The organism is Hornefia porci (assembly GCF_001940235.1).
Classification (GTDB): domain Bacteria; phylum Bacillota; class Clostridia; order Peptostreptococcales; family Anaerovoracaceae; genus Aminicella; species Aminicella porci.
Genome location: NZ_MJIE01000001.1, coordinates 461,374 through 574,981 on the forward strand (window position 1 = coordinate 461,374; position 113,608 = coordinate 574,981).

Annotated in this window: 116 protein-coding genes, 14 tRNA genes and 2 pseudogenes (2 of these 132 running past the window's edge); 12 read left to right on the forward strand and 120 right to left on the reverse strand. The window is 50.9% G+C overall.

All coding sequences use genetic code 11. The annotated features are described in order from the left end of the window. From BHK98_RS02055 to BHK98_RS02085, 7 genes are all read right to left on the reverse strand, one after another. Window positions 1-196, reverse strand: the 5' end (the start) of a protein-coding gene (locus BHK98_RS02055) for a recombinase family protein (protein ID WP_074754402.1). It extends 1,424 nt beyond the left edge of the window; 196 of the gene's 1,620 nt are visible here — the first part of the coding sequence; it begins with the start codon at window positions 194-196; the stop codon falls past the left edge of the window. Window positions 197-307: 111 nt separating this feature from the next. Then, the gene (locus BHK98_RS02060; RefSeq protein WP_020995296.1) at window positions 308-496 is read right to left on the reverse strand and encodes a transposon-encoded TnpW family protein; all 189 of its coding nucleotides are present in this window, start codon (window positions 494-496) and stop codon (window positions 308-310) included. A gap of 14 nt (window positions 497-510) precedes the next feature. Beyond that, on the reverse strand, window positions 511-1,353 hold the full coding sequence (locus tag BHK98_RS02065; protein WP_074754404.1) for an ATP-binding protein: 843 nt from the start codon (window positions 1,351-1,353) through the stop codon (window positions 511-513). Continuing rightward, window positions 1,350-2,102 (reverse strand): phage replisome organizer N-terminal domain-containing protein, encoded by a 753-nt coding sequence (locus tag BHK98_RS02070; RefSeq protein WP_074754406.1) that lies wholly within the window; start codon window positions 2,100-2,102, stop codon window positions 1,350-1,352. Before BHK98_RS02070 ends, BHK98_RS02065 begins: the two co-directional genes overlap by 4 nt. A gap of 112 nt (window positions 2,103-2,214) precedes the next feature. Next, the gene (locus BHK98_RS02075; RefSeq protein WP_004452819.1) at window positions 2,215-2,601 is read right to left on the reverse strand and encodes a cysteine-rich VLP domain-containing protein; all 387 of its coding nucleotides are present in this window, start codon (window positions 2,599-2,601) and stop codon (window positions 2,215-2,217) included. Then, window positions 2,591-4,225: a relaxase/mobilization nuclease domain-containing protein gene (locus BHK98_RS02080; RefSeq protein WP_465250931.1), complete on the reverse strand. Its 1,635-nt coding sequence runs from the start codon at window positions 4,223-4,225 to the stop codon at window positions 2,591-2,593. Before BHK98_RS02080 ends, BHK98_RS02075 begins: the two co-directional genes overlap by 11 nt. Further along, the gene (locus tag BHK98_RS02085; RefSeq protein WP_002584975.1) at window positions 4,188-4,586 is read right to left on the reverse strand and encodes a plasmid mobilization protein; all 399 of its coding nucleotides are present in this window, start codon (window positions 4,584-4,586) and stop codon (window positions 4,188-4,190) included. The genes BHK98_RS02080 and BHK98_RS02085 overlap by 38 nt, the downstream gene beginning before the upstream one ends. A gap of 396 nt (window positions 4,587-4,982) precedes the next feature. On the opposite strand from BHK98_RS02085, the gene BHK98_RS13445 reads away from it, so the two are divergent. Then, entirely contained in the window at window positions 4,983-5,213 is a 231-nt protein-coding gene (locus BHK98_RS13445) for a hypothetical protein (RefSeq protein WP_158024444.1), read from the forward strand. Between the two features lie 44 nt (window positions 5,214-5,257). Here BHK98_RS13445 and BHK98_RS02090 read toward each other — a convergent pair whose 3' ends face one another. The 3 genes from BHK98_RS02090 to erm(G) form a co-directional block, all read right to left on the reverse strand. Next, a complete protein-coding gene (locus tag BHK98_RS02090) occupies window positions 5,258-5,737 on the reverse strand; it encodes an MGMT family protein (RefSeq protein WP_075704894.1) in 480 nt (159 codons plus the stop codon). A 104-nt stretch (window positions 5,738-5,841) separates the two neighbouring features. Next, the gene (locus BHK98_RS02095) at window positions 5,842-6,039 is read right to left on the reverse strand and encodes a helix-turn-helix domain-containing protein (protein ID WP_075704895.1); all 198 of its coding nucleotides are present in this window, start codon (window positions 6,037-6,039) and stop codon (window positions 5,842-5,844) included. 225 nt (window positions 6,040-6,264) lie between these two features. Continuing rightward, a complete protein-coding gene (gene erm(G) / locus BHK98_RS02100; RefSeq protein ID WP_014387027.1) occupies window positions 6,265-6,999 on the reverse strand; it encodes a 23S rRNA (adenine(2058)-N(6))-methyltransferase Erm(G) in 735 nt (244 codons plus the stop codon). A gap of 166 nt (window positions 7,000-7,165) precedes the next feature. On the opposite strand from erm(G), the gene tnpA reads away from it, so the two are divergent. The 3 genes from tnpA (at window position 7,166) to BHK98_RS14160 (ending at window position 8,548) form a co-directional block, all read left to right on the forward strand. Beyond that, window positions 7,166-7,582, forward strand: coding sequence for an IS66 family insertion sequence element accessory protein TnpA (tnpA, locus tag BHK98_RS02105; RefSeq protein ID WP_075704896.1), 417 nt, complete (start codon window positions 7,166-7,168; stop codon window positions 7,580-7,582). Next, window positions 7,576-7,923, forward strand: coding sequence for an IS66 family insertion sequence element accessory protein TnpB (tnpB, locus tag BHK98_RS02110; RefSeq protein WP_075704897.1), 348 nt, complete (start codon window positions 7,576-7,578; stop codon window positions 7,921-7,923). Before tnpA ends, tnpB begins: the two co-directional genes overlap by 7 nt. 73 nt (window positions 7,924-7,996) lie before the next feature. Further along, entirely contained in the window at window positions 7,997-8,548 is a 552-nt protein-coding gene (locus BHK98_RS14160; protein WP_465250932.1) for an IS66 family transposase, read from the forward strand. Here BHK98_RS14160 and BHK98_RS14165 read toward each other — a convergent pair. The 15 genes and pseudogenes from BHK98_RS14165 to ruvC all read right to left on the reverse strand — a co-directional run bounded on the left by BHK98_RS14165 (window position 8,438) and on the right by ruvC (window position 20,907). Then, window positions 8,438-8,818, reverse strand: a complete 381-nt coding sequence (locus tag BHK98_RS14165) for a Maff2 family mobile element protein (protein ID WP_465250933.1) — start codon at window positions 8,816-8,818, stop codon at window positions 8,438-8,440. The genes BHK98_RS14160 and BHK98_RS14165 overlap by 111 nt on opposite strands. A gap of 70 nt (window positions 8,819-8,888) precedes the next feature. Next, window positions 8,889-9,572, reverse strand: coding sequence for a helix-turn-helix domain-containing protein (locus BHK98_RS02125; protein ID WP_075711994.1), 684 nt, complete (start codon window positions 9,570-9,572; stop codon window positions 8,889-8,891). A gap of 220 nt (window positions 9,573-9,792) precedes the next feature. Beyond that, entirely contained in the window at window positions 9,793-11,565 is a 1,773-nt protein-coding gene (locus tag BHK98_RS02130; RefSeq protein WP_075711995.1) for a VirD4-like conjugal transfer protein, CD1115 family, read from the reverse strand. Beyond that, window positions 11,562-12,047: a PcfB family protein gene (locus BHK98_RS02135; protein WP_075711996.1), complete on the reverse strand. Its 486-nt coding sequence runs from the start codon at window positions 12,045-12,047 to the stop codon at window positions 11,562-11,564. The genes BHK98_RS02130 and BHK98_RS02135 overlap by 4 nt, the downstream gene beginning before the upstream one ends. Before the next feature lie 36 nt (window positions 12,048-12,083). After that, window positions 12,084-12,296, reverse strand: coding sequence for a DUF5348 domain-containing protein (locus BHK98_RS02140; RefSeq protein WP_075711997.1), 213 nt, complete (start codon window positions 12,294-12,296; stop codon window positions 12,084-12,086). A gap of 12 nt (window positions 12,297-12,308) precedes the next feature. After that, complete coding sequence (locus BHK98_RS02145) at window positions 12,309-13,244, reverse strand: DUF6017 domain-containing protein (protein ID WP_075711998.1); 936 nt, start codon at window positions 13,242-13,244, stop codon at window positions 12,309-12,311. A 315-nt stretch (window positions 13,245-13,559) separates the two neighbouring features. Then, a complete protein-coding gene (locus tag BHK98_RS02150) occupies window positions 13,560-13,952 on the reverse strand; it encodes a hypothetical protein (RefSeq protein WP_075711999.1) in 393 nt (130 codons plus the stop codon). Between the two features lie 220 nt (window positions 13,953-14,172). Beyond that, window positions 14,173-14,388: pseudogene (locus tag BHK98_RS02155) on the reverse strand (transposase); the annotation flags it as partial. 63 nt (window positions 14,389-14,451) lie between these two features. Next, complete coding sequence (rlmD, locus tag BHK98_RS02160; protein WP_245796804.1) at window positions 14,452-15,948, reverse strand: 23S rRNA (uracil(1939)-C(5))-methyltransferase RlmD; 1,497 nt, start codon at window positions 15,946-15,948, stop codon at window positions 14,452-14,454. Beyond that, window positions 15,923-17,047 (reverse strand): tRNA guanosine(34) transglycosylase Tgt, encoded by a 1,125-nt coding sequence (gene tgt / locus BHK98_RS02165; RefSeq protein WP_075712001.1) that lies wholly within the window; start codon window positions 17,045-17,047, stop codon window positions 15,923-15,925. The genes rlmD and tgt overlap by 26 nt, the downstream gene beginning before the upstream one ends. After that, complete coding sequence (locus BHK98_RS02170; RefSeq protein ID WP_075712002.1) at window positions 17,044-17,454, reverse strand: cupin domain-containing protein; 411 nt, start codon at window positions 17,452-17,454, stop codon at window positions 17,044-17,046. Before BHK98_RS02170 ends, tgt begins: the two co-directional genes overlap by 4 nt. Window positions 17,455-17,548: 94 nt before the next feature. Beyond that, window positions 17,549-18,595 (reverse strand): tRNA preQ1(34) S-adenosylmethionine ribosyltransferase-isomerase QueA, encoded by a 1,047-nt coding sequence (gene queA, locus BHK98_RS02175; RefSeq protein WP_075712003.1) that lies wholly within the window; start codon window positions 18,593-18,595, stop codon window positions 17,549-17,551. A gap of 103 nt (window positions 18,596-18,698) precedes the next feature. Then, a pseudogene (gene ruvB / locus BHK98_RS02180) lies at window positions 18,699-19,780 on the reverse strand (Holliday junction branch migration DNA helicase RuvB). A 15-nt stretch (window positions 19,781-19,795) separates the two neighbouring features. After that, entirely contained in the window at window positions 19,796-20,389 is a 594-nt protein-coding gene (gene ruvA / locus BHK98_RS02185) for a Holliday junction branch migration protein RuvA (RefSeq protein ID WP_075712004.1), read from the reverse strand. Further along, on the reverse strand, window positions 20,386-20,907 hold the full coding sequence (ruvC, locus tag BHK98_RS02190) for a crossover junction endodeoxyribonuclease RuvC (protein WP_075712005.1): 522 nt from the start codon (window positions 20,905-20,907) through the stop codon (window positions 20,386-20,388). The genes ruvA and ruvC overlap by 4 nt, the downstream gene beginning before the upstream one ends. A 163-nt stretch (window positions 20,908-21,070) precedes the next feature. On the opposite strand from ruvC, the gene BHK98_RS02195 reads away from it, so the two are divergent. Both BHK98_RS02195 and recN read left to right on the forward strand, forming a co-directional pair. After that, window positions 21,071-21,535 carry an arginine repressor gene (locus tag BHK98_RS02195; RefSeq protein WP_083628011.1) on the forward strand — a complete coding sequence of 155 codons (465 nt, stop codon included), beginning with the start codon at window positions 21,071-21,073 and terminating at the stop codon, window positions 21,533-21,535. An 8-nt stretch (window positions 21,536-21,543) separates the two neighbouring features. Next, window positions 21,544-23,163: a DNA repair protein RecN gene (gene recN, locus BHK98_RS02200; protein ID WP_075712006.1), complete on the forward strand. Its 1,620-nt coding sequence runs from the start codon at window positions 21,544-21,546 to the stop codon at window positions 23,161-23,163. A 636-nt stretch (window positions 23,164-23,799) separates the two neighbouring features. Here recN and BHK98_RS02205 read toward each other — a convergent pair. The 6 genes from BHK98_RS02205 to BHK98_RS02230 form a co-directional block, all read right to left on the reverse strand. After that, window positions 23,800-27,315, reverse strand: a complete 3,516-nt coding sequence (locus BHK98_RS02205) for an NAD(P)-binding protein (protein ID WP_075712007.1) — start codon at window positions 27,313-27,315, stop codon at window positions 23,800-23,802. Between the two features lie 15 nt (window positions 27,316-27,330). After that, complete coding sequence (locus tag BHK98_RS02210) at window positions 27,331-29,079, reverse strand: NADH-quinone oxidoreductase subunit NuoF (RefSeq protein WP_075712008.1); 1,749 nt, start codon at window positions 29,077-29,079, stop codon at window positions 27,331-27,333. A gap of 11 nt (window positions 29,080-29,090) precedes the next feature. Further along, on the reverse strand, window positions 29,091-29,600 hold the full coding sequence (gene nuoE, locus BHK98_RS02215) for an NADH-quinone oxidoreductase subunit NuoE (protein ID WP_075712009.1): 510 nt from the start codon (window positions 29,598-29,600) through the stop codon (window positions 29,091-29,093). 130 nt (window positions 29,601-29,730) lie between these two features. Beyond that, window positions 29,731-30,663 (reverse strand): DMT family transporter, encoded by a 933-nt coding sequence (locus BHK98_RS02220; RefSeq protein ID WP_075712010.1) that lies wholly within the window; start codon window positions 30,661-30,663, stop codon window positions 29,731-29,733. 50 nt (window positions 30,664-30,713) lie between these two features. After that, the gene (gene holA / locus BHK98_RS02225) at window positions 30,714-31,772 is read right to left on the reverse strand and encodes a DNA polymerase III subunit delta (RefSeq protein WP_075712011.1); all 1,059 of its coding nucleotides are present in this window, start codon (window positions 31,770-31,772) and stop codon (window positions 30,714-30,716) included. A 167-nt stretch (window positions 31,773-31,939) separates the two neighbouring features. Then, on the reverse strand, window positions 31,940-34,177 hold the full coding sequence (locus BHK98_RS02230) for a DNA internalization-related competence protein ComEC/Rec2 (protein ID WP_075712012.1): 2,238 nt from the start codon (window positions 34,175-34,177) through the stop codon (window positions 31,940-31,942). 180 nt (window positions 34,178-34,357) lie between these two features. Here BHK98_RS02230 and BHK98_RS02235 point away from each other — a divergent pair, with 180 nt between their 5' ends. Beyond that, complete coding sequence (locus BHK98_RS02235; protein ID WP_075712013.1) at window positions 34,358-37,102, forward strand: transglycosylase domain-containing protein; 2,745 nt, start codon at window positions 34,358-34,360, stop codon at window positions 37,100-37,102. Window positions 37,103-37,223: 121 nt separating this feature from the next. Here the strand turns inward: BHK98_RS02235 and rpe are convergent, their stop codons facing one another. The 11 genes from rpe to BHK98_RS02290 form a co-directional block, all read right to left on the reverse strand. Next, complete coding sequence (gene rpe / locus BHK98_RS02240; RefSeq protein ID WP_075712014.1) at window positions 37,224-37,883, reverse strand: ribulose-phosphate 3-epimerase; 660 nt, start codon at window positions 37,881-37,883, stop codon at window positions 37,224-37,226. Then, window positions 37,876-38,751 (reverse strand): ribosome small subunit-dependent GTPase A, encoded by an 876-nt coding sequence (gene rsgA / locus BHK98_RS02245; protein ID WP_075712015.1) that lies wholly within the window; start codon window positions 38,749-38,751, stop codon window positions 37,876-37,878. The genes rpe and rsgA overlap by 8 nt, the downstream gene beginning before the upstream one ends. 15 nt (window positions 38,752-38,766) lie before the next feature. After that, window positions 38,767-40,509 carry a Stk1 family PASTA domain-containing Ser/Thr kinase gene (pknB, locus tag BHK98_RS02250; RefSeq protein ID WP_075712016.1) on the reverse strand — a complete coding sequence of 581 codons (1,743 nt, stop codon included), beginning with the start codon at window positions 40,507-40,509 and terminating at the stop codon, window positions 38,767-38,769. Further along, the gene (locus BHK98_RS02255; RefSeq protein WP_075712017.1) at window positions 40,502-41,248 is read right to left on the reverse strand and encodes a Stp1/IreP family PP2C-type Ser/Thr phosphatase; all 747 of its coding nucleotides are present in this window, start codon (window positions 41,246-41,248) and stop codon (window positions 40,502-40,504) included. Before BHK98_RS02255 ends, pknB begins: the two co-directional genes overlap by 8 nt. 22 nt (window positions 41,249-41,270) lie before the next feature. Then, entirely contained in the window at window positions 41,271-42,554 is a 1,284-nt protein-coding gene (gene rsmB / locus BHK98_RS02260) for a 16S rRNA (cytosine(967)-C(5))-methyltransferase RsmB (RefSeq protein WP_075712018.1), read from the reverse strand. Between the two features lie 36 nt (window positions 42,555-42,590). Next, on the reverse strand, window positions 42,591-43,304 hold the full coding sequence (locus tag BHK98_RS02265) for a zinc metallopeptidase (protein ID WP_075712019.1): 714 nt from the start codon (window positions 43,302-43,304) through the stop codon (window positions 42,591-42,593). Window positions 43,305-43,366: 62 nt separating this feature from the next. After that, a complete protein-coding gene (gene fmt / locus BHK98_RS02270; RefSeq protein ID WP_075712020.1) occupies window positions 43,367-44,293 on the reverse strand; it encodes a methionyl-tRNA formyltransferase in 927 nt (308 codons plus the stop codon). Between the two features lie 6 nt (window positions 44,294-44,299). Continuing rightward, window positions 44,300-44,785, reverse strand: coding sequence for a peptide deformylase (def, locus tag BHK98_RS02275; RefSeq protein WP_075712021.1), 486 nt, complete (start codon window positions 44,783-44,785; stop codon window positions 44,300-44,302). A gap of 17 nt (window positions 44,786-44,802) precedes the next feature. After that, entirely contained in the window at window positions 44,803-46,809 is a 2,007-nt protein-coding gene (gene priA, locus BHK98_RS02280) for a replication restart helicase PriA (protein WP_075712022.1), read from the reverse strand. A 12-nt stretch (window positions 46,810-46,821) separates the two neighbouring features. Further along, window positions 46,822-47,832 carry an aspartate--ammonia ligase gene (asnA, locus tag BHK98_RS02285; protein ID WP_075712023.1) on the reverse strand — a complete coding sequence of 337 codons (1,011 nt, stop codon included), beginning with the start codon at window positions 47,830-47,832 and terminating at the stop codon, window positions 46,822-46,824. A 35-nt stretch (window positions 47,833-47,867) separates the two neighbouring features. Beyond that, the gene (locus BHK98_RS02290; protein ID WP_083628012.1) at window positions 47,868-48,527 is read right to left on the reverse strand and encodes an epoxyqueuosine reductase QueH; all 660 of its coding nucleotides are present in this window, start codon (window positions 48,525-48,527) and stop codon (window positions 47,868-47,870) included. 84 nt (window positions 48,528-48,611) lie between these two features. Between BHK98_RS02290 and mnmL the strand changes: the two genes are divergently transcribed. Next, complete coding sequence (mnmL, locus tag BHK98_RS02295; RefSeq protein WP_083628013.1) at window positions 48,612-49,586, forward strand: tRNA modification radical SAM protein MnmL/YtqA; 975 nt, start codon at window positions 48,612-48,614, stop codon at window positions 49,584-49,586. Here mnmL and BHK98_RS02300 read toward each other — a convergent pair. Both BHK98_RS02300 and BHK98_RS02305 read right to left on the reverse strand, forming a co-directional pair. Then, complete coding sequence (locus BHK98_RS02300; protein ID WP_075712024.1) at window positions 49,564-51,384, reverse strand: N-acetylglucosaminidase; 1,821 nt, start codon at window positions 51,382-51,384, stop codon at window positions 49,564-49,566. The genes mnmL and BHK98_RS02300 overlap by 23 nt on opposite strands. A gap of 17 nt (window positions 51,385-51,401) precedes the next feature. After that, complete coding sequence (locus BHK98_RS02305) at window positions 51,402-51,986, reverse strand: thymidine kinase (protein ID WP_075712025.1); 585 nt, start codon at window positions 51,984-51,986, stop codon at window positions 51,402-51,404. 156 nt (window positions 51,987-52,142) lie between these two features. Here BHK98_RS02305 and BHK98_RS02310 point away from each other — a divergent pair, with 156 nt between their 5' ends. After that, complete coding sequence (locus BHK98_RS02310; protein ID WP_075712026.1) at window positions 52,143-52,604, forward strand: hypothetical protein; 462 nt, start codon at window positions 52,143-52,145, stop codon at window positions 52,602-52,604. Window positions 52,605-52,753: 149 nt separating this feature from the next. Here the strand turns inward: BHK98_RS02310 and BHK98_RS02315 are convergent. From BHK98_RS02315 to BHK98_RS02500, 37 genes are all read right to left on the reverse strand, one after another. Beyond that, a tRNA-Phe gene (locus BHK98_RS02315) sits at window positions 52,754-52,829 on the reverse strand. A gap of 22 nt (window positions 52,830-52,851) precedes the next feature. Next, window positions 52,852-52,928, reverse strand: a tRNA-Ile gene (locus tag BHK98_RS02320). A 10-nt stretch (window positions 52,929-52,938) separates the two neighbouring features. Further along, a tRNA-Pro gene (locus BHK98_RS02325) sits at window positions 52,939-53,015 on the reverse strand. Window positions 53,016-53,045: 30 nt separating this feature from the next. Then, window positions 53,046-53,121: transfer RNA gene (locus tag BHK98_RS02330), tRNA-Trp, on the reverse strand. Between the two features lie 8 nt (window positions 53,122-53,129). Further along, window positions 53,130-53,219, reverse strand: a tRNA-Ser gene (locus BHK98_RS02335). Between the two features lie 37 nt (window positions 53,220-53,256). After that, window positions 53,257-53,342: transfer RNA gene (locus BHK98_RS02340), tRNA-Ser, on the reverse strand. A gap of 25 nt (window positions 53,343-53,367) precedes the next feature. Continuing rightward, window positions 53,368-53,443: transfer RNA gene (locus BHK98_RS02345), tRNA-Lys, on the reverse strand. 5 nt (window positions 53,444-53,448) lie between these two features. After that, window positions 53,449-53,523: transfer RNA gene (locus tag BHK98_RS02350), tRNA-Gln, on the reverse strand. Window positions 53,524-53,545: 22 nt separating this feature from the next. Further along, window positions 53,546-53,622: transfer RNA gene (locus tag BHK98_RS02355), tRNA-Arg, on the reverse strand. Between the two features lie 14 nt (window positions 53,623-53,636). After that, a tRNA-Gly gene (locus tag BHK98_RS02360) sits at window positions 53,637-53,710 on the reverse strand. Between the two features lie 5 nt (window positions 53,711-53,715). Further along, window positions 53,716-53,790, reverse strand: a tRNA-Gly gene (locus BHK98_RS02365). 4 nt (window positions 53,791-53,794) lie between these two features. Continuing rightward, a tRNA-Tyr gene (locus BHK98_RS02370) sits at window positions 53,795-53,879 on the reverse strand. Between the two features lie 87 nt (window positions 53,880-53,966). Next, window positions 53,967-54,041: transfer RNA gene (locus BHK98_RS02375), tRNA-Thr, on the reverse strand. Between the two features lie 4 nt (window positions 54,042-54,045). Continuing rightward, a tRNA-Asp gene (locus tag BHK98_RS02380) sits at window positions 54,046-54,122 on the reverse strand. A 244-nt stretch (window positions 54,123-54,366) separates the two neighbouring features. Further along, window positions 54,367-55,002, reverse strand: a complete 636-nt coding sequence (locus tag BHK98_RS02385; protein WP_075712027.1) for an IMPACT family protein — start codon at window positions 55,000-55,002, stop codon at window positions 54,367-54,369. Then, a complete protein-coding gene (hflX, locus tag BHK98_RS02390) occupies window positions 54,999-56,279 on the reverse strand; it encodes a GTPase HflX (protein WP_075712028.1) in 1,281 nt (426 codons plus the stop codon). The genes BHK98_RS02385 and hflX overlap by 4 nt, the downstream gene beginning before the upstream one ends. Beyond that, the gene (codY, locus tag BHK98_RS02395; RefSeq protein ID WP_075712029.1) at window positions 56,280-57,056 is read right to left on the reverse strand and encodes a GTP-sensing pleiotropic transcriptional regulator CodY; all 777 of its coding nucleotides are present in this window, start codon (window positions 57,054-57,056) and stop codon (window positions 56,280-56,282) included. It lies immediately after the preceding gene. Window positions 57,057-57,083: 27 nt separating this feature from the next. Next, window positions 57,084-58,529 carry an ATP-dependent protease ATPase subunit HslU gene (hslU, locus tag BHK98_RS02400; RefSeq protein ID WP_465250934.1) on the reverse strand — a complete coding sequence of 482 codons (1,446 nt, stop codon included), beginning with the start codon at window positions 58,527-58,529 and terminating at the stop codon, window positions 57,084-57,086. A gap of 16 nt (window positions 58,530-58,545) precedes the next feature. After that, on the reverse strand, window positions 58,546-59,085 hold the full coding sequence (hslV, locus tag BHK98_RS02405; protein WP_075712030.1) for an ATP-dependent protease subunit HslV: 540 nt from the start codon (window positions 59,083-59,085) through the stop codon (window positions 58,546-58,548). An 11-nt stretch (window positions 59,086-59,096) separates the two neighbouring features. Next, the gene (gene topA, locus BHK98_RS02410) at window positions 59,097-61,157 is read right to left on the reverse strand and encodes a type I DNA topoisomerase (protein WP_075712031.1); all 2,061 of its coding nucleotides are present in this window, start codon (window positions 61,155-61,157) and stop codon (window positions 59,097-59,099) included. A 118-nt stretch (window positions 61,158-61,275) separates the two neighbouring features. Next, window positions 61,276-61,680, reverse strand: coding sequence for a DNA-processing protein DprA (locus BHK98_RS02415; protein WP_158024445.1), 405 nt, complete (start codon window positions 61,678-61,680; stop codon window positions 61,276-61,278). 108 nt (window positions 61,681-61,788) lie between these two features. Continuing rightward, entirely contained in the window at window positions 61,789-63,240 is a 1,452-nt protein-coding gene (locus BHK98_RS02420; RefSeq protein ID WP_075712033.1) for a recombinase family protein, read from the reverse strand. Between the two features lie 2 nt (window positions 63,241-63,242). Next, complete coding sequence (locus tag BHK98_RS02425; protein ID WP_075712034.1) at window positions 63,243-64,862, reverse strand: recombinase family protein; 1,620 nt, start codon at window positions 64,860-64,862, stop codon at window positions 63,243-63,245. Between the two features lie 138 nt (window positions 64,863-65,000). After that, the gene (locus BHK98_RS02430; protein ID WP_075712035.1) at window positions 65,001-66,239 is read right to left on the reverse strand and encodes a glucosaminidase domain-containing protein; all 1,239 of its coding nucleotides are present in this window, start codon (window positions 66,237-66,239) and stop codon (window positions 65,001-65,003) included. Between the two features lies 1 nt (window position 66,240). Beyond that, the gene (locus BHK98_RS02435) at window positions 66,241-66,654 is read right to left on the reverse strand and encodes a phage holin family protein (protein ID WP_075712036.1); all 414 of its coding nucleotides are present in this window, start codon (window positions 66,652-66,654) and stop codon (window positions 66,241-66,243) included. A gap of 164 nt (window positions 66,655-66,818) precedes the next feature. After that, window positions 66,819-68,435 carry a phage baseplate protein gene (locus BHK98_RS02440; protein ID WP_075712037.1) on the reverse strand — a complete coding sequence of 539 codons (1,617 nt, stop codon included), beginning with the start codon at window positions 68,433-68,435 and terminating at the stop codon, window positions 66,819-66,821. Between the two features lie 2 nt (window positions 68,436-68,437). Then, a complete protein-coding gene (locus tag BHK98_RS02445) occupies window positions 68,438-69,496 on the reverse strand; it encodes a hypothetical protein (RefSeq protein ID WP_075712038.1) in 1,059 nt (352 codons plus the stop codon). 11 nt (window positions 69,497-69,507) lie between these two features. Continuing rightward, the gene (locus tag BHK98_RS02450; RefSeq protein WP_075712039.1) at window positions 69,508-70,869 is read right to left on the reverse strand and encodes a hypothetical protein; all 1,362 of its coding nucleotides are present in this window, start codon (window positions 70,867-70,869) and stop codon (window positions 69,508-69,510) included. Then, window positions 70,866-71,870, reverse strand: a complete 1,005-nt coding sequence (locus BHK98_RS02455; RefSeq protein WP_075712040.1) for a hypothetical protein — start codon at window positions 71,868-71,870, stop codon at window positions 70,866-70,868. Before BHK98_RS02455 ends, BHK98_RS02450 begins: the two co-directional genes overlap by 4 nt. A gap of 1 nt (window position 71,871) precedes the next feature. Next, window positions 71,872-74,895 (reverse strand): phage tail protein, encoded by a 3,024-nt coding sequence (locus BHK98_RS02460; protein WP_143404517.1) that lies wholly within the window; start codon window positions 74,893-74,895, stop codon window positions 71,872-71,874. A gap of 1 nt (window position 74,896) precedes the next feature. Then, entirely contained in the window at window positions 74,897-77,836 is a 2,940-nt protein-coding gene (locus tag BHK98_RS02465; RefSeq protein ID WP_075712042.1) for a phage tail tape measure protein, read from the reverse strand. A 79-nt stretch (window positions 77,837-77,915) separates the two neighbouring features. Next, window positions 77,916-78,416, reverse strand: coding sequence for a hypothetical protein (locus BHK98_RS02470; protein WP_075712043.1), 501 nt, complete (start codon window positions 78,414-78,416; stop codon window positions 77,916-77,918). 67 nt (window positions 78,417-78,483) lie between these two features. Then, the gene (locus BHK98_RS02475) at window positions 78,484-80,061 is read right to left on the reverse strand and encodes a recombinase family protein (RefSeq protein WP_154410947.1); all 1,578 of its coding nucleotides are present in this window, start codon (window positions 80,059-80,061) and stop codon (window positions 78,484-78,486) included. A 144-nt stretch (window positions 80,062-80,205) separates the two neighbouring features. Beyond that, window positions 80,206-80,400 carry a hypothetical protein gene (locus tag BHK98_RS02480; RefSeq protein WP_002334813.1) on the reverse strand — a complete coding sequence of 65 codons (195 nt, stop codon included), beginning with the start codon at window positions 80,398-80,400 and terminating at the stop codon, window positions 80,206-80,208. A 72-nt stretch (window positions 80,401-80,472) separates the two neighbouring features. Continuing rightward, entirely contained in the window at window positions 80,473-81,417 is a 945-nt protein-coding gene (gene mobV, locus BHK98_RS02485) for a MobV family relaxase (RefSeq protein WP_002334814.1), read from the reverse strand. 183 nt (window positions 81,418-81,600) lie between these two features. Beyond that, window positions 81,601-81,996 (reverse strand): replication initiator protein A, encoded by a 396-nt coding sequence (locus BHK98_RS02495; protein WP_002588752.1) that lies wholly within the window; start codon window positions 81,994-81,996, stop codon window positions 81,601-81,603. Window positions 81,997-82,107: 111 nt separating this feature from the next. Then, window positions 82,108-82,521: a cysteine-rich VLP domain-containing protein gene (locus tag BHK98_RS02500; protein ID WP_002588751.1), complete on the reverse strand. Its 414-nt coding sequence runs from the start codon at window positions 82,519-82,521 to the stop codon at window positions 82,108-82,110. A 338-nt stretch (window positions 82,522-82,859) separates the two neighbouring features. Here BHK98_RS02500 and BHK98_RS02510 point away from each other — a divergent pair, with 338 nt between their 5' ends. From BHK98_RS02510 to BHK98_RS02520, 3 genes are all read left to right on the forward strand, one after another. Then, on the forward strand, window positions 82,860-83,663 hold the full coding sequence (locus BHK98_RS02510; RefSeq protein ID WP_002334816.1) for a helix-turn-helix domain-containing protein: 804 nt from the start codon (window positions 82,860-82,862) through the stop codon (window positions 83,661-83,663). Window positions 83,664-83,691: 28 nt separating this feature from the next. Next, on the forward strand, window positions 83,692-84,237 hold the full coding sequence (locus BHK98_RS02515; protein WP_001071501.1) for a P-loop nucleotide/nucleoside kinase family protein: 546 nt from the start codon (window positions 83,692-83,694) through the stop codon (window positions 84,235-84,237). Window positions 84,238-84,412: 175 nt separating this feature from the next. After that, the gene (locus tag BHK98_RS02520) at window positions 84,413-85,279 is read left to right on the forward strand and encodes an aminoglycoside 6-adenylyltransferase AadE (RefSeq protein ID WP_001255868.1); all 867 of its coding nucleotides are present in this window, start codon (window positions 84,413-84,415) and stop codon (window positions 85,277-85,279) included. Here BHK98_RS02520 and BHK98_RS02525 read toward each other — a convergent pair. The 39 genes from BHK98_RS02525 to BHK98_RS02710 all read right to left on the reverse strand — a co-directional run. Continuing rightward, complete coding sequence (locus BHK98_RS02525) at window positions 85,228-85,638, reverse strand: hypothetical protein (RefSeq protein ID WP_002334817.1); 411 nt, start codon at window positions 85,636-85,638, stop codon at window positions 85,228-85,230. The genes BHK98_RS02520 and BHK98_RS02525 overlap by 52 nt on opposite strands. A 239-nt stretch (window positions 85,639-85,877) precedes the next feature. Next, window positions 85,878-86,003, reverse strand: a complete 126-nt coding sequence (locus tag BHK98_RS02535) for a helix-turn-helix transcriptional regulator (RefSeq protein ID WP_075712044.1) — start codon at window positions 86,001-86,003, stop codon at window positions 85,878-85,880. A gap of 132 nt (window positions 86,004-86,135) precedes the next feature. Beyond that, window positions 86,136-86,300 (reverse strand): hypothetical protein, encoded by a 165-nt coding sequence (locus BHK98_RS13615; protein ID WP_192846820.1) that lies wholly within the window; start codon window positions 86,298-86,300, stop codon window positions 86,136-86,138. Next, complete coding sequence (locus BHK98_RS02540) at window positions 86,297-86,671, reverse strand: hypothetical protein (RefSeq protein WP_075712045.1); 375 nt, start codon at window positions 86,669-86,671, stop codon at window positions 86,297-86,299. The genes BHK98_RS13615 and BHK98_RS02540 overlap by 4 nt, the downstream gene beginning before the upstream one ends. Before the next feature lie 3 nt (window positions 86,672-86,674). Continuing rightward, complete coding sequence (locus BHK98_RS02545; RefSeq protein ID WP_075712046.1) at window positions 86,675-87,259, reverse strand: major tail protein; 585 nt, start codon at window positions 87,257-87,259, stop codon at window positions 86,675-86,677. Between the two features lie 2 nt (window positions 87,260-87,261). Next, window positions 87,262-87,579, reverse strand: a complete 318-nt coding sequence (locus tag BHK98_RS02550) for a hypothetical protein (RefSeq protein ID WP_075712047.1) — start codon at window positions 87,577-87,579, stop codon at window positions 87,262-87,264. After that, complete coding sequence (locus BHK98_RS02555) at window positions 87,576-87,953, reverse strand: HK97 gp10 family phage protein (RefSeq protein WP_075712048.1); 378 nt, start codon at window positions 87,951-87,953, stop codon at window positions 87,576-87,578. The genes BHK98_RS02550 and BHK98_RS02555 overlap by 4 nt, the downstream gene beginning before the upstream one ends. Further along, a complete protein-coding gene (locus tag BHK98_RS02560; RefSeq protein ID WP_075712049.1) occupies window positions 87,950-88,294 on the reverse strand; it encodes a phage head closure protein in 345 nt (114 codons plus the stop codon). The genes BHK98_RS02555 and BHK98_RS02560 overlap by 4 nt, the downstream gene beginning before the upstream one ends. After that, window positions 88,295-88,570 (reverse strand): head-tail connector protein, encoded by a 276-nt coding sequence (locus BHK98_RS02565; protein ID WP_075712050.1) that lies wholly within the window; start codon window positions 88,568-88,570, stop codon window positions 88,295-88,297. Between the two features lie 17 nt (window positions 88,571-88,587). Beyond that, a complete protein-coding gene (locus BHK98_RS02570; protein WP_075712051.1) occupies window positions 88,588-89,796 on the reverse strand; it encodes a phage major capsid protein in 1,209 nt (402 codons plus the stop codon). Between the two features lie 11 nt (window positions 89,797-89,807). Next, on the reverse strand, window positions 89,808-90,491 hold the full coding sequence (locus tag BHK98_RS02575) for a head maturation protease, ClpP-related (protein WP_075712052.1): 684 nt from the start codon (window positions 90,489-90,491) through the stop codon (window positions 89,808-89,810). After that, window positions 90,457-91,758: a phage portal protein gene (locus BHK98_RS02580; protein ID WP_075712053.1), complete on the reverse strand. Its 1,302-nt coding sequence runs from the start codon at window positions 91,756-91,758 to the stop codon at window positions 90,457-90,459. Before BHK98_RS02580 ends, BHK98_RS02575 begins: the two co-directional genes overlap by 35 nt. 11 nt (window positions 91,759-91,769) lie before the next feature. Continuing rightward, complete coding sequence (locus BHK98_RS02585; protein ID WP_075712054.1) at window positions 91,770-93,362, reverse strand: terminase large subunit; 1,593 nt, start codon at window positions 93,360-93,362, stop codon at window positions 91,770-91,772. A 2-nt stretch (window positions 93,363-93,364) separates the two neighbouring features. After that, on the reverse strand, window positions 93,365-93,835 hold the full coding sequence (locus BHK98_RS02590) for a phage terminase small subunit P27 family (RefSeq protein WP_075712055.1): 471 nt from the start codon (window positions 93,833-93,835) through the stop codon (window positions 93,365-93,367). Window positions 93,836-93,941: 106 nt separating this feature from the next. Further along, a complete protein-coding gene (locus BHK98_RS13730; protein WP_342718862.1) occupies window positions 93,942-94,049 on the reverse strand; it encodes an Nmad4 family putative nucleotide modification protein in 108 nt (35 codons plus the stop codon). After that, a complete protein-coding gene (locus tag BHK98_RS13735; RefSeq protein ID WP_245796807.1) occupies window positions 94,039-94,218 on the reverse strand; it encodes an Nmad4 family putative nucleotide modification protein in 180 nt (59 codons plus the stop codon). Before BHK98_RS13735 ends, BHK98_RS13730 begins: the two co-directional genes overlap by 11 nt. Before the next feature lie 170 nt (window positions 94,219-94,388). Beyond that, entirely contained in the window at window positions 94,389-94,730 is a 342-nt protein-coding gene (locus BHK98_RS02600) for a hypothetical protein (protein ID WP_075712056.1), read from the reverse strand. Between the two features lie 10 nt (window positions 94,731-94,740). After that, window positions 94,741-95,067: a hypothetical protein gene (locus tag BHK98_RS02605; protein WP_075712057.1), complete on the reverse strand. Its 327-nt coding sequence runs from the start codon at window positions 95,065-95,067 to the stop codon at window positions 94,741-94,743. 165 nt (window positions 95,068-95,232) lie between these two features. Continuing rightward, window positions 95,233-95,709, reverse strand: coding sequence for a DUF7698 family protein (locus tag BHK98_RS02610; RefSeq protein WP_075712058.1), 477 nt, complete (start codon window positions 95,707-95,709; stop codon window positions 95,233-95,235). Between the two features lie 100 nt (window positions 95,710-95,809). Next, window positions 95,810-96,208 carry a DUF4314 domain-containing protein gene (locus BHK98_RS14170; protein WP_083628014.1) on the reverse strand — a complete coding sequence of 133 codons (399 nt, stop codon included), beginning with the start codon at window positions 96,206-96,208 and terminating at the stop codon, window positions 95,810-95,812. Continuing rightward, window positions 96,205-96,984 (reverse strand): hypothetical protein, encoded by a 780-nt coding sequence (locus BHK98_RS02620; protein ID WP_075712059.1) that lies wholly within the window; start codon window positions 96,982-96,984, stop codon window positions 96,205-96,207. The genes BHK98_RS14170 and BHK98_RS02620 overlap by 4 nt, the downstream gene beginning before the upstream one ends. An 86-nt stretch (window positions 96,985-97,070) precedes the next feature. Beyond that, on the reverse strand, window positions 97,071-98,312 hold the full coding sequence (locus tag BHK98_RS02625; RefSeq protein WP_417448541.1) for a site-specific DNA-methyltransferase: 1,242 nt from the start codon (window positions 98,310-98,312) through the stop codon (window positions 97,071-97,073). Further along, a complete protein-coding gene (locus BHK98_RS02630; protein ID WP_075712060.1) occupies window positions 98,305-98,784 on the reverse strand; it encodes an RNA polymerase subunit sigma-70 in 480 nt (159 codons plus the stop codon). Before BHK98_RS02630 ends, BHK98_RS02625 begins: the two co-directional genes overlap by 8 nt. 281 nt (window positions 98,785-99,065) lie before the next feature. Continuing rightward, window positions 99,066-99,425: an HNH endonuclease gene (locus BHK98_RS02635; protein WP_075712061.1), complete on the reverse strand. Its 360-nt coding sequence runs from the start codon at window positions 99,423-99,425 to the stop codon at window positions 99,066-99,068. Between the two features lie 194 nt (window positions 99,426-99,619). Continuing rightward, window positions 99,620-100,327, reverse strand: a complete 708-nt coding sequence (locus tag BHK98_RS02640; RefSeq protein WP_075712062.1) for a hypothetical protein — start codon at window positions 100,325-100,327, stop codon at window positions 99,620-99,622. Between the two features lie 43 nt (window positions 100,328-100,370). Further along, entirely contained in the window at window positions 100,371-100,934 is a 564-nt protein-coding gene (locus tag BHK98_RS02645) for a zinc metalloprotease (protein WP_075712063.1), read from the reverse strand. 211 nt (window positions 100,935-101,145) lie between these two features. Next, window positions 101,146-101,637 carry a hypothetical protein gene (locus tag BHK98_RS02650; RefSeq protein ID WP_083628015.1) on the reverse strand — a complete coding sequence of 164 codons (492 nt, stop codon included), beginning with the start codon at window positions 101,635-101,637 and terminating at the stop codon, window positions 101,146-101,148. Next, on the reverse strand, window positions 101,634-102,983 hold the full coding sequence (locus BHK98_RS02655) for a DEAD/DEAH box helicase (protein ID WP_075712064.1): 1,350 nt from the start codon (window positions 102,981-102,983) through the stop codon (window positions 101,634-101,636). Before BHK98_RS02655 ends, BHK98_RS02650 begins: the two co-directional genes overlap by 4 nt. Beyond that, window positions 102,964-103,245: a VRR-NUC domain-containing protein gene (locus BHK98_RS02660; RefSeq protein WP_075712065.1), complete on the reverse strand. Its 282-nt coding sequence runs from the start codon at window positions 103,243-103,245 to the stop codon at window positions 102,964-102,966. Before BHK98_RS02660 ends, BHK98_RS02655 begins: the two co-directional genes overlap by 20 nt. 142 nt (window positions 103,246-103,387) lie before the next feature. Next, window positions 103,388-105,736, reverse strand: a complete 2,349-nt coding sequence (locus tag BHK98_RS02665; protein ID WP_075712066.1) for a virulence-associated E family protein — start codon at window positions 105,734-105,736, stop codon at window positions 103,388-103,390. After that, window positions 105,736-106,350 carry a PDDEXK family nuclease gene (locus BHK98_RS02670; protein ID WP_075712067.1) on the reverse strand — a complete coding sequence of 205 codons (615 nt, stop codon included), beginning with the start codon at window positions 106,348-106,350 and terminating at the stop codon, window positions 105,736-105,738. The genes BHK98_RS02665 and BHK98_RS02670 overlap by 1 nt, the downstream gene beginning before the upstream one ends. Beyond that, complete coding sequence (locus tag BHK98_RS02675) at window positions 106,340-106,696, reverse strand: hypothetical protein (protein ID WP_075712068.1); 357 nt, start codon at window positions 106,694-106,696, stop codon at window positions 106,340-106,342. Before BHK98_RS02675 ends, BHK98_RS02670 begins: the two co-directional genes overlap by 11 nt. Window positions 106,697-106,707: 11 nt before the next feature. Then, entirely contained in the window at window positions 106,708-109,554 is a 2,847-nt protein-coding gene (locus BHK98_RS13750; protein WP_075712069.1) for a DNA polymerase, read from the reverse strand. A 59-nt stretch (window positions 109,555-109,613) separates the two neighbouring features. After that, the gene (locus BHK98_RS02685) at window positions 109,614-110,153 is read right to left on the reverse strand and encodes a DUF2815 family protein (RefSeq protein WP_075712070.1); all 540 of its coding nucleotides are present in this window, start codon (window positions 110,151-110,153) and stop codon (window positions 109,614-109,616) included. After that, on the reverse strand, window positions 110,146-111,285 hold the full coding sequence (locus BHK98_RS02690) for a DUF2800 domain-containing protein (protein ID WP_075712071.1): 1,140 nt from the start codon (window positions 111,283-111,285) through the stop codon (window positions 110,146-110,148). Before BHK98_RS02690 ends, BHK98_RS02685 begins: the two co-directional genes overlap by 8 nt. Beyond that, on the reverse strand, window positions 111,285-111,569 hold the full coding sequence (locus BHK98_RS02695) for a hypothetical protein (RefSeq protein WP_075712072.1): 285 nt from the start codon (window positions 111,567-111,569) through the stop codon (window positions 111,285-111,287). Before BHK98_RS02695 ends, BHK98_RS02690 begins: the two co-directional genes overlap by 1 nt. 15 nt (window positions 111,570-111,584) lie before the next feature. Beyond that, on the reverse strand, window positions 111,585-111,989 hold the full coding sequence (locus BHK98_RS02700; RefSeq protein WP_075712073.1) for a DUF7768 domain-containing protein: 405 nt from the start codon (window positions 111,987-111,989) through the stop codon (window positions 111,585-111,587). A gap of 46 nt (window positions 111,990-112,035) precedes the next feature. Next, window positions 112,036-112,371 carry an HTH domain-containing protein gene (locus tag BHK98_RS02705; RefSeq protein WP_075712074.1) on the reverse strand — a complete coding sequence of 112 codons (336 nt, stop codon included), beginning with the start codon at window positions 112,369-112,371 and terminating at the stop codon, window positions 112,036-112,038. Window positions 112,372-112,680: 309 nt separating this feature from the next. After that, window positions 112,681-113,608, reverse strand: partial view of a fibro-slime domain-containing protein gene (locus BHK98_RS02710; RefSeq protein ID WP_075712075.1) — the end only. It continues 2,441 nt past the right edge of the window; 928 of the gene's 3,369 nt are visible here — the last part of the coding sequence; its start codon lies off the right edge, out of view; it ends in the stop codon at window positions 112,681-112,683.

Consider the following 113,608-nt stretch of genomic DNA (forward strand, 5'->3'; position numbering starts at 1 on the left):
CGGGCCGCTGGAAGTTCGCGCCGGAATAACCGTCGTCGGTGTACCAGCGCAGATTGGTAAAGCCGTTCTGTTTTGCGTAGGTTTCGAGTATCCTTTTTTGGTTCGATATGGAATTACTCTCGCCTTGCAGCTCGTCCTCATGGGACAATCTCGGATAAAGGGCGGTAATGAGGTTTTGGGTGGCTTGTCTTAACATAAAATCCTCCGTTTCCGACAGCCAGCCCCACTATTCCGTGGTTTCATTGTACCACGGAACAGCGGGGGCTGTACAGCGGCAAAAGCGTTAAATTTGCTTCTTTACAGTCGGTCAAATTGCCGGTTTTTGCGTAGCAGCGGCTTCCGCTTCCAGTACCCGCGCCATTTTGTCGGCGGCGGTGGTCGTGGTATCTTTCTTGAAATAGCCGGACACGACAAGGACGGAATTGCCCATGCGGATTTCCGTCACGCAGTCGGGGCGGCGGGCGGTGCGGGTGTCGTGCTGCTTGTTATCTGCCATAGGCAATACTCCTTTCAGTCGGTAATCAGTTTCTTCATGCTCTCCATTTTCCGCTTGGCGGTTTCCTGCCGGAAGTTGTCGCCGGTAAAGCGTACCGGGACGCACATGGAAAGCAGCCGGTCATAAATCCGGGAATGGGCGGTGTCCTCCGGGTTTCGCAGGTCGTCCAGCGTGAGGTTGGTCGTGACGATCAGCGGCTTGCCGCTGCGGTAACGGCTGTCAATCACATTGAAAACCTGTTCCAGCCCGTAGTCGGTGCCGCGTTCCATGCCAAAGTCGTCAAGGATCAGCAGCGGATAGCGGCAAAGGCGGGAAATGTACTCGTTGCGCCCCTCAAAGCTGGCGGCAAGGTCATTGAGGATCAGGGCAAAGTTCGTCATGTGGACGGGGATTTCTTTCTCCATGAGGGCGTTTGCGATACAGCCCGCAAGGTAGCTTTTCCCGGTTCCTACGCCGCCCCAGAACAGGCAGCCGATATTGTCTGTCCGCATATCCTCCCAATGCTCCACATACCGGCGGGCAAGCCCGGCCTGCGGGTTCCTGCCGTTGTCATTCTCGAAAGTCCAGTCCCGCATGGCGGGGTCGGTAAAGCCCCGGCGTTTCAGTTCTTCCACGGTGTCAAGGTGCCTGCGCCGCTTTTCGGCGGCTTCCCGTTCCTCGCGGGCGGTTTTCTGGCAGTCGCACTCTGCCGGGTGGCGGTCGCGCCCGAAGATAGCGGCCTTATCCGGCGCAAAATAGGCTTCTTTCGGCTTGCGGCACTTGCCGCAGTACAGCAAACCGTCCTCGCCGGTGTAGTCCTCCGGCTCCGGGGTGGTGGCCGTCATATTCTCCAAAACAGCGTTGATTTCGTTCTTCATAAACTCTCGCCCTCCTTGCATGAGTAGTCTGGTATGCCCTTTTTCGGGGCTTTCTTAGTTGCGTCCTCCTGCGCCCATTTGTAGATGGTGGCGGCATGGCTCTTGTATCGCTTGCCGCTGGACGCGATATGGCAGGATAGCCGGTCAATGTAATAGTCCCATTTGCCGGGCAGGTCTGCTTTCAGCCCGTCCAGTTCCGATTGCGAAAGAAAAACATTTTCATACCGGCCATAGGCGGCGCGGGCGGGTTGTCCCGTATCTAACTCTCGCTCTCTCTCTTTTTCTATCTCTTTCTCTATCTCTATCTCTGGTGGACAAATGTCCGCTTGATATGGTGGACATTTGTCCGCCCCGGCCTTTGGCAAGGCTTTCTGCTCCTGCAAAGCCAGCCTTGCCCGCCGTTTTCGCTCCCCCTCGGTAGAGGATTGGCCGATCAGTAGTTCAATGTTGCTCATATACAGTGCGCCGTTCTGTAACGGCTCCACAAGCCCCAGCTTCATAAAAATCTGCAAGGCCCGTTCTACGGTGCCGACTTGCTGACGGGTAATGGTGGCAATCATCTGCGCGGTGTAGGGGATATTTTCATCAAGCTGCAACTTCCCGCCGTTTTTCAGCGATTTCAGGTACAGTTTCAAGAGGATGTTGGAATAGAGGATACCGTCCTGCATACTTTCCAGCAGCACAATGGCGTCCTCGTCAAAGTAATTCTCTTTCAGCTTGAGGTAGTAGTATTTTCGGTTGTCTGACATGGTTCCTCCTTTGGGTGGATTTGGGGTGTTTGTACGCATTTAGAACGCCGTTTCCGGGGGAAAAGGATAAATGTATCGCGTACCCTTTGACACCCACGAAAAAAGCCTTGATTTATGCGGGTTTGAAAGGCTCTAAAGCGTGACATCTCTGCCTTTGTTTCCGCTTTCTCTCGGCGGCGCGGATTTTCTTCATGCGCCCGGCGCAGTCGGGGCAGTATTTCCCCCGGTTGGATTTGGGGACAAAGGCCGCTCCGCAGACGGCACACCGTTTCCGGCTCCCCCGGTATAAGAGGGCTGCGGACAGCTCCCCGTCAAGGGGCAGGACAGCCACACGGAACCAGCGGCACATGAGGGAAAGGGAAATGCTCTGGACGCACACGCAAGGCTCCCCGTCGTCTAACAGCAGGCAGTTCCCCTCGTCGTAGTTACAGCACTCATGTACCAGCCGCCGCGCCCGCCGGTGCTGGCGGTAGTCCATGCGGGGCAGGTTATCGCTCATGGCTCTGCTCCTTTCTGCGGTGCGGCTCGTCCCGGCGCAAAATCTGGTTGATATTCCGCTTGACGGTCTGCAACTCCTTGAACCGCTGCTTCTGTTCGTGATAGGTGTTATACAGGCCGTCTTTCTCGGAGATAAGCTGCTCGATCTCGGCCTGCAACGCTTTCCGGGCGGGCAGCTTGGTAATGCCATGCGCCTTGAAATACCGGGGGGCTGCGTCGGCTATGATAAAATCGCTCTCATGGGCCTGCCGGTATGCGGCGCGGGCTTTCTCGGATTTCTGCGCTTTCAACCCGTCGCGGGCGGGCTTGGTCTGGGCGTAGGCCAACACCTGCCGCTGCAACTCCTTTTTCCCTTGCAGCTTGGTTTCCAGTGCTTTCAGTTCGCCGCTGGTCTGGCGCATTTCCGCATAGGCGGTATCAACGGCGGCTTCTAACTGCTCCGGGGAAGTAAAGCCGTACTGCTGGTAGACGGACAGCGTTTTGGCGGCCTGCTTCAGATTGTGTATCTTCGCCCAGCGTTCATAGCCCCGGCCTTTGCCCTCGGCCATTTTCTGCTCAATGTCCACAAGCCGCTGCACTCCGTCCTGTTTGGGGGCGGTTTGAGGGGCTTTTGCGGGCTGTATGCCGCGTTTCTCCTGCCAGGGGTATTCAGGTATGGCTGCGGCCTTTTCTATGGCTCTGGCGGCATTCTGCTCCAAAACGGCAAGGACGGCGGTGCGGTCAAAATCGTCGCCCAGCTTCCGGGCGGTGATGGGCTTTGTCCTGTCCGGCGTGAGATAGGACAGCCGCCCCCGGCTCTCCTTGACGGTCACACCCTCCCGCAGCAGCAGAGAGGAAAACTCGTCAAAGCTGGCGGCGGTGGCAAGGGCTTTCCGTATGGTCTGCCGCAGCTTTTCCTTGTTCGTTTCAAACTTGGTCTGCCGGGGCGTGATACCATCGGCAATCATGGGGGCGTTCTGCTTGTCCAGCGCGGCTTGTCCCTTTTTCTGCGCCCAATACTCCCGGTCGGTGATGCGGTTCTTGCTGCCGTTCAAGAGGTCGATTTGGTAAAGCCCCTCCCGGTGGCACATCTCCATGACTTCGGATTTGAAGTAGCGCAGGGCAGCGTCGGTACATCGGTGCTTGCAGCCGGCTTTCGTGTCGGCTGGCCTGTCCATGTAGGGCAGGAACGGCACTTCCTCAATCCGCAGGCTGTTTATGACGATATGCACATGAATGTTGCCGCTGTGGTTATGCCCGTCCGGGTGGGTGCAGACAAGGGCTTGGTGGCCGGGGAAATGTTCTTTACAGAATTGCTCCCCCAACGCCTGCGCCCGGTCTACGGTCAGGCCGTTGTCCGGCCCGTCCCGCGGGTCAAAGCTGATGATGTAGTGGTGGCTTTTCACATCTTCCCGCCGCTGGTTTTTCTCATAGCGGAGATTGGCCCGCATACACGCAACGGCAAAATCCTCCCCGCCGCAGTTCAGCGTAGACAGCCGGTAGTCCTCGCGGGGGATAAGCCTGCCGGTTTCATCAAGGACGGGCTTCATGGTAAATTCGTCATGCTCAAAGAGCAGGTATTGTTCGGCGGCTCCGTAGTCGGCGTTTTTAGAGTTGATATGTTTGAGTGTTGCCAACCGCGTCACCTACTTTCTTTAAGACTTCATACTTGAGGGCGGCAAGGTCGGCTATGGCGGCGCGTACCTCGCCGGACAACGCATGATAGGGCGCGCCGTACTCGTTCAGATACCGGGCAATCTGGTTGAGGTTGCCGCCGATCCTGCCGTACTCGGCTGCGAGCTTCCCGACAGCGGAGAGCAGTTCGTCATTGACCGACGACACATGGAGTACGGGGCGTATGGTGGTACGCCGGATCGCCTGCCGGAGAAATTCCGACTGGCTGATACCATAGGGCGCAAGCCGCGCTGTGAAGTCGGCGTATTCATCTTCGGTCAGCCGGGTTTTCACAACGCGGCTGCGGTGGGGTGTGTTGTATTTTTTTCGCATGGTCGTGACCTCCTTTCTTGCCGCATGAGCGCGGCGGGGATAAGCGGCGCAAGCCGCATAGCAGGGTTTGGGGAAGGCACTCCCCAACAAGTTTCCCGCGAGGGGCAAAACCGCAGAATTGCGGATTTTGGCACCGTGGTAGAAACTTGCTCTAAGTAAGCCGCAGACTGGCCCTGTCCGGGCTTTTCCGTACATAGAGCGAACAGGGCGGGGCTTTCAGCCCGCTGTTCGCTGCCTTTTTTCTTTCGCCAATATTACTCCGCAGAGGGGCTTTGCTACCCGCTGGCTGCGCTATTTTTCTTTTCCGCTAAAGATACATTTGAAAAGCCGTCAGCTACCCGCTGGACAGAGATTTTTCAAAATTTCTTTTGCCTTAGTAATCCGGGAACGGGGATTTTGGCAACCGGCGGGACAGAAAAATTTTGCTTTCACTTCCTACAACGGAGAGATTTTGAAAATGCCAAATATCCGGGCGGGAAAATTTCTCCCCTCATTTACTACTACAACCGGCAGGGGGCAAAATGGCCGGGAGCCAGAACGGGCAACAAAAAAAGCAGCAAATCTTTTTCAGACTTACTGCTTTCGCTGGTCGCCGGTGGCGGCTGGTATTCAGTTTTGAAAGTTTAGGGCTGGCTGGTATGACGATAACGCGTTTAGCAAATAAAAACTTCTCATCTCAAATCAAAAAGAATACTTTCATAGTCCTTTACAAAATACTTTATATTTGTGCGTCCTTTCTGAATAATTGTGTGGCCTTCCGCTTCCAACTTTTCCTTTTGTGCCTCTACACCGCCGGGATATTTTGCGTTCAATTCCCCGTTTGCCTTTAAGGTTCGCCAATACGGGGTTTCATCTTCAGAACGCTGGTAACTCGCCCATGCTGCAATAGATACAAAAATCCCGGCTGTAATAGGCTCTGTGAAATCCGCTCCATTCAGTTTAGCAAAATATTCACGGATTTTTCCGACAGTGATTACTTTGCCATAAGGAATTAGTTTCATCACTTTATCATATTCGATTGGTGGGGCAAAATACATTCTGCTTCCGCCATATTTCTCAATGCTTTTCTGGTCGGTAATAATCTGAAATTTAGGCATATCCTTGCTATCATGTAGCATGGCATTAAAATCTTTTTTATCTTCATTCGCCATCTCTCAACACCTCCTGCCTTAATTATAGTGGAGCAGATTATTCCATGCAATGAGACGGTTTGAAAATCAGCTTGATTTTTTTCTTGTCTGACATTGGATATAACTCAACGGTCAAAGCGAAATTTGAACAGCGCGGCAATGAGCCGCTGCTTCACATAGTCCTCCACCTCGGAGTTGACCTGTCCGTTTATTTTGGAGAAGTAGCGGATATATCCGGCGTAGTGGGAAAGAACCGTGTCGATTGCGTCCGGGTCGCCCTCATGGGCTTTAACGATTGTTTCATAGGGGAGAAGTTTACTCATGGTCGTTTCCCTCCATGAGCTGGCTGGAGAGGACAGAATGAATGTCATTTGAGTACGTCCGTTCTCGGAAACATATCCACTTCGCTTTTGGCACTATCGGTATACGGGAACATATCCAATCTCTCTCTGGAATGTATACCATACTTTTAAAAGGCAGAATAGCATTTTAACTTATGCTACCCTACCTATAACTAAACATTTACAGTTGCATGTGGCCTATTGTTTTTAGCCGTTAAATATTTTATAACTATTAAATAGCGATACAAATTGTTCGAAACTAATATTGTTTATATCATATATTCTCGCATGTTTTAAAGCTTTATTAAATTGATTTTTTGTAAACAGTTTTTCATACTCTTTGTTAACCCATTTCATTACAAAAGTTTCATATTTTTTTCTCTCTTTAAATGCCATTTTTGCTGGCTTTCTTTTTAATACAATTAATGCGCTATCCACTTTAGGTTTTGGATGGAAATAATACCTAGGAATTTTTGCTAATATAGAAATATCTACCTCTGCCATTAACAGCAATGCTAGTGATCTGTTTGTATCTAATAACCTTTTAGCAAAACCATATTCCACTATTAAATAACTTATTGTGGCTGAACTTTCAAAAACAATTTTTCGAATTATATTTGTGCTTATGTTGTAAGGTATGCTGCCAAATATTTTATATGGATTGTGGCTAGGAAATGTAAATTTCAGTATATCATCATTTACTATTTGATAGTTAGGATAATTTAAGAGCTTATTACGAGTTACCTCACATAATTTAGAATCAATTTCTATCGCCGTAACAAAATTACATCTCTTTACCAATTCAGCAGTAAAATGACCTTTCCCTGCACCTATTTCAAAGATGTTATCTTTTTCATCTAAACTTATGCAATTCATTATTTTTTCTATGTGATATTTTGAAGTAATAAAATTTTGACTATCTTTTATATTTACTTTGTTCATTATAACCTCTCCTTAAAGGTAAGCGCCTAATATAAGGGTATCTGTTCGCTTGGTCATATATTTGCCATAATAGTAGTAATCACATATGCCAGCATTTTACTCTATGATCCGGCGCTAGGATCTAGCAGTAAGCAAGCATTTTACTACAATTATGGAGGTTACATTTATGCAGACAGAAAGACGAACTGCCGATGAGCAATACCGGCTCATCATGGAATGTCGCAGCAGCGGACTAAGCGATTTTCAGTGGTGCAACGAGCACGGGATCAAACCCGGTACATTCTACAACTGGGTCAAGCGGCTTCGCAAAAAATCCTGCTATGATATTCCGCCGGCAACAGGCCGGGGAGGCTATAAGCCTTCGGAACAACAGGATGTTGTCAAACTTGAAATCGTTGACCAGCCTGTTCTGCACGAAGAGACACCACAGCTTTTAAGCGTGCTTCCGGATCATACGGATACAAACTGTATGGAAGCAACTGCTGAGATCAAACTCGGCTCCGCCCTGATCAGGATTTCAAATGATATAGATCCGGCACTTTTAGCACAGATCATCCGGTCTGTGGGAGGTGCATCATGCTAGGCGACATTACAGCTGCAACAGATATTTATATCATTTGTGGCTACACCGATATGAGAAAATCAATCGATGGTCTGTGCGCCATCATCAGAGACCAGCTTCACTTTGAACCGGAGCATACCACCGCGCTCTACCTTTTCTGCGGCAGACGCAATGACAGGATAAAGGCACTCCTTCATGAGAATGACGGTTTTGTGCTTTTATATAAACGCCTCGATCATAACACCGGAAAATACCGGTGGCCACGTAACCGTGACGAGGTGAAAACCATTACATGGAGGCAGTTTGACTGGCTCATGTCCGGTCTTGAGATCGAGCAGCCAAAGGCAATAAAAAGTGCCTGAAACGCTTGATTTTTCTAGGCTTTTGCACCTGTTTATGGTACAATAGAAGTATCAAAAAACGGAGCAGAAGACCATGCCTTCAGGAGTAAAAGATATCCAGCTCTTAGAGCTTAAGGATACAATCTCACAACTGAATAAAACAATCAGCACTCAGAACGAACTCATAAGTTCATTGCAGAAGATGCTGGAAGAACGCAATGCGAAGGACAGTGAAAAAGACCTTCTGATCGCGAATCTCCAGTCTCAGCTTGCGTATCTTAAGAACAAGGTCTTTGGCTCAACCAGTGAAATACGCCATGACCAGCTGGACGGACAGCTGAATCTGTTCGGTACACCCGTCGGTGATGAAAAGCCTGCGGAAGTGATCGAACCGGAAGTGATCAGCGTCAAGGGGTATACCAAAGAGCGGAAACCCAAGGCAACCTATGATGACAAGTATAACTCTGTGCGCTCCATTTGTAAACATTTTTTTACGGATATAGTAGGACTGTCTATCAAATTTTTCTGTGTTTCTTTACGACACATGAGCATTGGCACCTGGGTTGTCCGATCCGTATCCCTCCAAAAGGTTGATGATGCCCCAGATACCGAGGCCCGCGCCCAGCGCAATGACAAGGGTCTGTAATACGCCGACTGCACTGTTGAAAAACGCCATAAGTAAAGCTCCTTTCTGCCGCCTTGCGGCACATGACGATAAAGTTTGTGGTAGAAATGGAAAAGCCGCCGTAGCGTTACGGCGGCAGGGTTTGCGGCGGGGCTTTGTTGGGCGCCCTCGCCCGGTATGCTGTTGTTGTGTTCTTGATTTTGGCCTCCTTTCTTGAAATTGACTAGTCTCGCAGAGTGACAAAAAAAGCAGCAAATCTTTTTCAAGACTTACTGCTTTGAGTGCCTCCATGATGGACGGTGATTATTCGGTTTTCATGGTAAGAGAGAAGTAGCACCTTGGCTGCTGCTTTTACTTTGGCTCATTTTACGATTTCGACTATCTCATACTCTGTTCCAGGATTTTTCTGAACGACTGTAAAGAATAACGTTTTGTGAATTAACTGATCCGGTTGCCGCGAATCGAAATATGTCGCGTACCTAAATCTCGGTACCTGATGAAATTGCGATACGGCAATATAATCTGAAACAGTAAAAACCCCAAACAATAGGACAACACTTGCGATAACACTCAATATGCGCAGGCTTCTCTTAACCACCACAGGCTTAATCGTGAGATAAATTCCAATTACCATAATAATGCTTCCGATGATGGAATAAATACTTCCCCAACTGCTATCATTCGGAAAGATTGCCAAAGCCGAAACAATAATAAAAATTCCGAACACTGACATCAGATAGCCTATTACTTTTTGCTTTCCAACCTTTACTTCGTTTTTGCTGTATTCTGCCATTTTAATAGCAGTATCTCTTGTCTCTTGATTCATATTCTCGCTTTTCCTTTCTCCATCAATAATTTCAGGAATACTCACTTCATAAAAATCTGCGATTTCAACCAGCATACTGATGTCCGGCATATTGCTTCCGGTCTCCCAACGAGATATTGTCCTGTTGGAAACGTTAAGCTGTTCAGCCAAATCCTCTTGCGTCAGATCCTTTTCTTTTCGGAGTTCTTTAAGGAAAGTTCCGATTTTACCTTGATCCATGGGCTGCCTCCTTTCCACGTTACAATAAAGTTTGTCTGTACATCTTTACACGACACAAAGCGAGAAATGCTGTTTTTTGGTGCCAGACAAACTTGTCTATCCGTCTTTTCGCGTCATTCAATGCTCAACGATTGATTATAAATATAGCACGGGAATATGAACGGTTCTATCGCAGCTGTCTCTGAATAGAAACAGCGTTGACCTCCTTTCCCGCCGCGGATCACGTAAGATCAGCGGCGTCGATCTCGTAGTAGTCAAAGACTTGATCTGGCTTGACAATAGGCGGGTGGCGCTTCCTGTAAGTTTCGATGTCGAAGGCGTTTTTCTTGTCGTAATCCGAAAGGTACTTGTAACGGGGGTGCTTCGTGATGTCGTACTTGTCGGAGAAAAACGGCCTGACGCCCCGGAGCTGCAAGATACACTTGCCGCCGTCCATGACGGCGATCTCATCCTGCGTCATCAGCTCCTTGCCTAACTTCTGATAGTTGAGGCTGTGGGAGATCTCCCTGCCCCGGTTTTCCCCAGTGTTGAAGCTGTCGATCGTCTCCTTGCCGAGAATTTCCGAGATTTCTTTCAGCGTCGTTTTCTCCTTGCCGCCGAGGAATAAGGTGCTGTCACAATTCCCCACGATGGTATCTGCGTTGTCCCTGTAGATGGCTTTTAGCTGGCTCTGGCTCTGCAAGATGATAGAAGCCGAGATCTCCCGGCTTCGGATCGTGGCGATCAGCTTTTCAAACTTTGGGATCTGCCCGATGTTCGCGAACTCGTCCAAAAGACAGCGCACATGGACGGGGAGCCTCCCGCCGTACACGTCGTCCGCCTTATCACACAAGAGATTGAAAAGCTGTGTGTACAAGATGCTCACGACAAAATTGAAGGTGTCGTCGGTATCGGAGATGATAACGAACAGCGCCGTTTTCCTGTCGCCGATGGTGTCCAGCTCCATCTCGTCCGTTTCCATCAGTTCCCGCAGCTCTTTGATGTCAAAGGGGGCAAGGCGGGCACCGCAGGAGATGAGGATGGATTTTGCGGTTTTGCCCGCCGCCAGCTTGTACTTGGCATACTGCTTCACGGCAAAGTGATCCGGGTCTTTTTCCGCAAGCCGCTCAAACATGAGATCGACGGGATTCTGGAAGTCCTCGTCATCTTCGCGGGCTTCGCTGGCGTTAATCATGTCAAGGAGCGTTGTAAAGTTCTTTTCTTCCTCCGGCGCTTCATACCAGATATAGCCGATCAGCGCCGTGTAGTAGAGGCGTTCCGCCTTCACCCAGAAATCTTCGCTTGCTTTTTCTCCCTCGCCCTTGGTGTTGGCGATGATGGTGTTGACCAGCTTCAGGATGTCTTTCTCGCTGCGGATATACGAAAAGGGGTTGTACTTCATGCTCTTTTTGAAATTGATCGTATTTAAGACCTTGATCCGGTATTTGGCCCGCTGTAAGAGCTGGCCGCACTCCACCAGCAAAGTCCCTTTCGGGTCAGTCACGACATAGCTGGAATGGAGCTGCATCAGGTTGGGTTTCACGAAAAATCTCGTCTTGCCGCTTCCGCTTCCGCCGATCACCAGCACGTTTTTGTTCCTTGCGTACTTCGGATCTTTGGGGCGGCTGCTCATCATCAGCCGTTCCGTCTGGGTCAGGATCACGTTGTTGTCAAAGACGGGATCGATGTAGGGCTTTATATCTGCCGCCGTTCCCCATCGGGCCGATCCGTACTCAGTTCCTTTCCGATATTTCTTCGCGTTCCTGCCCTTGACATAGACGATCAGGCGGATGATCACGGCACCGGCGATCCCGACCTCCAGATCCGTGAGGTGAAAGCTGGGCGCGGCGCTTGCAAACGCGGCGGCAAAGCCTTTCCCCAGATAGAGGAGCCTGCCGGAGAGATCGACGCCGGGGGCAAGCCGGAACGCCTGGGCTGCCTTGTCAAAGAGATAGACAAAGAACAGATACGGGAGGTTGGGGAGGACCCATTTTTTCAGCGTTTCTGTGTTCATCGCTCGATCCTCCTGTCCTTGTTTTTTACTTTTGCCCGCTCCGCGTTCTTCTGCCGGGAGATCGTCTTAAATGCTGCCAGTGCTTTTGTAAGGGACGGCTTTTTCTCCTGCGTCAGCTTCTTTGCGGAAAACTCCTTAAAAGCGGACATGAGGACGTCCGAATCCCGTCCCTTGAAGAACACCAGGTAGCGGGGAGGGCTTTCGCTCACGTCCTTTTTCAGCGCGTAGTCGATCCCGTATTTCTTCGCTGTGCTTTCAAAGGCTTTGATATTGTCCCCGGTGATCTCGATATTGGAGACACCGGCGTTCTGCCGCATGAGCTGTTTTAGGGTCTGCTTTCCATGCGGGAGCTGTTTCTGCTTTCTCAGATCCTTTTCCATTTCGGCAAGAAAGCGCCTGACCGCCCTCTGCAAGACCTCCGCGGTGATCTTCGCGCCCTTGATATACAGGGCGATCACTTTTTCATTGACTTCATCCTGCATCCGAGACCTCCTTTCTCAGCTTCTTGCAGTCATCTGTCAGACCCGTACCCGGAGCCCGTTCAGGTCCTTTGTCCGGATCCCGGCCAGATACCAGTTGTCGCCGTACTCCATGCGGGCGGGCTTCCACTTACCGCGGGTAAAGACTTCCAGACAGTCCCCGCAGTCCAGCACGCCGTAATACTCGGCCAGGTCAAAGCGGATGTCATAGCGATCCCGGTATTCGTCAAAGATCAAGGTTCCCTGTCTCATGTGCTGCCCTCCTTACAGGCTGTCATTGCCGCTATAGGAATAGTCCGGCTGCGTGGATCTCTGCCGGCTGAACGCGCCTCCTCCGTACAGGTCGTGATTGACAAGTGCGGTGTAGTAGCTGTCGATCGTGGACGGGGCGTTGAACAGCGCCGCCTTTAGATACTGCTTGATGTTCCGGATCTCTGTCGTGTTTTCCCCCATGCAGTCCAGGACAAATCGGATATGTTCGCTGTCCAGCTTCATGAACTTGGCTTTCACCAGCTCTGCCGGATAGTCATCCCCGGCGATCCGGATCTTTTTTCTTGAGGAACAGACGGTCTCAAGGATCAGGTCAACGATCTCATTCAGCCGTTCCCTGTCCATCTGCTTGTCCTGCATGAGGAAGCTGTACTCGATGTTGTCCTTGATGATCTCCTCATAGACCTTGTAGGCGTCATTCGGTTCCGTTCGCTTCCCTTCCAGCGGCTCTGCCGCAGCCTCTTTTGCGGGAGAGGGGACAGGAGCACGGAAAGGATCGGAATCGGTATTTGATCCATCTTTATTTTTTGGATCGGTAATTAGTTTCTCTTTATTTAATTGCATTGGATTTTCCGATACCGGATCATCCGATGTCGGATCTTCCAATACCGGTTTTACCGATGTTGGATTTTCCAACACCGGCTGTTCATAGATGGTATAGATCATTTCCGCCATTTTTCCGTTTGTGTCCCGGCTCTGGCTGCGGCGGATATATCCGGTCTTTTCCAGTTCCCAGACAGCAGTGCGGATCGCGTCAATGCTTTCCCGGTTGATATGGGACAGCCCGGCAAGGGTATAGTCCCAGTCCTCCGGAAGTGAAAGCATCTGGGACAGCAGCCCCTTTGCCTTTAGGGAAAGCTCCCTGTTTCGCAGGTGATGATTGCTCATCACGGTATAGCCCTTGTTTTTCTCCACTCGGAATACTGCCATAGTCTTACCTCCTGAAATATTGATCCTGTTACGCAATAGAACGGTGATTCCCGGGGAAAAGGAATAAACCTTTTGCCTCGCTGCAATCGCGCCCGGAAAACGGCTTCTGGCAAGACAGAAATGCCGCCCAATGCGTAACAAGGGGCATAAAAATAGCGGCATAGATCTCTGATGTTCTATGCCGCCGATAGATCGAAAAAGGAATGTCACCTTTTGGAAACATCCCTTTTTCGCTCACTTATTCGATTTTCAGTTTTGACCTGCTTGTCCGCTGCCAGTAAAAACGCTGATTTTACTGCATTTCTTCATGTTTTCTTATGTCAGCATAACATCTATAAGAAGTGTAAGAAAATACGGGGTTGAGAATGTAAAGTCCAGATCATTCGCCTCGCCCTCGAAGCTACGGTCAAGTTGGATAAGCATCTTTCTCTCATTGAAATTCACGACATAGTCTGTATTCCAGATACGCCCGTTATCTTCGACCTTTTCATATCTTACAGCAACGGTATTCCCATTCCTGTATTCTTCAATGTCAAGCCAACATTCATCGCTTTCATATTTTACGTTCATAGTCTTGCCATCCCACTCAAGTCCTGGAATGACATTTTCCTCGTGCTGGCTTTCCTGGTTCCACTTTATTACCAGCTCTACAAATTTCTCCTTTGTAAGAGTGTCATTGACATCAAGCATCGTTGAGTAAAGTATCATAGAATAAACCCTCCTTGGCAGTTCGCCACACTGTAGCTAAGTATCTATTCTCATAATCCCCACCTTGGATGAATGTCCCCCCGGCTTCAAACTAAACATTACACCTACTGCAATCGTTATCGAATATATTCTGTTATATTATAACTATTAATCTAAATAAATAAAAGATAGTGTCAAGATTTTTTCGCAAATTCAATTTCAGCCACCGGATTCCTGGTAGTTAGCCGGCAGACGCCTCAGCCGTTTCAGTATTGTTCATAAGTTCCATCTGGAACAGATGATCCATGTTGAGATACCGCTTGGTTCCCCAATCCGAAGCCGCTACATAACGAAGTCTGGCGCAAACCAGCATCAGAGCACTTTGCCCGTCTGGAAACGCCCCGATTGCCTTGGTACGCCGCTTGATTTCCCGGTTGACTCGCTCGGTTACATTGTTGATATTACACTAAATTATAATAAAGCAGCCGATTACCCATTCAATTAGCAAGCGGCTTTGTCATTAAATCACCTCAAAATGTTTCAATGCATCCTTTATTGCTTCAACCTTCTCTGGAGTCGGATGTTTTCTCGGCTGTTTCAGTTCTTCTACCGCGTTGGGAGCATCATGCACGGGAAGGCCGTAAGCTCTCTTTATTTCCGCTATATACGCAGTATGTACTTTGAAACCGAATTTATCTTCTATGTACTCTTTTATCCTTTTATATGTAACCGTCTCCTTTGGTTTATATTTTTCTGCTCGTTCTGCTATTTTATCAAGTGGCACCTTGCCTTTTCCCTCGCCAAACTCCACTTTTACGTGGATATGACTGTCCGGAGCCTTGTGGGAAAGCAGTACTACCGTCTCCACATGTCGCGTCATCGGGAAATTGTCGTATGGCCGGACGTACTCGGCCTCGTATCCCAGTTCGGCGAACCAGGTCAGATTTTTCACCAGGCTTTTGGGGTTGCAGGAGATGTAAAGGATCTGCTTCACGCCGTAGGAGGCGATGCGGGTTACGGCCTCCTGCGACATGCCTGCCCGCGGCGGATCGACGATGATCACATCCGGCTTGTCCTGCCGTGTGTCCAGAACGGCGAACACATCGCCGCAGACGAACTCGCAGTTATCCAGTCCGTTCAGGGCTGCGTTCTCCCGGGCAGATTCCACACTTTCCGGAACGATTTCGACGCCCAGAACCCGGGCGGCGGACCGGGCGGCAATCTGGCTGATCGTACCGGTGCCGCAGTACAGATCGAAAACGGTTTTCCCCTCCAGGTCGGGGATCAGTGCGAGTGCCTCGCTGTAAAGGCGCTCCACGGCATCCACATTCGTCTGGAAGAATGCGAATTCATGGACGATGAACCGGAGCCCCAGAAGCTCTTCGTAATAATATTCCCGTCCGTAGAGAAGACGCAGCTCGTCGCAGGCCACCGTATCGGCCAGCCCGTCGTTCAGCGTATGCATGACGCCGACGATTCTGCAGTCCAGAGGCAGCGCCAGAAGTCCCTCCTTCCAGGCTTCCTCATCGAACTCACTCTGGGAAGAAGTTACGATGTTCACCAGAAGTTCGCCGGTTCTCACGCCGCGACGAACAACAAGATTCCGCAGAAGCCCCAGATGGGATTTTTTGTGATATTTCACGTATCCCCGGTTAGTGCAGAAATCAAGAGTGAACCGCAGAATACGGTTGAAATCGGGATGTACCAGCTGACACTCGTCCACCGTTACAATAGACATGAAGTTTTTTATTTTGTGCATCCCAAGGCACAAAGGACCGTCCTTGACCATGTCGCCGAAGGTGTACTCCATTTTGTTGCGGTAGCCGATGCGCTGCTCTCCGGGGCATCCCTCGATGGGAGCGAACTGCGCGGGAGTGATTTCCGCAGAGGAAAAAAGCGACCGCACCGCATTTTCCTTTGTTCTGAGTTGCTCCTCGTAGTCAGTTCCCTGGTAGGTGCAGCCGCCGCAAAGCTCGTCATGTCTGCAGATGTTATGCTGTTCCATAGTATTTATCATAGAATTCCTTTTTAAACTCAGTAAACCGGTCTTCCTCAATCGCCTTCCGCATTCCCGCCATCATATTAATCAGGAAGTGCAGATTATGATTGGACAGAAGCATCGCGGACATCATTTCTCCGGCCTTGAACACATGGCGGATGTACGCTCTGCTGTAATTCCGGCAGGTATAACAGTCGCATTCCGGATCCAGCGGGCTGAAATCGCGCTCAAACCGGGCGTTCTTGATGTTGATTCTACCGCGGCTCGTGGTGGCCAGACCGTGCCGCGCGATGCGGGTAGGCTCCACACAGTCACACATGTCAATGCCCCGTTCCACGGCCTCAAAGAGATAATCCGGAGTGCCGACTCCCATCAGATACCGGGGCCGGTCCTGGGGAAGATAATCCACACAGTCGTCCAGAATTTCCAGCATCTGCTCCTTCGGCTCGCCCACGGAAAGCCCGCCGATGGCGTATCCGGGGAAATCCATCTCCACCATCCGCTCCGCGCATTCCCTGCGGAGATCCCGGTACATGCCGCCCTGCATGATCGCGAACAAAGACTGACGCTCCCTGTTCCGGTGCGCCGCCTTGCATCTCTCCAGCCAGCGCAGTGTGCGCTCCATGGAGTCCCGGATATATTCTCTGTCGGCGGGATACGGCGCGCATTCATCGAAGGCCATCATGATATCGGAGCCCAGTGCGTTCTGGATCTCCACAGCCTTCTCCGGCGTCAGAATGTGCCGTGAACCGTCAATATGACTCTGAAAGCGCACGCCCTCCTCGGTGATCTTCCGCAGCTGCCCCAGCGAAAACACCTGAAATCCGCCGCTGTCCGTCAGAATCGCGCGGTTCCAGTTCATAAAGCGGTGCAGGCCGCCGGCCTCCCGGATAAGCTCGTGCCCCGGCCGCAGATACAGATGATACGTGTTGGAGAGAATGATTTCCGCCCCCATCTCCCTGACCTGCTCCGGCCGCATCGCCTTGACCGCGGCCTGTGTGCCCACCGGCATGAAGACCGGAGTCTGAATGTCGCCGTGAGGCGTATGAATCACGCCGCGCCGTGCTCCCGTCCTCCGGTCCTGATGAAGCAGTTCATATGTTATCGCATCTGTCATAGGGTGTCCCCTTTTTTCTTTTTGTTCTCATCGGCATTCTGAACGCGGCTCCGTTCCTCCTGTGCTCCGCCGGGCGCGCCGTGCTCCGACACCACCGAGAAGAATACCAGGTCCTCCTCGCCTTTGTTCGCCATTCCGTGTGAATGTCCCTTGGGGCAGTATCCGCACATTCCGGCCTGCAGTTCCTCCTCCACGCCGTCATATACCGCAGAGGCCACGCCCTGCAGGATATACATGATTTCGGAACAGTCCTCGTGCCGGTGATATCCGATGGATGCTCCCGGCTCCAGCTTCATAAACATGATGCGATTATCCGTGTCCTTGTACATACGCACCACGGTATCCTTTTCGCCGCCCCTGAAATTCGCCCATTTCAGCGTCGGCATCTTGTTAAAATCCAATATCATTTCAACCTTCCTTTTCTATCGATGCACCCACCGATAAACCTTATAAAACTAGCCCATATTGCTGCTCACGGTCTTCTGCGGAACCGCGCGGTATCTATTCGATCAGCATGGCGTCACCGTAGCTGAAAAAACGATATTGCTTTTCCACCGCCTCTCGGTACGCCTCCAGAATCTTCTCCCGGTCGTACAGCGCGGAAACCAGCATGATCAGCGTGGATTTCGGCAGATGGAAATTCGTGATCAGCGCATCCACGATTTTGTACTCGTATCCGGGATAGATGAAAATTCCGGTGCTCCCGTGCCCCGCCTTCACCAGATAACGGCCGCAGGCTTCATCATAGAAGGCCGCGCTTTCCAGCGTTCTGGTCGAGGTGGTGCCGACCGAGACAATGCGGCCGCCTGCGCGGATCGTCTCGTTGATTACGGAGGCAGTGTCCTCGTCCACAAAATATTCTTCGAAGTGCATCTGATGCTCCTCGATGTTTTCGCACTTCACTGGGCGGAATGTTCCGATTCCGACATGGAGAGTCACATACGCAAGCTTCACGCCCTTTTCCTGCGCCTTCCTGAGCAGTTCCTCAGTAAAGTGAAGTCCTGCCGTAGGTGCCGCCACGGATCCGTCCACCCGGCTGTACACCGTCTGATACATATCCCGGTCCTCATCAGTGCTCTCCCTCTCAATGTACGGCGGAAGCGGCATTTTCCCGAGTTCCTCCAGACGTTCCATGAAAATCCCGTCATAGCGAAAACGGACCTTTCTCGTTCCTCCTTCGCTGTAATCCAGAATTTCCGCCCGCAGTCCGCCCTCGCCGAAACTGACGGAATCTCCGGGCTTCAGGCGCCGCCCCGGACGGACCAGTGTTTCCCACACATCGCCTTCAATCCTTTTGCTCAGCAGGAACTCGACGTGCGCGCCGGTTCCCTCCTTCTGTCCGAACAGGCGAGCCGGGATCACCCTGGAATCATTCAGGACGAGACAGTCCGTCGGCTTCAGATGCTCCAGTATGTCGTAAAAATGCTGATGAAGGATCGTTCCGTGCTCGCGGTTCAGAACCATCAGCCGGCAGTGATCCCGCTGCTGCTCCGGAGTCTGAGCGATCAGCTCCTTCGGCAGCTCATAATCAAAGTCTTCTATTCTCATACTTTTCTCATGCTTTCTTCGTTACTCTCTCCGTATTGCCTGTCACAAGTCCCGTATTGCTGCGGAAATCCGCAAGGCTGTACCCGCCGCGCTTTTCACGGCGCTACAGAAACTTGATCTGCGCATCTTTTTCTTCACCTTCCCCGGCGTGCTCTTCCTCCTCTGAGAATTCACGGCGGTCGTCCTCATAGGGATATCTCAGACCCATATGCTCATATCCCAGCCGGGAGACCATGCGTCCCTTCTGGGTGCGGTAGAGCAGTCCGGTCTGGATCAGATATGGTTCATAGGCGTCCTCTATGGTGATTCGCTCCTCCCCGATAGAGGCTGCGATTGTATCGATACCCACCGGTCCGCCGCCGAACCGGTCGATGATTGTAGACAGGATCTCACGGTCCAGACGCTCCAGTCCCAGACTGTCCACCCCAAGCGCTTTCAGCCCTTCCTTTGTTATCGCCAGATCGATCCGCCCGTTCCCCGCACCTGGGAGAAATCTCGGATCCGCTTCAGAAGACGGTTCGCGATGCGGGGAGTCCCCCGTGAACACTGCGCCATCAGAAGCGTCGCGTCCTCGTCGATCTCCACGCCCATCAGCCGCGCCGAACGCCTGATGATGTCCGCCAGTTCTTCCTTTTTATAAATCTCAAACTTGCTGATGACTCCGAACCGGTCCCGCAGCGGGGCTGACAGACTGCCCGCGCGGGTCGTCGCACCGATCAGCGTGAAACGGGCGATATCCAGACGAATAGACCGGGCGGACGGTCCCTTTCCGATGATGATGTCCAGTGCGTAGTCCTCCATGGCGGAATACAGCACCTCCTCCACACTGCGGTTCAGCCGGTGGATTTCATCAATGAACAGAACGTCGTTATCGTTCAGATTGGTCAGAATCGCCGCCAGATCTCCGGCTCGCCCGATCGCTGGACCGGAGGTAATCTTAATATCCACGCCCAGCTCGTTTGCGATGATTCCCGCCAGCGTCGTCTTGCCGAGTCCCGGGGGGCCGTAGAACAAAACATGATCCAGGGGCTCTCCCCGCAGTTTCGCCGCTTCAATAAAGACTTTCAGGTTGCCCTTGGCGTCCGTCTGTCCGATAAAATCCTCCAGATGCTGCGGCCGCAGGAGAACCTCCTGCCCGGCCTCCGCAGCGCCCGCACTGGATTGCGTAATTCTCTCTGATTCCATGATCTGCTCGCTCCGTTACATCTGCTTCAACGCGTTTTTAATATATTCCTCCGCACTGAGTCCCTCTGCTCCAACCTTTCCTACCGCGTTTTCCGCTTCGCTCCTGCTGTATCCCAGGGCCATCAGCGCATTCACCGCTTCGGAACGTTCACTGGTGAATACCGCAGTGCCCTCCGCGGCAGACTCCGGACTGAATTCACCGAAATCTCCCACCTTGTCCTTCAGATCCAGAATCACGCGTTCCGCGGTCTTCTTTCCCACGCCGCTGGCCGCCGAAACAGCCTTTGTATCCCCGGCCGCAATCGCTCTGCGGAGCTCCATCTGAGGCAGAATCCCCATAATAGACATCCCTGCCTTGGCGCCCACGCCGTTCACCGTGATCAGGAGGCGGAAAAGTTCCAGCTCATCCCTGCTCTCAAAGCCGTACAGACTCATATCATCCTCTCTGACGATCATCAGAGTATATACCTTCACCTCAGCGCCTTCAGGATTCTTATACAGTCCGGAATTCGCGGGAAGGCTGACCAGAAATCCGATGCCGGACGCGGTTTCGATCACTGCGGTCCCGTCCGGATTCGGATGAAAGCTTCCCCTTAGAAAACGTATCATATTATCCTTTTCATTCCTCTCTTTTTCAGTTTCTCCAGCCTCTGAACGGCTCCCGCCGAATGGCCGTGGCAGATTGCGGCGGCAACCGCATCCGCTGTATCGTCCGGCCTGGGAACCTGCTCCAGATTCAGAATGGTCTTGACCATGGCCTGAACCTGTTTTTTGTCCGCGCGGCCGTATCCCACCAGCGCCTGCTTGATCTGAAGCGGCGTATATTCATACACGTCCAGGCCTCCGTTGACGCACGCCAATATGGCGACGCCTCTGGCCTCCCCGACATGAATTACCGTCTTCGCGTTGTTATTAAAAAACAGTTCTTCTATGGACGCTTCCTCCGGGCGGTACCTCTCGATGACGGCCGTAAGCTCCGAATACAGATGCCGGAGCCGAAGAGGCATCTCCACTCCCGCATCGGTTGTAATTGAGCCGTAGTCAACGGCTCTGAAGCGGTTCCCCTTCATATCCAGTACGGACCATCCCATGATTGCGTAGCCCGGGTCGATTCCAAGTATTCTCATCCGTTACCTCTCCTGCTTTGACTGTTTCATCAATTATACTATAAGAACAGATGTTTGTCTATCCTGGGATAATAATTAGCATTCCATTTTTTGCATAATTGTGCTATAATATTCACATATTACCGATTTGTACAATTCTTTTTCGATAATCGGGGAGGAAATTATGCGTTATTCAAGGCAGAACAAAATATTGGAGCTGATTGCCAACAATGAGATTGAAACTCAGGACAAACTGGCAAGTATGCTGAAAAAGGAAGGATTCGACGTTACACAGGCAACAATTTCCAGAGACATCAAGGAGCTGCAGCTGATTAAAGTTCTCTCTGCGAGCGGAAAGTATAAATATGCAGTCAGTACCCGACACGATGCGCCGATTTCGGACCGGTTCGTGAAGATTTTCCGGGAAACCATCATTTCCTTCGCATCGGCGCAGAACCTGATCGTCATCAAGACGCTGTCCGGCTGCGGACCGGCCGCCGGAGAGGCTATCGACTGCATCGGGCTGCCGCACGTCGTGGGCTCTATCGCAGGGGACAACACCCTGCTGCTTGTCGTTGACAAAGAGGAGCACGTTGAGGAGATTCTCTCCATTTTCAACGACATGCTCATTATGAAGAACAAAAAATAATCCGAGTCATGATACAACATCTCTTAATACAGAATTTTGCGATCATCGAAAATACAGAGATTGAATTTGAAGACGGTCTGAATATCATCACAGGCGAAACAGGCTCCGGTAAATCCATCGTGATTGAAGCCGTGAGCCTGGCGCTGGGAGCGCGGGCAGACTCGTCTTTTGTGCGCAGCGGAAAAGATAAAGCCGTCATTCAGCTGGCCGCCTCTCTCGACGGTCAGGACTATGTGATCACCCGGGAGATTTCCGCCGCCGGAAAGAATCTGTGCCGCCTGAACGGACAGCTGGTCACCCTGGGCGAAATCGCAGCGCTGGCTTCCCGGATCGCGGACATCCACGGTCAGTACGACAATCAGAATCTGCGGGATCCCCGGCAGCACCTCGCTCTCGTCGACCAGTACCGGGACGCCGGGATCAGCCCTCTGCGTGCGGAATTCGATGCGGCGTATGCGGCGTACAAAGAAAGCCGCAGGCAACTGGACGCCCTGCTCAGGTCGGAGAAGGAAAGCCGGAAAAAAGCAGATTTTTATCGGTTCGAGCTGGCGGAAATCCAGCGGGTGGATCCCCGGCCGGAGGAGGACGAAGAGCTTACTGAGCAGATTGCGATCCTGCAGAACAGCGAAAAGATTTTCAGCGCTGTTGAATCCGCCTACGGACCGCTGGACGAAAACGAGTTTAACGTGCTTTCCTCAATGGGAAATATTCAGTACAGCCTGGAAAGCATCCGGAGCTTTTCCCGGGAGTTTGCGGAAACTGCTGACATTTTCAACGATGCATATTACGGACTGCAGGATGTGGCTGCCCGGCTCGCCGGCATCCGGGAACAGATATCTTTCCGGCCGGAGGAGCTCGATAAGCTGATTTCCAGACTGGATCAGATCGATGAGCTGAAAAAGAAATACGGCGGCTCCATCGGCGATGTGCTGGCGTACCGCGACAAAATACAGCAGGAGCTCTCTCAGCTTGAAAACTTCGATGAACTCCGCGGAGCGCTGGAGCAGGAGACAAAGCAGAGGCTCCGGGCGCTCCGCGCCTCCGCCGCCGCACTGACCGAAGTCCGGCAGGCAAGCGCGGAAGCTCTGGGAAAGGCCATCGAAGCCGAGCTTCACGACCTGAATTTCGACAGCGCCAGATTCGAGATCCGCATTTCCGCCGCGCCGGCAATTTCCGCGGAGGGAGGCGACGAAGCTGAGTTCCTGATTTCCACCAATCGCGGAGAACCGCTGAAGCCTCTGATCCGGGTAGCCTCAGGCGGCGAAATTTCCCGTATCATGCTGGCAATCAAAAATATCACCGGCACCTATGAGAAAATCCCGACCATGATCTTCGACGAGATCGACGCCGGGATCAGCGGTATTACGGCAAGCATCGTCGGCCGAAAGCTGCGGGAGATTTCCGCCTCTCATCAGATCATCTGCATCACCCACCTGCCGCAGATCGCCGCCTGTGGAGACGCCAATTATAGGATCTGCAAGGAAACCGACGCGAACAGCACGTACACTCACGTGGACCGGCTGGATGAGGAGGCCGCTGTTGATGAAATCGCGCGCCTGCTGGGCGGCGAGATAATTACGGAAACCACACGCAGGAGCGCGCGTGAGCTTATCTCCGGAAAGAAATAATGTTCCTGCATCAATGAACAAATGAAAACAGTCCCCCGCATCAGTGTTCATCGCCGATGCGGGGATTTTACCGCCGAAAAAAAGCTCCTCCGCGCCTGACGCAGGGGTTTTCCCTTTGCAGCATTTCCCAAGATAGGGACAACTGCTGCAGTCATCGCACCCTTACACCCGGCTTTTCGATACATAACCGTTTTGCCGTTTTTTTGCCGGCTGGACCGATAGTTTAATTCCTTCCCGTTTCTGCAGATACAACGATCTCTCTCCACATCATATTTCATGGAGAGACGGTATTTCATCTCTTTCTGGTATTTACGGAACTTTTTTTTAGCTTGAAAGAGGGCTGCTCTTGAAGTATTCCGGGCGCGCGGCAATGCGATATCCGCAGGAGCAGATGCAGGAAGACACGAAGTGAAGCAGAAGAATAGCTAAGTCCCAGGAACTGTTTGAGCAGCAGTTATACTGCGAGTTTTCCCGGGACTCTATTCTTCCTGAGCTGAGTGCCCTGATATGCCTGCGACGAGGACCTGGCAGAACCGCGCGCCCGGCATACGAAAAGGGCTGTCCCATTTTGAGACAGCCCCTCTTTCGCAGGTTTGCATAATATTATATTACGTTACGCATTTGTCCGTGCCAGGGTTATATGGTAGCTTTTACCGGAGTCGGGATGCGCTCTGCGGTCTGCCGCATCATCGCGTCCGTGCAGGCAAGCTCATCGATGAGCTTCGCGTCCTCCGCCGCTCTGAATTTCGGTTCACAGGGCTTCAGCGCACCGCCCAGGATTTCACCTTCCTCCGCATATTTGTACATCGGAACCGCATCATTCATCTCCTCAGAGATATCGTATTCATCCTCAAAGGAGAATTCCTCCTCGAATACGTGCGCAAGCTCTGCCGCAATCTCCCAGTTGCTGAAATCAACATCTTCATCGATAGCGGGTTCAACCGGCATCAGTCTCCGCTCGGTATTCGTGTAGGTTCCCGACGCGCTGGCGAATCCGGTCCCCGGAAGGACAACGTCCGCCTTTTTCGCGGTCTCCGTCATCATGACGTCGGACACGCCCAGGAACTCCAGGCCGGACAGGTCCGCATCCGTCGGATCCTCGCCGAAGATCAGCAGTCCCTTCAGACCATCCATCGCTTCAGCTCCCGCGTAGATGCCGAGATCCACCAGTCCCTGAGAATTGTTCTTAGGCTTCACTTCCAGGATTCCGTCGCGCGGCGTACCGATATGACCGGACAGCATCGCGATTTCACCGATCAGCCGCGCCGCCTCTGTGGACAGCACATTCTGCTGGTATACGATCATCGCTTTCTTCGCGCCGGCATACATTTCCGCAACACTTCTGCACTCATCACAGAGTTCTACGCCCTCCAGCGATTTAACAAAGGCGTCAAAGCCTTCCGCGTCGCTGGTCTTTCCGTTCTCCACCAGATACTTGGCGATTCTCTTCAGGAATTCTGTGCTGTTGTCGACATTGATCACCTTCGCCGCGAATTCCCATTCATCCTGCGCGCCTTCTGTATTCAGTACGATGACGCTGGCGCCTCTTTCCGCCGCCTGCTTGATTTTATTCCAGATCACCGCGTTTCTGTTCTTGATGAAGCCCGGTACCAGAATCACATCTGTTGACAGCAGCTCGTCGATGGTATTCGGAGAGGCCTCGTGATCCAGGCCCAGAACCTCGCTGACTCCGCTCGCCCTTCTGTTAAAGGTAAAGGTACGGGCGCCGATGACATCCGCGAACTTCTTGATCGCATACGCCTCCTCATTGGTATAACGGTCAGAGATCGCAACGCCGATACTCTCTGCGCCGTGTCTCACTCTGACTGCCTCGAGTTTTTTCGCCATCATCACAAAGGCTTCATGATAATCCGTCAGACGGAAACCGTCTCCGTCCTTGATTCTCGGATCGACGATTTTGCCCTCCAGGACGGAAGCGTCAAAGCCCCATTTTCCTTTGGCACAGCAGATTCCCGCATTCACATAGCCTTCTTCGTCCGGGTTCGCCTTGATCAGCATGTCCCCGTAGGATTCCAGATCCAGAGAGCATCCCACTGAGCAGTAGGAGCACGTCGTTTCCGTAATCTCCGTATCCAGCGGAACTTCCTTCTGAACCGTCTGCTTCTCCTGCAGTGCTCCCGTCGGGCAGCAGGCCACACACTGGCCGCAGGATTCGCATCCGGATTCGGCCAGAGGCTTCATCATGTTCGGCATCACGACCGTGTCGAATCCTCTGTTCACCAGTCCCAGAGCGCCTACGCCCATGACCTCGTCACAGACTCTGACACAGAGACCGCAGAGAATACATTTGTCCGTGTCCCTGGCGATGAACGGATGATCGTCCTCAAACTCGGTCAGATTCTTCTCGCCGCAGAAGCGGTCGGACTTCACGCCATACTGGTTGGACAGCTCGATGAGCTTACATTCATAGTAATCGTGGCATCCGCACTCCAGGCAGCGGTTGGCTTCCTTCACCGCCTGCTCTTCTGTCAGGCCGCCGAACACAACCTCGGAGAAGTTGTCTTTTCTCTCTGCTGCGGACAGCTGATCCGCTTTTTCACGGCAGATCCGCTCTCTGTCTTCAAAGGTTTTCTCGGTGATGTCGTCTCTTTCCACAAAGAACGGTTTCTCGTATTTGATCGTCTCGCCGTTCAGATAAGAGTCGATGACCTCCGAAGCCTTTTTCGCGTCAGCGATAGCTTCAATGGCGATGGAGATTTTGTCGTTTCCGCAGTCGCCGCCGGCGAACACGCCCGGCATGCTGGTCATATAGGTGTCAGGATCGTAGGCGATCGCGTTCTTCCTGGTTTTGTCCACATCGAAAATGCTCGCGTCTACGGCCTGCCCGATGGCCAGGATCACCGTATCGATGTCGATAGTCTCGGTCTTTCCTTCCACAGGAACCGGACGGCGGCGTCCGGACTCATCCGGCTCGCCCAGCTCCATGCACTGGAGCACGACCTGCTTCACATGACCGTTCTCGTCCTTCAGAATCTCCTTCGGATTCGTCAGGTTCTTGAAGATTACACCTTCCTCTTCAGCCTCTTCGATTTCCAGCATATCGGCCGGCATCTCGTCTTTGGTTCTTCTGTAAATATTGTAGACTTCCTTTGCGCCCATTCTGACCGCGGTTCTGCAGGCGTCCATCGCCGTGTTTCCGCCGCCGACGATGGCGACCTTTTCACCGAAGTCAATCGGTTCGTTTCTAACCACTTTGCGCAGGAAATCAATTCCGCCGATGACGCCTTCCGCATCCTCACCCGGACATCCGACACCGGTGGACACCCATGCGCCGATTCCGAGCAGCACTGCGTCGAAATCTCCGCGGACTGTTTCAAACGGAATATCCTCGCCTACCTTGGTGTCCGGTACGATTTCAACGCCCATGGCGCGGATCAGCTCGATTTCGCTGTCCAGAACCTCCTTGGGAAGTCTGTATTCCGGAATTCCGTAGCGGAGCATTCCGCCCAGCTTGGGCATCGCGTCGAAGATAGTGACCTCGTGACCCATCTGGCGCAGGAAATACGCGGCAGAAAGTCCCATCGGACCTCCGCCGATGATCGCAACGGATTTTCCGGTCGGTTCATCAATTTCCGGAAGATACTGCTCCTCCGCCATCAGATCGTTATCCGCAGCGAAACGTTTCAGAGCCATAATGCTGATCGGCTCGTCCACCAGCGCTCTGCGGCAGTCATCCTCGCAGGGATGCGGGCAGACGCGTCCGATGCTCGCCGGAAGCGGAATCTTGTCCTTAATCAGCTCGTTCGCCTTCTCATATTCACCGTTGGCGATCAGTCCGACATATCCCTGACAGTCGGTTCCGGCGGGACATGCCAGGGAGCACGGGCCCTTGCAGTCTCCGTTATGGTTGGATACCAGCAGCTCCAGGTTCGTCTTTCTGGATTCCAGAACGCGCTCTGTGCTGGTCATCACGACCATTCCGTCCGCGATGTCCGTCGCGCACGCCTTACAGAGCTTGGGGTTTCCCTCAACCTCTACCACACAGATGCCGCAGGCACCGTAAATCTTTGTTCTCTCATCATAGCAAAGTGTCGGGATGAAGATATCATTCTCCCGGGCAACCTCAAGGATCGTCTGTCCAGGAAGGCCGAATACTTCTTTGCCGTCAATATTCATTCTGAATTTTTTCATCAAATATCCTCCTTCCTATTTTCTGACGACTGCGCCGAAGTTGCAGTGCTCCTCGCACTTGCCGCACTTGATGCACAGCTCCTGATCGATAACGTGCAGACCCTTGACCTCGCCGGTGATGGCGTTGACCGGGCAGTTTCTCGCACACAGAGTACATCCCTTACATGCGTCCGTGATCTCGTAATGAATCAGCGCCTTACATGATTTCGCTGTACATGTGTGATTGTAAATGTGATCTTCGTATTCGTTCCTGAAGTAGCGGATCGTGGAGAGCACCGGGTTTGGCGCCGTCTGTCCCAGACCGCACATCGCGCCGTCCTTGATCTTCCGGGCCAGCTCCTCCAGCTTCTCAATGTCGCCGTCTTCACCCTTTCCTTCGGTGATCCGCTCCAGGATTTCAAGCATTCTCATGGTTCCCAGACGACAGTAGTTGCACTTGCCGCAGGACTCTTTCTTTGTGAAATCCAGGAAATAACGCGCCATATCCACCATGCAGGTGTCCTCGTCCATGACGATCATTCCGCCGGAGCCCACGATCGCACCGGTCTTGACAATATCCTCATAGGTGACCGGCGTATCCTCCAGATCTGCCGGAATACAGCCTCCGGACGGTCCTCCCATCTGAACGGCCTTGAACTTGCGGTCGTTCTTGATGCCGCCGCCGATGCCGTAGATGACGTCTTTAATCGCAAGACCCATCGGAACCTCAACCAGTCCGCCCTTCTTGATCTTTCCTGCCAGAGCGAATACCTTGGTTCCCGTAGAAGGCGCCTTGCCCAGCTTCGCGAAGGCTTCGCCGCCGTTTTCAATGATCCATGCGACGTTCGCATAGGTCTCGACGTTATTGATATTGGTCGGAAGCTGCCAGTAGCCCTTTGCTGCCGGGAAAGGTGGCTTCAGCCGCGGCATACCGCGCTCGCCCTCCAGGGAGGCGATCAGTGCGGTCTCTTCTCCGCATACGAACGCGCCGGCTCCGGCTTTGATACGGATATCGAAGTCTCTGCCTGTGCCGAAGATGTTCTTGCCCAGGAAGCCTTTTTCTCTCGCCTGCGCCATCGCGATCTCCAGACGCTTAATCGCCAGAGGATACTCGGCACGGCAGTAGATGATGCCCTCCGTAGCTCCCATCGCGAATCCGCCGATGATCATGCCCTCCAGTACGGAATGGGGATCGCCCTCCAGAACGGAACGGTCCATGAACGCTCCCGGATCGCCTTCGTCCGCGTTACATACGATATATTTTTCTTTTCCCGGATTATTCTTGGCCGCGTTCCACTTGAACCAGGTCGGGAATCCGGCTCCGCCTCTTCCTCTCAGGTTGGAAACCTTGATGACGGAAATCACCTCGTCCTGTGTCATGGATGTGAGAACCTTCTTCGAGGCCTCATATCCTCCCACGGCAATATATTCCTCGATGTGCTCCGGGTTGATGATGCCGCAGTGGCGCAGCACGACCCGCTGCTGCTTGCTGAGGAATTCCTTGTCCTCATCCGCAAGCGCGAACTCCTCCACAGGCTTTCCGCCCTGCAGGTGTTCTTCTACAATCCGCTCGACGCGATCCGGCTGCACCTTGACATACCGGGTCATGTCCCCGTTGTCTTCGTAAACATCCACAATGGGCTCCAGATAACATGTGCCCACGCAGCCTGTGATGGTCAGCTCCGCGTTGACATTCCGGGCTTCCATCTGTTTTTTGAATTCCGCTTCGGTTTTTTTGGCGCCGGTTGCAATTCCGCAGCTACCCTGTCCGATTACTACTTTCATCCCTGCACCTCCTAAGCTCTTTCTCTGATTTCACCCAGGATCTGCTGAACCTTGTCCTTGGTCAGGTTTCCATAGGTTTCATCACCTTCGCTGCTTCTTATCATCATGACCGGTGCCAGAGAGCAGCATCCGAGACATGCTACGTTGTTCAGCGTGAACAGGCCGTCCTCCGTCGTCTCGCCATCCTTAATGTTGAGATACTCAGAAACCGCCTCTTCAATATGGTCCGCTCCGTTTACATGACATGCCGTTCCCTTACACAGCATGATCAGGTACTTGCCGACCGGCTGCAGTCTGAACTGTGCATAGAACGTGGCTACGCCGTAAATCTTGGCCGGTTTGATCCCTGTTGCCTCAGAAATATGATTGATCGCCTCAACGGACAGATATCCGTAGATATCCTGTGTCTGCTGAAGGATCGTGATCAGACTTCCGGGCACCTTCGCGTATTTGTCCAATACGAGGTCCAGTTCCCTGAACTGTTCCTGATTCGCCCCGCCGCAACAATTTTTCTCATTCATATATGACCCTCCTGTTGCTCATTTAACTTTAACGTAATTATTATACTGAATTTTGTGACCAAAATCAACGCGGGCGCAGTGAAATATGCGCCTGTATAGAAAAATATGCAAGGCGTGATTCAATATCGCATCACCCTTTTCTTCTGCGATTCAGTTTCGCACCGCCAAAGTCGATTTCCATGTACAGCAGTGCGAAAATCATCAGCGCCTCGCCGATGTATCCGCGAACGGTCAGCACCTCGTGCGCCAGGAAAAACGCGGTGACGCCGGCGAAAACCGGCTCCAGTGAAAAGATGATCCCGACATGGGACGCCTCCGTATACTGCTGGGCGATGGGCTGCACGATAAACGCGATTCCCGTACAGAACAGAGACAAAAAGATGACCGCGCCCCAGACAAAGGCCGTGTGGGGATGCGCCAGAGGCATCTCTGTCGCGAGAGCCATCACCAGCATGATTGCGCCGCAGGCTCCCAGACTGATGACGCCCATCTGATAGGGCTCCACTCTGGCGTTCCGCACCGCGCGGGAAGTGATCACGATATCGACGGCATAGGCAAATCCGCATCCGAGGCTGAACAGATCTCCTTTAAGATGCGCCATATTAAAGGAGAAGTCCTCCTTCAGCGTCATCAGTGAAATTCCGGCGATGCAGAGGATCACCGCGACGATGATTTTCCTCGACGGTTTCCTTCGGAAGAACAGGAAATCGAGAATCGGCGTAAAGAACACGGTCGTGGAACACAGGAACGCGGAATTGGAGAGCGTTGTATACTGCACGCCCAGAGTTGCTCCTGTGTAGACAAAGGAAAGTGCGACGCCGACGGCGATTCCCGCGAAGAAAGTCTCCCCGCTTATATGCCTCATCTTCGGAAAAGTCCCTGCGACAGCCACCGCAAACGCACCCAGGAACCGGTATGCGTTCAGGGTAAATGTGGACAGCTCCGTCAGCGAAACATTCATAAGATAGTAGGAAACGCCCCAGAACAAAGTGATCAGAAGCAGCATCATGTCTGCTCTGACCTCCTGCTTCCGGTCAATCTGCACAGATACTTCTTTTTTCATTCTTCTGCAATTCCTCCGCTGTAAATTCAATAATCTTCTGCTTCTGCGGTTCAGATCCGCGCGATAAACATCTCCAGCGCCAGTTGATGAGGAATCTCTCCCGTCAGAAGCGCCGCATAGGTTTCGTAGCTATCTTTCAGCATCTCCCGGAGCTTTTCGGCAGAATACCGGGACGCGTACCGCATGGCCTTTTCGACCCGGAACGAATGGATTCCCGTATATTTGCTGATGGCGGCCGCTGAGGACGGCCCCGCCGGATCGTCCATAAATTCCCGAATCTCCATCATCAGCTCTACCTGGGAAATGATGGCGGCTGCGGTGGGGATGCTGCTGTATGTATCTCGTTTTATTTTGTTATTGAGGATCTCCAGCGCCCCGGATTTATCATTTCCGCTGATTCCGTCCAGCAGATCGAAGATAAAAGTATCTCCCTCACCGCTGACAGACGCCCGCAGATCCTCTTCCGTAATCGCGGCGCCGGAAGAATGTGCGATAACCTTCCGGATATCGTTATCGAAATTGAAGAGATGATAATTGCTTTCCTTATTCAGATATCCTGTCATCTGGATGAGCATCGCGAGCTGCCGATCGCTGATTTTCTTTCCTGCCCCCTCAAACCGTTTGGATGCGAAGCTCTTCAGTTCTCCGCTGGTGAGCTGGTTGAACACATACTCGCCGCCCTGCTTTTTCATAGCTTTCACCAGCCGGCTGCGTCCGTCGGTTTCGTCGTTGGAAAAAACCGCGATTGTGCCTTTGTTCGGGTCGGAAACATACCGGATGAGCTTCTCAACCGATTCCTCGCCGTAACCCTTTATTCCCGATACTGATTTCAGCGGTCTGAAATTCGGTACCCAGACCAGACGTTTTTCCGACATCATGGAAAACGTCTCGCACGCATCAATAATTTCCTCCGGAGTCGGAGTCTCCAGCACAACATAATCCACAGACTGCATCGTGGGAGAGACATAGCGCTCTCTCAGCATTCCCACGGCCCACCTGACCACAAACTGCTCCACGCCGTGAAACATCAGAATGTCGGGCAGTTTTCCCTTATTCAGATTGTTTCTAAACTCATTGAATCCAGGAGCCGCGGTCTTTCTTGCTGACATAACTGTTCCTTTCCTTCCTTCGGTTGCAGGCAGTCTCAGGCGAATGCGACAAAAGCCCGTCCGCCTGTCAGAACCGACCTTGTAATGAATAGTTTATACATCTTTCGCCGAGAAAGCAAGCGAGATTTTCATCCGGTTTGTGACAGGACCCGCACCTGTTGCAGCCCTCATCCGGACCCGCGCCTGTTCGTCACCACCTTCAGTCCGTTCTTTGTCGCTATAATCCCCACAGCGCCCTGCCGGTCTGTTCGAAACACCCGGGCTCCGCAGTCCTTCAGCCTGCGCAGAGTTTCTTCGGCGGGATGGCCGTAAGTGTTCCGTCCTACGCTGATAACCGCGATTTTCGGAGATGCGGCCTTCAGAAATTCCCGGGTCGAGGAATACCGACTTCCGTGATGAGCCACCTTCAGTACATCACATTTCAGCGCATCGGTGCCCCGGTACCGGTCCATCAGCATCCGCTCCCCCTCGCCGGTGATATCCCCGGTGACCAAAATCCGGATTCCCCGCACCGTGACGCGGAAAATCATACTGTTCCGGTTCTCATCCTCCACGCCGTCGTCCCGCCGTACCGGCCACAGAATTTCAACGGTTTCTCCGTTTCCCAGGTCGATACGCTGTCCCGCGTTCCCGCTGAGAACCGTTCTGCGTACCGGATAGACCGCCTTCAGCTCCTTCAGACCCCGGTAATGGTCGGTATGGAGATGCGTTGCCAGAGCCAGATTCACCTGCCTGTGACGGTTTTTCAGAAGATACGGCTTCAGGATCTTCTTTCCGACATTGTATTCCTTTCGTCCGCCGCCATCCAGAAGAACGTCTGCACCGGCGGCGGTTCTGATATGCAGACAGTCTCCCTGGCCCACGTCCACCATCACCGCGCAGGCGTCGTCGAAGGGCGTCCGGTCCGCGGCCGCGAAGATCAGTGAAACCCCCAGAATGCACACGCCCGCCGTCCGCAGGAAAGCTCTGTCTCCGCGGTGCCGCCGGACAGAACATGTCTCGGAGACAAGGAACAATACGCACAGATAGATCGCCGCTATCAGCGCAAGAGGCGGCGATACGACATCGACGGAAAACAGTCCCCGCTGTGACAGCAGTCTGTTGCAGCCGGTCATCATCTGCACGACGCCGCAGAACACTTCACCGGGAAGTCCGGGCGTTCCCGCGGCCACGGACAGCAGAAGCGCCGCCAGTCCTGCCGGAACCGCGATGGAAAGCAGGAAGATGATGGGAACATTGCACAGCAGTGAAAGAAGCGGAATATAGTTGAACATATATGCGGTATACGGAATCATTCCGCCCTGCACCGCCAGCATCGCCGCCGCCTCCTCAGGAACGTGCCGCTTCAGCGCCGGCGTCAGGAAATTGATGAAGATCACCGCCAGGAACGACATCTGAAATCCCGCGCCGAACAGCGCGTACGGCTGGTGCAGAAGAACCAGCATCGCCGTCAGCGACAGCGCACACAGCAGATCGTACCTGCGGTCCAGCGCATCCCCAAGCACCACAAGCAGAATCAGCAGAACCGCCCGGGTCACCGAAACAGACCACAGCGTCATTGTCCCGTAGAACAAAAGAAAAAACACCAGGCCCGCTGTAGCGGGAACAGATTTTCTCTTCCTCGTAAGACGCCGGTATACGCCGTAGAGCACTCCGATATGCAGGCCGCTGACCGCCAGCACGTGAGCGGTGCCGTTTGACTGAAAATCTTCATAGATCCGCTCATCCATCGCGGAAGTATCGCCGAACAGAAGACCCCTGACGACGCCCTTTGTTTCCTCATCACAGGAAAGGCGTGCCATAAACCGCTCCCTGATTCCCAGGATCCGGCGCTTACTGAAGGACAGCGGATGAATTCCTCCGGAGGGACGGAGACGAAAAGCGTTTGCCGTGCCGATATGGCTGATTCCCCGGCTCCGGAGATACAGCCTGTAGTCGAAGCATCTGGGATTTCCGGCGGAATCCGGTGCAGACAGACGGCCGTAAAAGCAGACGCGTCTGCCGGTAAGTCTCCAGCACTTCTTCACCGGAGCATAACAGCGCAGCAGGATTTTCTGCCGCAGAAGGCGCGGCACCTTCCTTCCATTATATTCAAGAAGACGGCACTCCATCCGTATTCCCTTATCCGCCGGTTCGGCACTGAGGACCTCCGCCTCCATGGGGCAGACCGCGCTGCCGTTATATTCTGCGCCTCCGGCCCAGGCGATATCCGACGAAAGCAGGCAGAGCACCCCGCATACATAGAACAGCAGAAGGAAGACCGCCAGGTCTCGCCGGTCAGACTTTGTTCTCCGAATAAAAAAGGCGGCGGGAAGAATGACACCCAGGGACGCGATCCGGGAGAAATGCCCGGCCGCAATCCCGGCGATCAGCATCAGCGCCGCGCCGGTTAATTTTCTTCTCATGGTTTCCTCCACAAGAATCAATCGACGCCTTAATTGTATTACATTTTTTTCCAGTTTTCAACCCATTTCTGAAGATTTCTTTGGAACCCCAGAAAAATCTTAACTTTACAACCCTTGTATGGTATAATGTCGGTGTATATTTTGAAATAACCAGGGAAATGAAAAAGGGGAAAGTTTAATATGCGAAGTGACAAGTATAAAGCAACCAGTGGTAAATCCTTGAAAATCGGGAAACGGGAGCTGGCGCTCACGCCAAAGAATATCATTAAGATCATTCTTCTGGTGATTCTGGCTCTCATTGTCGCTATGGTCATCTATGCCGTAGTATGTATTGCCACTGCGCCGAAAATCGACACCAGCAAGATCTACGAGACGCTGAGCGAGGCCTCGGTAATCTACGATCAGGACGGGAAGAAAGTAGATACCGTATACTCCGATCAGAACCGCGTGAATGTGAAATACGATGATCTTCCGGAGAACCTTGTCAACGCCTTTGTCGCGCTGGAGGATAAAACCTTCTGGAAGCATCACGGCTTCAACTTCATCCGCGTCATGGGCGCAATTAAGAGCTCCATCACATCAGGCGGTCAGGTCAGCGGCACCAGCACCATCACACAGCAGCTGGCGCGAAACGTCTATCTGACATCCTCGATGTCTCAGCACACGATGAAGCGAAAAATCATCGAGGCGTGGTATACCGTGAAGCTCGAGCGCAACCTGAGCAAGAAGCAGATCATGGAAGCCTATCTGAACACCATTTACCTCGGCTTCGGAAGCTACGGCGTAGAGGCTGCGTCCGAGGCCTACTTCGGCAAGCACGTTCAGAAGTTGACGCTGGCACAGTGTGCGGCTCTTGCCGCTATTCCTCAGTCGCCGTCCAACTATGCTCTGGTAGAGCTTCTGGACCCCGACGCAACGCCCGGCAGCGGCACCGTTCTGAAGCGTAGCAATGAAGGAACCTATGTCATGAACGACACCAGCAAGGACCGCCGCGATACCTGTCTGGCGCTGATGAAGGAACAGGGGTACATCACCTCCGCCCAGTATAAGAAGGCCACCGGCACCAGTCTGAAGAAGATGCTGAATGTCAACTTCAACGCAAACAGCTCGGGCATCGCCTACTTCACCGACTACGTGGTGGAGCAGGTCATCTCGGATCTGCAGGACAAGCAGGATCTCAGCTATGACGAGGCGTGGGACAAAGTATATAAAGGCGGTCTGAAGATCTACTCCACTCTGGATCTGAAGGCGCAGAAAACCATTCAGAAGGAATTCCGCAACGACGCGAATTTCCCCTCGATCACAAATATCAGCTACGACGGCAACGGAAATATTCTGAACAAAAACGGCGCTGTGGCGATGTACAAATACAGCAACTACATCAGCAACGGCCGGTTCACCTTCAAATCCAGCGAGATTACGAAGAATTCCGATAATTCTCTGACCATCAAGGCCAACAAACGGCTGAATATTTACAAGACGACCGCCAACGGACAGACGGATTACAGCATCGAGTTCCCCACCATGTATCAGTGGGCGAACGGAAAGCTGTACTCCATCTCCGGCGGATATATCAACATTCCTCAGCAGTACAAGACCCTTGACAGCAAGGGGAACGTAATCGTGTCCGCCAAATTCGTGACAAGCAAGGCGGGAAAGAAATTCTTCCATAAGAAGAACGGCCGCTATTATATCACAAAGGACGGTTACACAGTGAATCAGAAGGTCGTGCAGCCTCAGGCCGCCATGACAATCATTGAGAACAGCACCGGCGAGATCAAGGCGATGGTCGGCGGAAGAAAAACCCGGGGCAAAATGCTCTACAACAGAGCGACCGAGCCGCGGCAGTCCGGATCTTCGATCAAGCCTCTGGCGGTATACGGTGCGGCGCTCCAGCAGAGCGTGGAGGAAATGCGCGAAGGGAAGAAGCATACCTTTGTCAACTATAACATCGACAGCCAGGGAACCAGCGGATGGGGCGACTACATCACCGCGGGCTCTACCGTCGTGGACGAGCGGACCACCAACAACGGCACCACATGGCCGGCCAACGCGTCCGGCTCCTACAGCGGCAGACAGACCTTCCGCTCCGCGCTGCGGAACTCTATCAACACCTGCGCGTATAAGATCTTCATGCAGGTCGGCGTGGACTACTCGGTCAAGATGGTCAAGAAGTTCGGAATCACGACGCTGGTGACCACCGGCAGCACCAACGACCTGAACGCCGCGGCTCTCGCTCTCGGCGGACAGACCAAGGGCGTCACCACACTGGAAATGGCCAACGCCTTTACCACCTTCCCGAACAACGGGACCAGAGCCAAGACGCCGATCTGTTATACCAAGGTCACGGACGGTGACGGGAACACCCTGATCACCAAGACCGTCAGCAAGGTCCGGGTGCTCGACAAGGGAGTTGCCTGGATCATGACCAACCTGCTGAAGGGCGTTGTGTCCGGCGGTACCGGTACAGCCGCTGCCGTCACGGGTACGCAGGCCGGAGGTAAAACAGGAACCACCAGTAACCAGTATGATATCTGGTTCGACGGTTTCACGCAGAACTACACTGCGGCACTCTGGATCGGAAACGACATCAACATCTCCCTCACCAGCATGTCCGGCTACGCGGCGTCCCTGTGGGGCAAGATCATGAATCAGCTTCCTGAAGCAGTCAAGGGCTCGTACAAAGGAATGCCCGGCGATGTTCAGTATGTCAACGGAGAATACTACGTCAAGGGGACGTACAGCTACAGCGGCTATTCCACCGGCAGAAGTACAACCGGCAACAACACCGGCGACGATAACGACGACAATAAGAAGACCCAGAACAATAACGGGAACAACAATAACAACAATAACAACACGACTGCTGACAACGGAAATAACAATAATACAAACAACGGGAACAACACCGACGACGATGAATGATCCGTCGTCGGAAAATCCGGAACGCTGCGGGAAGACATCAGAAAAGGTTTCTTCCCCTGCGTTCCGGATTTTTATTGCACAATAAATCCCCGCGTCTGCGCCGCGGGGATACCGTATTTGTTTATTCAGCGCCCAGCTTCTGACGGAACTCCCGGACACGCTGTGAAAGATCCTCTGCGCCGAAGACAGCGGATCCCGCAACAACGATATCCGTTCCGGCCTCCACGATTTCCTCCGCATTCTCAAGCTTGGCTCCGCCATCGATTTCAATCTCAAATTCACAGCCGTATTTTTCCCGGATCTCCACGAGCTTCCGGACCTTTTTCATACAGGAACGGATGAAGGACTGCCCGCCGAAACCCGGATTAACTGTCATCACAAGAATCAGATCCGCATATTCCAGAATATCCTCCAGCATGCAGATGGGCGTTGCCGGATTGACAGCCACCCCCGCTCCGACGCCATAGGAGCGGATATGCTCCACCGTGCGGTTCAGATGCGGACACGCCTCCTGATGAACGGTGATGAACTCCGTCTTCTCCGTGACAAAATCGCCGAGATACCGGTCCGGATCCTCAATCATCAGATGAACATCGTAGGGGGCGGTCTCGAAGTCGTTCAGACTCTTCATCACAGACGCTCCGAAGCTGATATTCGGCACGAAATGCCCGTCCATAACGTCAATATGCATATAATCGGCTCCGGCCGCCGAGACAATTTCCGTCTGTTCGCCCAGTCTGGCAAAATCCGCCGACAGAATCGATGGTGATAGCTTAGCCATAGATATTCCTCCTCTTCTCCTTCAGTTCCTCAAAATTGCGGATATAAGACTCATAACGCAGGGGATGAATCTCCCCGCGGCGCACAGCCTCCCGGATTCCGCAGCCCGGCTCATGGATATGATGACAGTCGTCGAATCTGCAGTTTCCGAGCCGTTCACAGATTTCCGGATAGCAGGCGTCCAGTTCGTCCTCCGTCACATCGGACAGGTCGAAGGATGTAAATCCCGGCGTGTCATACAGCATACCGCCGCCGGAAAGCCCGAAGATTTCCACATGTCTCGTCGTATGCCGTCCTCTCCCCGTCTTGTGACTCAGCCCGGACGTTTCCATGCCGGCGTCAGGAATCAGCAGATTCGTGATGCTGGATTTTCCGACGCCGGAAGGACCGGCCAGCGCGGAGGCCTTCCCGGCGATTTCCGCCTTCAGCTCCGCTATTCCCTCTCCGGTACAGGCGCTGACCCGCAGAACGGGATAGACGCCCCGGTAGCGGGATGTCAGTTCACCCGCCTCTTCCTCCGTAACCAGATCTTTTTTGTTCATGCAGAGAACAGGCGTTACTCCTTTGCTCTCCGCGGTAATCAGAAATTTATCGATCACATCGAAATTCGGCGAGGGCTCCGCCGGAGCAAACACGATAACCATGCAGTCAATATTGACGACGGGCGGGCGGGAAAACAGATTCCTGCGGGGCTCCACCGCATTGACGACTCCGTCGCCGTCCTCCAGCACCTCGATCTCCACAAGGTCTCCGACCATGGGGGTGATGCCCTCCTTCCGGAAGATTCCTCTCCCCCGGGTCCTGACGATACCCTGCTCCGTCCTGATATAATAGAATCCTCCGATTCCTTTTATGATCCTTCCTCTCATCAGGCGCACGGCTCCTTAATCATCCGAATCCTCCTCCGGATTATTCCCCGGATTATCCGGATCCGTAGACGGCGCGCCCTTACTGATCTTCAGACTGACCGACGCTCCCTTCGACACCTTGGTTCCCGCGCCGTACTGCTGCCACATGACGGTTCCCTTGCTGTACACCGTGCTCTCCTCATACAGGATCTTTCCTGTCGTAAGTCCGTAGCTCGTCAGCTTGGCCTTTGCCTCGGTGAAGCTCAACCCGGTCAAAGACGGCACAGAAATCTTTGTTTCCTCAACCGTCTTTTTACCGCTGCAAACGACGATATTCACGCTGGTGCCCTTCTCCTTCACCGTATTAGCACTCGGATCCTGACTGATGATCTGTCCCTTGGAATAATTATCGCTCTTTGCGTAGTCTACGCTCCCGAGCTCAAATTCGCCGTTCTCCTTCAGATACGATGTGATCTCATCCTTATCGTAATATTTTCCGACCAGATTCGGAACAGAGCCGGTTTTCTTTCCCGCACTGAGGTTCACAACGACCGTAGTCCCCTTTTTCACCTTCGTGTAGGCGGCCGGTGACTGCTTCGCCACATTGCCGGCGTCAATGCTGTCACTGTTGACCTTGTCGCCCTTCTCAATTTTCAGTCCCGCGTCCTCCAGCGCCTTTCTGGCTTCCGAATAGCTGAGATCCGTTACTGACGGTACGGTAACCTTGCCGAAACTGAGAGTGTTCGTCGCAAACAGCACGCCAAGGACGCCGGCGATCAGCAGAAGCGCAATCAGAAGAATGATGGGCCATTTTTTCCGCCCCTTCTTTTTGCCTTTCTTCTTGCCTTTCCCGTCAGTATCCTCCTCGGAGTCCTGCACCGCCGCCATCGGAACGGGATTCTGCTGCGGTCTGTAATTTCTGTTATCGCTGGCCGCAAACACAGAGTCGCCGACCATATTTGTCACAAATTCAATATTCTTCAGCTCCGCAAGCATCTCATCCGCGTTTCTGTAGCGGTTGGACTGGAATTTATCTGTGGCCTTCATGACCAGCTTCTCCAGCTGCGGCGGGATTCCAGGAACGAGCCGGGAGGGCGGCGTGATCTCGTCATTGATGTGCATCAGCGCCACCTGAACCGGATTCTCGCCGTCGAACGGAACCGTTCCGGTCAGCATCTCGTACAGAACAATTCCCAGAGAGTAGATATCGGAACGCTCATCCACGTATGCTCCCCGGGCCTGCTCGGGAGAAAAGTAATGAACCGAGCCGATAATCTTGCTGGTTTCCGTCAGAGTGGAATCGCTGACCGCCTTGGCGATACCGAAATCGCCCAGTTTGGCGGTTCCCTCTGTGGTAATCATGATGTTATGGGGCTTGATGTCCCGGTGGATGATGTTGTGCTTGTGCGCCAGACTCAATGCAGAGGCAACCTCCTTGGTGATCTCAATGGCCCGCCGGTAATCCATCGGAGCCTGCTCTTTAATGATCTGACTCAGCGGTTTTCCGTCCACAAGCTCCATGACGATGAAGTGGATATTGCCCTCATGTCCGACGTCGTAGACGCTGATGATATTCGGATGCTGCAGCCCCGCCGCCGCCTGAGACTCCCGGCGGAAGCTGTCCACGAACTGCGCGTCTTTGGTATACTCCGGACGCAGGATCTTGATCGCGACAAAACGATTCAGAAGACGGTCCTTCGCTTTGTACACAACGGCCATGCCGCCTTCTCCGATCTTTTCGATCAGCTCATATCTTCCTACTAATAATTTGTTACTCATCTAGGTCATCCTCCGTGATCTTCAAGCAGATTATCGTAATGTTATCGTTGCCTCCGTTCATGTTGGCCATTTCTATGAGGTCGTAGCATGTGTCTCCCATCGTTTTTCCTTCCGAGAGCTTGCTCACGATATCGTTCTTCTTTACCTCCCCGTACAATCCGTCTGTACAGAGAAGGATGATATCATCTTTCATGACCGGCGCGATGAAAAAATCCGATTCGATTTTCGGTTCCGCGCCGACGGCCCGGGTGATCATGTTTTTATTCTCATGGGACTCCGCTTCCTTTTCTGTAATCACTCCGGCCTTCACCAGACTGTTTACGTAGGTGTGGTCCTCCGTGATCTGCTCCAGTCTTCCTTTGCGATAAACATAAGCTCTGCTGTCCCCCACATTGGTAACGTACATTTTGTTTTTTCTGATAAACGCGATGACCACTGTCGTCGCCATCCCCCGGTTCTGTTCAAACCTTCTGGAGTTCTCCAGAACACGGAAGTTGATTTCCCTCACACAGGTGTCGAAATATTGATGGATCTGCCCCGGCGTCTTCAACGCGTCCACAGGATGGCGATCTACATAATCGATGATCCCCGTCACTGCGGTTCTGCTCGCGATCTCTCCGGAGTTGCTGCCTCCCACGCCGTCTGCGATCACAAAAACCCTGTCCCGGGGCATGACATAGCAGGCGTCTTCATTGTTGCTGCGCATCCTGCCCTTGTCGGTTCTGAAACCTATGTCCATAGATTTGGCTGACTCCTTTCCATCAGTACTTTTTCTTGAGCTTGCAATAATAGAATCCGTCGGTGCCTTCCCCGTTCGGCATCAGCTGCCGGCTGTGAATCAGTCGGAAATTGCTGTTGTTTTTCAGGAAATTCTCCACAACATCCGCATTCTCTATTTTATTGACTGTGCAGGTACTGTAAATGATATACCCGCCCTTCTTCAGATATTTCGATGAGGTCTGCAGTATCTGAAGCTGTTTTTTCGCCAGATCTCTGCCTTCGTTCTTTACCTTTCTGTATTTGATCTCAGGTTTCCTGCGGACAACGCCAAGACCCGTACATGGCACGTCACAGATGACCTTGTCCGCGGTCTCCACAAGATCGGTTCTCAGTTCCTCCGCGTTATTCAGCGCGGTATGGATAATATCAATCCCCAGACGCCGCGCATGTTTCTCAATCGCCTCAAGCTTTTTTTCATAAATATCAAAGGAATATACATTCCCCGTATTCTCCATCATTTCCGCGCAGACAAAGGATTTCCCGCCCGGCGCAGCGCACACATCGATGACCGTGTCTCCCGGCCGCGGCTCCAGAGCCTCCACTGAAGCGGCTGAACCGGCGTCCTGCACAAAGAACAGTCCTTCCGTGTATTCCGGAAGTTCCAGCAGTCCGTGTCCCTCCAGCGTCAGCACATTCTTCGAAACCTGACTGTAATACGCCTGTATGCCTCTTTCTCCCAGCCGCACCCGCAGCTCCTCCGGCGTCGTTTTCAGTGTATTGACGCGGACGGTAAACGGCGGGACCAGATTGCTTGCCGCCATCAGAGAGGCCGCGCGTTCCTCGCCGTACTGATCCAGCCACAGCTTTGTGATCCAGGGATCAAAGGAGTACGCCGCACTGAACCGCTTCACCGGATCCTCCTCGTGAATCGGCTGTTTCAGCGTTTCCCGGCTGCGCTGAAAATTCCGGAGCACGCCGTTAATCATCTTTGTCTGATAAAAGCAGAATTTCTTCGCCATCTTCACGGTTTCATTCACCGCAGCGTAATCCGGAACAGAATCCATAAACATCAGCTGATAAATTCCCATGCGCAGAAGCACATGGGGCTCCGCGTCCAGTTTCCGGAGTCCTCTTTTCACCAGCTGCTCCAGAAGATAGTCCAGATACAGCTTGTTCTCGAGAACGCCGTAGACCAGATCCCTGACGAACGCCGGGGAATCCGGCTTCATCGTCCTGATCTGATTGTTCAGCTCGATGTTTGAATAGCTCGTGTTCTTCTCCATCCGAAGCAGCGTATAGTAGGCTGTTTTTCGGTTGATATCCATACAGACCTCTCTTTGTTATCAGGAAAGTGTCCGCGGTCAGTCGCTGTTCCTCAGAGCGATCAGGCGCAGAAGATTTGCCGCCGCTACAGCAACCGCCGCTACATATGTCATTGCCGCCGCCCGCAGCACTCTGCGGGATCCCTGCATGTCCTCCGGCATCACCAGCTGCATCGCCTCCATCTGCTTCAGCGCCCGGCGGCTCGCATTGAATTCCACCGGCAGAGTAATCAGATGAAACGCGATGACAACGAGAAAAGCCACGACGCCGATATTAAACAGCAGATTCCCGATCGCGGAAGTGCCCGGGTCTGCCGCCAGCAGTGCGAATCCGATAATAATCAGAATCCAGGATGCGCCGGAAGCGAAATTCACGACCGGCACGATTCCGTTCCGCACCTTGAGAGGAACGTAATTGCGGGCATGCTGAATCGCGTGCCCCGCCTCGTGACAGGCTACGCTCACCGCGCTGACCGACGGCACGTTGCATACAGGCTCCGACAGATTCAGTGTTCTGGACCGCGGATCGTAATGATCCGTCAGACTTCCGCCGACGGCCCGGATCTGCACATCCTGCAGCCCGTTGGCGTCCAGAACTCTGCGGGCGGCCTGCGCCCCTGTCAGCCCGTTCTGATTTCTCACCCTGGAATACCTGTTGAAAACGCTCTTCACTCTTCCCTGCGCAATGAACGCGAAGATCATTGCCGGAATCAGAATGACGACCGTTGGATCAATCCCATATCCGTAATACATAAATATACTCCTCCTTATAAGTCAGTATACCATGAAATCCCTTCCTGTTGCATCAAAATCCTTTATTTCAGTACATCGCCGGGCAGTATTCTGTGCCCCCGGAGAAAATCCGCCGCCGCAGTGCGCCGTTTGCCGGGAAGCTGAAGCTCGGTTACCCGCAGGAGCTTTCCCCCGCAGCTGACGTCGATGCTGTCGGAATGAACCGCCGCCACAGTGCCCGGCGGAAGCTCACAGCGGGTGTCGGGACATTCGGCCCGCCAGATTTTCAGCGTTTTCTCTCTGTATGTACAAAACGCGCCCGGCCACGGGTCGAACGCCCGGATCTGCCGCTCGATCTGCCGCGGATCACGGCAGAAATCGATTTTCCCGTCCTGCTTTTTCAGCAGAGGCGCGAACGTCGCCTCCTCTTCCTTCTGCTTTGTGTATACGGCCTCCCCCGACTCGATCTTCGGAAGCGTCTCAGCCAGCAGATCCGCCCCAAGAACCGCGAGCTCGTCGTGAAGCTGCTCAAAATTCTTGTGATCCACCTCGGTCTCCGCCTTCGCGATCATGTCGCCGGAATCCAGCCCCTGCTCCATCCTCATGATGGTGACGCCGGTTTTCTCCAGCCCGTTCAGAATCGCACGCTGCATGGGAGCAGCGCCCCGCAGCTGAGGCAGAAGGGATCCGTGTACGTTGAAGCAGCCGTACCGGGGAATATCCAGAACATCCTGCTTCAGGATCTGCCCGTAAGCGACGACGATGACGGCGTCCGGTCTGTAGTCCCGGATTTTCCGCCGATCCTCCTCACTGTCCTTCAGACGTTCCGGCTGAAGAACCTCGATTCCGTACTCCAGAGCCGCCTGTTTCACCGGCGAAAATGTCACCTGCTTCCGGTTTCTGGCCCGATCCGGCTGGGTGACTGCAAACCCGATCTCATGACCGGCTTCGATCAGCTTGCGCAGCGTCGGGACGGCAAAATCCGGAGTTCCCATAAAAATCAGTTTCATACGCGGTTATTCCTCTTCTCCCGGTTCCTCTTCCATCACAGGCTCATGAATGTCGGTGGCCTTGTCCGTATAAAGGATTCCGTCCAGATGGTCGTATTCGTGGCACATCACTCTCGCATGAAAATCCTCAAACTCATATTCCTGCCAGTTTCCGTCCAGATCCTGAGCTCGCATTCTGATCTTCTGCGGCCGTTCCACCGTGCCGACCAGCCCCGGAACGCTGAGACATCCTTCCTCGCCTGTCTGACTTCCCTCTTCTTCAAGGATTTCCGGGTTAATCATGAAATAGACCTCCCCCGGTGCGGGCTCCGCCACGAACATCCGCCGCATCACGCCGACCTGCGGTCCGGCGATTCCGACGCCCTGCTCCTGACGCATAGTCTCCAGCATATCCTCCATGGTTGTGCGGATCCGGTCAGTGATTTCTGTGATTTCGCGGCAATGCTTTCTGAGTATCGCATCGCCTTCCTTAACTACATGTCTGATTGCCATTGTTCCTCCTGTGTCTGTTACAGCATGCTGTATGGATTGACGTCAATCGTCATGCTGCATTCGATTCTGTTCTTTGTCATCTGCTCCGCGAAGAAGCGGAGATAGTATATGTACCGGCCGCGCTCCCCCCGGGGACTTTTAATCAGAATATGGTAGCGGAAGCTGTCCTGCCCCTTGAAATTTCCGGAAAGCTTCGGCGCGAATATGCGTTCCGCACCGGGCAGACCGGCCCGAATCAGGTAGTCCTTGCAGCGATCCGCCTGGCCGCTGGCCAGTTCCTCCGTCCCCGCGGTGAATTCCGCCGCGATCAGATCGCTGAAGGGCGGATAATTCATGAACCGGCGGACCATGATCTCCTGCCGGAAAAAGCTTTCATAATCGTGTTCTGCAGCCGCCAGCAGTGCGAAATTATCCGGGGTGCCGGTCTGGACGATCACTCTTCCCTGCCTCGTTCCTCGTCCGGCCCTTCCGGCCACCTGAGTCACCAGCTGAAAGGTCCGTTCTGTCGCGCGGTAATCGGGAATGTTCAGACTCACATCCGCCGCTACCACGCCGACCAGTCCGACATTCCGGAAATCCAGTCCCTTCGCCACCAGCTGCGTTCCGATCAGGATATCCGTTTTCCCTCTGGCGAAATCGCTGATGATTCTGTTAATCTCCCGCGTCTTCTTCGCCGTGTCCAGATCCAGACGGCTCACAACGTAATCCGGAAACTGACGGGCGGTGAACTCCTCCACCTGCTCCGTTCCCACACCGGAAAAACGAATGTTTTCTCCTCCGCAGGACGGACACCGGGCCGGAACCGCGAATTTCTTTCCGCAGTAGTGACAAACCGCGGCGTTTTCTTTTTTGTGATAGACCAGCGAGATCCCGCATTCCGGACATTTCAGCACCTCGCCGCATTCCCTGCAGGCGATGAACGTTGAATATCCCCGCCGGTTCAGAAACAGGATCACCTGTTCCCCCGCGGCCAGTGTCCGCTTCATCTCATGGCAGAGCTGATTGCTGAACATCGTCCGGTTCCCGCACCGCAGCTCCTTCCTCATATCGACGATTTCCACCACGGGAAGAGGAACCGCGTTGTACCTGTGCTTCATCTCCAGAAGAGAATAGATTCCCTCCTTCGCCCGCTGGTAGGAAACCACAGAGGGCGTGGCGCTTCCCAGAAGCAGCACTCCGTGGTAATGCATCAGCCGTCTGACCGCAACGTCGAGTGTCTCGTACTTCGGCGTCTGGTCGGATTTATAGGTCGCTTCATGTTCCTCGTCCAGAATAATGACGCCGATATTCTCCATCGGGGCAAACACCCCGATCCGCGCTCCGATCACAATTCTGGCCTCGCCGCGGCGGATCCGCGTCCATTCATCGAAGCGCTCCCGACCCGTGAGCTTGCTGTGCATCACGGCGATACTCTCCTTGCCGAAACGTCCGATAAACCGCTCCACGATCTGCTTTGTCAGCGCAATCTCGGGAACGAGCATGATCGCTCCCTTCCCCATCGCGAGAGCCTGCCCGATGGCCTGCATATAGACCTCGGTCTTGCCGCTGCCGGTAACGCCGTGGATCAGAAACCGCTCCTCCCGTCCCTCGCGGATCGCCGCGCCGACGGTATCAGTCACCCGCTGCTGCTCGTCTGTCAGGGCTTCCACCGGCTGCGATTCTCCCCGGGCGTTTTTATAGGGTTCCTTTTCCTTTCCCGGCGCAGGGGGCTTTCCGTGGGGCACAAAGCATTTTACGCCGTCCATGTACCGGATCCCGTAGCGCCGGCGCATCCAGCATATGGTCTCAATCATTTCTCCGTTCAGAGAAAGACTGCCGTCCACGCTTTCAATCCTCCGGATACGGGCGGGATCTATCTCCGGCTCCACGCCGGTCTGGAAAACAAATCCGCGCCGGTAGCCTTTTCTCCTGCCGAAGGGAATGTTCACCACCTGACCCGGGGAAAGGGGCTCGTCAGAGGCGTAGGTATAAAGCTCATCCGTATGTCTGCTGTTATTGTCTACGACAAGATTGACATAGTTCATCCGAATTCTCCGCTACAGCAGGAAAATTCCGTGTCTCCTGCACTCCTCTGTCATCTCCTGCGGCCAGACGGATACCTGAACCTCGCCGATATGCGCCTTGCGCAGGAAATACATACACAGTCTGCTCTGTCCGATACCGCCGCCGATGGAATACGGAAGCTCATCGTTCAAAACAGCCCGGTGATACGGCAGCTGACGTCTGTCCTCATTTCCCGCGAGCTTCAGCTGACGCTCCATGGCCGCGGCGTCCACGCGGATACCCATGGACGAAATTTCAAAGGCCCGGTTCAGTACATCGTTCCAGAGGATAATATCTCCGTTCAGTTCCCAGTCGTCGTAGTCCGGAGATCTGCCGTCGTGCTTCTCGCCGGACCGGAGCGCGCCGCCGATTTTCTCGATGAAGACAGCTCCGTGATCCCGGCAGATCAGGTCTTCTCTCTCCTTCGGTGTCTTGTTGGGATACAGATCCTCCAGCTCCTGCGCCGTAATGAAATAGATCTCATTGGGAATCTCCGTCTGTACATCGCGGTAGAGCCGGTTTACATAGTCGCCGAGATTTTTGACCGCATTGTAGATCGTCGTAACAGTCTCGTGAAGGTATTCCGTGGAGCGCTGCTCCTTTGTGATAACCTTCTCCCAGTCCCACTGATCCACGTACACCGAGTGAAGATTGTCCATCTCCTCGTCCCGGCGGATCGCGTTCATGTCCGTGTAAATTCCGTGTCCCGGCTTGATTCCGTACTTTCCGAGGGCGTAGCGTTTCCACTTGGCCAGGGACTGCACAATCTCCACGCGTTTCTCGTCCATGTCCTTCAGCGTGAAGTCCACCCGTCTCTCCACGCCGTTGAGATTGTCGTTCAGTCCCGATTCAGGGATGACGAACAGCGGCGCAGAAACCCGGCGGAGGGAGAGACCGTAGGCCAGCTCCGACTGGAAGTAATCTTTGATTTTCTTAATGGCTCTCTGTGTTTCCAGAGGGTTCAGCAGTGCTTTGTAGCCTTCAGGCAAAATCAGTTCAGACATATATTTTCTCCTTGTCAATAAATTATTATCGTAATCTAGTCGTTTTTGGAAAACAGACACCCGCAGTAATTCTGCCGATACAGTCCGTATTCCCTGGAAAGCTGTACGCTGCGCTGGAAGCCGGCCTTTTTCTTGAAGTCGCGGTCCAGATACTCAATCCCGAACTCCGTCGCAAGCGCCCGGCCGATTTCGGAAATTCTGCGGTAATCCTTGTGCGGGCTGACAGTGAGAGTCGTGCCGAAGATCGGATAACCGTGCTCCGCGGCAAACGCGGCGGTTCCTGCCAGGCGCATCTGAAAGCATACGGTGCACCGGGCGCCTCCCTCCGGTTCCTGTTCCAGTCCGCGGACGCGTTCCAGGTACCGCTCCGGATCGTAGTCGCCTTCAACAAAGGTTATATGGCCGCGTTCTCCCGCCGCCCGGCGATTGACCGCGTCAATAAAGCGGATCTGCTCCGCCTTGCGTTTCTCGTATTCCTCCCGGTCCGTAATACACGGATTATAAAAAAAGACTGTAATGCTGTAATCCGGCAGCAGCCGCTCGATTACAGCGGTACTGCACGGCCCGCAGCAGCTGTGCAGCAGAAGATTTTTCTGCTCCAGACGGCTCCCGACGGGATCAAACCGGCATTCTGTCCGGCTCTGACCGCAGTATGCGAGACCGCAGTCGCCGGCTTCACGTTTTTTCTCCGTCATACTTCCTCCAACGCTTAAAATCACTTCACAATCATAACAATTTATTATATCATAAAAATATGCTGAAAGGAAGGAAAAAGGGTGATGACAAAGGGATGTAAAGTGAATTCTGAAGGGAATTGCGAAGTGACTGCTGAAGTAAATGCTGAAGTGAATGAATATGGGGAATCTCTGCGGATTAACACCATCGGCCGATGGCTGAAAAGCCGCTTCGGTCAGAAGATGGTGAAACTTGCTCTGGACGGCGGCTTTACCTGTCCGAACCGGGACGGAACAAAGGGATGCGGCGGCTGCCTGTTCTGCGGAACAGGCGGGGGCGGCGATTTCGCATCCACCGTCGAGGACCAGATCCGCCTTCTGTCGGACAAATGGCCGGATGCCGGACATCTCGCCTATTTCCAGAACCATACGAACACTTATGCGCCCGTCGAAGTGCTTCGGGAGAAGTATTCCGCCGCGCTGAATTCGCCCGGCATCCGCGGCCTGGTGATTGCCACCCGCCCCGACTGCCTGCCGGAAGATGTTCTGGAGCTTCTGGATCAGATAAACCGTGAACATTTCATGTGGCTGGAGCTGGGGCTTCAGACCGGCAATGAAACCACCGCCGGGAGAATCAACCGGTGTTATGACAATTCCGTTTTCGAGTCCGCCATGTGCAGACTGCGGGAGCTCCGGATCAGGGCAGTGGTTCATCTGATTCTGGGGCTTCCGGGGGAAACCCGGGAGGACATGATGGAATCCGTACGGTATGTGTCTGAAAGCGGCGCCTGGGGAATCAAGCTGCATCTGCTGAACGTGGTCCGGGGGTCACGTATGGCAGACGAATATCCCGGGTATGTTCCCTTTCAGAGTATGGAAGAATACATCGATCTGGTCTGCGATATTGTCGAGATGCTGCCCCCTGAAATGGTGGTCCACCGCCTGACGGGAGACACGCCCCGCAGGGATCTTATCGCACCGGAGTGGAGTTACCGCAAGCGGAGCATCCTGAACGGCATTTATGCCGAGCTCCGCAGACGCGGCACATATCAAGGGTTCAGGAGCCCCTCACGATCTTGACCGTATAGGTCCGTTTCAATCCGGAAGATGCCGTACACACCACCTTGAACGTATTGGTTCCCGACGAAAGAGATTTCTTTCCTGTTCCTGAAACCTTCGCGGAGGTTCTGCTCGCCGCGCCGGCGGAAATCGTCGCCGAGGACACACTTTTGCCGACATAGACCGTAAACGACTTCGTATAACTCTGCGATGAGCTGCTGATCTTCGTGTAGGTTCTGCCGCCGGCCGTGACCTTCAGGGTCTTCAGATAATAATTATTGTCCTTTTTCCAGCTGGAGGACGGAACCTTGCAGGCGCTCGACGGCATATTTTTATAAACGGGGATATAGAATACGATCTTTTTGTCGTAAATCTTGTATTTCTTATAACTGGACGCGGTGGATACCGATGTGTTCCGCGGCGCGTAGACCGCCGTCATATAGACGTGAGTTCCTACCCTGCTCAGTCCGTTCATCACATTGAAATGCTCCAGATAGGCGCAGCTCTGGTTATTTGCGATAAAATTCGAAGCGATGTACTTCGCCCCTCCCCGGATCGCTTTGTCAATGCTGGTCCAGGGACGGAGATAACTGGAGCCGCTTCCCGCGTACCGGATACCGTTGGACGCGCCGCCGCTGGCGGAATCGTAGGCGCCGATGTTGAACACGTTATACACCTTCCGGCCACTGACCGTTCCGCTGTTGATTTTAGAGCCCTGCTCCTCCAGCGCCTTGGCAGTCAGATAGACAGGACTGATGTTGTAGCTCTTCGCCGCCGTGACGAAGCTTCCGGAATTTTTGTAGAGGTAGCTGTTCCTTCCCTTCGTCATGGTCTTCACCATGGAAAGCGTCTGATAAGAGGAATGGTACCGGTTGTCTTCAAACATGAACACATGCGTGTCATCCAGCCAGTTCCTCGGGTCCATATAAAATTCCACGCACCCCTCGGAGGCGGCGATGAACTTCGCTCCGTCCTTCGGCGCGTACCTGTTGGTCAGATAGTTGTAACAGCCTTTCTCCACAGAGCGGTAGGAGTACGGGAAGGTCGTGTAGACCAGATTGGTTCCCGTCCTCTCTGTCATCCGAGAGACCGCATCCGACCAGTCCAGTCCTGTGTTTACCGCCACAAATTCCCATTTTGGATGCGCTTTTTTCAGCGCGGCCAGTTTCTTTGTGTAACTGGAAGGAAAGCCCTTAAAGGACGTTGTGGACGTAGATGAGGAGGATGAGCTGCTTTTCGAGGAGGACGAGGATGACGTGCTCTTCGAAGAAGACGCGGTCGATGAAGTCGAACTCAGCTTGACGTAGCGGGCAATCACATAATAGTATTTGGAGCCGACCTTGATTTTATACCACTTCTCTCCGTTCCGGTCATAAGCGGTCAGCACCACCTTGACTGATTTTCCTTTTTTATAGACAGTCTTCTTCGCGTAGCTCCAGCCGGCGCCGGCCCGGATGTTGACGTCCGCTGTAGTCTTGCCCGACACGGTGACACTGTCTGCGTATTTCACGAGATCCGAACGGATGTATCCCTTATAACTGCTGATATAATACCACTTGTATTTCGCTTTCGTGCTTTTTTTCGCCGTGAAATATTCCGCCTTGATAGAGAATTTCTTACCCTTGGACAAAGTCCTGACCTGCGCAGAAGACACCGACGCGGAAGCGCGGATAACGGATGCGGTCTTTGCTGTCCCGGAGGCAGCAGGCTTCGACGCAGCGAAAACGTCCGTGCCGCACATCATCATCGCGAGGATGATTCCGAACAGTGTCACGGATATCGTTCTGACACGGGTATTCTTTTTTACTGAAATGATCATATTTACTCCAAATCCGGCTACCGATCGGGTCCCAGACGTCCATCGTTGTAATGCTTGCGGCAGAGCGACACGTACATGTCGTTTCCGCCGATCACAATCTGCTCCCCCTGCTTCACGATGTTTCCGTTCACCAGCCTGGCAACCATCGTCGCCTTTCTGCCGCACCAGCAGATCGTCTTGATTTCCTCGATCTTGTCGGCGTAGGCAAGCATATAATACGATCCCTCAAAGAGTTCATTTTGAAAATCGTTTTTCAGTCCGTATGCCAGCACAGGCACCTCGAAACTGTCCACGATCTCAGCCAGTTCTTCCACATGATGCTTCTTCAGGAACTGACACTCGTCGATCAGCACACAGTCAACGGGATGATCCGTGTTCTTCTGGATGAAGAGATCCAGAATGTTCGTATCCTCGTTCACGATGTCGGCCTCTCTCTGCAGCCCGATGCGCGAGGTGATCAGTCCGACGCCGTAGCGGTCGTCCACCGACGGAATCAGAGTGAGAACGTGTTTCCCGCGTTCCTCATAATTATAAGCGACCTTGATGAGTTCAATCGATTTGCCCGCGTTCATCGTGCTGTAGCGATAATATAACTGTGCCATGTTCCCTCCCGAATCATTTGGTTCTATGATACCAAAAATTTACCGCATTCGCAAGACTATATTCTGAGCAGGTATTGCAAGAAAATTGAGCCGTGTGGTATACTGTTGACAGAATTTCAATGAAAATCCGGCCAACAGGCAGAGAAGGGAAGCATCATGTCAGATAACAGAAAATACATCAACAAAGCAAAATCCATCGTGATCAGCCGCAGTGAGGACTTCCGCCCCTATCTGGATCTCTATATTTCGGAATCCAGGGCCCGGGGAACCGCGCTGAATCACCTGCCCTATCTCCGCTCCACCATGACCGGTATCTTCGAGGCCTCCATTCACCAGGCGCTGGGCGAGGCTCTGACCGAACGGGACAGCCGTCTGCTGGTCCGGAGGCTCTACCGCCTCTGCGAAAACCTGAAGCGTACAGAAGCGACGACCCGCCTAAATCTGCACACCCCGGCCTATGCGGCGGCCGTCATTGCGGGAGCCCTCTCCGGAAATCCCCTCACTGACCGGGAGATCAATTCGCTGGAGCCGCTGGACCAGAGCGTCCGCGCCTACTTCGAGATGGCCGAAGAGAAGCTGCACAGGCAGCTGGACGCACCGGAGGCTCCGGCCGACTGACCGTCCGCTCGCAGAGCGTTCTCAGTTCATTCTCAGCATTTTCCCCTCAGTTTTTGTTATATACAAAAGATACAAAAGATTTTTCTGCAGCGTACAAAGAAAAATCGGCAACCGCCGAACTTCAATGTTTGCAGCGGTTGCCGTAAAAATGGTGCTCAGACTCGGAATTGAACCAAGGACACGAGGATTTTCAGTCCTCTGCTCTACCTACTGAGCTATCTGAGCACATCATTATTAACTTGTAAATTGGTGGGCCACCAGGGACTTGAACCCGGGACCTGCCGGTTATGAGCCGGATGCTCTGACCAACTGAGCTAGTGGCCCACATTTCTGATGGTCGGGGTGGCAGGATTTGAACCCGCGACCCACTGGTCCCAAACCAGTTGCGCTACCAAGCTGCGCTACACCCCGATACAACGAGCCCGCGCTGTGGGTCGAAAATGGCAGGGGCAGAAGGATTCGAACCCTCGACACGTGGTTTTGGAGACCACTGCTCTGCCAACTGAGCTATACCCCTATAAAAAACGGAGAAGGCGAGATTCGAACTCGCGCTGCCCATAATTGAACACTAACGGTTTAGCAAACCGTCCTCTTCAGCCACTTGAGTACTTCTCCAGGTGCATGAACCGGCGATATATCCCGAATCCCTAAATGGCGGAGAGGGTGGGATTCGAACCCACGGTTCTTACGAACACCGGTTTTCAAGACCGGCACCATCAACCACTCGGACACCTCTCCATGATGGCGGTGATTCGTAAAAAAATGGTGACCCATCGGAGATTCGAACTCCGGACACCTTGATTAAAAGTCAAGTGCTCTACCACCTGAGCTAATGGGTCGTAACTGGCTGGGGTAGCAGGGATCGAACCTACGCATAAGGGAGTCAAAGTCCCTTGCCTTACCACTTGGCTATACCCCACTATCACATTGATTAAAATAATTGGTGAGCCCGCAGAGATTCGAACTCTGGACACACGGCTTAGAAGGCCGTTGCTCTATCCAGCTGAGCTACGAGCCCACACTATTTGTTTGTGGAGCGGATGATGAGAATCGAACTCACGCCATCAGCTTGGAAGGCTGAGGTTCTACCATTGAACTACATCCGCAGAATTGGAGCGGAAGACGAGATTCGAACTCGCGACCCTCGCCTTGGCAAGGCGATGCTCTACCCCTGAGCCACTTCCGCATACTGGTCGAGGGAGATGGATTCGAACCATCGTAAGCTCAGCTAACGGATTTACAGTCCGCCCCCTTTAGCCACTCGGGCATCCCTCGACATCATCAATGTATAATGGGATCTGCGTAGAATCTGTGTTGACTCTACCAAATCGCGTATTCAATTTCAAAGGTTCAAGCTTTGCATGGAGCTGGCGGAGGGAATCGAACCCCCAACCTGCTGATTACAAATCAGCTGCTCTACCGTTGAGCCACGCCAGCAAATTGGCGACCAAGACGAGGCTCGAACTCGTGACCTCCAGCGTGACAGGCTGGCATTCTAACCAACTGAACTACTTGGCCATATATGTCCTTGATTGTCCTCACAGTCCGGAGCCGCTTCAGGCGATCGTTTCCGGGCACTCATCACCATGTCCGAATCCGCGTCACCTGCCTGTATGACAGCGTTCCCCCGACCGGGCCAGACGCCCAAGTCCTGCGGTATTGCGGTGTCTATGTTCTCGACACAGTTAGTAACTATACAGTAAATCGCGGTGTTTGTCAATAGAAAAATCCAAAATTCTTTTACAAGATTTTGCGCGGGATTTTACCGGGGACGCGGCACCTTCACCAGAGCGTGCTCCACACGCTCCACCATATCCCCCCCGCCGGCAATGCCGGTCAGAGCTGCGATGCATGACTCTGTCACGGACGGATCACAGGTCAGGCGGAACCCTACCCTGTCCAGATACTCAAAATCCGACAGTGTCACACTCTCCCCGAAATCATGGTTCTGAACCCGGTGAAACGCCTTGTAATCGATTTTGCAGATGAGAACGTCTCTTTGTTCCACATCGCAGATTCCCGCCGCCTCAAGGCCGATTTTGGCGCTTGAGGTGTACGCCCGGACCAGACCTCCGGTCCCCAGCTTGATCCCGCCGAAATAACGGGTCACCATCACAGCCGTGTCCGTCACTCCCAGGGAGACCAGCAGCTGAACGATCGGCGCGCCGGAGGTTCCCTGCGGCTCGCCGTCATCACTGCCCCACTGCACCTGCATGGCATCGCCGAGCACCATGGCCGGCACATTATGCGTCGCATCGCGATATTTCTTTCTTATTTCTTCAAAAAAGGCCTCTGCGGCCTCTCTGTCTCCGCAGGGCATGACATGGGTGATGAAACGGGACCGTTCAATGATCTGCTCACCCTCGCCCGGTCCTGCCACCGTGCTGTACAGTTTCATTTTGTAAACTCATACTCCTTCAGTCTCTGATGATCCGCGGAGGAAAGCTCGGTCAGAAATTCCGTGCCCGTTTCGCGGTATTCCATGGAGATCACATTTGTTTTATCACAAAGGTAGGACGACAGGTCGCCCCGGTCATAGGGAATCAGGAGTCGGACAGTCTCCGTGTCAAAGACCCGCTCTTCAATCTCTCCGACCAGTTCTTCAATGCCTTCTCCCGTCTTCGCAGACAGGAAAAGATTCCGCTCGCCCGATTCGGGGACGGTCAGTCCGTCAGCGATGTCCATTTTGTTGAACACCGTCAGTTTTTCTTTGTCCCCGGCGCCGATCTCCTCCAGGACACGGTTGGTCACGTCGATCTGGAACTGATTGTCCTCATAAGACGCATCCACGACATGCAGCAGCAGATCCGCATACCGCACCTCGCTCAGCGTCGCCTTGAAGGCCTCCACCATTCCGTGAGGAAGCCTGCTGACAAAGCCTACCGTATCGACAAGGATGAATTCATGGCCGGAATCCAGCCGGATGCTCCGCTGCTGCGTGTCCAGCGTGGCGAAAAGCATATCCCTTTCGCAGACGGACTTCTCCTCCTTGTCGGACAGCGCAAGAAGCCGGTTCATCAGCGCCGATTTCCCGGAATTCGTATATCCCACCAGTGCGACGACAGGAATGTCTGCCTTTTCTCTGCGGCTCCTCTGCACGCTGCGATTCGTTCTGACTCTGGCCAGCTCTGCCCGGATGTCGTCCATCCTTCGTTCGATGTGACGCCGGTCTGTCTCCAGCTTCTTCTCGCCGGGACCTCTCGTCCCGATCCCTCCGCCCAGCCGGGAAAGGGATTTTCCGAAGCCGGTCAGACGAGGCATCCTATACTGAAGCTGCGCAAGCTCCACCTGCAGTTTTCCCTCCGCAGAGGTGGCTCTGGACGCAAAAATATCCAGGATCAGAATCGTCCGGTCGATAATTCTGACGCCGATGGCGTCTTCCAGGTTCCGGAGCTGCATCCCGGTCAGCTCATCATTGAAAACAACCATATCGGCTTCCATATGCTTCGCCATCTCGGCCAGTTCCAGAACCTTGCCGCTTCCAACCAAAGTAGCGGTGTTCGGCTTCTCCAGCGACTGCACCGCTTCTCCGATCACTTCAACAGAAGCTGCCTCCGCAAGGCCTCTCAGTTCCTGCATGGAATAAGAGATGTCCCTGTTCCGCTGCAGACCGACCAGAATCGCTCTGTAGCATTCCTCCTCAAGCACTCTGTTATCTTCTGTGAATCTCAGCATTTAAATATCGATCTTGTCAATTTCTCCGCGCAGGAATTCGTTGGTGATCTTGATCCGGGTTCCCTTCATTCCGAGGGATCTGGATTCGATCACGCCCGCGCTCTCCAGCTTTCTGAGGGCGTTTACGATGACGGAACGCGTGATTCCGGATTTGTCGGCTATCTTGCTGGCAACCAGAAGTCCCTCGTCGCCCTCCAGCTCCGCGAAAATCTTTGTAACCGCATCCAGCTCGGAATAGGACAGAGTCTCCAGCGCCATGTTGACCGCATTCTTTTCTCTGCTGTCAGCCTCTTCCTCCATCGTGATTCCCCGGGTAACCTCCAGACCGATGACCGTCGCGCCGTACTCGCAGATCGCGATGTCCTCATCGTTATAAGCGCGGTCCGGACGGGCAAGCAGAAGCGTCGCCACCCGCTTTCCGCCGAAGATAATCGGTACGATGACGTGATACTTCGACGCCATCTCATAGTCCTCGCCGTAGATTTCCTTGATGCTGTCGTAGATCAGATTTTCCTTTGTCTCCGTGATCTCGAGGAACTTGTCATTATACTGCTCCGGCAGACAGGAGATTCCTTCTTCTTCAATGATCAGAGGAGCCTCCTCGCCCTCTTTATACTTCGCGGCAAGCACCTTTCCCCGTTTGTTCATGATGTAAACGTTGGAATTCAGCAGCTCTCCGATTGTTTCACAGAGCTCGTCGAAGGACACGTATCCTGACGCGCTCTCTGAAAGCATCCAGTTCATTTTTCTGATTTTTTCTAATAGTTTTTCGCTCATGTTAGTCTCCCATTCTTTAAAAAAGTACTAAAGAATATATTTATCAACATCATCCCTGCGGATGGTGTCGTTAAACTTGTTTTGTACAAAGGCCCGGTCGATGATGATTTTCCCGTCCTCATCCGGCTCCGGAATCTCGTAGGAAATATCCTCCAGCAGAATCTCCATAATCGTATGCAGTCTGCGGGCCCCGATATTCTCGTTCTGCTCGTTCATCAGGAAGGACATCTCCGCAATCTCATCGATGGCGTCATCGGTGAACTCCAGATGGATCCCCTCTGTGGACAGCAGCGCCTGATGCTGCTTGGTAATCGCGTTCTCCGGCACCGTCAGAATCTTGACGAAATCCTCCTTGTCGAGATTGTTCAGCTCCACACGGATCGGGAACCGTCCCTGCAGCTCCGGAATCAGATCCGTCGGCTTGGAGGTATGAAACGCGCCGGCGCCGATGAACAGAATATGATCAGTCTTCAGCGGTCCGTACTTGGTGTTGACGACGCTTCCCTCGACGATGGGCAGAATGTCTCTCTGCACGCCCTCTCTGGAAACGTCTGCACCCGATGTATAGCGGCCGCCCGAGGCGATCTTGTCGATTTCATCGATGAAAATGATGCCGTTCTGCTCTGCGTTCTCCAGAGCCTCATCCGTCACCTGATCCATATCCAGAAGGTTCTGAGCCTCCTGCTCCCGAAGGATCTTCCGCGCCTCTTTGACGCGTACACGTTTTTTCTTTGTCTTCTGCGGCATCATATCGCCGAATATATTTCCGATGGCAATGCTCATGCCCTCGTTGCTCATGTCGAGCTGATTCCCCTTCGGCGTGTCGTTCACCTCAATCTCGATGAACTGTTCCTCCAGAAGGCCGTCGTGCAGCTGCTGGCGCACCTGGTCGCGGGCCATCTCCACATCCGAGGATTCCGGCTCCTCCTGCTCCTTCTTCCGCTGACTTTCCTCATACAGCTGCTTCTGGCTCGGATAGCCGCCGCTGTTCATCAGAAAATCGAAGGGATTTCTGGATCCGCCGGTCTTCTCCTTTCCCTTGTGTGCGCCGGGAATAATCGCCTCGATGATTTTCTCCTCTGCGATGCCGTCTGCAATGTCATATTTCTCCTGCATCTTCTCGGCTTTAGTGATCCGCATGGAGGCCTCCGCCAGATCCCTGATCATGGAATCCACATCCCGGCCCACATAGCCGACCTCCGTGAATTTAGTGGCCTCCACCTTCACAAAGGGCGCTTTCATGAGCTTCGCCAGCCGTCTGGCGATCTCGGTCTTTCCACAGCCGGTAGGTCCCTGCATCAGGATGTTTTTCGGCGTAATCTCCTCCCGCATTTCCTCCGGAAGAAGGCTTCTTCTGTATCTGTTCCGCAGGGCAATCGCGACGGATTTCTTCGCCTCATCCTGCCCGATGATATATTTATCCAGCGCGGCGACGATTTCCTTCGGCGTCATGCTCTGAATCTTCTGAGTCATTGCTGCAATCCCCCTTTTACAGTTTCTCGACCGTGATATGGTCGTTGGTATAGACACAAATTGACGACGCGATGCGCAGTGATTCCCGCACAATTTCCTCAGCGTTCATATCTGTATGATTGAACAGCGCGTTCGCGGCAGAATACGCGTAGTTTCCGCCGGAGCCGATGGCGACAAAGTCCTGGTCAGGCGCGATTACCTCGCCGTTGCCGGAGATAATCAGCATCTGATCCCGATCCACCACGATCATCAGAGCCTCCAGGCTTCTCATCCCCTGGTCTCCGCGCCAGAGCTGCGCCAGATCGACGGCGGCCCGCTTGAGGTTTCCGCCGTGTTCCTCCAGTTTTTTTTCGAATTTGTCGGTCAGGGAAAAGGCGTCCGCCACCGAACCGGCGAATCCCGTCAGAACCTTTCCTTTGAAAATCTTCTTGACCTTCACGGCGCCGTTTTTCATGATCGCCGTTTCGCCCATCGTAACCTGTCCGTCGCCGCCGATTGCCACATCATCTGCGCTGCGGCGCACCGCGCAGATCGTCGTTGCATGTAACTGCTGCATTTTTCTACTCCTTATTCTTTGTAGTCGCATTCCTTATTAGAGCATTCCAGTTTTTTCTCCCCCTTGCTCACCTTCTCCACAAGAAGACTTCCGCATTTGGGACACTGCTTGTTTACCGGCTTGTTCCAGTACGACTGGTCGCATTCCGGATAGCCGCTGCAGCCGTAAAAGATTTTTCCCTTCCGGCTTCGTTTCTCCACGATATCCTTCCCGCACCGGGGACACTTGACGCCGATCGTCTTCACAATCGGCCGCGTGTTGCGGCACTCGGGATAGCCGGAGCACGCGATAAAGTCACCGTACCGGCCGGCCTTTATGACAAGCGGCCTGCCGCAGAGCTCGCAGAACTCGCCGGTCGGCTTGTCCTCCACAACAACCTTCTCAATGGCTTCGTCCGCCTTGTCCAGTTCCTGCTTGAACGGACCGTAGAAATCCCGAATCAGAGATTTCCACTCTGTGCCCTTCGCCTCCACGTCGTCCAGCTTATCCTCCATGCTCGCGGTAAAGCCCGCGTCCACAATCTCATGGAAATACTGTTCCATCAGATCGGTGACGATGAAGCCCAGCTCCGTGGGAACCAGCGTTTTCTTCTCCCTCTTGACATACTTCCGCTCTGAAAGCGTGCCGACGATGGGAGCGTAGGTGCTCGGCCGTCCGATGTCCCGATCCTCAAGTTCCCGGACCAGGCTCGCCTCCGTAAACCGCGACGGCGGCTGCGTGAAGTTCTGCTCGCCGCCGACCTTCTGCAGCTTCAGTTCTTCATTCTCTGCGAGCTCAGGCAGGATCCGGTCCCGGTCCTCATCGTTTCCGCCGCCGTAGACCTTCTGGTAGCCGTCGAAGAGCAGCTTGCTCCCCGTCGCTCTGAAGAGATACTCTCCGTTCCGGATGTCCACCTGCATGCCGTCATACTGCGCAGGCTTCATCTGGCTGGCGATAAAGCGGTTCCAGATCAGCCTGTAGAGGCGGTACTGATCTCTCGACAGCTGATCCTTCAGTTCGTCCGGCTCCAGATCGATGATGCTGGGGCGGATCGCCTCGTGGGCGTCCTGAATGTCCTTTTTCTTATTGGAGAACACGTTGTTCCCGAGATACTGCTCTCCGTATTTTTCTGCAATAAACCCGGCCGCGGCGGTCCGGGCCTCCGCGGAGATCCGGACGGAATCGGTCCTCAGATATGTAATCAGACCGATGGTACCCCGTTTCCCGGCGTCCACGCCCTCATAAAGCTGCTGCGCAATCATCATCGTCTTGCGGGTGTTGAAGTTCAGTTTGTTGGATGCTTCCTGCTGCAGCGTGCTGGTCGTGAACGGCGCATACGGCTTCTTGCTCCGCGGTTTTCTGTTAATCGCGGAAACCGTATATGTGCCGGACTCCAGTTCCTTCAGAATCGTGTCGTTTTCTTCCCGGCTTCCGATTGCAAGCTTTTTCCCGTTTCTGGAATGCAGTCTGGCGGAAAAGTCCGGGTCATGCTCGAACTCCGCGCTGATGGTCCAGTACTCCTGCGGCACAAAATCCCGGATTTCCTTCTCCCTGTCGCAGATAATCTTCAGCGCCGCCGACTGCACGCGTCCCGCCGACAGACCCTTGCGCACCTTGCGCCAGAGCAGCGGACTGATCTGATAGCCTACCAGGCGGTCCAGCACGCGCCGGGCCTGCTGAGCGTCCACCAGATTCTGATTGATCGGCCGCGGATGCTTAATCGCTTCTTTAATTTTCGATTTGGTGATTTCATTAAATTCAATCCGGCACGGACTGTCAGGATCAATGCCCAGCAGATATGCCAGATGCCACGAAATCGCTTCGCCCTCCCGGTCAGGGTCCGTGGCAAGATACACCTTCGATGCTTTTTTCGCTTCTTTTTTCAGTTCCTTTATCAGGTCGCCCTTTCCGCGAATGGAAATGTATTGTGGTTCAAAATCCTGATCAACGTCGATGCCGAGCTTGCTCTTCGGCAGATCCCGGACATGCCCCACCGATGCGATGACACGGTAACGGGAACCCAGGTACTTTCCAATCGTTTTCGCTTTGGATGGCGACTCAACAATCACTAACGTTTTTTTACTATTCGCCATTATTCCTCCAAAAAATATTTGATAAACGATTCGTATTATAACACAAATCCGTTTTACGTCAAATATTCTCAATATTCATTTTTTCACAGTTGTTTCTCTGTGTCAACTGAAATATTGTTCACATTCTGTTCACAAAAACTCTTCCCATTGAACTTACCACCAGTCCCTTCATTTCAAGCACAGTAATAATACCGTTGATTTTCTGCGGCGGAAGCATGGTCAGACGGCACAGCTCGTCACTTGTGAGCTCAGAATGTTTCCTGATCTGATCGAAAATATTTTTTTCATCCTCCCCAAGAATCTCCCGGATTTCTGATGAATTTTCCGGAATAATTCCCAGACCGCGGATCAGTTCCTCAATCACGAGGAGCGGCATCACGCCCTCTGAGATGATCTGATTGGAACCGAAACTGGCAGGGCTGGTTATGTTGCCCGGCACAGCGTAGAGCTGTCTGCCCTGCTCCTCCGCAAACTCGGCCGTAATCAGCGCACCTATCACCAACCCGGTGAGATAACATTGCACGAAACGAAACTGTTCTATAATGGCGGTATTGCAAATAAGAAAAAGCGCACGTTCGGCTACCCCATTCTAACACGCCTTTTCCTAATTTGCATAGGTAATTGCTGAAGTTTACTCTGGAAAGATAGATTTTAAAAAATAAGCCTTGTTCCTGACAGATTTTGTACGGATGATTATCACCGTTCCATCAAGGAAATGATACTCGGTATCACCACTGCTATGATAAATGCAATGCTCAAACACCTTGCTTACAAGGCTAATATCCATTTTCGTAAGCGGCTCCATACCATCAGTGATTGCAATAAATTGCTTAGCCCGGACACGTTCGAGTGCGTTCTCTGAATTTAGCATTCTCTCCCACTTTCGCATATTCGTTTTTCTTCTGGAAAGGATCTTATTCCAGGCGGCCACAAAGCCATCAAACAGTTCCCGTTCATAGAGGACATCGCTTTCAACGCAGTGGCGCTTCCCTTTTTCCCTATATCTTTGTCCGCACTCCCAGGTAATCACCTTCCCCCAGCTTCTGGTAAGCGTTCTTCTCGAATATGTATGACCGCAGCAACCGCAGATAACCTTATGCGAAAACGGCCTCTTATCTGTAAACTGGCCAAGCGTGGTAAGTTTATGTTCCTTCATGAATGCCTCTCGCCTGTCAAGCTCAATCTGCACAGCCTCCCATATTTCTTTATCTATAATTGCCTCGTGATCATTTTTAATGTGATACATCGGAAGCTGCCCTTCATTCTTTGCAATCTTATGTGACAGAAAGTCCGGCGTGTACCATTTCTGCAGGTATACATCTCCCATATGCTTCTCATTACGAAGTGTTTGCTTTACAGTACTGACTTTCCAAGCTGGTTTTCCCAAGGCTCCAGGGATGCCCTTTTCGTTTAATGTCCGTGCAATGATATCCGGATTCATCCCTGTGATAAAGGCTGAATACATCCATTTGACCACCTTGGCCTGCTCCGGATTTTTGATAAGATTTCCTTCCTCATCCTTGTCGTAACCGTAAAATCGTGATGTGCACATTGACCATTTCCCCTGAGAGAATAATGACTGCTTCCCCCACACAACGTTCTCAGAGATTGCCCGGCTCTCGTCCTGCGCAAGGGATGCAAGAATTGTGAAGAGAAGCTCGCCGGATGCTGCTGTTGTATCCACATGCTCTTTTTCAAACAGGATGCCGATTCCCATATCCTTTAGCATCCGGGAATAATGCAGACAGTCCTGCGTGTTACGTGCAAAGCGGCTGATTGATTTAGTAATGATCATATCAATGAATCCAGCCTTACAGTCTTCGATCATCCTGTTAAACTCGCTTCGCTTTCTGGTGTTAGTTCCGGAGATTCCTTCATCGGCATAGATTCCAGCCATCGTGTAATCAGGATTCTTCTCAATGTATTCGGTGTAATATGCCACCTGGTTTTCAAAGGAATTAAGCTGCTGATCCTGCTCACTCGACACCCTGCAGTATGCTGCCACCCGAATTTTTTTCTTTTCCGTCACCTGCTTTCCGGCCATCCTTTTACTCGCAGGGATGCGTATGATTTCTCTTGCCATAATTAGTCCTTTCCGTACGGGCACTCATCTGAAGCCTCATACTCTTCTTTATCCATGTATGTAAAAAAACTGTTACCAATATCATCCGTGAATGGAATAACTGTAACAGGCTTTTTCAGTTCTCCCCAGGTATCTGAGATTTCTGCCGGAAGCGAACGCATCTGGCATCTTTTTCCTTGACTTTTATACCAGTTTTTTGCTGTTTTACATTTCCAGTAGGGAACCCCTCCTGTAAACCCATGAACCATGACTTCGCCGCAATATGGGCAGAAGAGTTTTCCGGAGTGAAGATAGGTATTTCGTGTGTATCTGTTCTTCCCTGACTCCGGTTTTTCAGGATGCTTTCTCCTTACCACATTACGCTTCTGCGTTTTTTTCTTTTTTGATTTCTCAGGCCTGTGAAACTCGTTCGGATAGGTGTGATCCTGTTCCCATTCGATCTTGGGATAGGCTTCAACACGATCCATACCGTACTCGTCTTTATATTGAACCACTACAAGTTCCTCGTCTATACCTTCCCAGCCTTTCAGGAACTTTGCCGGAACATAAACACCCGGACAGCTTTCCGGCGACCATTTAAGACGCGTACTGCACATCCAGTATTCAAAGCTCTGATCTTGATTCCATTTGTGATAGAGTTTGCAGCCGCAGTATGGACAGAAGAGTTTTCCGGAAAGTGGGTATGTGGACTGATTGGAATGCCTGATGCTTTTTACAGGAATTTTATGCGCATAGGCCTGCGACCTGTCATCCAGCACCTTCTGAACGGCATCCCACTGTTTTCGGTTTACGATAGCCGGATGTACATCTGTCAGGTGCCACTGATCAAGTTCTCCGGTATTCTTACACGTTTTCCGATGACCATCGTTATAGGTTTTCTGCAGAATGCGATCACCCTTGTAGGCTTCATGGCGAAGCATCTTCCGGATCTGACCACCGCCCCACTTGCAGCCCTTTGGTGATGGAATGCCCTGTTCATTCAGGTAACCGGCAATCTTACTTGCCCAGATTCCCTTTTCAGAAAGTTCAAAGGCGAGCCGGACAGTCTTTGCCTGCTCCTCATCAATGATAATCTCACCGTTCTCATCCTCGGTGTATCCATACAACCGGGAGAGGTTAAAGTACGGTTCACCTCTTTTGAACTTATTTCGGATGGTCATCCGGACGTTTGATGAATTGCTCTCGCTTTCTGCCTGTGCAAAAGCCGCAAGGATAGTAAGCATCAGCTCCCCCTCCTGCGTCATTGTGTCGATGTTCTGAAGCTGAAAGAAAATCGCTACACCGAGTTCTCTCATCTCCCTTGATGCCTTTAGCACAGTCTCGGTGTTTCTTGCAAACCGGGAAACGCTTTTTACGACAATCATGTCAATCCTGCCTTTCCGAGCATCCTGCAGCATCTTCTGAAACTGTGGCCTGTTTTCGCTATATCCTGTGATCCCCTGATCAGCATAGATCCCGGCAAACTCCCATGCTGGATTTGCTGTTATAAAGCGTCTGAAATATACTGTCTGATTCACAAAGGAATCTTCCTGCTCATTACTATCCGTTGAAACCCGGACATAGGCGCAGACACGTTTCTTCTGAAGCTCTCTTTTTCTTGTTTCAATTTTCTGTACCTTCATGGTATCCCTCCCTTCGATTGGCAGTACTATAAATCACTCTGTCTTCGCGATTAGTCAAGTAATAAAGCGGCTGTTCACCCCAGAGTTTTTAAAGGCAAAAAGAAAATGCCCGAGGGGACTCCTCCCGGGCACGGTTACTTATTTCAGTATTTCATTTACGCGCCTTTGCACCGCGTTATAATCATATCCAGCAGCAGTGAGACGTTTCTTCCTTTCGCTGCCATTTCCCCACTTGCCAGCGATCACCTCTTCGGCAAGCGCGTTGACAGATTTTCTAGAATCCACCTTCACATCATATCTGGTCAGATTCCACTTTTCAATAATTCTGCAGAGCTTATCAACATAGGTAAGACTGGTTGCATAACCACCTGCCCTGATGATTTTGATGGCTTTTCTGTAGTTCCTGCAGCCCTTCAGTCCGGCGTAACGCAGTTTACTGCCGTTCTTCGCTCCGTTAAGATAAGCGGAATGATCGGCGATGGATTTTTCAATATCCGGATACTTCCTGAAGTCTGCTGTGACCGTTATGTACGACCCATCCTTACTCTGTTCCTTCGTCTTTTTTGTATAGACGGACTTGCCGTCCCAGACAGAACCCGACCATGTGTTACCGGACAGAGACTTCTTCATGCCAAAGCAGTTATTAGCATTCTGAGCCAGTTCTGACTTTCCGTAGCCAGACTCCAGAATAAACTGCGCCAGCGACACGGAGGCAAGGATGCCAGATTTCTTCTGATCTGCGGTAAAAAGAGCACCAACTTTCCTGATTACATCAGCATCTGACAAGTTTTTCAGACTTGAGGCTTTGAGCCCTGTGGTGATCTTTTTCTCAGATCCACCGAGTTGTCTGGTAACTTCTTTGGCCAGCTTGCCCAGTCTGCTATACAGCCAGTTGCCCGGACACGACTTGTTGGCAAACCATCTGTGGACAGTGATGACCATCTCATCAGATTTCGGTGTATAGTTCAGTGTCCTGCTTTTATCCCCCAGCCACAGCAGTTTTTTCTTGCCATTGCGTTTACAAATATCCACGCAAAGTTTCACGAGCGTTGCGTAAACCCTGCTGTTCATCCTGTACGGTTCTTTCGTATCAGATGCACATTCGATCGTAACAGCTCTCTGGTCATTGGCATTTGAGGATGTACACCAGGAGCGGTTCTTTTCTTCTACATAAAGCCCTACACGGCCATCCCGGTCAATGCCATAATTACTGGAAGCCTGTGTGCTGCTCTTTGCAAACCATGATCCGAGTCCCTCTGCCGTACACTGACCCACCACGCAGTGAGGCGATATCCGGTCGATAGTGTGCGTTCTCCTTCCGGAATGATTCGGTGACAGTTTCTTATATGCCACCAGTTTGCTGTTTGTGTAACCCATGTTACTCTCCCTCCTTTTCCGCTCTCTTATGGAGCTGTTCCAGTACATCTTCCAGCTGATCCGGGATGGGCAGTCCAAGATGCCCTGCATTTTCCAGAAGGCTGACGCCTTCATTTGACAGGTAGAAGAAAATGACGGCTGTACGCAGAATTCCTTCCTGTCCGATGACCTGCACATCGATGATATTGGCAATGCCTACAAGCACAAAAACAAGGACTTTTCTGCAGATTCCTCTGAATCCCACTTCGCTCGACAGTCTCCTGTCGGCTATCGCACACATCACCCCGGTCAGGTAATCGGCAATAACGAATGCTATCAGTGCGTAAAGCAAACCATCACATCCTCCCAGATAATAACCTATCCATCCTCCCAGACCCGCGAATACAGTCTGGATCATAATCCAAAATTCTTTCATAATAAATCTCTCCTTTCACATGACTTTCCAGTCATTCTTCAACTTTGATTTCTCCGGTAACACGTCATTCATAACGAGCAAAAATAAAAGAGCCCATCCCAGCGGAATGCCGAGGCAGACTCCTGCGAGCAAATATATAATTGTGTGCATGATTGAATCCTCCTTTATGCGGTTCTTCTCCATATGTAGACACTAAGGTACGGCGGCATATTATTGCCACTCGTTCCTTTTCCAGTTGTTCCTGTTGTGCCACTGAACCCGTGTATATGCCCTGTGGAAAGTGCCGCTTTTTGTCGGTAAATTGGGTTATCTTCTGACCGCACCACGTTTGTTATACTGCTTCCGGTTCCCTGTTTGATTGTTTTTCTTGTAATTCCATCCCCACTAAGTGCCAGAGTTAATACACAAGTATTATCGTTATCAAAGGGGTGCTTATGTCCGGATTCAGCTGCCGTGTTTCCTGAGAATAAGTGTGCGTGAGACGGCAACATATCGGCAGTCATTGTATCACTTCCTCCAGTATTTCCAGCAGCATAATTTGAACCAGCCGCAAGTAAGAATCTGTCACGCACTCTTTCCCATGTGCCGCCAAAAAGCGTAGCAGGGCTTGTGGAGCTCACGCTCATATAGATTGAACCAACCGGATATATCAGGTCAAAGACCGTACCAAATCTGCCGTCCGGATTACAGAATGAAGGAATCCCGTCCCAGTTTATCCTCATCCTGCCATTACTGAAGCCCACAGAGTAGGCCGAACTGTCACCTGATCTATAAGTAACCGTAATTGTTACTCTGCAGACAGGTACGCCCATCTGACCGATCTGAAATACAGACTGCCCGGAAGGAATCTTGATCATTCCGTCACTGTGAACGGCTTCAATATCCTCATCAACGTCAAGTGTCTTACCGTTTGAAAATTCAATATGGATCACTGTATGTGCCGATAATATTTCCATGACACCTGTGTTTGCCTTTGCGTCAAAACCATAATTATAGAGCTTCACCAGTTGTATCGTGCTCGCAGCCGACCAGTTGATGAGAGTCTGCTCGTAGATCTGTGTTTCGGTTCTCGGATTGGTTAGGGCCTCAAAAGCTGTACTGCCCTCAACAGAAGATTCTATGTGCATCTTGTACCCATCAAAGGTCATATGTGCCAAGTCACTGGCTCCAACTGCTGCAGTACGTTCTCCGGAATCAACATCTACCATCGTGATTCCATCGCCCGTTTCCAATTCCAGCTTTTCCGATGAAATTCGCATCTGATTTCCTCCATCCTGACCAATTTTAACTTCTTCTCCGAACCTGGCCAGCACATCACTACCATCTCTGATCTCAATCGAGTCGCTACCAATCAGCACATTCCTTCCGGAAGGATTGGATGGCGTCTGACCTGATCCATTTCTCATGTCTGCTACCATCACGCCCAGTTCATCTGCTGCCATGAAATTGGTAGCTGTTTTCTTCGCGTTCTGTGCCTCATTATATGCCTGCTTTGCTGCCTCATAGGATGAAGACTTGGACACCACAGACCAGCTAACTCCTCCATCTGTAAAAGAAGTCAGATCGCAGGTATAAAGGCTGTTTGTAGAAGTTCCATCATAGGCTGGCTCTGATATGCTCCAACCGGACGGCACGGTCTTATTCGACACATAGCTTTTTCCCTGAGCTTCTGTCGGTTGAGAAGGTGTTGAAGTAGATGCTGCAATTCGATAAAATCGCCAAGTTGCACTTACGTCTCGTTCCTTTGATACCGTAATCGTTTCTCTTGCTTTGATCGCCATGCTTATCCCTCCAATCTTGCCTCATACACCGCCTTACTTGCCACGTCCGTTGCATTGACTGTAAGTGTCGCCCCGGTACCAACCGCAGAGCTGCCGCCATCCTTATACCACTTGATCGTGCCAAGTGCTGTGAGCGCATTTCCGGTAACTTCTGTACCTGCCTTATATACATGAGCTGTTAAGATCGTGCTCCCGGAGTTGCTCTTAAAGATATTACCGTTACTCGCAGTAATGGAGATCAGAATTGCATCTGCTCCGGGATTTCCCTGCGTCCCCTGCTTTCCATGTGCGGAGACGGAATAGCTGATGCTGTCGGATCCGGAGGTATACTTGATTGTCGTTCTTGTCCAGAGATACTGTCCTTGCGTAGTAGTGGCCACAGGCGACGTGCTCCAAGTTCCAGTCGGAGCGGATGTCCCAGAGGTACCCACCTGATATTCCACCACCGTAGATGAAATGCCACGCCCGGCAGCGCCCTGCCCACCTGTCTGCCCGTGGGCAGCAACAGAATAGCTGACAGAATCAGAGCCAGAGGTGTATTTGATTGTAGTCCTTGTCCAGAGATACTGCCCCTGTGCGGTTGTTGCTACAGGGGATGTGCTCCAAGTTCCAGTCGGCACAGTTGTCCCTGAAGTACCTACCTGATATTCAATAACCGTTGAGGAGATGCCGCGTCCCGGATCACCTTTGCCGCCTGTCGCTCCAGTCTTAGCAATTCCAAAGGAGAACACCTTGTTGATCGTGACCGATCCGTCAAGTACGACCGGAATTGTTACAATGCCTCCGGCAGCCACGCTTGTCGTGACCGTAATGGTCAAAGTATTAGTGCTGGCATTCCAGCTTGTCGTTACGCCAGAAGGCTTTGTGATTTTTGTATTGTCGACTGATATGGTCGGAACCTCATCGCCGCGCAGTGCCTGAATGACAGTTGTCGTGCTCTGCTGGGATGCGATTTTCCCGTCCTTATCTCCGGCAAAGGTAAACGAGTCATTTGTCAGATTGACAGAATACCCGTCTGTCAGGTCGACGACGGTGATTTGATCTGAAGATTTGATTGCCATTATGCTTCCTCCTAATCTGTGATTAATTCACACATGAATGTTACTTTTGTATCGACTTCCTCTGGCGTCAGCGTCAGAGTGAAGCCATCATCGGATAGCTTGTGATCGCTTGCTACGATGATGCCAAAGGTGTCTTCACCGAGCTTCTGCCAATACCACTGAAGATGTGCAGAAGTTCCGAATGTCTTTCTAAGATCAGTGTTGTTTGTAATGCGCTGTCCGCCAATATAGATAGCCACGGTAAGTACCGTATTGACAGAATTGTTTTTAAAGACCGTGCCTCTGGAAGAGTCGATCCGAAGCACGGTAGCATCGATCCCGTCCTTGAGTGTGACCGATTTATCCCCCACTATGATTTCTGCCCCGGTATCCGTCTGCCGGGTGCTGATATCCAGTGTGGTAAGAAGGTCGGACAGCTTCTTTGATCCACCCAGCGTTACCTTGCTGCCACCGATGTTGATGGAATCCGGGATACCATCGTTATTGCTGGCATAAAAAATGATGAAGGCATCTTCCCCACCGATATACTGCGGCCGGGAAGATGAGAAATTGATCGACTCACCAAAAATGGCGACCAGGTTTCCCTCATCGTCATACACTCGCAGCCCATCCCCGGATAGCAAAAGCTTATATCCTTCGTTATCTTTCGTGACCCAGAGCCCCGCATCGGTTAAGGCGAGGTGGCTTGCCACATAACTTGTTACCGCTTCATCAACGGAGGTAAGCTCGTAGTAGCCTTGCTCCTTCGGATTTCCTTCTGGGCTGATCACAACGTTATATTGATCGCCATACTTTGTGAAATAATACTTCCCGGATACCACTTCCGTATCTTCTGTTGGTGCATATTCTCCGTGTTCTGAAATCCACGTAAGTGTGCCCACCACATCCTCGACAACCGATAACTGCGAGAGTGCTCCGTTTGCTGCCTTGTTTGCTGTCACTGCAGATGCTTTTGCTTCCTTTGCAGCATCATCCGCTTCTTCTGCCTTTTCATGGGCTTTCTTTGCTGATGCTTCCGCGCTATCGGCAGCCTCCTTTGCCCGTTCCGCATCTTCGATCGATGCCTCTGCAATCTCCTTTGCTTCAAAAGCCGTATCTCTTGCCTTAAACGCCTCCGTGTTATCAGTTGGAGGAGAAGATGCATTTCCGGTAAGCCATGCCCGGCCGCCAGAAACTCTTACCTGCACCACATCTCCTGCTTTCGCATTCATCGTCATCCGGGCAGGTGTTTCATCGATACCTCCCGGGATATGCACCCAAGCAATGCTCCCCTCTACACGGATCACTTCTGCCTGCGTGTCATATGGTGAAGTGCCTTTCTGGTTAGCAGCGCCGATGAGCTGTACCATTTCTTTGCTCATACTTTTGCTCATATCTTTTTAACCTCCTCGCTTGTCTTCGCACCATATCCAAGCTCGATCCGCTGCGAGGTGATCTGAAAGAGTCCGTCAAGTCCCTGCACTGGATACCGAAGCCGCACCACATCCCCTACAAGAATGTCCGGATGATACCGTCTGTCGTAGGCTGCGGTCATAGCGATGCTCTGAAGTTCGTGTAGACTTCTCAGGGCATATTCTGAAATGCTCTCCCCGGTATTGAAGTCACAGGAGGTTTCTTCTGCCCAGACTTCCCTGCCCCGGTTCACCGTTGACAAGGGACTATCCGGAGAATCATCCCGTGCAACAGAGGAAAGATCATCCTGCACCGCCCGGAAGACATTCGGACAGGAATACCAGTCATAATCCACTGATATAGTCGGCTCGATGACATCCTGATCGATAGGATCAAACTGCGCAGCTTCCGTCGCCGCTTCCGGGCAGATCTCAATGGTTCCGTTTCCGGTGATTCTCATTCTCCAGCCAATGACAGAGAGAACCTTTTCTGCCATCGAAAGTCTTGTCTCCCCATCCTCTGCGATGATTGATTTTGAGATCCCGGGAGACGCGCCGCTAATAAAGATCGGTGCTGGTGATACCGATAGCAGATCTTTTACTACCTCCGCGCCATTTACGCCAGATGGAACATAGTACCCCCTCTCAAGCAGCACATCCGCAGCTGGTTTTAATACGGAGTAGCACTCCAGCGTGCCCGTCTCAAAGTATCCGTCGATGTCCTGTTTCGGACTTGTTGCAAGGCCAGTAAAAAGAGGTACATGGGATGCTGATCCGTTTTGCCACGCATCAAGATAAATCCGGATGTACCTCTCTTTTCCCTGCTCATATGATTTGCACTCAATATCTGCGGAATCTTTCAATCCCCCTTCTGATCTTGTAATTGTTCCACCTGTGATTTCAAATCTCTCTTTTTCTCGCCAGCTTGCCGGATCAATATAGTAGCCATAGTAGCTTGCGCTGAATCCATTCTTCCAGTTCATCTTATGTGTCCTCCTCGCTTAACCATTCGGAGAGCGTCAGTCCATCCAGCTCCTCCGGATCTACCCTTGTGACAGATAAGCTATACTCTGCCCGGATCGTATTCGAATCATATCTTCTGTCTTCGCTGACCTGTATGTCACACTTAAAGCTCGAGCCATCCACTGTCCGAAGATGACAGATACCCGGATAGGCAGCGAGCCTTCTGAACTTACGCATGGTATCCTGATCCTGTATCGTGACCGTCGATCCCTTAAGCGATGCCGTTCTTCCAACTGCCTTATTCCAGTCGCCTGTAACAGAGCCGCCCAGATATCTTGTTTCCTTGAAGTCTTTTTCCCATGTGTTGGAATGGGTGACATCATAACGAAACTCGATCTGTTCACCATCAAAATCGATCAGGGAATAGATGAGGTTTATGCTGTCCCCATCCTCCGCCGTAAGATCAAGCCATGCGATCTCGTTATCTTTTGTGATATAGTCTCCGTCTTTTGTACGGTAGACGATCCGGTGCCCTCCAAACTCACCGATAGCAGGATACGGATCAACATAAGTTGTACCGAAACTACCGCCAGAGACAATAAGCTCCGGCTGATCGGCAGAGAGCCTATAGATATCACAGGTATCTCCGTCCTGGTAGCCTTCCGGTGCAATTGGCGTGATATAGCTCACCATATCCTTTACTTCCGCATGGCCTTCCGGCATCACCGCCTGATGCGACCAGTGCACTTCAAAGTCAAGACGTGCCTCTGCGCTCTGACCAAGGCTATCCTGCACGGTTGCTATAAGTCTATAGCTTGCACCATCATCAAGGATGCCGATTAGATCTTCCTTATTCACGGTGATCATATCTTCTCCTGTCTGGGAGTGAAACAGTATGGTTTCGCCTTCAAAGCCATTAAAGTCCGATTCATCTGGGCGATCCATGTGATAGTCTTCCGCTCGCTCGATTACTAAAATAGTGGTACCTCCAATGCCCGCCCCGGTGACATGCACGGTAAGCGGCATTGCAGCAAGCGACATAACCGTTCTTGTGTTATCGTCTACTGTAATCTCCTGCTCCACGAGATTTGTTTCATCAATTACCGCTGCCAGTTCTTCTGCGATCGTAATCGGAACTGGATCTGACCATTCATCCGAGACTCTTCCGGAAGCCGATACAACCCTCACACAAAGATAATGCATCTCCCCAGATGCCCAGCCGAGATTTTTTGCAGAAAGTGTCAGATGCTGCGAAGTTTCGGTACGCCCGATGATCTTGTCATAGCGGACGCCATCTCCTGTGATTTTTGCCTCACATACTTCTGCGTAGGCCTGCCCGGTACCATCCCCGGATACATATGACCAGAAACATGTGATGCTCCCATCCGATGGAATGATGCTTTTTGAAAGCATGAGTGTCGGAATGCTTGGCGCAGATGAAAGATCAATCATGGCTACCTTAGACCATGCTCCGTACACCAGATTTTCTCCATACCCTTTTGCAAGACGCACTCTGAAATACCATCTCTTTCCGGTCTCAAGGCCGGAGACATTCCACTCCCCGGCGTGTGTATTACTGATCGTATAGGTTTCCGGCTCTGACGTGCTCTCCCATGCATCCTCATGATCTGCCCAAGACAAAACAGTACTCTGAGCCTCGCGCCATGTCCAGTCCCATACCACCTTTACGGTGCCGCTTATGCTGGTTGGGTTCACTTTTACGTTCTCGGGAGCATGCGGCACCTGACCACCTTGCCAGACGGGAGCATCCGATTTCATACGTGCCGTTACAGTATATGAATCCACACCATCCGCCCGGGTAGTGCTTTCAAAGCTACCCACGCAGGCATAGACACCAAATTCGAATGAATCCTCATCTGACCAGTCCGGGCACTGCACGGATACCTGCGTCTGGCCAGCCGGGATGATTCCAACCGTCGCCGCCTTCCCGGGATCTGATCCTGTGCGATATTGCACCACAAGGAATGCCCCCGGAACCTCGGATTTATTATTGGCCGTAATCGTTGCACGGTGCGTTGTATCATCGGTCTTTACATCTGTAATTTCAGGATCAATAAGCGATCCTGCTCTTACAAGTACCCATCCGCTATATGTCGTCTGATATAGATGCGTGGAACTTACCCGTACAAACAGGCACTCGTCCTTTTCCAGTCCCTGACCGATAAAAGAGGAAGCTGCTCTTCCTGCTCCGGCCATCGTTCCGATTACGCCATCTGCGTTTCCGTTATATGTCAGGTTCTCTCCGGGAACCTTAATGGCATACTCAGCCGTTGTTGAATTCACCGGATAAGAACTATTATTTGTCTGTGACCAGGTGACTTTTACCTGCATGCCCCCGGCCTGATTGGTCACTTCTCCTTTTACGTTCGTCGCAGCATTCGGTGCAGAATACACCCGGCTGGCATAACACCACTCGCTTGCTCCGCCTGCGCCTCTTGCCCGTACCCGAAACCATCTGGTATGGGAACCGGATGCTATGGTAGAGGCAGTTTCCGTGTAGGTCTTACTTCCGGACGCCCCTCCGGTATCTGCACTCCATCCTTTATCGCCGCCATAATCGTAGCCTGTAACCAGCTTTGTCTGAAACTCCACATCGGCAAAGGGCTTATGACCATTTGAAGTATCCACGCTCCAAGTGAAGGTGCACTGGTTATAATTCGTCTCACTTGCTGAAACAGAAAGACTGGGTTTTGCAGGAGCTTCTATCTTGAATACCTGACTCACCCAGTCTGACCATTTTTCTTTCTTTGAAATACCCCTCACCCGGAACTTAAATTCTGTGATCTTTGGCTTTCCCTTATACGGATAATAGTTTGAAGCAGAAAGCGAAACAGATCTGCTGGTAGTGCCTTTTGCGATGTTTGCAGCAGACGACCATTTGTCTGATTTGCCTGCACGGTTTACAAGATAGGAAAACTGCTGCTTATCGCTATAGGATTCTCCCTTCTTCCATGAGCAGGCAAACTTCATAGCGTTCCTTGCTATGGATAGGCCTTTTGGCTTTTTACTTGTTTTCTTTGCCATATCACACCGTCCTCATCTCAAGCCGCATCTGCTTGACAAACTTTCTCGCCCACTCCTCTGGATTTTCTGCACCGGAGACTTCCACGTTGATATTCACATCACCGCTTCTTCCTCCTCCGGCAGAAAGAAATGCATCTACGATCTCATCACCGATACCGGAGACCGCTGCTGTGATCATATTCATCAGGGAGTCTGTCCCGACAACGGTTTCTGATCCGGCCTCACCGCCGCCAAGGAGCATATTTCCCTTCATGCCAAAAATGGTCGGGCTATTAAGGATCATGCCCTTTTCCATCGCCTTGGCATACCAGCTAACAGAAAATGATGGAAGAGATCCTTTCCCTCCGATACCAAACGGTGCCTTACCGCCAGATACACTGATATGCGGCAGTTTCAGATTGCTGAATATCCTGCCGATGGATAACGGGAAGAATCCTTTTATCTTGCTGATGATTCCACTGATTGTAGACTTCGCAGAATTGATCGGTGAGATCATTGCGCTCTTGATTCCGTTCCATGCAGAACTTGCCGTTGATTTGATACTGCTCCATATTCCGGATAGTGTGGACTTGATCGCCTGCGCTGGTGAGGTGACTGCCAATTTTATGCTGCTCCACACCGAGCTTGCTGTCGACTTCATGCTCCGCCACACCGAAGAAGTTGTGCTTTTCACACTGCTCCAGATGGAAGAAAGTCCCGTCTTGACTGCCCGGATCGGAGTCAGAATCGCAGTCTTAATCCCATTAAAGACCTTACTTGCCAGCGTCTTAATGCCGTTCCAGAGACTGGCCGTAAATTTCTTGATGCCATTCCATATCTTCCTCCAGTTCGTACCGAACCATCCGAGCACCGTATTTGTTATATTTTTTATCGTGTTCAGTGCGGCTGATAGGATACCTTTGATCCCGTTCCAGACGGAAATAAAGATCCGCTTTACTCCCTGCCACACCTTTTTCCAGTCCCCGGTGAAGATGCCGATAAAGACATCCAGCACTCCGATGATCACATCAAGGACGGTCTGCAGTACGACCGCGATTACCTTAAATGCCCCTTCAAAGAGTGGTGCAAGGATCGCACAGAAGCCCTCCCATATCTTTTTCATGGTGCCTGCAATCTTCGAAAAGTCGATGCCAAGACCATCAAACCGGGACTTGATTTCTTTGACGAATTTACCGATCGTATTTTTGATTCCATTCCAGATCTTGATCATGGAGCTTCGGAACTTCTCGTTGGTACGCCATAAATGAATAAAAGCCGCTGCAAGCACAGCGACCACACCTATAACGATTCCGATCGGTGATAATAAAAATCCGAAGGCCTTAGATAAAATGCTTGTCATGCCTCCAGCTTTACTGATCGCGCCTGACACTTTTGATAGGCCTCCTCCAAGTTTTGAAAAGGCCTGCAAAGCAAGTCCGATCTTTGAAGTTACCGTCCCTATCACCATGAGCATAGGCGCCAGTGCTGCGATGAACATTCCAATCCTGAGGATCGCATTCCTCTGCCCCTCGCTCATGTTATTTAATTTATCTACAAAGCCCTGTATGGCAGATACGACTTTTCTTATCATCGGCATCAAAGCATCACCAAAGGAAATGGCGAGCTCCTGCAGCTGGCTCTTTAAGATCGTGAGCTGTCCGGTCAGGTTATCCTGCATGATCTCGCTCATCTCAAGCGCAGAGCCATCGCAGTTATCAATGGCACCTTCCAGCTTTTCAATATCCGAAGGAGCCGCGCTCATCAGAGCAAGGAAACCCGACATGGCATTCTTGCCAACAAGAGACTGTGCTGCCTGCGCCTTTTCGGACTCAGAAAGCCCGGAGAAGGCCTCTCTGGTATCGGCAAGGATATCTCTGAGGTCACGCATGCTGCCATCCGCATTGGTGGTGGCAATCGTGACATCGCCGATGTTCTTGCCGCTGATCGTGAAGTCCTTAGACAGGTTATTCATGATCGTTCTAAGTGCAGTACCTGCCTGTGTGGACTTAATTCCGGCGTTTGCCATAAGGCCAATGGCCTCCGCAGTATCTTCTGCAGAAAAACCAAGTGCCCCTGCAATCGGAGCACAATATTTAAATGTCTCACCCATCATGGAGACATTTGTATTCGCGTTTGATGATGCCGATGCAAGGATATCCGCAAAGTGACCGGAGTCCTTCGCCGTAAGACCGAAGGCTATCAGCGCATCTGTTACGATGTCCGATGTCGTTGCCAGATCCTCTCCGGACGCTGCCGCAAGATTCATAATGCCTTCCACACCAGAGAGCATATCCTCGGTCTTCCAGCCTGCCATCGCCATATAGTTCATAGCTTCGGCAGCTTCCGATGCGGAGAACTTTGTCCTGGCACCCATCTCTCTTGCCTTGGCACGGAGCTTATCAAAGTCTTCTCCGGTTGCACCGGATACCGCAGCAACCTTACTCATGGAGACATCAAAGTCGGCAGCGGTCTTAACAGAGACAGCACCAAGCGCTGCGACTGCACCGGAGACCGGCATGAGCTTTCTTCCGGCACCGGAAATGGAGTCACCGACCTGCTGCATCTTGCCGCCGACCTCAGCCATCTTTACGAACTTCGATTCACAGGCTTTGGCTTCTGCTTCCAGACGCTTCAGTTCATTTTCCGTCTCTACAATCTCGCGCTGCAGGGCATCGTACTTGTCCTGTCCGAGCTCACCACGCTCCAGCTGCTCCTTTGCCTGCTTTTGTGCTTCCTTTAAGCCATCCAGCTTTTCCTTTGTCTGGCTGATGGATTCCTTCAGGAGCTTCTGCTTCTGTGAGAGAAGGGTGGTGTTCTTCGGATCAAGCTTAAGAAGCCTGTTCACATCGCGGAGGCTCGACTGCGTGGTGCGGATATTGTTGTTGACGCCCTTTAGCGCCTTGTCGAGACCAGTAGTATCGCCACCGATCTCGACTATAATGCCTTTGATTCTGCTTGCCACTGGTCTTCACCTCCAATCTCAGGGCGTAATAAAAGCACCTCCGAAGAGATGCCTTTTATGCTCGTATCTCAGATAATTTTTATTCTTTTAGCGGCAGTTGCTGTACCTCTTTGCCGACTTCTTCGCCGCCATGTTCGTCAAAATAAGTTTCAATTGCTCGGCCTGCTTCGTTTGCATCCTTGCATGACGCGATATCTATATTATCATCGATATATCTATCGCCTTCCGTAGAGACGATTTTATAATTCTTGTCATATTCAATCCTGTATTCATATTCTTTGCCATCCAAAGAATACACCCATTCTGTCGAGCCGTCGAAGCCCAGATTCGCACCTTCAAGATTTGCGCTCATATACATGCCACCCAATATTGTCAGGCCGGGAATGATCAGGAATATTATGATTGCCAGTATGATGACCGTCTTCCATATACGTTTTGATCGTCTGTTTTTAATACTGAGCTGCTCATTTATTCTTGCAAGCTGCTCTGCCAGCGAATCCGTTTCTTCTACAGGGATTTCATCCTTACCAAGCAGATCACTTACTGATACATCCAGCTCATCCGCAAGTTTAGAAAGCATATCAGCATCAGGGACTGAATATCCCGTTTCCCTTAGTTAAAGATATTGTTGGGTATCTCAAGATGTGTCATTCGATTTTGCCGATAAAGCGGTAGAAGATTTCCACTTCCTGTTCCCGGCTTCCGTCCTCACTTTTGACCGCTTCATGGACAAGGATTTTTTCAATCAGCGTATTCAGAAGTTCAGCCGTCAATTCTGTGGGATTGACATACTGTTTCATCAGACCTATCCACTTTTCAGCGTCAACCGCTGTCTGGGCGGCGGTCTCCATCGCTTCGTGAAGCCGTTCAATTTTTACGTCCAATTCTCGCTGTTCGCCCTGATACTTTTCGGACAGCATATTGAAATTGTATTCTGTAATGCGTCCGGCAGACCAGTCCTCATACATTTTTGCAAACAGGGTGTCTACTTCTGCTTTGCGCTTTTCCGCCTTTTTCAGTTCGGCTGTCTGCCGCTTCCTTGCAGTATTGCGTTCCTTGTCGCTGGCGTTAAGTAGCCGTTTCAGAAGTTTGTCCCCATCCTGCTGTGCCAGCACAGACCAGTATTGCAGACGGGAAAGGACATAGGCGTAAAGCACATCATAGCGGATATAGTGCATGGAACACTGGTGCAATCCTTGCCCGTACTTGCTACAATGGTAGTGGGCATAGGGATTTTTGTTCTGGCTGTTCATACCATAGGCCAGCGACCAGCCGCAGTCCGCACATTTTACCAGCCCGGAAAATATCTGTGTTGTGCCGTTCTTCTGCCGTCTGCGCCTGTTGCAAATCTGCTCCTGTACTTGACGGAACACATCTTCGGAAATAATCGCTTCGTGGGTGTTCTCCACACGATACCATTCCTCTTTTGGCTTGCGTACTTTCTTCTTGTTTTTGAATGAAATGTTGGTCTGCTTATTGTGGACGCTGTGTCCGATATAGGTTTCCTCTTTCAGAATACTTTTCACCTGCGCTATCGTCCACGCATAGGCTTTTTCCTCCGGCGCTCCGGCATAGATATTTGCGAAAGTGCCGTATCTCTGGAAATTCAGCCAGCCGGGAGTAGGTACTTTTTCTTCGACCAAAATCCGTGTAATGCTGGCGGCTCCCCGGCCATGAACGGCAAGGTCAAAAATCTTTTCGATAATCCACCTTGTTTCCGGGTCAATCAGAAGATGGCCTTTCTTATCTGGGTCTTTGACATAGCCAAGCGGAGCATAGGCTCCATAGTGTGCGCCATTTGCGAACCGTGTCCGCATGGCCGCCTTTACCTTTTTGCTGGTCTGGCGGGCGTGCATTTCATTCAGAATGTTGAGGAATGGGGCAAGCTCATTCTCTCCGTTGATGGTGTCCACATTGTCATTGACAGCGATATAGCGGACGCCTTTGCTGGGAAAGTAGATTTCCGTGTACTGGCCGGTCAGAATGTAGTTTCTGCCTAAGCGGGATAAATCCTTCGTAACAACGCAGTTGATTTTCCCGTCCTCAATGTCATCAATCATTCTCTGAAAATCCGGCCTGTCAAAGTTCGTTCCAGACCATCCATCGTCGATATATTCATCTATGACATTCAGGCCATGCTCGGCGGCATATTGCCGGAGCATCATGCGTTGTGTCTGAATACTCCCGCTTTCTCCTTGCAGTTCATCGTCCCGGCTCAATCTCATATAAAGCGCCGTGTTGTAAATCGTAGTATTGTAAGGTTGTTTCACCGTAAAAATCCTCCTTCTAAAGAAACAACCCACGCTTACAATACTTTTGCTCTATGGCAATTATATCATAAGCGTGGGCGTGTTATCAATGATGGGCTATCAGGTTGAAGCGGCTTTTTCTGCGGTATGCCGCACCACATCTACAATCAGATCACCGAGGGGCTTCCCGCCTGCGGCGAAGTGTTCGGAGATTTTTATACGGTTGTTCCCACATACAAAATACTGCGTGCCGTTCTCTGCTTGTATAACCTGCCCTGTTCGGGGTGTAAAAATATCGCTTTCACTTTTTGCCATCCAGTGTCCTCCATATTCAGTTTTCAAGGTACAATGCCGCACAGAGGCGGCGAAAATTTCTGCTTATATCTATCACCTTTCCTTTACCGTGTGCCGCTGCTGACGTTTCAGTTCCGCCAGTATATCCGGCGGGATACGGTCAACCAGCCGCTGTAAATTGTCCAGTTCGCTTTTCAGCTTTGCCCGTTCCATCGTATCTTTCATCTTTCCTTTTTCGCTGGCCTTTGCCCTTGCTTCCAACTTCTCATTCTCCGCCAGCAGGTCATTGATTGTGACCTTGTACTTTTTCAACTGCCCGGAGAAATTCTCCATCTGCGGGAACCACTTTTTCAGCATGGAGAGGGCTTCCTCTTTTTTCTTTCCGGCGTTCAGCGGGTTAATGCCGTCCAGTGTGGCTTCAATGGCTCTTGCCTGCCGGGAGAGGGAAACCGCCTGTTTGAAAAGCCGGGTGGGGATATGCTTCCGGCCTGTCCTGCTGGCGCTCTCCCCACGCTCCAAGTCAGGATATTTCTCCACCATATAGGCGTGAAAATCGTCCTGCCACTTCGTCAGGTTTGCCCGGTTGCCGATAATCTCCTTTGCACACAGGCGGTTGTCCTTTGTCAGCGGAACAAAGGTCAAATGCAGGTGGGGCGTTTTCTCGTCCATGTGTACCACCGCCGACACGATATTTTCCCGTCCTACCCGGCCAATGAGGAAGTCCGCCGCCCTCTGGAAAAACGCCTGTATCTCCTTTGGGGATTTCCCCTTGAAAAACTCCGGGCTGGCAGTTACCAGCGTATCGACAAACCGTGTGCTGTCCTTGCGGGTTCGGCACCCGGCCTGTTCAATGCGGTTTTGAATGAAATGATAGTACCTGCCCTCTGGCTTGACGATATGAAAGTTGTACTTGCTCCGGCTTGTGTCAATGTCGGGGTTGCTGGCGTATTGTTCTTTCTGTCTTTCGTGATGGGCTTCCAGCGGCCTTGCCGGGTTGCCCTTGTGCTTCTCAAACCGCAAAATTGCGTGTTGTGCCATTCTGCTCCTTTCCCCATTCCTTTCCTATCCGGGGTTTTCCACAGGGAAAATCCCGCAGAAATTAGCTCGGATAGGATTGGAATGGATAGAATATAAATAAATCTTTTTAATCTTTGTATTTCTATATACCGTCCGGTTTTCGTACTTCCGGGGAGTGATTTCCTCACTTCATAAGTACGGTTTTCAGCCCTCCGGCGTACCAGAACCGGATTTCTTGAAGTCGGTGTTTGGAACCGCTTCATAGGATTTTGGGAAAATGCGGTTGGGTTTTCCACAGCCCTGCTTCTGGATCTCCACCAGCCCGGCGTATTGCAGTTCCCGCAGGGTGTTTACCGCTTTCTGCCGCCCACAGTGGAGCAGGTCAACCACCTCGCAGATGGGATAGTACAGATAAATCCGTCCGCAATCATCCGCCCACCCATTCTTGCGGGATAACTCTGTCCGGCGCAGGATAAAGGCGTACAGAACCTTTGCCTCGTTGGACAAGGGCTTGAATGTGGGGGCTTCAAAGAGGAAATTCGGGAGCCGGGTGAAGCTGAACGCCTTTTCCGGCTGATGGATATAGATGGTATTTGTCATAGTGCGTTTTGTGGACGGTTAGAAGCCCGTTTTCCGGGGCGGGCGATACTTTATACCACCAGCCCCGGTTTGGGGCTTGCGAAGCCTGATAAATCAAGGCTTTTTTCGCTCCTAACTGTCCACAGCAGACCTCCTTTTCCGTTCACTTTCTGTTTTCTGCCGCCTGTGAACTCTGGCGGCACAGCCGGGGCAGTATTTTGCCCGGTTGGATTTGGGGACGAACACACCGCCGCAGACCTCACAGCGTTTCAAGTCCTTATCCCGGAAAATCTCCGCTTCCAGCGTCCCGTCCAGCGGCAAGACCGCCCAGCGGAACCACTTACAGCAGACCGAGAAAGAAATCGTCTGCGGACAGGTGCAGGTGTCCCCATCGTCAAGGACAATGCAGTTGCCGTCCTCACAGCAACAGCACTCCCGGCGTATCAGGCTGGCCGCCTGTTTTCTCTGCGCCGGGGTCATGCGGTAAAGGGAACCGTCCGGCCTGCGTTCCAGCGGCGGCAAGTCTTTATAGGGGTTATCTCTCATGCGTTCCCTCCATTTTGCTTTCCGTTGCCGTTCTCCCCGAAAAGGTTTCCTGCCCCATTCCTGCGGCGTGTTCCGGCGTTGGCACGCTCCTCGCAACTTCGGGACATTTTGTCCCGAAGTCCGACTCCTTGCGGTGCTTCCCCAGCCGGGGTATTCCTTTTCGGACGGTCATTCTGTTTTCAAGGTGCCGTCCATCGATGAACTACCCTAAGTCTACACGAAAAAAATGCAATTCCCGGAATATTGCGAGAATTGCATTTTGATGAAGTTTACACTTTGGAAATTGCATTTTTGCAATCATTCTGTATAATGGAAGTATGCGGAGGAGGTGCGTATCTATGGCTTTACCCGGAACGCCCGGACAGCGGATTTCCGATTTATGCAACGGGAACCACATCACACAAAAGGAACTTGCGGAGAAGATAGGCGTTTCCGCTTCCCAGTTGAGCCGCATTGTCAGCGGCGAAACAAGAACGGTCAGCAGTGATATTCTCATAGGTGTGGCAAAGGAATTTAAGGTATCGACAGACTACATACTGGGCTTGTCTACCGTGAGCGTTCGTAAAAGCTACGATATTTCTGAATTAGGCTTGTCCGAGGGAGCCGTGAGGGGGCTTGTGACGGGTGCTGTTGATGTGCAAATCCTCAACCGCCTGTTGGAACACAGGAATTTTCCTAAGCTGATAGATTTGATACGGATTTATTTTCAGGATACGGCGGCAAAGGGCATAACAGCAAGAAACCAGCTTATCGAGATGGCAACGGCTTCCCTGTCCGACCTGATGAAAGAACACCCGGAACACCGGGCAGAAGCGAAGCAGGATTTACAGCTTTTGAACGCCCAAAAGATAGGGGAACATGAAGCGGAGATTGAAAAAATCAAAAATGTGTTCCTGGCTATCCTGCGGGACATTAAGAAAGACATTGACAACGGGGAACAGCCGGGAGAAGCTGTGACCGCCGCTATGTTCCAAGCCATGCGGGACGCACTGGCGGAACAGAAACAAAAACCACTTTCCATTGACGATGTAACGGCGATGATAGCTGGACAGATCGGACAGCTTACACCGATGGATAAAGAAACTGTTGAAATGTTCCAGCAGTTTGCGAAGAAGATGATTGAGCAGGCAGGAACAAAGTGATAAATTTGAATTGTGAGGGAAAATACAGATGAATCAAGGAAGAATTATTGTGATTACAGGCTCACCGGGGACAGGAAAAACAACAACTGCGTCAATTGTCGCAAAGGAATCAGATATGGATAAATCAGTGCATATGCACACCGATGACTTTTTTCATTACTTAAGCAAAGGCGCAATACCACCACATTTGCCAGAATCCAACGAGCAAAATCTGGTTGTCATTGAAGCCTTTTTAGAAGCTGCAAAGCGATATGCTCGTGGCGGATATGATGTAATTGTAGATGGGATTGTCGGGCCATGGTTTTTGGAGCCATGGAAAGCTCTTGCCCAAGAAGATTACGAGGTACACTATATTGTATTAAGAGCGAGTAAAAAAGAAACTATGAAGCGAGCTGTGGAACGCTCAAAATTAGATAGAAAAACAAATATTGAATTAGTGGAAACAATGTGGGAGCAATTTTCCGGTTTGGGAGTATATGAATCAAATGTCATAGACACAACTACATTCACAATTAAAGATACGGTTTCCGCAATAAAAGAAAGAGTTGCATGTGGGACGTCTTTACTATCTTAGACATTCCCATTTGTCAGGAAGATAGCAAAGCCAGCCGAGCCAGTCAACGGTCAAGATGAACGGCGCATTTCATGCGCCGCCGTTGACAGTCCCGCCCGTCTTTGCTAAAGGGTAATCAAGGCGGGAAAGCCCTAAAATGGCTTCACACCTATTTCAATAATTGGAGGAGATAAAAATGAGATCAGAAAAGGAAGTTTATGATATTGTTTTGAATTTTGCAAAAACAGACAAACGCATTCGCATGGTTACTTTGGAAGGATCTAGAACAAATACAAATATTCCGCCTGATGATTTTCAGGATTTTGATATTACTTTTTTTGTTACGGATATGGACAGCTTCACAAGTGATGATAAATGGCTAGATATATTTGGTGAAAGGTTGATTCTGCAAAAGCCGGAAGATATGGAATTATTTCCAGCTGTAGAAAAGGGATTTTCATATTTAATGCTGTTTACTGATGATGTTAAGATAGATTTAACTTTGCTGCCGCTGGAACTGATAGACGAGTATTTTACATGGGATAAACTGGTAAAGTTACTGTTGGATAAAGACAACCGTATCGTAAAGCCGCCAATACCAACGGATATAGACTACCACTTGCAGAAGCCTACTCAAAGAATGTTTGACGATTGCTGTAATGAATTTTGGAATACTACAACATATGTAGTAAAGGGCTTATGCCGCAAAGAAATTCTTTTTGCTATTGACCATATGAATGATATAGTACGAAAAGAATTGCTTCGCATGATTTCCTGGCTGATTGGTATCAAACAGGGATTTCATTTCAGTTTGGGAAAAAACTATAAATTTATGAAGCAATATGTCCCAGAGGAATTGTGGGAACGACTTATGTCCACTTATAATATGGATTCCTATCCCCATATGTGGGAATCCTTTGAACAATGTATGGCATTGTTCCGGGAGGTTTCGTCAGAAGTGGCATGCCAGTTGGATTACCAGTATCCACTATATGATGAAAAAATCAGTAATTATGTGATTCGGCAAAAGAAAAAATATGGCATTGAAGATGATAACAAATAAAATTTTTTCAATCGAAAAAATTTATTTTGATTATTCAATTTTGAAAAACTGAATACCTCAAAATCAGAAAGAGAGCGGCCAAGCACTTTGAGGGATTGGCCGCCTTGTCCACCCATCCAGCGGGACAGCGGGCGGAGGTCAAGGCCGGGTGTAAACCCGTTCATTTCAGCCTTGACGGTTGCCCGTTGTCCTGCTACTTTTCCGGGAGTGTGGCCACAACTTCGGGACACTTTGTCCACAAGTTGGAGCGTAGGACGAGGAACTGGGGCTTTCATATACGCCCTGTCTGCTGATGAGTCCAGACCTGCGCTTGCGGCTCCACGCCACGCAAGCACAGCCCTGTTTTCCTGCCGCTTCAAATGCCCTTGCCCTCCCCGGCGGCAACGGCATTTTCACGGCAACGCCGGCAGAGCGTATAACACACTACACTTTGCTTCGCAAAGTCGTGTGCCAAATGGGGGCGTTGCCCCCTTTGGAAACCCCCACAAGAAAAGGCGGTACGCTACCCCTCCACGGGGCGCATACCGCCTTTTCTTGTTATCCAGCCCTCCGGCTGTATCGGTTGAGCAAAAGTCCGCGTGGGATTGATGTGGTATCTTTAACTTTGGGAAACTCCCTTCTCCCACTTGGAAATAGTCTGTCTTGTGACATGGAGCCTGTTTGCCAGAGCCTCTTGGGTGAAGCCTTTGTTTTTTCTGATTGTCTTTAAGTTCTGATTCAGCATTGACGCCACCTCCTTACACTGAAATTCTTTACATTTTCAGTGTAAAGAGAGCATTGCGCACCATCAAGCAACGCAAATTAACATCAGTGTTTTTCTTAATAATAGTCTACCATACAAAGTATCATCCCTCCATCAGAACTTATCGAAATCTTCCTGTGTAGCAAGCTGTCTGTATTTCACGCCATCGTTTGTTTTCTCCGTCCAGATATCCAGTACCAGACCCACGGTCAGAAGATCGAGGTCTGATACGGATATCCCGATTTCTATGCAGCGCAGAAGGAACAGTGGCGTGGTCATTTCGCGCTCACTTCTGCTAATCCTTTTTTTGATTCAATGTCCGTCAAAAGATTCTCGCCCCAGAGCTCCAGTATCTCCGGGAGCACCTGATAGATCGAAAACATCTCAAACTGATCCAACCATTCGTCGATGGTCTTCGGAATGGACGGATCAGCATGATAGGCCATGATGTAGGCGACGTTCTCAAAAATCTCAAGATCATCGATTTCCATGTTCTCGTCTTCTCTGGCCTTCTTGTTATATGATTTCTCAAGCTTTGCGAGGTCTTTGAAGATGTCCCGTTTGAACTTGATGCGGTAGAGGCGAGGCACCGTCGCAGAGGAGCGGAACTTCACCTCTTTGCCGCTGATATTAATTGTTTTCTCAATCATCGATTATTCTCCTTCCGTAGCTGCGACAGAGATATAGACTGCCTTGTACCAGTTTGCATAGGTGTCCGCATCCGTGCCGTCACCGGTACGTGCCTTTACGAGGCCGTCGGCTCTCGGATCAGCAGTGATGGAGAGTTTCTCTGTACCCGGCTCGATGGTATCTTCCTTGGTTTCCGACTCGATGGACGGACGGGAAGAGCTACAATTGTACAGCACGTGACGGATGCAGTTGACATCGCCGTCAAACTCAAAGAGCAGTGCAAACTTCGTGCTCTCGGCATTGGTACTCTTTTCGATCAGCACGCCTTTGCTATCGAGTTCTTCCTGCAGGATCTCTGTTCTGAACCACTCCGGGATCAGTGCAATCTCAAGATCGCCGGAATAGCCGTTGTTGGTTACCGACCTGAAATAGACGATGCCATCTGCATAAAACGGACTGGACTCACCTTCCGCATCGAGGGATATTGATACAGCACCTGGGATCGCTTTCGGAGTCCCGTAGGTGAATGTTGTCACGCCATCTGTCACCGTCTCTGTGAGAACGGCAGCATGGACATTCTTCAGGTTGTATTTCACTTTGTTTCCCATAGTTAAACCTCCATTTCATAGAGAACTTCATATAGGTTTTCTTCTTCGATATAACTTTCTGTTTTGTCATAAAAAATTCCGGCCTTATCGAGCATGCTCTCCACAAGCTCTTCTGAAGCCGGATCTTTTATGTCGGTATATAGCTCGATATCAAGAAGACTCACCTTGAAGTAGACCTTTCCGTCTGCTGCAAAGTTATGACTTCCTGGCACGAAATATATAAGAAACGGTGGATCGGGCGACTCTCCTTCTGCAAAGTGGTGATAGGCAAAAGGAAGCCCGGTCTCTGTTAGCATCGTTACGATTTCTCCCAGCCTCATACCTTAAGTCTCCTTCTGATTTCCGCTTCGATCTCCTTTATCGCATAGCTTTCTGCTGGAGCGATGTGCTCCTTTCCGGGTACTCTGCCACCACCGCGTTTAGCATGCCCTTTTTCAAGAAGATGCGTGAGCCCCGGTTTCTTTCTGTTATGGATCACCACAGAGTGCTTGCCCCGGAAGTTCTGTTCCCTTCTTACCGACCATCCTTTGCTATAGCCGCCGTACTTTCTCGGAGAAGCCCCGGTTACCCTCTTCTTTGTCTCTTTTGAGACCTGCTTAACCGAAATCTCCACATCCTGATCGGCAGCATCCTTATATTCCTCCAGCATTTTTATGATTTCATCGGATAACTGCTCCGGCTTGATCTTCTTCATGTGCGGTCACCTCGCGGTATTATTTCTGCTATGATCTGAAGCTTCTCATGCCGAAACTGCACATCATCCACGCTTACGATGTTATATGCCTCGCCCTGAAATCTGATTCTGTATTCTTTTGAATTAAGCCCAGCGAGCTTCTTTGCCCAGCGGATGATAAAGGTGACGCTTCCCTGCTCGATAGTCTCAGGGCTTACCCCATATTCATCGCCAGAGGATAGATTCGCGTAGCAAAAACAACTATGAAAATCCGTCCATTTTGAAGTATGGTTTCCGATCTTATCGATCACCGTTTCATGTTTTTCGATTAAAAGCCGTCTTCGCATTGATCCGATGTCCATCTAAAACACCTGCCTTCTGATCCCAAAAAGAAGTGACCGAAGCATCATGATCAGTTCATGATAATCGGCCTTCTCCCTGTGCTCATATAAATAGGCGATGGTGTATAGCATGGCAGCTCTTACTGTCGCCTTCTCTTCTTCAAACTCCTCAGCGGATAGCCTTGCGATATCCCGGCAGAGATGCTCCGCCGATTCTATGATATTTGTCACAAGGCTATCCTCATCATCGGAATCAATACGAAGGTACAGCTTTGCCTCATCCAGTGTGATCAGCATTGCCATACCTCCTTACCTTAGCCCTGACTGGAGCTTGTTCCTTTGATCTTCAGTGTCTTTACTGCCTCCGGAAGGATCAGCTTGCCATCCACTCTCTGAGATGCAAGGAACCCGATCTGACCGTTTGCAGCATAGAGCTCATTCAGTCTCTTGAAAGATCTGCCCTGACGATCTGCGATCCAGTAGTAAGAGAAATCACCGAAGGCGATGACCTTGTTTCCGGCTTTCAGTTCCGGTGCAAAGGTGGATGTGTAGTACGGACGGTTCAGGATCATGTCCGGCTGGCCTGCCTGTACGGAAGGCTGCCATATATAGTTCTTGTTACCATCCTGCAGTTTTCTCAGTGCCTTGACCGTGGAATCATTCAGAATCCATACTGCCTTGCTGCGGTACGGAGCTCTCAGGCTGTGATACAGATCCATAATATCGTCAAAGGTGATATTCACAGAACTTGCGGTCACGCCATCTTCTGCATCCACAAGGACACCTGTCGGCTTACTGCTGCCATCACCCACGAAGAAGGCTTCCTCTTCCTTGGTGCCGATACGTCTTGCAAACTCGGTCGCAATGTAGCCTTCCAGATCAAATACGGAATCGTTCAGAAGCTCCTCAGAGATCTTGATTGCAGTCCCGAGCTTATATGCGCTGATGGACTTGATGCCGAAGGTCTCATCGCTTTCCGGATAGAGTCCGTTCTCATCCATCCATGCTGCCTCGCCGTGACCAGTGACAACCGGGATCTTTCTGTCTCCGGAAGATGTCCTGATGATGGTCGCGATCTTTCTTAAGAAGTTTTCTTCCTGCAGGGCATCGACGAGCTTTCTTTCAAACTCATCTGGTACCAGGTAGCCACCTTCGGAGTCCGTTCCGATGGTCAGTGTGTTTTTGATCTCGTAAGGATTCCCCTTGTCGCGGATCACGTTCCAGAAGGCCTCTCTGTATTCATCAGATGCACGTCCTGCCTTCTTCTCCGGCGTTCTTCCCTCGCCCGGCTGATTCATGATCGGCATCGAGGTCGGTCTTGCAAGCTCCGCATCGATGGCCGCCTGTCTTTCCAGACGCTCGATCTCTTTTCCGAGTGCGATCACGTCTGCTTCCATCTTGTCGTAGGTGGCGGTATCCTCTGCCGAAAGCAAACCGTCCTCCCCTCTTTTACTATCGAGGAAGTTCTTAGCTGCGTCCCATGCCTTAGCTCTTTTTTCTCTCAGTTCTAAAATCCTGTTCATGATATCCTCCTTTAGTGTGCGATCAGGTTGAGCCTTTTCTCAAGCTGAGCAATTGGTGTTCCAGTTTTCTTTTCCGGAATAAGTTTTGACAGGAGCGAGTTTGTCACCGCTGCCCTTGAAAACATCATCGCCTCCGGCTGCTTCTGCTCTTCGTCTTCGAAGAGGATCTTATCTGCAAAGCCAAGCTCTACCGCCTTCGATGCGTTAAACCATGACTCGGCATCCATGAGGTTTGAAAGTCTCGTCCTCGACATCCCGGTCTTGATCTCGTAAGCGTTCATAATGGATTCCTTCACTTCATCCAGCATGGCAACGGCTCTCTTCATTTCGGAAGAGTCTCCGATAGCCACCGTCATCGGGTTGTGAATCATCATCATGGCCACAGGCGACATCAACACTTCCGTCCCGGCCATCGCAACAACGGATGCTGCGGAAGCCGCAAGGCTGTCGATCTTTACCGTCACCCCTTCCGGGTAGTCCATCAGCATGTTGTAAATCTGGGCAGCAGCAAAAACATCACCGCCCGGACTGTTGATCCAAACCGTGATATCTCCTTCGCATTTATCCAGTTCCACCTTAAACATCTTCGGTGTCACCTCATCACCAAACCAGGTCTCATCGGAGATTTCACCGCTTAAGATCAGAATATCCGGTTCACCTTCATTTCTGATCCAGTTCCAGAATTTGCGTTTCATCTTGGATACCTCCCTTATCCTGCGATCCTGCAGAGTCTCCGGCAAAGAGGCCTGCGTCCTTCAGCTTCGTCATATTTCCATTGATCAGATAGAGATTGCCGCCTTCCTTATCCGGGATAGGATTCAAATCTTCCATCTCTCTGATATCATTGGCGCTCATCCAGCCATTCTGTCTTGCTGTTGCATAACCGTTCATACGGCTTTGGTAATCGCCCCGGATCAGCCCGTCCACATTGAGCTTAATGAAGTAGTCCTGCTTTTCTGCCGGAAGAAGCAGCGACCTGGTCATTGCCTGCTCCCAGCGCACGACCCACGGCTCAAGCGTATACATCACAAACTCCAGAGACTGCTGCTCGATATTGGAAAAGGTCGAATGTTCGAGCTCTCCGATGAGGTGCAATGGCACGCGGTACAGCCGCGCAATCTCGCTGATCTGAAATTTCCTCGTTTCCAGAAACTGCGCTTCTTCAGGAGGAATTCCGATCTGCTGATACTTCATGCCCTCCTCAAGCACGGCCACCTTTCCGGCATTCTTTGATCCGCCGTAGGCTGCCTGCCAGCTATCGCGTACTTTTCCGGGATCTTTAAGTATACCCGGATGCTCCAGCACGCCACCCGGATGTGCACCGTTAGCAAAGAAGCTCGCTCCATACTCCTCACAGGCGATAGACATGCCTACTGCATTCTTTGCCATTGCGATCGGACTCATACCCACAAGACCGTCGTAGGCAAGTCCGGGTATATGAAGCACATCCTCTTTTGAAAGCGTTACTGTCCCATATTTATCGAAGTTCGGATTCTCATCGGTCGATCTGGTATAAGTATAATAGAGCTCGCCATGTGCATCTCTCCAGACTTCCATCCTGTTTGGTAGAAGCGGATAGAGAGCAACCACCCTTCCAGCTCCGTCCCGGATAATCTGGGCATAGGCATTGCCGTAAAGAAGAAGGTGACTCATCAAAGTCTCCCGGAAGACGTAACTTGTCATTTCGCTGTTTGGTTCATCATGCAGGATATGGTACAGGGGATGCCCTGGCACGCGCTCTTTACCACCGTCCGGTCTGTATTTATATACATGAAGTGGCAGGCTCGCAAGTGCTTCTGAAAGCACTCTCACACAGGAATACACAGCAGTTGTCTGCATCGCCGTATACTCATTTACCGTCTTACCGCTACTGGTGTTTCCAAACAGGAAACTGTAGGTTGTCCCCTGCATGTTATCTTCCGGTTTATCTCTTGATTTGAACAGGCCACTAAAAAGTCCCATATACATTCCTCCTAAAATGTAATAATGCCCCTCTCGTCATAAACGCTTGATTCATTTCCTGCATTTCGGATGCAGCGATCAAGCCCCATGATGAGAGCGACAATACCGTCGATTTTCTCTGTTGATTTTTCCTTATCCGGTTTGATATTCCCTGCAGGATCCTGCCGCATGACGACGTTTCCTGCCATCCAGCGGAGTACCGGATTGCCTCCGTGGATGATATTTCCTTCCATCAAGAGCTTATACAGTTCTTTTGATGGTGGGCTCATATCCTTAAAGCCCTGCCCGAAAGGAACCATCACAAAGCCCTCGCCCTCCAAATTCTGCACCATCTGTGTTGCATTCCATCTGTCGTAGGCAATTTCTTTGATGTGATATTTCGTGCCGAGCTCTTCGATGAAATTTTCAATAAAGCCGTAGTGAATGACGTTTCCTTCCGTCGTCTGAATATATCCTTGCCGTTTCCAGACATCATAAAGAACGTGATCGCGTCGGCAACGCAACTCCAGCGTCTCCTCCGGAAGCCAGAAATACGGGAGTACGATATACTTTTCAAAGCTATCCCGTGGTGGAAATACCAGCACCAGCGCTGTAATATCCGATGTGCTCGAAAGGTCAAGCCCGGCGTAACACTCCCGGCCAGAGAGTAACTTTTCATCGATCTTCTCATTACCGCACTTATATACATGATCCGGAATCCATGCCACAGCAGAGTTCGTCCAAATATTAAGCCGAAGTTGCTTAAATACATTCTCTTCTGCCGGATTATCCAACGCATCCTTATATGCCTCCATCACACGGTCAATTCCAATCGTATGTCCAAGGGAAGGATTTGCCTTATACCAGTTTGCTTCATCATTCCAGTCATCTTCATCGGAAAGACCATATACAACCGGATAGAATGTCGGATCGTTTTTCTTCCCTGCCATAATATCCAGTGCCTTACTGTGAAGTTCATAGCAGATACTGTTCCGATCGGTTCCTGCCGTTGTGATGATAAAGAAAAGCGGCTGCTCTCTGGCATCGCCGGATCCTTTTGTAAGGACGTCATATAACTTCCTGTTCGGCTGCGCATGAATCTCATCAAAGACAAGGCCTGAGACATTTAAGCCGTGCTTGGTTCCGGTCTCTGCAGACAGCACCTGATAGAATCCAGCATTCCGGTAATTGACGATCCGCTTTCCGGCTGTCATGACCTTAGATCGTTTTCTTAGTGCCGGACTCATCTCAACCATCTGCCTTGCCACATCAAATACGATAGACGCCTGCGCCCGGTCACAAGCAGCACCGTAAACTTCTGCTGAAGCCTCACCATCTGCGTAGAGAAGGTATAAGGCAATTGCAGCAGCAAGTTCACTCTTCCCCTGCTTCTTTGGAATTTCCACGTAAGCTGATAAAAACTGCCTCTTTCCATCTGCTTTCACGATCCCAAAAATATCCCGTACAATCTGCTCCTGCCACGGCAGCAGGAGAAACGGCTTTCCTGCCCACTTGCCTTTGGTATGACATAGATTTTGAATAAATCGCACCACCCGGTCTGCCTTCGCCTCATCATAATGGGATGAGGCGAGCATGAACTTTGACGGTACATATTCAAAACCCATGATCATTCACCTCCAAGCAGCATCTCCATATCATCTTCTGTATCTGTCGCAGCACCGTCACCAACAATCCTTGATCTTGCGGATGGCGTAAGGCCGAACTGCTCGCAGAAGCGGAGCATATCGCGTCTGTTGGTCTGCGCGATCGTCACCTGCGGCACCTGCTGCAGATATCCATTCGGTGTCCTAACAATGCTCCCATGCTGGGTGAGAAATTCCTCCGCCTCCTTCCATCTGGCATATGCCTGACAGTATCCGGCAAAGGCCGCCATATCCATATCCGTAAGAAGCCCCATCTGCTCTAAGACTTTGCTCATGCGCTTCCATTCCTTCTTCGCTTCATCCTCAAGCCACGCAGGACATCTCGGCGCGTTCTTTTTCGGTTTTGGCTCATTTGTATTTAAGCTGCGCTTTCCGGGATTGCCTTCCAGCATCTTGATCGCTGTTGGAGTCGGCTTTCTTCCCCTTGTAGCCATCGCTATCATCTCCTTTGTCACATTAAAAAAAGACCCTGTCGGTCTCATCTATCTCTACGAGAGATAGCCCCTTAAGGGCTTCCCTCCTCTTTGTTTTCGTTTTTTCTTAGGCGTTCATCATTGCCCATGCAATCGCGTGTCCGTTGTCTTCAAACTCGACTTCGCTGACCGCTGCAAGGCCTATCGTTCCCTCGCAGGAAAGGTCATCGTCCAGATGCTCGTAAACCTGCGAAGTAGCAAGGCTTGTTTCTTCCGGTGTAGTAGTGCCCTGCGATCAATACCTTGTCGCCGTAGTTCAGGAGCTTGCTCCAGCGGCATTCGAGGTCTTCCGGTGTGGTCGGGTTTGGCAGCCTGTACTTTCTCATTCCTTCGTTAATGGTCATTGTCTTATCCTCCTTGAAATTTCAGTGTTTTGCTTTCCTTTTGGTATGTGTATATTCGCTCTAACAGGAGGATATATCAAGTTAATTCTGCTTTTATTTTAAGTCTTTATATCGATACAATATGTACGAGAGAAAGAGCCATAAAGCTCTGTTCTCTGCCGCTTTCCAGCTTAGATGATCTCTTCTTCTTTCAGCTCGTCGTAGGTCTCTTCCAATATCTGTTCAAGCTCCTCCCAAGAGTCTACGATCCAGCGTGGCGCGCCCCACGGATTTGTCCGGCTTCCGTCGCCTGCCTCGGTGAGCTCCACGGCCTCGTCGGTTATGACCAGCCTGCCTTTATATTCAAAAATGAAGGCGGCTCCGTCGAAGTAGTCCCAGCACTCTTTTGCCTTCTTTGAAAAGCCCTCCGGAAGCGTAAGCTCGATGGCTTCCTTTGCTGCCGCCGGATCATTTTTGTCAATCGGGTACTCTCCGCAAAATGTAATCTGATTATCTTTCCTTAAGAATTTCATGGCAGCCTCCTTAGAATGTCTCGATGTAGGTAAGGTTCATGCTTTGAAGATCATGGATAAGCTCCGCACCTCTTCTGATCTCGTCGGCTGTTATTAGAAGTTCCTCCGGCGTAGGGCTTCCGCCCATCTTCCTGACGCTTGCGCTTGCTTCAATGGCCTCCTCGACCCTTCTTGCCGCCCAGTCGGTGTTCTCTGTTGTCCTTGCAAGAAATGTGAAGTTCATTTCTTCGCTAATGATCTCCGGCAGGCCTGTCACGGTGCTCATCTTCTCGCTTACCGTAAAGCCGTGTGCTCTTGCTGCTTCTTTGATTCTTTCGCAAATTTCCATCTTTGTCATTGTCTTATCCTCCTTGAAATTTCAGCGTTTTGCTTTCCTTTTGGTATGTGTATATTCGCTCTGAATGCACATAATAGCAAGTTATATTTCGAGGATTTTAAGACTATATTTCGATACAATCACCACAAGCAAAAGAGCCTTCTGGCTCCTAAGCTCTGCTTATTCTTAGCAGACCGTGAAGTGGATTCCGAGGATCTCTTTTTCGCGGTTTTCTCCGAAGCGGCGTTCCCATCTTTTGATGGTGCAAAGCCCGTCCATCTTGCAGCCTGCTGCTGCAAATCCGTGCAGGTTTTCCATGACCGCTGTGCTCTGGTTGGTGTAAACGAAGGTGCCGATCCCGGCTTCCTTCAGGCAGCTTACGAAGTCTTCCACCTCGCTCTCCCAAAGGAAATCGTCCATCTGCAGTTCCTCGTTTTCGTGCTCAATGCTCTCGCAAAATGCTCTGTAGGCTTTGCAGGCTCCCTGCGAAATCGGGAAAGTCATGTACGCCTTCTCAGCGTACCAGCCTTTAAGCTCCTCTGAGTCCCAGCTGTAGGTGTCAATGATCTCCTGCTTCTTTGCTTCATGGGCTTTCTTCGCCTCATCATAGACTCTTGCGATCTCCATCAGGTTATCAAAGTGTGCGTTTTCTTTCTTCAGCATTTTCTGTTCCTCCTTCAAATGTATGTGTTCCTTTTTGCATGTACATATATCACTCTGAAGGCAGATAATAGCAAGTCAATTCTGCACATATTCTGAGTATTTATTCCGATACTTTTTCGTCCTTGAGCTCATGGATCGCGGCGATAACACCTTCCTGATCTTCGATGTCCACGCCAATGGCTGCAAGGGCTTCTCTCGTACCACAGTCCGGACAGATTTCGGTCTTATTATCCCGGCGTGAAAGTGCCGGATGGCAGGTCAAACTGCCTCCGCAGACCGGACAGACCCGGCGCACAATATCCTCACCGTAGCATACCGATAAGCTGGAGCCGTTATCCCAGCGCACCATGATCGATCCGATATCATCAACGCCTGTTACGGTACCGAGCGTTCCGGCTGGTGGTGCCTGCATATCATCCATTTTGACAAGCTCTATACGGGAGCCTGCCGGGTATCTTTTTCTGATACCCTCTACGATCTCTCTTGATGGGAATCTCATGCCTGCCCCCTCCCTTCTTTCTCCAGCCTTCTCTTTTCTTTCATGGCCGCTTTGAACTTCTCCGCGTCCTCGTCTGTCCGAAATGCTGAGTGACCAGCGAGCCTCTTTAGAAGGTGCATTCTCGTTTCCTTATGCTCTGCTCCATCAAAGCCGAGGGAAACAATCCATACCCGGAAGTAATATTTCTCGTTTTCCGGTGTATGCTCCTTTGCCCTGATCCGCTTGGACTCCTTTGCCTTTTTCACCATCGCCGCTGCAAGCTCCGTGAAGGCTTTGTTTTTCCCGGGATCGTCTCCCATCGGGAAGGTAAATGTCACAGAATCTTCTTCTATGGCAAGCCCCGTGATGCCGCCTGCCTCGTTTATAAAGGCAAGCAAGCTTTCTTTATCTTCCTCCGATGTTTCTTTCATGAGGCCGATCATCTCATCTGTTACGGAAAAATACTCGCCTCCTGCAGCCTTGTTCAAAAGGTACTGGCGGCTATACAGCATGTTCACAAGGTTTCGTATGCCCTGTGCATCCAGATTCTCTGCCGCAATCTTTACGATGAGCTCCATCGGTACCTCCTCTGCGTAGCCTTCTTCAATCAGAAACGGCAGCAGCTTTTCTTCCAGAGCATCATCCTCTGATGTAATACTCCCGTCTCGGTTTACGATTGCAGCTCCAATCTGGTAGGCAAAACTCGGTGCTCCGGCGTAGTGCATTTCTTCCCCGAGGAAGGCCGCCACCTGCTGCGCCATCTCTTTTCTGTTCTCTGCTTTTGTTTCAATTCTCATCTGTTTGACCTCCTTTTCCTTCAGTGGTTTTTTGGTAGTCTATACATCACTCTGAAGGCTCTATAAGTCAAGCAGATAATGTGTATTTATTCAGATTCTTCCACCTCTGATACCGGGATCTTTTTACCGTCCCGGATCACATAAACATCCGTCTTTCCGGTCGCTTCCATGTAACGCCAGACGATGACGTCCACAAACTTTTCATCAAGCTCAACCCCGTAGCAGATCCGTCCTGTCTCCTCTGCTGCGATGAGCGTCGAGCCGGAGCCGAGAAACGGATCAAGCACGATGCAGTTGCTCATACAGGAGTTTTTCATCGGATATGCCATAAGAGCCACAGGTTTCATTGTCGGGTGCTCCCGGCTTGCCTTTGGCCTGTCATATTCCCAGACGGTTGTCTGCTTTCTGTCGGAGTACCATTGGTGCTTGCCGCCGATCTTCCAACCGAAAAGGCATGGTTCATGTATCCATTGGTATGGGCTTCTCCCGAGCACCAGCGCATTCTTCTTCCATATGCAGCAGCCTGACAGATAAAAGCCTGCGTCCGTAAATGCCCGGCGCACAGTCAGGCCTTGCGTATCTGCATGGAATAAATAGATCGAAGCATCCGGCTCCATGTTCTGCTCCATATTTACAAGTGCCGCGAACAGGAACTTATAGAAGTCCTCGTCGGCCATATTGTCGTTTTTGATCTTCCCGGCGGTCTCCTCTACATCCACGTTATATGGCGGATCTGTTACTACCAGGTTGGTCTTCTTTCCGTCCATCAGAGTATGAAATGTCTCCGGCAGCGTCGAGTCGCCGCAGACTACCCTGTGATCTCCAAGAATCCAAACATCACCGAGCTTTGCTTTCGTCGATTTTGCAAGCTCTGCTTCAACATCGAAATCATCCTCGGTAATATCCTTGTTATGTACCTTGGAGAAAAGCTGCCCGATTTCCGGTGGCTCAAATCCGGTCAGGTCAGTATTGAAATTTTCCTTCTGAAGGTCTACAAGAAGATCTGCGAGAAGCTGTTCATCCCACGCGCCTGTGATCTTATTGAGCGCAACGTTCAATGCTTTGACTTTTGCCGCATCTTCAATGTGTACCATTACACACTGGACGGTATCGTACCCCATATCTCGGAGTACGGTCAGCCGCTGGTGTCCGCCAATCACTGTCATATCGTAGTTAACAATAATCGGCTCAACGTAACCAAACTCCTGAATCGAATTCTTGATCTTTTCGTATTCCTTATCTCCAGCTTTTAGCTTCTTTCTCGGATTATATGTTGCTGGCTTAAGATCGCTTATGGCCAGTTCTTTCCATTCCATCGCCTTATCCATTCGCTTCCTCGCTTTCCTTTGGACTGATATACGGATCGCGGCCTTCCTCTTCCCGGAAGAAGCGATCTCTTACATAGCAATCATGGGAGCAGTAACGCCTGCCCTTATTGCCGTATGCTTTGAATTCCCTGCCGCAATACACGCAGGTCTTTTCATAAAACGCGTCTTCACTTCTGTTGATCCGCTCCGGGTGCGCCTTCCACCATTCGCGTCTGCATTTATCTGAGCAGAACTTTCTCCTGCGTCCGGTGAGCGGCTGCCCCAGTTCCTTGCCGCACCAAAGACATGCTCTGCCAAGCTCAATCTGTTCCCGGATGTTCATTGCGAGGACATTAGCGTAGCCATCCAGCCCGTGTCCCTTGCAGTAGTTTCTGACGATATCTCTTGAGAGACCGACCTTCGAGGCGATGCTCCGGTAGCCTTCCCCTTTTATTCGAAGTTCACGGATCTTATCCGCCTGATCCGTCGTCATGCCCTCACTTCCTTTCGCTAATCGGTTTCAATAAAAAAGCCCGATAAGATGGCGTTTCGCTACATCTTTTCAGGCTTAAATCCAAACAATATATCAAAAGCCAGACCGGGACAGTTTTCCGTTAAAGGCTGACTTTCTGCGTTTCGTTACGATTTTTTCATGACAATGTCACGATTTCGCGGTATCCCCTCCCTTTAATTCTGCGAAAATACACGCAAGAGGGGGCGGCGGTCTGTGAAGCCTCGAATTTCAAAGATTATGACCGCCCCTATCCCCTCCTGTCAGTATTCATAGATGGGGTAACGATCCTCTGTCATTGTCTTATGGTCATGGCAGCTTTTACAAAGCGGCTGCCAGTTGCTCCGATCCCAGAACAGAACGGGATCCCCCCGGTGCGGTACGACGTGGTCAACGACTGTCGCCTTGACGTACCTTCCTTGCTCCCTGCATCTGATGCACAGAGGATTGGCACGAAGGAATGCTCTGGACTCCTTCTGCCAGCGAGTGCCGTAACCTTTCTCTGTTGTTGTCCGCTGCTCCTGTCTGTGAAACGGTGTGTGCTCGGCGCAGTACTTACTGCCGTAAGGAACCAGCCTTGCGCAGCCCGGGTACTTGCACGGTGTGTCAGGTCTTCTCGGCATTGCTTCCTCCCATCACAAAAGCCAGCAGGCTTCCCCACTGGCTTCACTTTATCATTTCTCAGCTTAAGAATAGCACAGGCTGATTTACATTACAGTACACTCTTAGTAAACCACGGTCTACCGCAAGAAGCTTCTCTACCTTCTGACTTAAGCACTCATCGCTATTGCCATTGTTTTTTTCCAAACTTTAACTATTATTTCAAAGTGACTGCAATTCCTTTATCTGTATAGTCGTATTTCACTACCCCGGAAGTCAATTCAATTTCTTTCTTTGACGGCTCTTTATTAGTATTTCTATAAACTTTACCTTCTATGATTTTTGTCTTTTCTTTATCATCCAGATCGCTGTCAAATTCTACAAGAGCCTTAACGGCAACTTCGAAATTCTCTTCACTGCGGTCATTCATATCTTTAAAATCAGAGGTACAAACTTTCCCATTATCAGCACTGATTATTGAATATTTACCAGCAGCATTATTCTTATTTAAGAACAGAATATACTCCTCGCCTTTCTTAAGACTCTTATAATTCTCACCGTGATAATAGTACTCTCCATCCATTGCTGCATCCTCAATGATCTTTATAGTATCTCCCGATTTTATTTTTTCCTTGCCAGCATATACTTCAAGTATTTTTATCTCTCTGACTGCGCTGAAATCAGAAACTGATTCTGGATCATCACTATCCTTTTCAATTATGCTGTTTTTTTCAGAAAGCTCATCTTGAACTTCAGCTTTCACTATAATCTCTGACGCCTGCTTGAGTGACGTATATTCATACTGCGTATAGTCTGACTGTACTGCAATATCCTTAACTTTTGATGTTTTGCTCTCGTTCTCGTTTCCACATGCACAAAGAGTAACTGTCAGAGTAGCAATCAATAGTACTATTACTTTCTTCATAACAAAACCTCCTTATACCAATTACTACTGCTCTTTCAACTCATTATGATCCCCACTTACCAATAAGCTCATTTTTCTCATACGTCGAAACAGAGGTGTAGTTCTTTAAACCCTGATGCATGATATGTTTTTTCCCGGGATGATTACAGTGAGCCATGCTGAAAGCATGCCCAGCCTCATGCACTAATGTGGCATGTTTATTGGTCGTGTTAGCGTCTGAATTGTTATAAACTGACACAGTTGCCTTCCACCATCTGTCAGTATATGTTAAGGACGAACCTTCCTTAGTGAAAAAAAATGTTCTCCCTAAGAGTCCGGAGGTTGGCGGTTTTGTCAATTTATATCTTACTCTGAATCTTGAGTACTTATACGAATTACCTTCTTCGGTAAGGTTGAGTTTACTCGAAAGTGCCGTCCACTTTTTAGGATACTTTAACAGTTTCTTTTGTGTTTCTGATGAATATGATCCCGCAAATTTCCACGTCAGATTCCCTGTTGTATACTTTCCACTGAAAGTATTTGCAAATGCATTATTTCCCACCAGGAAAAACAGTAACAATACTATCGTGCTTGATACAATTAAGGTTCGTTTTATTATTTTACTCATATGACTTCTCCTCCCCTCTTATACTTTATTTATATGATAACCTAATTTTGCAATATTGTCAATTATTTATTATATTCAGTTTTGTTTTGGTTAACATATATAATATTTATAAAATTTGCACCCTATTTATCCACCCTCATGCGATTCAACATTATAAGATAAAGTTACCATTATTTTTGTAATATATATTTATTACATCATAACAATTGAGCTACGACAACATGTACTCGACCATTTCTTTTTCTCTCTGCTGATACATGTCTTCAAGTTCCCAGATCGCTTTTCTTCTGTACTTGGCGATCATCGTCCGGGAAACATGATAGATGCTGCAGAGGGAATCCCACGTATACCGATATATGATCATGTCCGTCATGACATCGGAGAGCTCATCCGGAAGCGACTTTAGTGCTGATTCAAAGAAGCGAACTTCCTCAGCCAGCTCGTAGTACCGCCTTTCGAGATGCTCATACCACTCAGAATTAATCCGCGCCATCTTATCCCTGTATGTCGTCGCAATCTTTGCAGTCTTATCACTGATTCCGCTGGTCTGGACACGCTCTTCTTCCGGCTGAGAAAAGTACATCGTGTCAATCATGTCTTCGTCGCTTATGCCTCTGAAATCTGCTATCTGCCGACGCAGACATTCCAGATCCCGTTTTCTCTTCGGATATTCCCGGATCAGATTTTCAATTCTCTCGCTCATGCCTTCCCTCCGATCTGTGCTCTGACCGCATCGATAAGTGCCGACTGTCCGGCGTCTTTTCTCTCCAGTGCCTTCAGCACGTCAGTGTCAATTGTTCCCTTTGCCACGATGTGATAAATGATCACAGTCTCTTTCTGCCCCTGCCGCCAGAGCCGGGCATTTAATTGCTGGTAAAGTTCCAGCGACCATGTCAGGCCAAACCAGACGATAGTACATCCTCCTTCTTGCAGGTTCAGTCCGTGAGATGCTGCCGCAGGATGAATCAGGCCGATGCTGATCTTACCATTATTCCAGTCTGCAATATCCGCTGGCCTGTCGATTATCCTCGCCTCTTTGAACCGATCCTGCAGCCTCGTAAGATCGTGTTTATACCAGTACGCGACCAGGAGCGGTTTACCATTTGCAGCTTCGACCAGGTCCTCAAGTGCATCGAGCTTCTTATCGTGTATCGGTATCACGCATTTGCCTTCACCGTAGACTGCGCCGTTTGCCATCTGCAGGAGTTTCCCTGAGAGCGCCGCCGCATTTACCGCATCAAGCTCTGTTTCCTTTACCTGCACGACCATATCCTTTTTGAAGGCATCATAGATTTTCTGCTCCTTGCTGCTCATGGTGACTTCTACCACGTTATTAATCCTCTCTGGCATTTTGATATGATCCGCTGCCTTCATGGAGATACAGATATCAGAGATCTGTCTGTAGATCGCATCCTCTGCGCCCTCGCGCGGCTTATAGCTATAGATGATCTCGCGATTCCTTTTATCTGGCACAAAGTACCGATCCCGGTATCCTGTGATAAATCTTCCAAGCCGCTGCCCCATATCCATCAGATACATCTCAGCCCAGAGATCCATCAGCGAGTTCGGCGCAGGCGTTCCGGTCAGGCCGACGATCCTTCTGCATAGAGGTCTCACCTTCTTCATGGCCTTAAACCGCTGCGCCCGGTTTGACTTGAAGCTGCTAAGTTCATCGAGCACGACCATGTCAAAATCCCATTTGTGATTGTCGATCAGCCAGCAGAGATTCTCGCGATTTGTAATATACAGGAAAGAATCCTGCCGCAGTGCCTGCTCACGTTTTTCCTTGCTTCCCATGACGAGCGAATACGTAAGCCCGGATAGGTGCTCCCACTTGCTTAGCTCACGTGGCCACGTGTCCTCTGCCACCCTCTTAGGTGCTACGATCAGCACTCTCGATACATCGAACCTGTCAAGGCACAGGTGCCATAGTGCTGTAAGGGTGATGATCGTCTTGCCTAATCCCATATCAAGCATCAGGCAGGTGGCTGGATGCGTCAGAATGTAATCCGTCGCATACCGCTGATAATCATGTGGTTTGTATATCATCAAGGATTCCTCCGATCTGCTCTATGCCATCCAGCACGTAGACCTTAAAGCCAAGTGCCTCAAGCTGCCTTTTTCTTTTCTGCTGAAGCGGCTTTAACTTCCCTCCCGGCTTCTTTACTTCCACAAAGGCAGCCTTGCCTCCGGAAAACAGGAGCAATCTGTCGGGCACGCCATCCCATCCCGGGCTCACAAATTTTGCCGCTATGCCTCCCATTCCTCTGACAGCTTCCCGGAGCTTTTTCTCGATATGCTTCTCATTCATAAAAGCCTCCCATCTGTCACAAGTTCACAAAGGCACAACCTCTCCCTCATATTTTTATACGCGTGCGCGTGCTACGTATTCCCTTCATTGGGGCTATATAAAACCCATTTCGAATATAAGGGAAAGTAGTTGTGTTCCTGTGTTACTGCGTCACCTTTTTGTACAGTCTCTGCCTGCCATAAATGGGCAGCCTTTTGATCTGAGTGGTGCGCTCCCAGCCCTTGATTTGAGCCATCATCGCTGCAATTGCATAGCTGTCCGCTGGCTTCATCTCTTTGATGTTATTTCCGAGGCATTCACACCATATCTCCGCATTGCTCACCTCCGACCTTGTGAACGTCTCATCAGAGGCGATATTGTTAAAGCCTGCCCCTGATAGGTAATCGCGTCTTGTGTACAGATCCAGTTCGCTCCAGCTCATCGGAAGCTCTTTATTCAAATACTCCTCGATGATGCCGATGCGCTCATCCGCTTCCATCGCACCCTTCTGTGCTTCCTCGGAAGCTTCCAAAACGTCGCCCTCCAGATACAGCTTCTCCCCGGACTTCCAGATTTCCTTTGCCTCCGCCCAAAACTGATCCCGGAAGGCCTTATCAAAGCTCCATGACTTCTTCTGTTTCTTCTGATGTACCTTGATGATCCAAAATCTACGGTTACCTGTAATATCACGAAGATAGCCACGTTCACCATTTACGGTCGCAATGATAATGCATTGCCTTGGATGGCTCTCTACCACCTTGCCGTAGGAAGGACGATACTTATCATCTGAGGTGGACAGGAAGGCCTTAACCTTCTCAATGTCGGCCTTCTTCATTCCTGCAAGCTCTCCGATTTCGATCACCCAAAAGCCCTGCAACTTCTCTGCTCCGGACTTATCATCCATATCGGTAAGAGAAAGTGTTTCGGAATAATAATCGGATGTAACCAGGTCTTTCACAATCGTACTTTTCCCTATGCCCTGATCGCCATCAAGAACAGGCACCGAGTCAAACTTGATCCCCGGCACATAGATCCGTGCCACTGCCGCTGCAAAGGTCTTTCTTGTAACTGTCCGGATATACTCAGTATCATCTGCCTGCAGATATTTAATAAACAGGCTGTCTACACGCTCTACGCCATCCCACTCTGGCAAACCGTCAAGATAGTCCCGGATAGGATGGAAATGCCTGTCGTCAGCCACCTTGGTAAAAGAGACATCATAGTTTCTGCTTGAGAACGGCAGGTACCGGATATCAATGATCGACTTAAGCTGCGCTGTGTCAGCATCACGCCAGAAGGCATTTCCTTCCGGACGCTCCCATGGAAGATCCCCGGTCACCTGCACCCGGTTTGCCATCTCGTTATAAGCGAAGTTCCTGAAATCCGGATCGTAGTTCAGTATCAGATTCAGGTTATAAACGCTATTTTCCAGAAGCTGAGATCTCGGCTGATATTTCAGCTTTGTCTTCCAGTCATCATCCCCATCTTCAAAATCAATCTCCGCCTGTGCAAGACGCTCATTGGCTGCAAGGATCTTCACCTCATCGATCTGCATGGCAAATTCCGCCATCTCCCTGAATGATTTCTTCTCGTCGTCACCGCCAAACTTATGGATACGGACAATGTCAAAAGCATTACAGAGCTTCAGATATGCGGCATCTGTGGCATGGTGAGAATAAACGAACATATCCTCCTTGATCTCTACGCCAGCAACGCTTTTGGAGCCGATCAGTTGGTATCTGTCAGGATTTACTGTCGGCTCATATACGTCAGGCAGAAATGTCTCCAGAGCTTTCGATATTGGGTAGAATGCCCGGTTGAACAGACCGACCACGCCTTCCTTGGAGAGAGGATCCTGCACCTTCTTTTTCGAGATCGTATTCGCCTTGCTCTCCCTTGATGATGTTGGAAGCTGTGTGGGATCTGTCCATTCCGGATGATCGTTTAATATCTTATCCGGATCGAGCCAGCCGCCATCCGTCTCCTTATACACATATTCGCCGTTAGATGGAGCCGATGGCCAGTACATGAGCTGATTCGGCAGATAAGAACACTCATCAAAATAGTCAATCCCAAGCTCCTGCGCCAGATACCTTGATACCGCCACAAACTCCTCCGGCGTAACATCCCTGGTCAGCGGAAATACCATCCTCGCTCTCGGCTTGTCCGGCGTATGGCTATGCGTGGTATAAAGAGCAGAGGTATAGCCAACAATACTCTCGTAATCCTCCAGAAACTCCCTTGGAATCCGGTCGCCATCAAGCGCGATCATCGACCGCTTCTCAACAGTATCTACCTTGCGCCTGCCGCCCTTAAGAGCACCTGCAACAAAGCCGCCGTGGTCTTTTGCAGCATCCTTCTGCGCCTTACTCATGGCAGCATACTCCTCTGCAGACTCAATGGTACGGATCGGAGTCTTCAGCCTTTCCTTTAAGGAATCAAACAGTATTGTCTTGTTGCTCCATTTCTTTGCCTGACGACTGTTGCCATAGGCTATTGCTAAATCACGCATCATCTCTTCCCCCTGACCTTTGGTGTCTCCCCATATTCGAATCTGGCCTGCCTTGCCAGTTTTCTCGCCTTTTGAACACGGCGACCGACAAAATCGCTATAGTCATATTCTCCGTACTCCTGTGTCACCATCGGAATATACGGCATGTCTTCACCGAAGAACGGGAAAAAGCTCCTGTCCCTCCTGTCCTCATAGGCGAAGAGGTACGGCTCCTTTGTGTCCGGATGAAGGCCAATCGTGACCGGATCATCATAGCTGCCGCCACCACCATCGTCTGTCTCCTGACAATAGATATGCAAGTCATCATCCATCGGATCACCAAAGCAAATAATCCCAGCCCAACTATCGGTATATTCTCCATCTGAAATCTTTCTTATTGCCTCGTTTCCTTCCTCTGTTCCCCTGATACCTTTTCTCTTAACTTCGAAGTAACAGTGAAACTTTGGGATATAAAAGTCCGGCAGATAATACGATCTATCGCTCAAGACGAGTCCCTCCGGCTCATACTCCCATTCGATCCCGAGGGCATCGAAGAAAACCGCCCACCTCGCTTCCAGACGGGAACGGAACAGGTACCCCTTATATTCTGTTTGTATGGCTTTTTCATGTGTCATGATTTCCTACCTCCAGTCCTGTGATCTTGCGTAATAACTCCATATTCCGCTTGGTGCGTTTGTACATCGTCTGGCTCTGCCTGAGTCCATTTGATGCTTCCCGGAGCCTGCTGCGATATACTTCTGTTGCTACGATCTCGCCGTAATAGTTCATCTGCTGGTCAAACTCCAAGAGCCGTTCCGACAGGTAGCTATAGATCGCCATCTGGTCTTCCGGAGGCGAATAATCCCGCATGAGCCGAAACACGATCTTCACGCGCTCGAGAGTCGCCGGAAAGAAGCGGTCGATCACCAGATTCATCTCCCCGGTCGGATATTTGATTTGGAGTATTCCATCGTTTATCATGACTTCCTCCGTCAGTCTTTTTTATAAAAAGTGCATTCGTACCCATCGGCATTTAAAGGAAGCTCTGCTGCCCACTTGGGTACTTCTGTCATAATCCTGCAAACCTCCTCCACAGACGACTGCCCGACAGGAACTTCGCACACTGCCTCATCGTGAATATGCATAACGATTTCAAAGCCTGCTGCCCGAAGCCGTAGCATGGCCTGCGCCAGAAGGTCTCTGGCTGTCGCCTGCACAATGTTTTCTGTCAGCTTTGCGCCATAGGTCTCGATGCGCATCCATTTCTTACTCTCGCCTGCGCCCTCATAGGTGATGGCAGGACGTTCAAACCTGTTTGTCTCCAGTCTCGGCTTCACGTATGACAATCTCCTGCCTGATGGCAGGGTGATGAATAAAATCCCTGACCTGTACTCAAATACGATATTGCCGCAGGACACCGTGGTCTTTTCCCTTACTGCCTTCTTGGAAGCCACATCGATATCCCACCAGAATTTTGTGATATGTGGATTTGCTGTTCTCCATTGTGACACCAATACCGGAAGCTCCTCTTCCGGTATGCCCATATCGATTGCGCCCATCGCTGTCAAGGCTCCTGTCGAGCCACCGTAGCCAAGAGCTAATTCTGCGATCTTGCCTTTCTGCCTGAGATGTCCATTCTCCCCATGCTTTACGACCGGAACACCAAACATCTTTGATGCTGATGCGCAGTAAATGTCGCCACCCTCTTTGAAGGTTTCAATACGCCACTGCTCCCCGGAAAGCCACGCGAGCACTCTTGCTTCAATGGCAGAAAAGTCCGCGACGATGAATCGGCAGCCCGACTTTGGAATGAAGGCTGTCCGGATCAGTTCCGACAAGACTCCTGGTACCGAATCAAACAGCAGATCCAATGTCTCGTAGTCTCCGGCCTTTACCAGATCCCGGGCAAGGGACAGATCTTCCAGATGATTCTGCGGCAAGTTCTGAACCTGCACGAGCCTTCCGGAGTTGCCTGTTATCCATACCCTGCCATCACGCCTCACTGGAAAAAAGCCTGTCGATGTTTCAGCACAATAGACTGTCCCGGTATAATCTACCCTTCCAACCTGCTCCCTTCTGATCGATGTCCCATGCCCCGGTGTAAGCCAGATATTCACGATATAAGCATCTGACCATTCGCTGGTTTCATGTTTCTTTGTTTTGAGTGTTGCGCTGTACCCGGCACATAATGCACAGGCCTGAATCACATCCGCATTCTGCCTAACCTTGGTTGAATATTGAATTGAGTTAGGAGCAGATCGATATCCATCCCAAAAGACCAATTCTTCGAAAACAATCTCCTGCGGCTCGTCCAGCATCCAGTATCCAAACGTCTTCTTTGAAAACATCCTAAGCCACAGAGGTACCTGTGACGATTTCACTGTAATAACTGTCGTCCCATCACCATTCGACTGTATAACATAATGCAAACCGCAATTTGTAAGTAACTCCTGACACCTTAGGATCTTGCGTTCCTTACTGAAATGAAATCTTACTGCCCCGTCTGCCGTATAATGTCCATCTGCCTGTGTCATAATAAGGACTTTGAGTTCCGGCACATCATATGGTCTTTGCTTTACAATCCGCTTTCCAGTAAACGGAATCTTGAATCTATGCTCCCCGATGTCTTCCACTGTCCTTTCTTCCCAGAGACCTTCTTTACTTAATGTCGCCATACGATGATCCGGCGTGGCCACCTGAGAGATGCGCTTTCCTGTATAAGTCACCAGCTCACCTTCATAAGGAAATGCGACTGGCTTAGTCTCCTGAAATGAAAGCGTCTCTGTTGTACTGTTCCAACACATCATCTTGCCGCCCTGAAACTCGTCAAGCCTCACCCATCCGTTCGGCGTTAACACCTCATGATCTCCAGTAAGACACCAGCGACCAGTCCTGTTTGCGCCGTAAAACTGCAGCAGGCCGTGTACTCGTCCGTCAGAACATACCGACCTTTGAATTGCCTCATACTTTTTGACGGATGTTTTTGCCATGAGAAGCCGGAGCTTTAACATCTCCAGCACTTCCCCCTTCGTCTCCCCGATGAGGTCTGTCACGGCCTTTTTTGATAGACTGTCAACCTGCACACCTCTATCACTTAGCCAGTCCTTGATCTGTGCCGGAGAGTTCGGATTCTCAAGGCCGGACAGTTCATAAGCACGCCTTGTAACCTGCTGCCGATACTCTGTATCACACGTTACAGCATGTTCCACGAGCACTTGATCGACGAGCACGCCACGATCATTGATTTCCTGATCCATCTGGTACAACAACTGTTCACTCTCCGGGATTGGGAAGTTTCTCAGCTTATATCTGATCTCACGCTCTGCCTCAACGTCCCTGATGCAGTAAGACTTAAATTGTTTCCACTTCCCGGGATCATGCTCCGGAAGATTTCTTGTTCTGCCGCCGTTTGCTTTCGTCGGCTTACAGGGCATGGAGAAGTACCGGACGAGGTCTTTTCCCTCTTTCAATTTCTTCTGCCGGATATCCAGCACTTCACCGACACCATCAAGGGATGCCGGAAGTGCGAGCATGGCAGACTGCACAGCTGTACACTGCCAGGCAGCAGGCAACAGAGTGAGGTTATAGTGTTTTGCGATACAGGTTCTTTCAAAAGCCGCGTTGAAGGCTGTCTTTACGATACTGTCGTCGGTCAGAGCAGCAAGCACCCTGTCCGGGAGGCTCTCACCCTGCGCGACGTCAACGATGCTCACGTCCTCATCATCAAAAGCGTATGCAAAGAGCAGGATTTCAAACGCAGGGCTGTCCGTATATGCATAGACACCGCACTTGGCCAGATCCACATCGGAATAGGTCTCGATATCAATTCCAAGCTGCATAACTGCCTCCCTTCAAAAAGGCGAGAGGCGCATTGCCCCTCGCCCTCTGCCTTGTTTCCTTATGACAGGAAATCGTCATCATCCTCTGTGTCGAAATCCTCTGCTGCTGTGGTGCGACCACCGAGGCTCTCACCGTCTTTCAGCTTCTGGATGTTTCCAAGACCAGCCGCGACTCCTCTATTACCGTTGCTATTGTAGCCATAGAACGTAACACTGATCTTGCCGTAGCATCCGCTGTAGACTTCGCTCTGGTCGAGGATCGGCTGTACATGCGCATCCACAACCTGCGGAGCCTGACGGGAATTGGCATTGAAAAAATATGCATCCTTATATGCCTCATCGTCCGGTCTGTCGATGTCACCGTCTCTGAGAGGCAGCTTCAGGTTTGCCGGAACCTTGCCGCCCCACTTGGAAACCGAGTCCTTCTTAGCCTGCTCGATTGCCGCATTGATTGCATCAATGGTCTTCTTATCTGACTTCGGCACAATTGCCGAGACGCTATACTTCGGATCTCCGCCGTTTACTGAATCCGGCTCCCAGCAGTGAAGATAGCTGAATCTGCAGGGAACAATAACCTTCGTACTAACATTCTTACTCATTATCTTTTACCTCCGTAAAATCTGCTTCTGCAGTGTCTCGTGTAATAGCCTTTCGTCTGTCGGAATCTGGAACTAATGTGATCTTGCCTGCTGGCTTATACACATACTTTCCGAGTATGTCAGCAAACTGCTTCTTTCCCATCAGGCGTTCCATGTCTGTGATCCCAATCAGTGACTGTTTGTATATGTCGGTGTAGCCAGCAGCCTTTGCTGCCGCCTCTACATCCTCCTCACTGGTGTACTTACGGTTTGACCTTCCTTCCACCAGCTTGTAGCCCGGCCACTCCTTTCCGCGTGTGATGGCCTGATCCTGTGCATAGGCATAGATGTCGGCTGCCCACTTGGAGAGCTCGTCGGCCTTGGCCAATACCTCCGCGATCTCATCATCAGAGAGTAGTGCAGGCTGCGCGAATTCCATCTGTGCCATCTTGAGGAATTCTTCGGCTCTTGCCCGGCACTGGAATCTAGCCTTGCAGAATCTGCACCAGCTCCCGGCATGGAAGTCGCCTGCGCCAATGAGTGCCATCGCTCCTCTCGGCTTTAAGACTTCCTCTCCCCACTTTCTGAGGTCTGCCGACGAAATGTCCCAAGTGCTGTAGTTTCCGATTCGCGGCTGGAAGATGGTGAGCCTGACGATTTCAATGTCATATAACATATCCGCCATTGTGAGGACGCCAAGTCCGTATGCTTTGAGTTGGTCATTGTCCTCTGCCGATACCTCAACACCCCTCCCAAGTTTCAGATCGATGATTTGAGCGACTTTTTCTGTGATGATGGTCATGTCAGCAGTACCCCAGCAATCGTCGACGTATTCGCTGATATCGACCTTCTGCTCGACTGCGAATACGGGAGTCTTGCACTCGGCCTTTGCTGCCTCAATTTCACCCGTAACAAACGTCACATATTCGTTTACAGCCTCTACCAGATCATCGGTGTAGTATTCCGACGTCGGTCTCTTTGTCCGCAGCTTCAGGTGCTTTTTTATAAGATGCTCCGCCAGAGCATGGCCTGCAGACCCTTCTGCCGCATACATACTCTCCTCGTCATCAAACTGCTCCGACAGCACCAGCGACGGTGTGCAGTTCAGCACCCTGTGAAGCGCTGACGGGGAGCACCTTGCATGCGCACCCATCAAAGCGCCTCCGCATCTTTTAAGAGTGCCGGATAATCCTTCTCATCTACTCCTGAGAGCCTTCCGGAGTCATATTTCAGGAGGAGATCTTTGACTTCCTTCCTTTTTCCGGCCTGAGACTTTTCTGCAAGGACTGCGCGAATGTCCTCAATCGAAATATCACTCTCCACGGGAGCCGCTTCAGTTTCTTCGCTGCCGCCTTCGTCTTCAATGCCAGCCAGCTCACGGTAACCCTCAGCCAGCTTGTCATACGCTTCTGCGATTTTTCTGTATGTGCTTTGCATGATTCATCCCTCCTGCTATCTGCTCCGAAAAAAGCGGAGTCCTTTGATTACTGTGCAATAACGGTCATCCAGTCTGTCGTCCAGAAGCAATGTGTCCGGATCGATTCCGGTAAGATTCTCGTCATAGAGCCTGACTGGAATACCGATCTTCCTGGCTTCCTCGATTTCGTATTCCATTCCGGCAGAGATTTTAGTGCCAACAACCCACATCTCGCTGCAGTCCTTCATGAGCTCAATGCCCATCTTGATTCCTGCGATTCTGTCGCTCTGGCTCCTGTCATTAAAAAACCGGGGAAAATACAAATGTGGTGCGATCGGAATGCCCGACCTGAAGATAATGAAGTCTGCGGCCTTCTTTGCGAGTGCCACATTCCTCTCGACATCGCCCTTATATGGGCTGCAGATAAAAACTTTGTCCATGATGCTAATCCTTTCATTCCATTCGGCTCTGCATTGGCCGTGGTTATTACTTGTCTAAATCAGGAAACCAGGGCGAATGCTCACGCAGAATCTGCTCGAGTTCCTTCCATTCATCCTCTGAAACCCTGCCCTTCAGATTCAGAATGGTTTCGGTATGTTTCCGGGACAGCGTATTCTTATAGGGCTGATAATCATCCGGCAGATAAACTCCTCCGCCGTGACCTCGCACCGTTTCCAGAGGATATGAGCTCGTGAGCACCAGAATGTCATTTCTGATCGTCCGCGTCGTCACACCGAGTTCCCGGGCAAGATTCGTCATATTCTCCCTTCTTCGGACGACTATGATTCTCATGATTTCTTCCCTGCGTTCTGTTGCGGTCACGGCTCAGATCACCTCCTTCTTACTGATTGTGTCTTGATGATAAAAATCAAATAGGAAGGGTAGTTTCCGGTTTGGAGAAAATTCCAAAAATATATGCATTCATCGTGCTAACAAAAGAAAAAACCGGAGCCATCACTTCACCCTCTTAGGTGTTGTGATAACTCCGGCCATTTGTTGCCACATCTTCAGAATTATTTACCCTGAAGTTTAGTATTCCACTAGTTTATTCTCGTGTCAAAAGCGACACTTGAAAAATTTCAATTAGCATCCTTACTGTATGTCTGCCAATTTCACTTCACTATTAAAATTTTATCTTTCTTTTCTGCGTCTTGCTAATATTGATACATGATTCTGCCAATACATCAAAGCCGCCAATGTGATTAACACAGCTCCTATGAAATAAAACAGATAAGTTCCAATACCGCCTGCAGACGGAAGTTCATAACGCTTTTGCTGATTTTTTATCACTATCTCTCCTTCCCCAATGCCTTCACTATTACTGTACGAAATGGAATATCCTTCTATTTGCGAAATTTCTCGAATGCGATATTCGTATTTATGATTCTTTTTCTCTCCAAGTTCTGCACTACCCCTTTTCCAGGTACGATGCCATTTGTTTGACTTATTTAATTTGAATGGGATTTCTCTGTTTGTATGATCTGTCAAATCATTTTGAATCAATACGGCAGAAATCTCAATATCTGGCTTAGTATTCATTTCTGTTCCATCAACATTCAACCATTTTTTTACCACTTCGATCGTTCGAATGCGAACGTTGTTGATGGTAATAACGCCATTCAAAACTCCGTTTCCATCATAGGATGTAGAAAAACCACCTAAATTACTTATCTCTTCAACATAGTAATAATAGGGTTTCCCATTCGGATCCTTCGTTTCAAGATTCGACCATCCATCTTTCCAGCTATTACCTGCACTCAGGGTGATGATGCTGCCTACTTTTTCTGCATCATCCGGTTTCGTATTAAATCCAGATGACGATCCACCGGGCTGACTGGAACCACCGGAAGATCCGGAGCCTCCTGTTCCGCTTGGTTCATAGGTTGATACTTTGATCGGATTCATCGTGTAACTAACATCCGGATGCCACGGATTTCCGCCATACTGCAAATATCCAATCAAGGTAATCTTTATATCGGTTCCGTTTTTAACTGGATCAATTACATACTTTCCATTCCTTGGAGGATAATTCCCCCAAGTCCCTGTAATACAACAATTC

Bases quoted from the DNA above. Each gene is read 5' to 3' on its own strand.
- pknB (WP_075712016.1), bottom strand. From the start codon at position 40,509: ATGAGTAACAAATTATTAGTAGGAAGATATGAGCTGATCGAAAAGATC.
- BHK98_RS02640 (WP_075712062.1), bottom strand. From the start codon at position 100,327: ATGAAGAAAGTAATAGTACTATTGATTGCTACTCTGACAGTTACTCTT.
- BHK98_RS02150 (WP_075711999.1), bottom strand. From the start codon at position 13,952: ATGATACTTTACTCAACGATGCTTGATGTCAATGACACTCTTACAAAG.
- BHK98_RS02455 (WP_075712040.1), bottom strand. From the start codon at position 71,870: ATGAACTGGAAGAATGGATTCAGCGCAAGCTACTATGGCTACTATATT.
- BHK98_RS02235 (WP_075712013.1), top strand. From the start codon at position 34,358: ATGCGAAGTGACAAGTATAAAGCAACCAGTGGTAAATCCTTGAAAATC.
- BHK98_RS02590 (WP_075712055.1), bottom strand. From the start codon at position 93,835: ATGGCTACAAGGGGAAGAAAGCCGACTCCAACAGCGATCAAGATGCTG.
- priA (WP_075712022.1), bottom strand. From the start codon at position 46,809: ATGAACTATGTCAATCTTGTCGTAGACAATAACAGCAGACATACGGAT.
- ruvC (WP_075712005.1), bottom strand. From the start codon at position 20,907: ATGAGAATACTTGGAATCGACCCGGGCTACGCAATCATGGGATGGTCC.
- tnpA (WP_075704896.1), top strand. From the start codon at position 7,166: ATGCAGACAGAAAGACGAACTGCCGATGAGCAATACCGGCTCATCATG.
- holA (WP_075712011.1), bottom strand. From the start codon at position 31,772: ATGTCAGCAAGAAAGACCGCGGCTCCTGGATTCAATGAGTTTAGAAAC.
- topA (WP_075712031.1), bottom strand. From the start codon at position 61,157: ATGGCGAATAGTAAAAAAACGTTAGTGATTGTTGAGTCGCCATCCAAA.
- def (WP_075712021.1), bottom strand. From the start codon at position 44,785: ATGGCAATCAGACATGTAGTTAAGGAAGGCGATGCGATACTCAGAAAG.
- asnA (WP_075712023.1), bottom strand. From the start codon at position 47,832: ATGTCTGAACTGATTTTGCCTGAAGGCTACAAAGCACTGCTGAACCCT.
- BHK98_RS02690 (WP_075712071.1), bottom strand. From the start codon at position 111,285: ATGGGTGCGCATGCAAGGTGCTCCCCGTCAGCGCTTCACAGGGTGCTG.
- hflX (WP_075712028.1), bottom strand. From the start codon at position 56,279: ATGCTGAGATTCACAGAAGATAACAGAGTGCTTGAGGAGGAATGCTAC.
- BHK98_RS02205 (WP_075712007.1), bottom strand. From the start codon at position 27,315: ATGAAAAAATTCAGAATGAATATTGACGGCAAAGAAGTATTCGGCCTT.
- BHK98_RS13615 (WP_192846820.1), bottom strand. From the start codon at position 86,300: ATGACCACGCCACTGTTCCTTCTGCGCTGCATAGAAATCGGGATATCC.
- BHK98_RS02655 (WP_075712064.1), bottom strand. From the start codon at position 102,983: ATGATATACAAACCACATGATTATCAGCGGTATGCGACGGATTACATT.
- BHK98_RS02550 (WP_075712047.1), bottom strand. From the start codon at position 87,579: ATGAGGCTGGGAGAAATCGTAACGATGCTAACAGAGACCGGGCTTCCT.
- BHK98_RS02670 (WP_075712067.1), bottom strand. From the start codon at position 106,350: ATGACACATGAAAAAGCCATACAAACAGAATATAAGGGGTACCTGTTC.
- nuoE (WP_075712009.1), bottom strand. From the start codon at position 29,600: ATGAATGAGAAAAATTGTTGCGGCGGGGCGAATCAGGAACAGTTCAGG.
- BHK98_RS02440 (WP_075712037.1), bottom strand. From the start codon at position 68,435: ATGGCGATCAAAGCAAGAGAAACGATTACGGTATCAAAGGAACGAGAC.
- BHK98_RS02220 (WP_075712010.1), bottom strand. From the start codon at position 30,663: ATGAAAAAAGAAGTATCTGTGCAGATTGACCGGAAGCAGGAGGTCAGA.
- tnpB (WP_075704897.1), top strand. From the start codon at position 7,576: ATGCTAGGCGACATTACAGCTGCAACAGATATTTATATCATTTGTGGC.
- BHK98_RS02570 (WP_075712051.1), bottom strand. From the start codon at position 89,796: ATGAACAGGATTTTAGAACTGAGAGAAAAAAGAGCTAAGGCATGGGAC.
- BHK98_RS02610 (WP_075712058.1), bottom strand. From the start codon at position 95,709: ATGCTGAAGAAAGAAAACGCACACTTTGATAACCTGATGGAGATCGCA.
- BHK98_RS02195 (WP_083628011.1), top strand. From the start codon at position 21,071: ATGCGTTATTCAAGGCAGAACAAAATATTGGAGCTGATTGCCAACAAT.
- BHK98_RS02265 (WP_075712019.1), bottom strand. From the start codon at position 43,304: ATGTATTACGGATATGGGATTGATCCAACGGTCGTCATTCTGATTCCG.
- queA (WP_075712003.1), bottom strand. From the start codon at position 18,595: ATGAGAATAGAAGACTTTGATTATGAGCTGCCGAAGGAGCTGATCGCT.
- BHK98_RS02535 (WP_075712044.1), bottom strand. From the start codon at position 86,003: ATGCTGAATCAGAACTTAAAGACAATCAGAAAAAACAAAGGCTTCACC.
- BHK98_RS02645 (WP_075712063.1), bottom strand. From the start codon at position 100,934: ATGAGTAAAATAATAAAACGAACCTTAATTGTATCAAGCACGATAGTA.
- rpe (WP_075712014.1), bottom strand. From the start codon at position 37,883: ATGGCTAAGCTATCACCATCGATTCTGTCGGCGGATTTTGCCAGACTG.
- BHK98_RS14165 (WP_465250933.1), bottom strand. From the start codon at position 8,818: ATGGAGGCACTCAAAGCAGTAAGTCTTGAAAAAGATTTGCTGCTTTTT.
- BHK98_RS13735 (WP_245796807.1), bottom strand. From the start codon at position 94,218: ATGACCATTAACGAAGGAATGAGAAAGTACAGGCTGCCAAACCCGACC.
- BHK98_RS02385 (WP_075712027.1), bottom strand. From the start codon at position 55,002: ATGAAACTGTACAGCACGGTGGCAGGACCGGGCGAGGGTGAGCAGATC.
- BHK98_RS02675 (WP_075712068.1), bottom strand. From the start codon at position 106,696: ATGATAAACGATGGAATACTCCAAATCAAATATCCGACCGGGGAGATG.
- BHK98_RS02135 (WP_075711996.1), bottom strand. From the start codon at position 12,047: ATGCAGGATGAAGTCAATGAAAAAGTGATCGCCCTGTATATCAAGGGC.
- BHK98_RS02475 (WP_154410947.1), bottom strand. From the start codon at position 80,061: ATGAGATTGAGCCGGGACGATGAACTGCAAGGAGAAAGCGGGAGTATT.
- BHK98_RS02255 (WP_075712017.1), bottom strand. From the start codon at position 41,248: ATGGACATAGGTTTCAGAACCGACAAGGGCAGGATGCGCAGCAACAAT.
- BHK98_RS14170 (WP_083628014.1), bottom strand. From the start codon at position 96,208: ATGAGATTCCCATCAAGAGAGATCGTAGAGGGTATCAGAAAAAGATAC.
- BHK98_RS02495 (WP_002588752.1), bottom strand. From the start codon at position 81,996: ATGACAAATACCATCTATATCCATCAGCCGGAAAAGGCGTTCAGCTTC.
- BHK98_RS02515 (WP_001071501.1), top strand. From the start codon at position 83,692: ATGAATCAAGGAAGAATTATTGTGATTACAGGCTCACCGGGGACAGGA.
- mnmL (WP_083628013.1), top strand. From the start codon at position 48,612: ATGACAAAGGGATGTAAAGTGAATTCTGAAGGGAATTGCGAAGTGACT.
- hslU (WP_465250934.1), bottom strand. From the start codon at position 58,529: ATGACTCAGAAGATTCAGAGCATGACGCCGAAGGAAATCGTCGCCGCG.
- BHK98_RS02565 (WP_075712050.1), bottom strand. From the start codon at position 88,570: ATGCTGATCACACTGGATGAGGCAAAGCTGTACCTTCGTATTGATTCC.
- mobV (WP_002334814.1), bottom strand. From the start codon at position 81,417: ATGGCACAACACGCAATTTTGCGGTTTGAGAAGCACAAGGGCAACCCG.
- BHK98_RS02430 (WP_075712035.1), bottom strand. From the start codon at position 66,239: ATGGGTTACACAAACAGCAAACTGGTGGCATATAAGAAACTGTCACCG.
- BHK98_RS02630 (WP_075712060.1), bottom strand. From the start codon at position 98,784: ATGACGACGGATCAGGCGGATAAGATCCGTGAACTTCGAATAAAAGGG.
- BHK98_RS02540 (WP_075712045.1), bottom strand. From the start codon at position 86,671: ATGATTGAGAAAACAATTAATATCAGCGGCAAAGAGGTGAAGTTCCGC.
- BHK98_RS02585 (WP_075712054.1), bottom strand. From the start codon at position 93,362: ATGGGTTTTGAATATGTACCGTCAAAGTTCATGCTCGCCTCATCCCAT.
- BHK98_RS02500 (WP_002588751.1), bottom strand. From the start codon at position 82,521: ATGAGAGATAACCCCTATAAAGACTTGCCGCCGCTGGAACGCAGGCCG.
- BHK98_RS02660 (WP_075712065.1), bottom strand. From the start codon at position 103,245: ATGAATGAGAAGCATATCGAGAAAAAGCTCCGGGAAGCTGTCAGAGGA.
- BHK98_RS02605 (WP_075712057.1), bottom strand. From the start codon at position 95,067: ATGACAAAGATGGAAATTTGCGAAAGAATCAAAGAAGCAGCAAGAGCA.
- BHK98_RS02425 (WP_075712034.1), bottom strand. From the start codon at position 64,862: ATGAAGGTACAGAAAATTGAAACAAGAAAAAGAGAGCTTCAGAAGAAA.
- BHK98_RS02700 (WP_075712073.1), bottom strand. From the start codon at position 111,989: ATGGACAAAGTTTTTATCTGCAGCCCATATAAGGGCGATGTCGAGAGG.
- BHK98_RS02625 (WP_417448541.1), bottom strand. From the start codon at position 98,312: ATGGATAAGGCGATGGAATGGAAAGAACTGGCCATAAGCGATCTTAAG.
- BHK98_RS02665 (WP_075712066.1), bottom strand. From the start codon at position 105,736: ATGCGTGATTTAGCAATAGCCTATGGCAACAGTCGTCAGGCAAAGAAA.
- BHK98_RS02060 (WP_020995296.1), bottom strand. From the start codon at position 496: ATGGCAGATAACAAGCAGCACGACACCCGCACCGCCCGCCGCCCCGAC.
- BHK98_RS02130 (WP_075711995.1), bottom strand. From the start codon at position 11,565: ATGAACACAGAAACGCTGAAAAAATGGGTCCTCCCCAACCTCCCGTAT.
- BHK98_RS02435 (WP_075712036.1), bottom strand. From the start codon at position 66,654: ATGAAAGAATTTTGGATTATGATCCAGACTGTATTCGCGGGTCTGGGA.
- BHK98_RS02635 (WP_075712061.1), bottom strand. From the start codon at position 99,425: ATGCCGAGAAGACCTGACACACCGTGCAAGTACCCGGGCTGCGCAAGG.
- BHK98_RS02600 (WP_075712056.1), bottom strand. From the start codon at position 94,730: ATGAAATTCTTAAGGAAAGATAATCAGATTACATTTTGCGGAGAGTAC.
- rsmB (WP_075712018.1), bottom strand. From the start codon at position 42,554: ATGGATATCAACCGAAAAACAGCCTACTATACGCTGCTTCGGATGGAG.
- BHK98_RS02620 (WP_075712059.1), bottom strand. From the start codon at position 96,984: ATGAGAATTGAAACAAAAGCAGAGAACAGAAAAGAGATGGCGCAGCAG.
- BHK98_RS02090 (WP_075704894.1), bottom strand. From the start codon at position 5,737: ATGGCGAATGAAGATAAAAAAGATTTTAATGCCATGCTACATGATAGC.
- BHK98_RS02695 (WP_075712072.1), bottom strand. From the start codon at position 111,569: ATGCAAAGCACATACAGAAAAATCGCAGAAGCGTATGACAAGCTGGCT.
- fmt (WP_075712020.1), bottom strand. From the start codon at position 44,293: ATGAAACTGATTTTTATGGGAACTCCGGATTTTGCCGTCCCGACGCTG.
- BHK98_RS02125 (WP_075711994.1), bottom strand. From the start codon at position 9,572: ATGGATCAAGGTAAAATCGGAACTTTCCTTAAAGAACTCCGAAAAGAA.
- BHK98_RS02310 (WP_075712026.1), top strand. From the start codon at position 52,143: ATGTCAGATAACAGAAAATACATCAACAAAGCAAAATCCATCGTGATC.
- rsgA (WP_075712015.1), bottom strand. From the start codon at position 38,751: ATGAGAGGAAGGATCATAAAAGGAATCGGAGGATTCTATTATATCAGG.
- codY (WP_075712029.1), bottom strand. From the start codon at position 57,056: ATGAGCGAAAAACTATTAGAAAAAATCAGAAAAATGAACTGGATGCTT.
- BHK98_RS02575 (WP_075712052.1), bottom strand. From the start codon at position 90,491: ATGAAACGCAAATTCTGGAACTGGATCAGAAATGAAGGTGAACCGGAT.
- BHK98_RS02095 (WP_075704895.1), bottom strand. From the start codon at position 6,039: ATGAGTAAACTTCTCCCCTATGAAACAATCGTTAAAGCCCATGAGGGC.
- BHK98_RS02685 (WP_075712070.1), bottom strand. From the start codon at position 110,153: ATGAGTAAGAATGTTAGTACGAAGGTTATTGTTCCCTGCAGATTCAGC.
- BHK98_RS02470 (WP_075712043.1), bottom strand. From the start codon at position 78,416: ATGCTTTCTAAACTTGCGGATGAGCTGGATGTATCAGTAAGTGATCTG.
- BHK98_RS02065 (WP_074754404.1), bottom strand. From the start codon at position 1,353: ATGAAGAACGAAATCAACGCTGTTTTGGAGAATATGACGGCCACCACC.
- rlmD (WP_245796804.1), bottom strand. From the start codon at position 15,948: ATGATAAATACTATGGAACAGCATAACATCTGCAGACATGACGAGCTT.
- BHK98_RS02140 (WP_075711997.1), bottom strand. From the start codon at position 12,296: ATGAGACAGGGAACCTTGATCTTTGACGAATACCGGGATCGCTATGAC.
- BHK98_RS02075 (WP_004452819.1), bottom strand. From the start codon at position 2,601: ATGAGCGATAACCTGCCCCGCATGGACTACCGCCAGCACCGGCGGGCG.
- BHK98_RS02230 (WP_075712012.1), bottom strand. From the start codon at position 34,177: ATGAGAAGAAAATTAACCGGCGCGGCGCTGATGCTGATCGCCGGGATT.
- BHK98_RS14160 (WP_465250932.1), top strand. From the start codon at position 7,997: ATGCCTTCAGGAGTAAAAGATATCCAGCTCTTAGAGCTTAAGGATACA.
- BHK98_RS02520 (WP_001255868.1), top strand. From the start codon at position 84,413: ATGAGATCAGAAAAGGAAGTTTATGATATTGTTTTGAATTTTGCAAAA.
- ruvA (WP_075712004.1), bottom strand. From the start codon at position 20,389: ATGATACGTTTTCTAAGGGGAAGCTTTCATCCGAATCCGGACGGGACC.
- BHK98_RS02510 (WP_002334816.1), top strand. From the start codon at position 82,860: ATGGCTTTACCCGGAACGCCCGGACAGCGGATTTCCGATTTATGCAAC.
- BHK98_RS02650 (WP_083628015.1), bottom strand. From the start codon at position 101,637: ATGAGCGAGAGAATTGAAAATCTGATCCGGGAATATCCGAAGAGAAAA.
- BHK98_RS13750 (WP_075712069.1), bottom strand. From the start codon at position 109,554: ATGCAGCTTGGAATTGATATCGAGACCTATTCCGATGTGGATCTGGCC.
- BHK98_RS02300 (WP_075712024.1), bottom strand. From the start codon at position 51,384: ATGATCATTTCAGTAAAAAAGAATACCCGTGTCAGAACGATATCCGTG.
- BHK98_RS02555 (WP_075712048.1), bottom strand. From the start codon at position 87,953: ATGAAGAAGATCAAGCCGGAGCAGTTATCCGATGAAATCATAAAAATG.
- BHK98_RS02445 (WP_075712038.1), bottom strand. From the start codon at position 69,496: ATGGCAATCAAATCTTCAGATCAAATCACCGTCGTCGACCTGACAGAC.
- recN (WP_075712006.1), top strand. From the start codon at position 21,544: ATGATACAACATCTCTTAATACAGAATTTTGCGATCATCGAAAATACA.
- tgt (WP_075712001.1), bottom strand. From the start codon at position 17,047: ATGACAGATGCGATAACATATGAACTGCTTCATCAGGACCGGAGGACG.
- BHK98_RS02580 (WP_075712053.1), bottom strand. From the start codon at position 91,758: ATGGGACTTTTTAGTGGCCTGTTCAAATCAAGAGATAAACCGGAAGAT.
- BHK98_RS02070 (WP_074754406.1), bottom strand. From the start codon at position 2,102: ATGTCAGACAACCGAAAATACTACTACCTCAAGCTGAAAGAGAATTAC.
- hslV (WP_075712030.1), bottom strand. From the start codon at position 59,085: ATGCAGCAGTTACATGCAACGACGATCTGCGCGGTGCGCCGCAGCGCA.
- BHK98_RS02305 (WP_075712025.1), bottom strand. From the start codon at position 51,986: ATGGCACAGTTATATTATCGCTACAGCACGATGAACGCGGGCAAATCG.
- BHK98_RS02480 (WP_002334813.1), bottom strand. From the start codon at position 80,400: ATGGCAAAAAGTGAAAGCGATATTTTTACACCCCGAACAGGGCAGGTT.
- BHK98_RS02545 (WP_075712046.1), bottom strand. From the start codon at position 87,259: ATGGGAAACAAAGTGAAATACAACCTGAAGAATGTCCATGCTGCCGTT.
- BHK98_RS02170 (WP_075712002.1), bottom strand. From the start codon at position 17,454: ATGATATTGGATTTTAACAAGATGCCGACGCTGAAATGGGCGAATTTC.
- BHK98_RS02450 (WP_075712039.1), bottom strand. From the start codon at position 70,869: ATGAGCAAAAGTATGAGCAAAGAAATGGTACAGCTCATCGGCGCTGCT.
- BHK98_RS02420 (WP_075712033.1), bottom strand. From the start codon at position 63,240: ATGGCAAGAGAAATCATACGCATCCCTGCGAGTAAAAGGATGGCCGGA.
- BHK98_RS02085 (WP_002584975.1), bottom strand. From the start codon at position 4,586: ATGCGAAAAAAATACAACACACCCCACCGCAGCCGCGTTGTGAAAACC.
- BHK98_RS02210 (WP_075712008.1), bottom strand. From the start codon at position 29,079: ATGAAAGTAGTAATCGGACAGGGTAGCTGCGGAATTGCAACCGGCGCC.
- BHK98_RS02460 (WP_143404517.1), bottom strand. From the start codon at position 74,895: ATGGCAAAGAAAACAAGTAAAAAGCCAAAAGGCCTATCCATAGCAAGG.
- BHK98_RS02290 (WP_083628012.1), bottom strand. From the start codon at position 48,527: ATGACGGAGAAAAAACGTGAAGCCGGCGACTGCGGTCTCGCATACTGC.
- BHK98_RS02145 (WP_075711998.1), bottom strand. From the start codon at position 13,244: ATGGCAGTATTCCGAGTGGAGAAAAACAAGGGCTATACCGTGATGAGC.
- BHK98_RS02560 (WP_075712049.1), bottom strand. From the start codon at position 88,294: ATGGACATCGGATCAATGCGAAGACGGCTTTTAATCGAAAAACATGAA.